Here is a 112,324-nt window from a genome sequence, read left to right on the forward strand (position 1 = left end):
TGAAGATAACTTCTGTTCCACTAACTGGGATCGGATGGACGATATATTCCATGCTCGACGATCTAGACCGTGCTTTGATCCACGCCCTGCAGATCGACGCGCGTGCGCCGTTCAGCCGGATCGGCGCGGTGCTCGGTGTCTCGACCCAGACCGTCGCCCGGCGCTACCAGCGGCTCCGCGCCGAATCCGGGTTGCGTGTCGTGGGCCTGCCCGATCCCGACCGGACGGGCCTGACGCAGTGGCTGGTGCGGCTCAGCGCGCAGCCCGCCACCGCGCGGACGCTCGCGCGTTCGCTGGCGAGGCGACCGGACACGTCCTGGGTCAAGCTCGCCTCGGGCGGCACGGAGATCGTGACGATCGCGCATACGCCGGGACACGAGCGGAGCGCCATGCTGCTGCACGACATCCCGCGCACCGCGAGCGTCACGGCGGTGTCCGCGCATTTCATCCTGCACACCTACCTCGGCGGCCCGACGGCGTGGCGCGGGCGGGTCGCCGCGTTGACGGAGGATCAGCAGGAAGCGTTGCGGTCGCCGGAATCCGTCGCCGACGAGAGTCCGCTGACCGCGGCGGACCACGCGCTGATCGCCGCCCTCCGGCACGACGGCCGGGCGAGTATCGCGGATCTCGCCGCGGCGGCGGGGCCGGCCCCGGCGACCGCGGCCCGCCGCCTGGCGGATCTGCGCGCGCGGGGCGCGCTCTTCTTCGACGTCGAGATCAGTGCGGCGCTGTACGGCGCGACCACGCAGGCGTTCCTGTGGATGGCCGTCGCGCCGGCGGACCTCGACGAGGTGGCGACGACGCTGGCCACTCATGAGGAGCTCGCCGTCGTCGTCGCCACGACCGGACCCACCAACCTGGCCGCGCAGGCGCTGTGCCCGGATCCCGCCGCGTTACACCACTACCTCACGCGCCGGCTGGGTGCGCTGCGCGCGATCCGCACGGTGCACACGGCGCCGGTGCTGGAGATCGTGAAGGCGGTCGGACCGCTCACGGCTTGAACCGATCGGCGTGCTCGGCGACCCACTGCGCGAAGGTGCGAGCGGGCCGTCCGGTCACCTTCTCGATCGTGTCGACCACGGTGCGCGCCTCCACCGGCGGATCGCTGTGCCAGCCGACGACGTACTCGGCGTCCGCGACCGAGACGCCTTCGGCCAGCAGCCGGTCGATCGCCTGCTGCCGCGTGATCCGCTCCAGCGCGATGTCGTGGCCGAGCGCGGAGGAGAGGATCGCGATCCGTTCGCTCGTGGTCAGCGGTTCCGGTCCGGTGAGGTTGTAGACCTTGCCGGAATGGCCGTCCTCCACGAGCGCGGTGGCGGCGACGGCGCCGATGTCACCCTCGTGCACCACCGCGCTCGGAAGGTCGAACGGCTCGCGGACCACCTTCCCGGTGCGGATGGAGTCGGTCCAGGTCAGGGCGTTGGACATGAACTCCTGCGGCTCGAGCCGCGTCCACTCCACCCCGGATTCGGCCATGGCCTGTTCCGTCGGCCCGACGTAGCCGCCCCAAACGATGGTCATACGCCGCACCCCCGCGTCCACGGCGCGTTTGACCAGATCGGCGCCGACGTCGGCGAGTCCCGCCGTCACGGTGATGTGCAGCCGGGTGACGCCCTCGAAGGCGCCGGTGAGTGTTTCCGGCGCGGTGTGCGTGCCTTCCACCAGTTCGACGCCCGCCGGAAGCCGTGCCGCGGAAGGCTTCCTGGAGAGCGCCCGGACGCGTTCCCCGCGGCGGACGAGTTCGGCCACCACGTGGCGGCCGGTGTTCCCGGTGGCGCCGGTTACCAAGACGGTCATGAGTGATTCCCTTCGTTTCCCGTGAAGGTAAAAGCTCAAGTAATGTGGAGGTCAAGCGGACCGATCAGGAATCGAGAAGCGTCGGTGCCCACGGGATCCCTAGCGTCTTCGCCACAGGTGAAACGACTCCAGGAGGTTCTCGTGAGCAAGCGGATCCGGACGCTCCACCGGTGGACGTCCCTCGTCTTCGTCGCCACCGTCATCATGTGCTTCGTGGTCGTGACACAGGGCGACCCGGCCCAGTGGGTCCTCTACACCCCACTGCCGCCGCTCTTCCTGCTGATGTCCAGCGGTCTCTACCTGTTCGCGCTGCCGTATACCGCCAAGCGGCGGAATCGGGGGAGCGTGGCCGGGTGACTCGCCGACTCTTAGTTCATGGCAAAAATTAACACTCGGCGTACCGGTCGGAAACTCTTGACGCGGCCGCCGGGGCCGGTGAGGATCGGCCGGTCCCCGCCTCCCGCAGAATGGACCAGACCATGGCAAGACGTGCCCGTGCGCGCCGAAGTCCGCTGATCGCCTTGATGAGTCTCACGCTGCTCGGCGGGGCCGTGGTGGCCACGCCCGCCGCCGTCGCCGCCGAACAGCCCGTGATCGGGAAGCCCGCGGTCGACCGGGACGGCTGTGCCCGAATCGAGAAGAGCCTGCCGACGCTCGCCGACTGGCCGAAGGTCGAGAGCCGCTTCAAGGGCAAGGGTAATGACGAGCAGCGGATCGCCCGGATCCTCGAAGGGATGACCCTGGAGGAGAAGGTCGGGCAGATGACGCAGCCCGAGATCGCGGCGATCACCCCCGACGAGGTCCGGCAGTACTCGATCGGCTCGGTCCTCAACGGCGGCGGTTCGTGGCCGAACAAGGACAAGCACGCCTCCCAGCAGGACTGGCTGAAGCTCGCCGATTCCTATTGGGACGCCGCGAAAGGCAGCCGGACGAAGATCCCGGTGATCTGGGGCATCGACGCCGTGCACGGCAACAACAACGTCTACGGCGCCACCGTCTTCCCGCACAACATCGGGCTCGGCGCGGCGCAGGACCCGTGCCTGGTGCGCGACATCTCCGCGGCGACGGCCCGGCAGATCCGCGCCACCGGCCAGGACTGGGCGTTCGCGCCGACGCTGGCCGTCGTGAAGGACGACCGCTGGGGCCGCACCTACGAAGGGTTCTCCGAGGACCCGCGGATCACCAGGGCCTACGGCTACGAGGCGATCAACGGTCTCCAGGACGGCTCGACCAAACGCATCGGCTACAACGGCGTGATCGGTACCGCCAAGCATTTCATCGGTGACGGCGGCACCCTCAAGGGCCAGGACCAGGGCGTCAACCCGGCGTCCGAAGCCGAGATGATCAACGTCCACGGCCAGGGTTACTACGGCGCGCTCGCGGCGGGTTCCCAGACCGTGATGGTGTCGTTCAACAGCTGGACCAACGCCGAACTCGGCATCGACGAGGGCAAGCTGCACGGCAGCGACAAGGCGCTGAACCAGATCCTCAAGGGCAAGATGGGCTTCGACGGCCTAGTCGTGTCCGACTGGAACGGTATCGGCCAGGTTCCCGGTTGCACCAACGCTTCCTGCCCGCAGGCGATCAACGCCGGCATCGACGTCGTGATGGTGCCGAACGACTGGAAGGCGTTCATCGCCAACACCGTCGCCCAGGTGAACGACGGCCGGATCCCGCTTCCGCGGATCGACGACGCGGTGACCCGGATCCTGCGCGTCAAGCTGCGCTCGGGGCTGTACGAGTCGCAGAAGCCGTCGGACCGGTCCTACGCCAATTCCGACGAGGCGCTGAAGGAGACCTGGCTGGCGCGCGACGCGGTCCGTTCGTCACAGACCTTGCTGAAGAACAACGGCAACGTGCTGCCGCTGAAGCCGAAGTCGAAGGTCCTCGTGGTCGGCAAGAGTGCGGACAGCATCCAAAACCAGACCGGTGGCTGGACACTGAGCTGGCAGGGGACCGGCAACACCAACGCCGACTTCCCGAACGCCACGTCGATCCTCGCGGGGCTCGAGCAGCAGCTTGGTGACGTCAACGTCACCTTCGACGAGAAGGGCGACACGGACCCGAAGGGCTACGACGCGGTCATCGCCGTCATCGGTGAGACCCCGTACGCGGAAGGCGTCGGCGACCTGACCAGGAAGACGCTGGAGGCCTCGAAGCTCTACCCCGAGGATCTGGCCGTGCTGGACAAGGTCCGCGGGAAGGGCGCTCCCGTCGTCACCGTCTACGTCGGCGGCCGCCCGCTGTACATGAACAAGGAGATCAACCGGTCCGACGCGTTCGTCGCGGCCTGGCTGCCCGGCACCGAAGGCGGCGGCGTCGCCGACGTTCTGCTCAGGGGCGGTTTCAAGGGCAAGCTGCCGTACTCGTGGCCGAAGAGCGCGTGCCAGACGCCGCTGAACGCGGGCTCGGCCGATTACGACCCGCTGTTCAAACTCGGCTACGGCCTCAAGACCGGGCAGCGCGTCACCGTCGGTCAGCTGGATGAGACGGCCGGGCCGGTGACGTGCGGCTCGACCGGTGGTGGCGGCACGGCGACCGAGGATCTCGAGGTGTTCAACCGCACCGATGTCGCGCCGTACAAGGGGTTCATCGGCTCGGCGGAGAACTGGGGCGGTACCGAGATCGGTCCCGACGGCGCCGCTTCACACGCTGAGATCGGGGTCGTGCAGTCGGATGTCAACGTGCAGCAGGACGGGCTCAAGTCGACCTGGACCGGCACCGGGCCGGCGCAGCTCTACTTCCAGAACCCGGCCGGTACCAACGACCTGCGGGGTTACCTCAACGCCGACGCGGCGCTGGAGTTCGACACCGTGGTGCACGAGGCGCCCGCCGGCCGGACGGTGATCAGCATGCACTGCGTCTACCCGTGCTTCTCCGAGGTGAACGCCACCAAGCTGTTCACCGACCTGGCGGGGGCGCCGAAGTCGACGGTCAAGATCCCGGTGTCGTGCTTCGCCAACGGCCTGGATCTGGAGAACGTCAACACGCCGTTCCTGGTGTACACCGACGGCAGGTTCTCCGCGTCGTTCGCCAACGTGCGGTGGGTGCCCAAGGGGGCGCAGGACCCTGATGCGAGGCCTTGCTCGAGTCTGAGCTGACGCCTGGGTCGTGAGTGATCACCGAAGTCCGTGAAGGCCTCCTTGAGGGACCCAGAGTCCCTCAAGGAGGCCTTCACGGACCTGCGGGGCCGTCCGATGGCGCGGCCGCGACCAGACCGCTGATCAGCAGATCCAGCGCCCGGGTGAAGTCCCGCTCGGGATGCACAGCCGACAGCGCGGGCAGCGCACGGCTGAAGTTCGGCAGGGCCGCCGGGTCGATCCGCCGCAAGTAAGGGTCTTGCCCGGCTTCGTCACGGCGTGTCGTGGTGAAACCGGCGGTCGTCAACAGCAGCGAACCGAAGACGAGGCTGTTCAGTGCGCCCAGCGTCTGACGGATCCCCTCGTCGTCGAAACCGGCTTCGTAGAGCGCGCCTACCAGGTCCTCGACCGGCCGCAGGGCGCGCAGCGAGTTCGGATTGGCTTCGTCGGTGGCCAGGGCCATCGGTACGACCGGATGCCGGGCGAGCGCGCGATAGAGGTTGAGCACGGTGGCCCGCACCCGTTCCGGCCACGGCGCCCCCGGATCGGCCGGTTCGACTCCGCTGTAGACGCGTTCCGCGATGCCGTCGAGGATGTCCGTCTTGTTCTTGACGTGGTTGTACAGCGCCATCGCTTCGACGCCGAGCGTCTTGGCGAGCTTGCGCATCGACAGCCCCTTGAGGCCGTCCTCGGCGGCCAAGGCGAGCGCCGCGTCCAGGACCTTCTCCCGGTTCAACGGTTCTCTCCGTGTCATCCCGCGCCCTTCGCTTGACAGGTTTACGGTGTATCTATCATATTTACAGCGTATATGTACGCTGTAAATACGGGGGTGTCGTGAACGACGTGATCATCGTGGGCGGAGGCCCGGTCGGCCTGCTGCTGGCGGGCGAACTCCGGCTCGCCGGGGCCGATCCACTCGTGCTGGAGGCGTCCGACGGAGCGGTCCGCCGGAACCGGAGCTTCGGGATGCGCGGGATCAACGGCCGCACTTCGCAGTCCTTGCGCCTGCGTGGCCTGACCGAGGCGTTCTCGAAGGCGCAGAAGGAGGCGTCCGGCGTTTCGCCGCTGCTGAAGGGAAATCGCGTCAGGGGACATTTCGCGGGCTTGCCCCTGGTCGAGGACGAGGTCTCATCGGGGGCAGCCGGCGGGTTCGTGCTCAAACAGCATGTGCTGGAGCGGATCCTCGCCGAGTGGGCGACCGGGCTCGGCGTTCGCTTCCGGACGGGCTGCGAAGTCGTCGACCTCGTCCAGGAGGATTCGGCGGTCCGCGCCGTGCTCGCCGATGGCCGCTCCGAGCGGGCCGCCTATCTGGTGGGCTGCGACGGAGGACGCAGTGTCGTGCGGAAGCGGGCCGGGATCGCGTTCCCCGGTACGGACGCGACGATGACCGGGCGGGTGGCCCTGGCGGAACTCGCCGATCCCGGCGCGGTGAAGTCGGCCATGCACGGCCCCGGCGGGATGGTGCACATCTCGCTGGTGCCGGGCGAGATCTCCACCATGGAGTTCGACGGGGGACCGGGTGACCGGGACAAGCGCCTGACGGCCGAGGAGATGCAGGCGAGCGTCGGCCGTGTCGCGGGGGTCGCTGTCGAGGTCGTCCGTTTCGGCGGTGGAATCCGCTTCAGCGACAACACGCGTCTGGCCGCGACCTATCGGCAGGGGCGCGTCCTTCTGGCGGGCGACGCCGCCCACGTGCATTCGCCGATCGGCGGACAGGGGCTGAACCTGGGGCTCCAGGACGCGATGAACCTCGGCTGGAAACTGGGTTCGGTCGTCTGCGGCCTGGCGCCGGAGTCCTTATTGGACACTTACACCGCGGAACGGCATCCGGTGGGGGAGCGCGTACTGCGCAACACCCGGGCTCAGGTCGCGTTGCTGCGTCCCGGCCCGCAGGTCGCGGCGCTGCGCGAGGTGCTGGCGGAGACGTTGGAGATTCCGGCGGCCAAGCGGCATTTCATCGCGATGGGGAACGGCGCCGACATCGACTACGCGCCGGACGCCGCGCATCCGCTGGTCGGCCGGTTCGCCCCGCTGCCGCTGGTGTCCGAGGACGGCCGTGCGCTCCTCGTGACGCGCGGCGACCGGGCCCACGCCGCCGTGAGCGGCCGGGTGCGGTTGGTCGAGGCGGACACCGAGCAGGCCTTCCTGATGCGGCCCGACGGCTACGTCGCCTGGGCCGCGCCGGACGGCGAGACGGCCGGACTGGCCGAGGCGCTCGCGCACGTGTATAAAGTGAAACGACCGTTCAAAATGTAACGCTCGTTCAAATTGTGAGGTGTGCCGTGCCGGGCCAGTATCGAGAGCTGTTCGCCGCGAAGGGTTCTCTCGCCTTCTCCGCCGTCGGCCTGGTCGCCAGGATCCCCGTCCCGATGATGGGGATCGGGATCATCACGATGCTGGCGCAGACGCGGGGCGACTACGGGCTCGCCGGTCTGGTCTCGGCGGCGTTCACGCTGTCCATGGCGCTGCTCGGGCCGCAGGTGTCGAGGCTGGTGGACCGCCGGGGACAGAGCCGGATCCTGTTGCCCGTCACGGGGATCAGCGTGATGGCGCTGGGCGCGCTCCTGCTCTGCGCACGCTTCGGGGCGCCGGTCTGGACGCTGTACGTGTCCGCGATCCTCGCCGGGTTCATGCCCAGTATGGCGGCGATGGTCCGGGCCCGGTGGTCGGGGCTGTACCGCGGCTCGCCCCGGCTGCACACCGCTTTCGCACTGGAATCGGTGGTCGACGAACTGACCTTCGTCATCGGGCCCGCGCTGTCGGTGGCGCTGTGCACCACCGTGTTCCCCGAGGCCGGACCGCTGGTCGCCGTGGTCTTCCTCGGCATCGGAGTGCTGCTGTTCGTCGCGCAGCGCGAGACGGAACCGCCCGTGCTGCCGCCGAGTGGATCGGCCGGGAGTTCGGCGATCCGGCTGGGCGCGGTGCGGGTGCTGGTGCTGACGCTGGTGGCGGGTGGCGTCATCGTCGGAACGGTCGATGTCGTCAGCGTGGCGTTCGCCCGGCACGTCGGGTCGCCGTCGGCGGCGGGCGTCGTCGTTTCGGTCTACGCCGTGGGCTCCGCGATCTCGGGACTGGTCTTCGGGACGCTCGAACCGGCCATGACACCGCCCCGGCTGCTCCTGATCGGCACCGCGGGCACGGCCGCGAGCGTGCTGCCGTTGCTGGTCGTGGACGGCGTCGTGAGCCTGTGCGCTGTGGTGTTCGTCGCCGGATTGTTCTTTTCTCCCACGATGATCGTCGTGATGGGGATGATCGAGAAGGTCGTCCCGGCGGAAAAGCTGACCGAGGGAATGACGTGGGCGATCACCGGTCTCAGCATCGGTGTCGCGCTCGGCGCCGCGGTGTCGGGTGAGGTCGTCGACCGGTTCGGACCGGACGGCGGGTTCGCCGTGGCGGTCGTCGCCGGTGGCTTGATCATCCTGACCGCCCTGCTCTCGTATCCTCTGCTGAGCAGGAAGACCGCGATCAGCGAGGAGGCGGCACGCTGAACGAGCCGAGCACCGACGGCCGTCTTGCCAAGGGCGAGCGACGCAAACGGGAACTGATCGAGGCCACGCTGCGCATCGTCGCGAGGGACGGGGTGTCGGGGGTCAGCCACCGCACCGTCGCCCGCGAGGCGGGTTTGCCCGCGACAGCGGCCGCGTACCACTTCCGGGGGATCGAAGACCTGCTGACCGCCGCGCTCACCCAGTGCATGGACGAGGACTCCGATCGGATGCGGGCACTCGCCGCCGAGGCCGACGGGGGCGAGGACGCGCTGCGGAGATTCGCCGCCTTGATGGCCGAAGTCGTCGCCAAGCCCGCGCATCTGCTGGCGGAGTACGAGTTGTATCTCTTGGCGGCGAGGGACCCGAAGCTGCGCGAGTCGACCGATCGCTGGATGGCGGCGCTGGCCGACTTCGCCCGCCGCTACACCGCCGATCCGGTGCGGGTCGAGATGCTGGTCGCGCTGGTGGACGGGGTGCTGCTGCAGGGATTGCTGCGCGACGAGCCGCCGACGGCGGATCGGTTCGAGGCCATCCTGCGGACCGCCTTGCCCTCGTGAGGGGTAGGAGGCGCGGCGCATGGCTGCGGTCTGCGCCACTGCCTTGGATACAGAGGCGTGTCGTGGTGGGGTTCGCAGGAGCGGCTCGGTCAAGAGACCTGGATCTTGACTGTCCTCAAGGGACTCGAATCGAAGCCAACGTGTCCGATTAGGGGGATTTGCGTGTCTTCGCGAGTTGGTCGTGAGTGTTTTGGGTCGTTCTAACCCTCTTTACCACTCACGACCCCTGCGCAGAACCGCTCATACGTGCATAAATGGGACATTCGGCTGTCCGAACATGTCCTTTGTGGACAATCGACGCCTCTGCCTGCCTTGTCAGCGTGCGGACCCAGGCCTGCGCTCTCTCGTCTTTGCCGAGACCCTGACCCTGAAGGTAGTGAAGGAAGCCTTTACGGACTTTCAGGTGGTCGCGGGTGGTGACCAGGTCAGCCTCGGATCCGTCTGCACGAAACTGCCCAGCAGCTGATCGATCCGCGTCAGCGTGTCGAGGTCCAGCACCACGCCGGCCGCCTTCGCGTTCTCGGTCACCTGGGCGGCGGTGCTCGCGCCGGTCACCACGGAAGCGACGGTGTTGTGCTGCAACGTCCACGCGAGTGCCAGCTGGGCCATGGTCAGCCCGGCCTCGTCGGCGACGCCGCGAAGCATGCCGACGCGTTCGAGGAGGTCCGGCAGGAGCAGCGGCCGCGCCTCGGCCGACTTCGCTGCCCGCGAGCTTGGCGGGATCTCGCCCGGCCGGTACTTGCCGGTCAGGACGCCCTGCGCGAGGGGGACCGACGCGAACTGCCCGATCCCGGAGCGCTCGCACACCGGCATCACCTGGGCTTCGGCGACCCGCCAGAGCATCGAGTAGTGCGGCTGGTTCGCGATGAGCGGGACGCCGTGCCGTTGGGCGATCGGCCGCGCCTCCAGCAGTTGTTCCGCCGTCCATTCCGCGGTGCCCGCGTAGAGGATCTTCCCCTGCCGCACCAGATCCGACAGCGCGAGGAACGTCTCTTCCAGCGGCGTCCGATAGTCGAACCGCAGCAGCTGGTACACGTCGATGTAGTCGGTGCGCAGCCGCCGGAGCGAGCCGTGCAGCGACGTGACCAGGTGTTTACGGCCGAGCCCCGCGTCGTTGACGCCCGGGCCTTCCGGCCAGAAGACGCCGGTACACAGGACGAGATTGTCGCGGCGGGCGTGGCTCAGCGCCGCGGCGAGGTTCTCCTCGGCGGCGCCGCCGTCCCAGGCCGCGGCGGTGTGGAAGGTCGTGACGCCCGCGTCGAGCGCGGTCTGCACGCATTCCGCGCCGTCGTGGTGGGTGAGCCAGTTGCCGTAGGAGATCTCACTGACGGACAGTCCGCTCGCGCCGAGCCTGCGATATTCCATGGTCACCTCTTCCGCGCGCCGGTTTCGAGGATGGTGCGGTCGATCCATTCGTCGAGACCGGCCGCCTTGCGGGCGTAGGTCTCCCGGACCGATTCGTGCGGCAGGATCAGGAACTCCTCCGACGCCAGCCCGTGCACGACGGAGTCCGCGACGTCTTCCGGTTCCAGCAGGGGCGCGGCGGCGGCGATCGCGAGCGCGGCGGGGTGCCCGGCCGCGATCCCGGGTTCCAGCAGCGCGGTCCGCACGCCGAGCGGGCACAGCGCGCTGACCCGCACCCCGCGCGGGCGGTAGGTGATGGCCAGCCATTCGGCGAGCCCGACGGCCGCGTGCTTGGTCACCGAATACGGCGCGTCGCCCGGGGTGCCCAGCAGACCCGCGCCCGACGCCGTGATCAGCAGATATCCGTGGCCCCGGCTCAGCATCGCGGGGAGCGCGACCTGTGCGGCGTGCACGTGCTGCATGACGTTGATCGCCCACGAGCGGGTCCATTGTTCATCCGCGGCGTGCACGCCCGTCCCGAACGCGGCTCCGGCGTTGGAGCAGAAGAGGTCCACCGCGCCGAACGCCGAGCGGGCTTCGGCCACCAGCGACTTCAGGTCCTCTTTGGACGACGCGTCGGCGTGCCGCGCGATCGCGGCGCCGCCCGCGGCGGTGATCTCGGCGACCACCTTCTCCGCGCCCTCGAGATCGAGATCGGAGACCACCACCCCGGCGGCGCCCTCGGCGGCGAACCGCCTGGCCATGGCGGCGCCGATACCGTGTGCCGCGCCGGTCAGCACGACGACTCGTCCTGTTACTTCCACATGCGCTCCATGGTTATCGATTCTGCTTTCGGTCACAATTCTTCTGTTTTGTTATGCCGGTGAGCAACGCGTTGTCGAAATATGCGACGCGGATGATAAAAGTGCAGGTCAGAGGCCCGTTCTGCGGGTGTCGACATATTTGTTTCCGGCGCCGGACTTTAGCACGCGTTCCCTTGTTTTCCGAGTTTTCGCACGAGACTATTGCGCTCTCTGCGGCAAGTAGGTTATTTCTTGGGAATCCCGCTGAAAGATCGCCGAACCCGGCGAGGTTCGACCAGCCCAGCCGAACAGGAGGTTCGCCGGTGAGTCATGCGACGGCGCGCACGCGGGTACTCGGCGTCAATCCGCTCGGACGTCCCGATCCGGGGTTGGCGGCCGCCGTCGCCAGGGGCGGCGGTCTCGGGATCGTGCCGATCGGGTCCATAGTGGACGGAGGGTTCCCGTTCGGCGTCCGGATCCCCGCGGGCCGCCACGTGCGGGACGAAGAGGTGCGGGAAAGCGGCGCGGGGCTCGTGCTGCTGGCCGAGGGGGCGGTCTGGCGGGGCAGGGCCGGCCTCCCCGTGCTGGCCGAGGTGACCGGCGTCGAGCAGGCCGTCCGGATGCTCGACGCCGGCGCCTCCGGTCTGGTGGCGAAGGGAGCCGAAGCGGGCGGTTCGGACCTCACCACGTTCGTCCTGCTGCAGCGGTTGCTGGCGCGGTTCGGCGACGGTGTCCCGGTGTGGGCGTACGGGGGCATCGGGCCGAGGACGGCGGTGGCCGCGATCGCCGGCGGCGCCGCGGGCGTGGTGCTCGACGGGCTCGGCCTGTTCCCGGAGGCCGACGTGCCCGAGGCGGACCGCGTCGAGCTGGCCAGGGCCGACGATGGGCTCGCCGCGCTGTTCGCGAATCGCTTCGAGGACGCCGAAAGGGCTGTCCGCACGGTCGTGCGATCGCTCGCGATACCGGCGGCGCTCCCCGCGGACCAAGGTGAACGGTTGTGCCGCACGCTGGGGACCCGCCTGCCGGTCGTGCAGGGCCCGATGACGCGGGTGAGCGACCAGCCCGGCTTCGCCGCCGCCGTGGCCGCGAACGACGGCTTCCCGTTCGTCGCGGTCGCCACCGCGAACGGCGCCAAGACCGCCGAGCTGCTCGGCCGCACCGCCGAAGCCCTCGGCGAACGACCTTGGGGAGCGGGCATCCTCGGGTTCGTCCCGGAGGCCCTGCGCGCCGAACAGCTCACGGCGATCCGCGCGGCGCGCCCGCGCTGTGTGCTGATCGCGGGCGGGAAACCGGCGCAGGCCAAATCGCTGGAGGCCGACGGCATCGCGACCTTCCTCCACGTGCCGTCGCCGATCCTCCTGCGGCAGTTCCTCGACGCCGGGATCCGCCGGTTCGTCTTCGAAGGCGCCGAATGTGGCGGGCATATCGGCCCGCGGTCGAGTTTCGTGCTGTGGGAACAGCAGCTGGACGTCCTGCGCGAACACGGCGCCGATGACGTCGAGGTCCTGTTCGCGGGCGGGATCCACGACGCCCGGTCCGCCGCGATGGTGTCGGCGATGGCGGAGCCGCTCACGGGCATCGGTGTCCTGATGGGCACCGCGTACCTGTTCACCGAAGAGGCCGTGGCCCACGGCGCCATCACCGGAACCTTCCAGAACCGGGTGCTCGACGCCGGGTCCACGGTCACCCTGGAGACCGCGCCCGGGCACCTCACCCGCTGCCTGCCCAGCCCGTACACCGACGAGTTCGCCGCGCTGAAGGCCGGGCTCCGCGCGGACGGCGTCCCGCCGCAGGAGGCCTGGCAGCGACTCGAGGAGCTGAACACCGGACGGCTGCGGATCGCGACCAAGGGCATCCGTCGGGAAGGTGACGCGCTCGTCGAGGTCGACACCCTCGGCCAGCTCGCCGAGGGGATGTACATGGCGGGTCAGGTGACGGTCCTGCGCGAGCGGCGTACCGACATCGCCGCCCTCCACCGGGAAGTCACCGAAGGCGCGGCTGAACTGCTAGCCGCCCGCGCTCCCCTCGAAGAGTCCGTTGTGGACGGTGACATCGCGATCGTCGGAATGGCCTGTGTGTTTCCGGGGGCACCCGACCTCCCGGCCTTCTGGGCCAACGTCCTGCGCGGTGCGGACGCCGTCACCGAGGTGCCGGATCAACGCTGGGACACGGAGATCTACGCGGATCAGTCGACGTCGAAATGGGGCGGCTTCCTGCCTCCGGTGGACTTCGACCCGCTCGCCTACGGCATCCCGCCCAAATCGATGGGCAGCATCGACCCGGCCCAGCTGGTGTCCCTGCAAACCGCGCGCCGCGCTCTCGAAGACGCCGGTTACGGCGAGGGCGGCTTCGACCGCGAGCGCACCAGCGTCATCTTCGGCGCCGAAGCCGGGGGAGACCTGGCGAACGCCGGAGTCCTGCGCGCGCTGCTCCCCAGCTACCTCGAAGACGTCCCGGAGGAACTCCTCGCCCAGCTGCCGGAACTGACCGAAGATTCGTTCCCCGGCACGCTCGCCAACGTCATCTCCGGCCGGATCGCCAACCGGCTCGACCTCGGCGGCGCCAACTACACCGTCGACGCCGCGTGCGGCTCCTCGCTGGCCGCGCTGGACCTCGCGGTGAAGGAACTGCGGGCGGGCACGAGTTCGATGGTCCTGTGCGGCGCGGTCGATCTGCACAACGGCGTCAACGACTACCTCATGTTCACCTCGGCGGGTGCCCTGTCGCCGACCGGCCGGTGCCGTCCGTTCGACGCGTCGGCGGACGGGATCGCGCTCGGCGAGGGCGTCGCGTGTCTCGTGCTCAAGCGGCGGTCCGACGCCGAACGCGACGGCGACCGCGTCTACGCCGTGGTCAAGGGCGTCGGCGCCGCCAGCGACGGCAAGGCGCTCGGCCTCACCGCGCCGCGTCCCGAGGGGCAGCGACGGGCCCTCGCCCGCGCCTACAGCGACGCCGGCGTGTCCCCGGCGGACGTCTCACTGGTCGAGGCGCACGGTACGGGCACGGTCGTCGGCGACGCCACCGAACTGACCACGCTCACCGAGTTCTTCCTCGCCGCGGGCGTTGAACCGGGCACGTGCGCGCTGGGCTCGGTGAAGAGCCAGATCGGGCACACGAAATGCGCCGCGGGACTGGCGGGCCTGATGAAGGCGGCACTGGCGCTGTGGCACGAGGTCGTGCCGCCCACGCTGCACCTGAGCAGGCCGAACCCCGCCTGGGACGTCGAAAGCAGTCCCTTCACCTTCTCCACCGGCGCCCGGCCGATGCCGGTTCCGCGCGGACGCGAGTTCGCCGGAGTGAGCGCGTTCGGGTTCGGTGGGACCAATTTCCACGCGGTGCTCGCCGCCCCGGGACTTCCGCCGGGGCGGCGGCACGGCCCGCGTGACTGGGACGCCGAGCTGGTCCTGCTCCGGGGCACCGACGTGGACGCCGCCCGCGCCGTCCTGCGGGATCTGCTGGCGGCCAACGAAGGCCGTCCGTTGCGGGAGATCGCCGCGCTCGCCGCCGAACGGGGCGAACCGGGGCCGGTGCGGCTCGCGGTCGTCGCGAGTGACGTCGCGGAACTGCGCGAGGCCGCCGAAGGCAGGGGCGGGTTCACCGCGGGCGGCATCGAAGCGGGGAAGGTCGCGTTCCTGTTCCCCGGCCAAGGCAGCCAGCGGACGGGAATGCTGGCGGACCTGTTCGTGCACTTCCCCGAACTGGCCGACGTCCTGAGGCTCGCTCCCGACGTCGCCGCGACGACGTTCCCGCCGCGCGCGTTCACCGAAGACGCCCGCGCCGCGCAGGACGAAGCGCTCAAGGACACGCGTGTCGCGCAGCCCGCGCTCGGGCTCGTGGAGTCGGCCGTCTGCCGGTTGCTCGCCGACCTCGGCGTCCGGCCGGACCTGCTGGCGGGGCACAGCTACGGCGAACTGACCGCGCTGTCGGTCGCGGGCGCGTTCGACACGCCGACCCTGGTGGCACTCAGCCGGGCCAGGGCCCGTTCGATCGCCGAAGTCGCGGGCGCGGACCCGGGCGCGATGGCCGCGGTGAAGGCGTCCAGCGACGAACTGGCCGCCGTCCTCGACCAGCAGGACGTCGTTCTGGCGAATCACAACGCGCCGGGGCAGACCGTCCTTTCCGGACCGACGGCCGCCATCGAGGAGGCGGTTCGCGAACTGCGGGCCCAGGGGATCGGCGCGAAGCGGATCCCGGTCGCCTGCGCCTTCCACAGTCCGCTGGTGGCCGGGGCGAGCGACGTGTTCGCAGTCGATCTCGACAACGCCGAGATCGGCGAGCCGGGTCCGCCGGTGTGGTCGAACCGCACCGCCCGGCCGTACGAAGCAGGCGTCGTCCGCACCGAACTCGCCGCGCAGATCGGCGCGCCGGTCCGCTTCGTCGAACTGATCGAGGACATGTACGAGGCGGGCGCGCGCACGTTCGTGGAGGCGGGCCCAGGGGAGGTGCTTTCGCGGCTGGCCAAGGACATCCTCGGCGACCGGCCGCATACCGTGATCGCGTGCGACCCCGGCGGGCCGGGGCTGCGCGGCTTCCTCACCGCGCTCGCCCGCCTGGCGCTCACCGGTGTCGATGTGCGCACCGAACGGCTCTTCCGCGGCCGCGTCCGTGTCGGCCCGCTCCCCAAGCCCGCGTGGACCGTGGACGGCCAGACCGTCCGCGCGCCCGGCGGGGAGGTTCCCGCCCATGGGCTCGTGCCCGCCCGACGAATCCCGAGGACGACCATGAACCAGCCCGCGCCCGGACGTGACCAGGCCGTCGTCGAATTCCTCCGCACCAGCCGCGAAATGCTGGCGGCGCAACGGGATGTGATGCTGGGGTACCTCGGCACCGCGCCGCTCGCCCCCGCTCCGGTGCAGGCTCCGGTCGTGCCCGTGCTGCTGCCGCCGGTCGAGCCGGCGGTCGTCGTGCCCGAACCGGAACCGGTCGCGACAGCGCCGTCACAAGAAGTCGCGGTCACGGACGTCCTGGCCACCGTGATCGGCGCGATCAGCGAACGCACCGGCTATCCGGCCGAGATGATCGACGCCGATCTCGACCTGGAAGCGGATCTTTCCATCGACTCGATCAAACGCACCGAGATCGCGGGCTCGCTGCTCGCGAAGCTCGGCCTCACCGGCCGGGTGCACGACGACGCCCAAGATCAGCTCAGCCGCGACCGGACGGCGAGCGCGCTGGCCGCACGGCTGCGGAGGTGGCTCGAACCGGCGGTACCGGTCGCCGTGACACCGGTTCCCGCCGAGACACCCGTCGGAACCGCGCCCGGCCGGTACCTGCTCGACCGCGTGTCGGCGCCGCTCGGTACGCCCGACCTCGCCAGGGTGACCGGCAAATCGGTCGCCGTGAGCGCCGAGCCCGGCCAGGAGGACCTCGCCGAATCGATCCGGGCGGTGTTCGCCGACGCGGGCGCCCTGCCGGGAGAGCGGGACGAGGCCGACGTCGTCGTCGTGCTGAATCCGTTGTCGGACGCCGAGGAACCCGTCGCGGCGCAGGTTTTCGGCCTGCTCAAGAGCGCCAAGGGCGCGGTGGTCGTGGTCGCGAGGCCGGGCGCCGGGCACACCGCCGGGCTGCGCGGTCTCGTCCGGGCGGCGGCGCGGGAGCGCAGCGAGCCGACCAGGCTGGTCGAGTTGGAGTCCACAGTGGACCTCGCGCGGATAGTGCTGGAGGAGGTGATCGCCGACGGTCCGGTGGCCGTGCGCTACGACACCGCGGGACGCGCGGCGTTCGAGCCTTCCGCGGGCTCGCTCGGTTCACTCGCGTACGCGGGCGCCGGTCCCGGCGGGGGAGAGGTCAAGGCGCTCGGCCTCGACGCGGATTCGGTGCTGTTGCTGATCGGCGGCGCCCGCGGGATCACCGCGCGGGCGGCGGTCGCGCTGGCGGCGAGCGGATGCCGCGTCGAACTGGCGGGCCGCACGCCGTGGCCGGCCGAACCCGGCGACGAGGACCTTCCCGGTGACGCGCCGGGGATGCGCTCGGCCCTGGCCGCGCGTGGCGGTTCGCTGGCGGACATCGAACGCCGGGTCCGCACCGTGCTGGCCCAGCGCGAGATCGCGCGGACGCTCGACCAGATCCGTGCGGCCGGCGGTATCGCCGCGTACCGGTCGCTCGACGTGCGCGACGCCACCGCCGTCCGGCAGGTGGTCAAGGATCTGCACACCCGCTACGGCCGGATCGACGGCGTCGTCCACGCGGCCGGGGTGATCGACGACAAGCTGATGGCCGACAAGGACGAGCACTCGTTCCGCACGGTCTACGGGACCAAAGTGGACGGTGCGCGGGCGTTGCTCGACGCGCTGGAGCATTTCGGTGTGCGGCCCGGGTTCGTGACCTTCTTCGGGAGTATCGCCGCGGTGCTGGGAAACCGGGGCCAGACCGACTACGCGGCGGCGAACGACGCGCTCGAAACCCTCGGCGAGCAGTGGGCGGAACGCACCGGCTGCCGGGCGCTGACCGTCCACTGGGGACCGTGGGCGCCGTCGGACGACCACGCGGGCATGGTGTCGCCCGAGCTGGCGCGCGAGTACGAGCGCCGCGAGGTGGCGCTGATCGATCCGGACGAAGGCACCACCGCGCTCCTGCGTGAACTGGCCTACGGCCCGGCCGACGTCCGCTCGGTGCTGTACACGGCGTCGCTGTGGTGAACCAGGAGCCGGTCGCGATCGTCGGGATGGGCGTGTTCCTTCCCGGATCGTCCACTGTGGACGAATATTGGCGGAACATCGAGTCGGGTACCGACGCGATCACCGAGATCCCGCCGCACCGCTGGGATCCGAGTTTCCACGACGGAGACGGCCGCACCCCGGATCGCACCTACGGCAGGCGCGGCGGGTTCGTCGCCGACAGCCTGGACTTCGACGCGACGGCGCTCGGCATCGCCCCCAGCAGCGTCGCCGGGATGGAGCCGGACCAGCTCGTCGCGCTGTCCGTGGCCGCTTCCGCGGTCGACGACGCCGGTGGTCTGCGACGGCTCGGGGACCTCGAACGCGTGGGCGTGATCCTCGGCAGGGGCGGTTACCTCTCGCCCGGGCTCCAGCGGTTCGACCAGCGGGTCCGGTCGGTCCGCCAGATCACCGGCGCCGTCCGGGAACTGCTGCCGTCGGCGCGTCCGGAGATGCTGGACCGGCTCCGCGACGCGCTGCTGGAACCGCTCGGCGAATTCCGGCCGGACACCGCGATCGGGCTGGTGCCGAACCTCGCCGCGTCGCGGGTCGCTAACCGACTGGACCTCGGCGGCCCCGCGTACACGGTGGACGCGGCCTGCGCGTCGTCACTGCTCGCCGTGGACCAGGCGATCGGCGAACTCGCCCGGCGCCGCTGCGACGTCGTGCTGGCCGGCGGCGTGCACCACTGCCACGACGACACGCTCTGGTCGATGTTCACCCAGCTCGGCGCCCTCTCGCCGAGCCAGCGGATCAGCCCGTTCTCGCGGGACGCCGACGGCCTGCTGATCGGCGAAGGCACCGCGATCGTCGTGCTGAAGCGGTTCTACGACGCGCGCCGCGACGGCGACCGGGTCTACGCGGTGCTGCGCGGTTCGGGGACGTCGAGCGACGGGAAGGGCGCGAGCCTGCTCAGCCCGGCCGTCGCCGGTCAGACGCTGGCGTTGCGCCGCGCTTGGGCGTCGGCGGGTCTCGATCCCACCGCGCCCGGCGCGCTCGGCCTGCTGGAGGCGCACGGAACCGCGACGCCTGCCGGGGACGCGGCCGAACTGGCCACCCTCGCCGAGGTGTTCGGCCCGCCGGACGGACCCCGCGCCGCGATCGGCTCGGTGAAGGCGATGATCGGCCACACCATGCCGACCGCCGGGGCCGCCGGGCTGGTCAAGGCGGCGCTCGCCCTGCACCACGCGATCCTGCCACCGACCCTGAACTGCGCCGATCCGAGTCCTCTCCTGGACAAGACGCGATTCCGTACCTTGACCACCGCCGAGCGCTGGCGTTCGGGGGACGTCCCGCGCCGGGCTGCGGTCAACGCCTTCGGTTTCGGCGGGGTCAACGCGCACGTGGTGCTGGAGGAGGCCGACCCGGCGCCCGCGCGGCCGCGCCGGGCCAAGGTGACCGGGGAACCCGAGCGCGTCCTGCTGCTCGCGGCGCCTTCTCCTGGGGACCTGCGAGGCCTGCTCGACCGCCCGGAGCCGGAATCCGGCGGGCACGGTCCGTGCCGGATCGGGATCGTCCGGCCCGACGAGAAGCGGCTCGAAGTCGCGCGAAGGGTGCTCGCCAAGGTCACGGCCGAGGGCGGGTCCTGGCACGGCCCCAACGACATCTGGTGCACGACCGCGCCCCTGCTGGACCAGGCCGGGGCGAAGACCGCGTTCGTCTACCCGGGGTTGGAAGCGGACGCGGAACCACGGTGCGCCGACGTCGCCAGGCATTTCAGCCTGGACCGGCCGGAGTGGTCGACGACAAGTGTGCTCTCGCGTGCTTCGAGCGTGTCCCAGGTCGGGTTGCTGCTCGACGCCGCGCTGAGGCGACTGGCCATCAAACCGGATCTGCTCGCCGGGCACAGCGTCGGCGAATGGACCGCGATGCAGGCGGCGGGGATGTACCCGGGATTGTCCACAGAGGACATGCTGGACCGGTATTGGCCGCAGGGGTTCACGCTGCCGGACGCCGAGTTCCTCGTACTCGGCTGCTCAGCGGAGCGCGCCGAGGCGCTGCTCGCGGCCGAACCGGAGCTGATGATCTCGCACGAGAACGCGCCACGGCAGACGATCGTCTGCGGCGACCCGGCCGCCGCGGCCCGGCTCGCCAAGCTGTGCACGCAGCACGGCGTCGTCGCCAGGACACTGCCGTTCCGGTCCGGGTTCCACACCCCGCTGATGCGGTCCCGGCTCGGCCCGTTCACCCGGCTCGCGGCGGAACTGGACCTGAAGCCGCCGCGGATCCCGGTCTGGTCGGCGACCACGGCGCGGCCGTATCCCGCGGATCCGGTGGAGGTCCGTGAGCTGTACCTGGCCCACCTGGTGCGCAAGGTCCGGTTCCGGGAACTCGTCGACGCCCTCTACGCCGACGGCGCGCGGGTCTTCGTGCAGGCGGGCGCCGGTCAGCTCGGTTCGTTCGTGTCGGACACGCTGGGTTCGCGGCCGCATCTGGTCATCCCGGCGTCGTCCGGTACGAGGCCCGGTCTCGCGCAGTTGCGCAGGGTCGCCACCGCGGTCTGGGTGGAGGGCGGGCGGCCCGCGTTCGACGCGCTGGAGCCGCGCCGGACCCGGATCGACACCGCGGGCACGCTGCTCTCGGTCGAAGGCGAGGTCAAGGGCCTGTTCGCGGGCGCCGGTGAGGTGCCCGAACTGGCCGACGGGATCCCGGACGCGATCGTCGCGGAGTTCACCGCGCTGCTCGCGGAGACCAGGGAGGCCGCCGCGAGTGTCGCCAACGCGGCCGCGCGACGCACCTTTGAGTCCACTGTGGACGTATCGCTCGCGACGATGCCGTACCTGGCGGATCACCGGTTCTTCCGCCAGCGCGAGGACTGGCCCGACGAAGCCGACTTCCGTCCCACCGTCCCGGCGACGACGCTGGTCGACCTTGCCTGCCGGGAAGCGGAACGGGCCTGGCCGGGTACCGTCGCGACCGGGGTGAGCAACGCGGCGTTCTCCCGGTGGCTGATCGCCGTCCCCGCCGTGCGCGTGCCGCTTTCGATGACCCGCGAGGGCGACCGGATCAGTGTCCAAATAGGACCACACGCCAGTATGGACGTCCATCTGACGCAGCGGTATCCGACGGCTCCCCGGCCGTCTCCGCCGCCGGGACCGGAAACCGCGCCGCCACTGAGCGCCGCCGAGATCTACACCCGCCGCGAGATGTTCCACGGCCCCGCGTACCAAGGGCTCGACAGGCTCATCGGGCTCGGCGAACGGCATATCCGCGGCGACCTCGTCGTGCCGTCGGCGCCCGGCGCACTGCTGGACAACGTCGGCCAGCTGCTGGGCTGCTGGCTGATGGCCACCAAGGCGGACGCGCTGCTGGCGTTCCCGACGTCGATGGGCCGGATCACCTGGTACGCGCCGGAACCGGCGCCCGGCACCCGGCTGCGCTGCGTGGTGCGGGTCCGGCTGCCCCGGCCGGACGTGCTGGAGATGGACGCGGAACTCGTGCTGGGCGGCGCCGTGCTGGCCAGGATCGAGCAGTGGCGGGACATCCGGTTCCCGTGCGACCGGCCCGCCCACCGGGTCTACGCCTTCCCGGACCGGAACCGGCTTTCCGAGGACCACCACGGCGGCTGGACGGTGGTCACCGACCGGTGGCCGAGCCCGGCCGCGCGGGACATCTACGCCGGCATCTACCTCGGTGCGGCGGAACGTGCCGAATTCGCCGCCTGCGCGCCCCGGCGGCAGCGCGGCTGGCTGCTGGAACGGATCGCGATCAAGGACGCGGTCCGCGCGAAACTCGGCCTGGACGGCGTGTACCCGGCGGAACTCCGCGTGAGCGCCGACGGGACCAGGGTGACCGGGCTCCACGGCCGGACGGTGCCGCCGCTGGAGGTGGCCGTCGCGACGACGGGAGAGGTCGCGGTCGCCCTCGTCCGTGAACCGGCCGCGACGCCGCCCCGGATCGCGATCCGGGCGGAAGGCGAACTGGCCGGGCTCGCCGAGGAGATCGGCATCGGGGCGGAATTCGCCGGAATCCCGGGGCACGTGGTGGCCTGGAACCGCGGGTGAGAACGACGGGCGGAGCTGAGAGATGTTCTCGAGAAAGGACCAGACGCGTGAACCCGCCCTGGCCGAAGGCCCCGCTATCGCGGTGGCGGGCGCCCTGTCGGCCAACGCGACTTGGTCTACCTCGTCGCGCCCCGCCGACGTCGATCGCGGTCGCGGGTTCACCCCCGATAGGTGAGAGCAAGGAGTAAGAGCATGACGATCGAACAGCAGAGCCCGGCGTCGGTGTTCGGCACCGTGGCCGAGTTGCTGAAGGAGCTGGTCGGGGACACCGACGTCCTCGGCATCGAGATCACCCCGCAGACCACCTTCCACGAGGATCTCGGGCTGGAGAGCATCGACCTGGTGACCTTCGCGAGCATCCTCGCCGAGTTCTTCGGTGCGGACGTGAACCTCGCGGAGTTCCTGGCGGAGAAGGACCTCGACGACGTGATCGGGCTCCGGGTCGGCGACATCGCCGACTACGTGGCCGCCCGCCTCGGCGAACGGGCGTAGGGCGATGCCGACGATGACCGTCAACGGGCTGCGCACCAATGTGCAGCTCGTGCCCGGTGGAGGTACGGAGACCGTGGTGTTCCTGCACGGCATGGGTACCGACAGCCTCGCGAGCTTCTACCTCACGCTCGCGCCGCCGGTCGCCGCCGCCGGGGTGGACGTGATCAGCTACGACCTGCGCGGGCACGGCAAGACCGAACGTCCCGAACGCGGATACACGATCGGGGACTTCGTCGCCGACCTCGACGACCTGCTCGACCAGCTCGACCTCGACCGGCCCGTTCACCTGGTGGGCAACAGTTTCGGCGGCACCCTCGCCTACAGCTACGCCGTGGCGAAACCGGAACGGGTGCGCAGCATCGTGTGCATCGAGTCGGAGCCCGCCACGGAACTGTGGGCGGGCAAAATGGCGCAGATCCTCGAACACACCGTGCGGTTCCTGAAGGTCGAGGAAAGCTTCGACTGGATCGAGGCCAACTACAGCGCGCATCACCGGCGGCTGGCGCGGATGGCGGCCGAGCGGATCATGTCCACGTCGATGGCCGAGGAGGTCCCGCTCGGTCCGCTCCTGACCATGGACGAGGTGGCGGGGATCGGCTGCCCGGTACTGTCCATTCTGGGCAGTCACGGCTATCAGGCCGACGATCTCACCGCGTTGACGTCCTTGTTGCCCCGCGGCGAACTGCACGTGTTCGAGGGCCAGGGCCATTCGGTGCTCGTCGAGCAGCACCGGGAAGTCCGGGAACTGCTGATCGACTGGATCTCGCGGCACGGAAGGCCACGCGGATGAAGTTCCTGCTGGTCGTCCCACCGCTCACCGGGCATGTGGCGCCGTTGCGCGCGGTGGCCACCGAACTGGTGGGGCGGGGCCACGACGTCGCCTGGTGCGGTCCGGAACCCACGACGTCCGAGCTGACCCGGGCGGGCCGGGTGTACGCGGCAGGGGACGCGCTGGAGTTCGCCGTCGAGCGACGGCCCGAAGGCCTGCGCGGATTCGCGGCGCTGAAATACCTTTGGGAGCAGTATCTGGTTCCGCTCGCGGACGCGATGGTGCCCGGCGTCGAGAAGGCGGTGGCCGCGTTCCGGCCCGACGTCGTGCTCGCCGACCAGCAGGCGTTCGCGGGCGCCCTCGTGGCGAGCCGCCGTGCCCTGCCGTGGGTGACGTCGGCGTCGACGTCGACCGAACTCGGCGATCCGCTGGGCGCCATGCCGAAGATCGCCGCCTGGGTCGACGGACTGCAGGACGGACTGCGCGCGCGGCACATGGTGTCCTGCGGGGACCTGCGGTTCTCACCGGAGCTCATTCTGGCGTTCACCACCGTGACCCTGACCGGGCGGATCGCCGACGTGGGCGCGGTCCGGTTCGTCGGTCCGGCGCTGGCCCCCGCGCCCCCGGTGGGTTTCTCGTGGGACCGGCTCGACGGACGTCCGCTCGTCCTCGCCACCCTCGGCACCGCCAACGCCGCTCTCGGCCGCCGCTTTCTGTCCGAATGCGTCGACGCCCTCGCCGCGATGCCGGAGGTTCAAGGCCTCGTCGTCGACCCCACCGGCGAGCTGCTCAGCGACGAAGTGCTCGTGGTCAAGCGGCTCCCGCAGGCGGAAGTGGTGCGGAAGGCGGCGGCCGTGATCTGTCACGGCGGGCACAACACCGTCAGCGAGACCCTCGCTTCGGGGCTGCCGCTGGTGATCGCGCCGATCCGGGACGACCAGTCGATGCTGGCGCAGCAGGTCGAGGCCGCCGGCGCCGGGCTGCGGCTGCGCTTCGACCGGGCGAAGGCACCCGACATCCGCGACACGGTCTCCGAGGTGCTGACCGAACCCGCCTACGCCGCCGCGGCCGCGCGGGTGCGGGCCTCGTTCGCGGCGGCCGGGGGAGTCGTGGCGGCCGCGGACCACCTGGAAGCCCTGCCGCGCTGAGCGTAACTCGCGTGATTGAAGCCGTATCTCGTGTGTTATCGAGGGGCAAGGCAAACGTGTCGTGGTGCCAGTGCTGTCGCACAGGATGCTCCCGTCGACCGTCAAGGCAGGATTTCGCAGCGCGAATCCGATCATGACGCCGATTGTCCATAAAGGACTCCGAGGCCTCTCCGTGTATCCGGTTTGCGCGCTTTGTGCGGGGGTCGTGAGTGGAAATGGTCGTTCTAGCGCTCTTTATCACTCACGACCCCGGCGTCTGAATACGCAAAGTAGTCAAATCGGGCGCCGATGCCGAACTTTAGTCCCTTGTGGACAGAGCTGACCGTGTCAGGCATTTATGGCGGAGAGGCTACTGTGTCCTTTATGGACAATTGGCGTGCGCCACGAAGACCCGCCGCGGTCGTCGACGGGAACGGCCTGTGCGTTTCCCTCAATACGCCTTCAAGCACGCGAGTGCGGGGTTCAGGCCGGCGGGGTGACGCCTCGCGGCGACCGGAACGTCCGGGCCGCGATCCACCCGCCCGCCGCGGCCGCCACGGCGGCGATCGCCAGCGAAATGGGGACCGACCAGCCAGAAGGCCGTCCGAGCGCGAGCGCGCGGGTCGCGTCGATCGCGTAGGTCAGCGGGTTGAGCGCCGAGACCACCCGCAGCCACGCCGGCATCGTCTCGAGCGGCATGTACGCGCTGGAGGAGAACATCAGCGGGAACATGACCACGAACGACGCCATCTGCAGTGTTTCGGCCTTGCGCAGCCAGGTCGTGATGGCGACGAAGATCCAGCTCAGGCACCAGCCGACTACGAGCGTGAGCACAAGGGCCGCGGTGAAGCCGAAAACGCCGCCGGTCGGCCGGAAACCCAGCAGTGCCACGCTGGCGAGCGCGGTCACCAACAGTTGCACGGCGAGCCGGGCGGAATCGGAGATGGTGCGCGCCACCAGGACGGCCGAAAGGCTGATGGGCATGCAGCGGAGACGGCCGGTGAATCCACTGTAGATCTCCGCGAGCAGTCCCGCCCCCGAACTCATCGCCGTCGTCATCGCGATGTTCACCAGCGTCGCCGGGACGAGGAAGTTCACATAGCCCTGGTAAGCCGCGACACCGGGCAGCGTGCTGACGCCGTTGAACACCTGGCTGAACAACAGGAGCAGCACGATCGGTTGCAGCAGCCCGAAGAACACGAGCCGCCGGTCGCCGAACGCCGTCTTCAGCGAGCGGGCGGCGAGCACCCGGACCTGGGTGGCGAAGGTGCTCGGCGGCCAGGTCGACGGGTCTCCCAACACCGGCGGGGACGGCGCGCGATGCCGTGCCTCGGTCATGGGGTGACCGCCGGATTCCGGTGCAGGGAAAGGTAGACGTCGTCGAGCGTCGGCTCCGCGACGGTGAGGTCCTTCATCGGCGCGCCCGCCGCGTCGAGCGCGCGCACCAGCACCGTGATGTCGGCGGGCCCGGACAGCGCGACACCGAGCACCAGCCCGGAGACCGACGTCGTGCAGCTCATGCCGAGCCGGTGCACCGCGGCCAGCGCCCGGCGGGCGGCGAGGTCGGTGCCGAAGGTCAGGGTCGCGGTCCGTTCCCCGAGCCTGGCCTTGAGCTCCGACGGCCGCCCGGACACGGTGACATGGCCCAACCCCAGCACGATGACGTGATCCGCCAGTCTGTCCGCCTCCTCGAGGTACTGCGTGGTGAGCACGACGGTGGTGCCGCGGGCGGCGAGCCGTTCGACGCCGTCCCAGAGGCCCGCGCGGCTGAGCGGGTCGAGGCCGGTCGTCGGTTCGTCGAGGAAGAGGACGTCGGGGGAGCCGACGAGCCCTGCGGCCAGGTCGAGCCGCCGCCGCATGCCGCCGGAGTACGTCCGCGCGGGCCGGTCGGCCGCGTCGTCGAGGCCGAACATGGCGAGCAGTTCGGCCGCGCGGGCCCTGGCCTGACGCCGGTTCGCGCCCAGCAGCCTGGCGACGAGTTCGAGATTGCCGCGACCGGATAGCGCGTCGTCGACCGCCGCGAACTGGCCGGTGACCCCGATCCGCCGCCGGACGTGATGGCCGGCGCGCACGACGTCGAAACCGCAGACCTTGGCGCTGCCGCCGTCCGGTTTGACGCGCGTGCTCAGGATGTCGATCAGCGTCGTCTTGCCCGCGCCGTTGTGGCCGAGCACCGCGAGCACGGTGCCACGGCCGACCCGGAGGCTGACGCCGGCGAGGGCCGTCACTTCACCGTAGTGCTTGGCGAGGCCGGTCACCTCGATGGCAGCCTGCTCCATTCGCCGAACGTAGCGGGGGTTTCGGTGCGACCGCAATGCCCAGGGGCTCGTGAGTGGCAAGGACGGTCGGAACCGTCATTACCACTCACGAGAGCCAGGGCAAAACAGTTACGCCCATTACAATCTTTTCCCCTCATGGAGTCGCCATTCCCGAATTACTTGTCCCTCCGGCATTCCGTCAGTAGCGTGCTGCTCCAGTTGGCCGTTCGGCCGGAGAAGTCGAAATGAGGAAGCCCGAATGTCAGTGCTGACCGGGCGCGTTCTGCGCGCCTTCCTACTCCCGGCGGTGCTGGGGCTGGGGGCGCTTTCCTTGGCTTCCGCCTCCGCCGAGCCCGCGCGGACACAGCAGACACGACAGGCCCTCGCGCAGGAACCCGCTGTCGCGCAGGTCGGACTGAAGTTCGGTTTCTACGTCGGCGACGACCAGCAGCCGACGACCAGCCGGGTCGCGAAACTCGGTTCGGACATCACGTTCCCGCAGGGCCGGTTCGACGGCATGATCCTCGGGTTCAGCGACAAATCGCCGATCACCGGCAAACTCGCCATCCCGTCGACGTCGAGTTATTTCGTCTCCTTCCGGTTCATGCCCGCCACCGGCACCGTCGAACTCATCCCTGACGGCGACGCGACCGGCGTGGTCGACGTGGACACCGGCGCCACGGGCGACTGCAAGGAGGTCGGCACCAACATCTGCGCGCACACCGACGTCACGAACAAGGTGTTCATCAAGCTTTCGAACGTCAAAGTGGACGGCAAGGTCCTCGACGTCGGCCCGAACTGCCGGACCGCGCAATCGGTCGAGGTGAACATCAAGGCCCTGGTGCCACTCGCGTTGCCCGCCCCGCCGGTGAAGGTCACGAGCACCTTCGCGACACCGGGGTTCACCGGCTGCGGGGTGCGTGAGGATCTGAGCCCGTTGCTGACCGGGCTGGTGTCCGGCCCAGGCAACACCCTGGTCACCAACCTCAGGCTGCGATGCGTCGGCGACGGCCCGCCCCCCAACGGATGTGGAGCCTGACGATGGCCAATCCAGTCGCCCTGCTCGCCCGCGCGCCGGAGAAGGCAGCCGCCGGGCTGCGCGAGTTCGGCCGCATGTGCGCCATGGGGATCGACGTCGTCCTCGCGATGTTCCGCCGCCCGGTGCAGGTCCGCGAGTTCATCCAGCAGTTCTGGTTCATCGCGAGCGTGTCGATCACGCCCGCGATCCTCGTGTCGATCCCGTTCGGCGCGGTCATCTCGCTGCAGCTGGGTTCGCTCACCAGCCAGATCGGCGCGCAGCAGTTCAACGGTGCCGCGAGCGTGCTGGCGGTGGTACAGCAGGCCAGTCCGATCGTGACCACGCTGATCATCGCGGGCGCGGGCGGTTCGGCGATCTGCGCGGATCTGGGCGCCCGCTCGATCCGCGAGGAGATCGACGCGATGGAGGTGCTCGGTGTCTCGCCGATCCACCGGCTGATCGTGCCCCGTGTGCAGGCGGCCATCGGCGTTTCGGTGCTGCTGAACGGGTTGGTCAGTGTCGTCGGCGTGCTCGGCGGCTACTTCTTCAACGTCATCGTGCAGGGCGGGACGCCGGGCGCGTACCTCGCGAGCTTCAACGCGCTCGCCCAGCTACCCGACCTCGTGGTCAGTTCGATCAAGGCGTTCATCTTCGGTTTCCTCGCCGGCGTCGTCGCCGCCTACCGGGGCCTGAACCCCAAGGGCGGCCCCAAAGGCGTGGGCGACGTCGTCAACCAGTCGGTGGTGATCACGTTCCTGCTCCTGTTCTTCGTCAACACGATCCTGACCGCGCTGTACCTGCAGCTCGTTCCGGCGAAGGGAACCTGATCCCGTGACCAGCGTCCCCGAACGGGCCCGCGAGGCGTTCAAACGCCCCGGCAACAGTCTTTTCGAGCTGGGCGACCAGCTGCTGTTCTATGTCCGCGCGCTACTGGCGATCCCGATGGCGGTCACCCGCTACTTCCGGGAAGTGGTGCGCCTGCTCGCCGAAGTGACCTTCGGCAGCGGGGCGCTCGCGGTGATCGGCGGCACCGTCGGCGTGATGGTCGGCCTGTGCGTGTTCACCGGGATCACGGTGGGACTGCAGGGTTTCAGCGCGCTGAACCAGATCAACATCTCCGCGATGACGGGCTTCCTCACCGCGTACTTCAACACCCGCGAGATCGCGCCGCTCTCGGCGGGGCTCGCGTTGTCCGCGACGGTCGGCGCCGGGTTCACCGCGCAGCTGGGCGCCATGCGGATCTCCGAAGAGATCGACGCGCTCGAAGTGATGGCCGTGCGCAGCATGCCGTACCTCGTCACCACCCGGATCGTGGCCGGATTCATCGCTATCATCCCGCTTTACGTGATCGGCCTGCTGATCTCCTACCTCGGCTCGCGGGTTACCACGGTCGTCTTCTTCGGACAGTCCGGCGGGACTTACGACCACTACTTCTCGCTGTTCTTACCGCCTGAAGACGTGCTGTGGTCGTTCGGCAAGGTGCTCGTCTTCAGCGTCGGCGTCATCCTCACGCACTGCTTCTACGGCTATCGCGCCGCGGGCGGCCCGGCGGGCGTCGGGGTCGCGGTCGGCCGCGCCGTGCGGACGTCGATCGTGCTGATCAGCGTGCTGGACCTCTTCCTCAGCCTGGCGATCTGGGGCGCCACCACGACGGTGAAGGTGTCCGGATGAGCACGCGCGCACGGACACAAGCGGCGGGGGTGGTCTTCCTCGTCATCCTGGTGCTGCTCGGCTGGCTCGCCGTCGCCATCTTCAACAAGGACTTCGAACGCGCGGAACTGGTCACGCTCAAAACCGACCGGGTCGGCAACCAGCTGGCCCCGCCCGCCGAGGTCAAGGTCCGCGGCGTGCCGTTCGGTGAGGTCAGGGCGGTGCGAGGCACCTCGGAAGGCGCCGAGATCGATCTCGCCATCGACCCGGCGAAGATCGATCAGCTGCCGCGCAACGTCTCCGCGCGGTTGCTGCCGAAGACGGTGTTCGGTGAGCGCTACGTCAACCTCGTGCTCCCGGAGCGGCCGGCGGGAGGTTCGCTGCGCGACGGCGACGTCATCGGCCAGGACCGGTCTTCCAACGCGATCGAGCTGGAACGCGTCCTCGGTGACCTGCTGCCGCTGTTGCGGGCGGTGCAGCCGCAGAAGCTGAACAGCTCACTGGGCGCGATCTCGCTCGCGCTCGACAACCGCGGGAAGTCCTTGGGGGACAGCATCGTCCAGCTCAACGACCTGCTCGACCAGGTGAACCCGCTGATGCCGCAGTTCAAGGCCGACATCACCGGCCTCGCCGACGTGGCGGACCTGTACACCGGCGCCGCGCCGGACATCCTCAAGGCGCTCTCGGATCTCTCCACCACCGCGAGGACCATTGTGGAGACTCGCGCGGACCTCGACAAACTGTACGCCAGCGTCACCACCGCGAGCGGCGACATGAACAAGTTCCTGGTGCAGAACAAGGACAACATCATCGGCGTCAGCGTGAAGAGCAGGCCGACATTGGAGCTGCTTTCCCGCTATTCGCCTCAGTTCCCGTGCCTGTTCGACGCGGTGAACCGGCTCAAGCCGGTCATGGAGAAAGCGTTGGGCAAGGGCACCGGGGAGCCGGGACTGCACGTGACGTTGTCCGTCCACGATCCACGCGACAAGTACGTGCCCGGCCGGGACGATCCACGGTTCGACCAGAAGGGCGGGCCGCGCTGTTATGGCGGCGGCGGGACTTCGGCGGCGGTGCAGTTCGCCGCCGACGGGGACCTCGGCCCGGCGAATTCGAAGGGGGAGCGGGGGCTGGTCGCCGAGTTGCTGGCGCCGTCGCTCGGGATGAAACCGGCCGAGGTCCCGGACTGGAGCAGCGTGCTCGTGGGCCCGGCCATGCGCGGTACGGAGGTGACCGTCCGATGAGGGGTGTCGCGGGACCGGCGATCAAAGGCCTGGTCTTCTTCGTGATCACCGTGGTGGCGACCGGGATCCTGGCCATCACCATCGCCAATTCCGGCGTCGGTACGACGGTCGGCTATACCGCCAGGTTCACCGACGCCACGTCGGTCAACCCCGGCGACGAGGTCCGGATGTCCGGTGTCCGCATCGGACAGGTGGATTCGGTCGGGGTGGTCGAGCGGCGGCTGGCGGACGTGCGGTTCTCGGTCGAGAACAAGCGGCGGCTCACTTCGGGAGCCACGGTCACCATCAGGTACCGCAACCTCGTCGGCCAGCGGTATCTCTCGATCGACCCCGGCCCGGACGGACCCGCGGTGCTCGACGAAGGCGCGTTGATCCCGCCGGAGCGGACGCATCCCGCGCTGGATCTGACCGCGCTGTTCAACGGGTTCAAGCCGTTGTTCCAGGCACTATCACCGAGTGACGTCAACCAGTTGTCCTTCGAGATCGTCCAGGTGCTGCAGGGCGAAGGGAGCACCATCGACAGCCTGCTCGAACACACCGCTTCCCTCACGAACACCCTGGCGGGCAAGGACGAGGTGATCGGCCAGGTGGTCGGGAACCTCAACACGGTGCTCGACACGCTCAACTCCCAGGGCGACCAGTTCGACAAACTGGTCGACGTCACCGCGCAGCTGGTCTCCGGGCTCGCCGGCGACGCGAAACCCATCGGGCAGGCGATCGGCGGGCTCGGCGAGCTCACCACCGCCACCGCGGATCTGCTCCAGGACGGCCGCGCGCCGCTGAAGGACAGCATCACCACCCTCGGCGACCTGTCGAAGAACCTTGCCGACAACACCCCGGTCTTCGAGCAGTTCCTGGCGAACCTGCCGAAGAAGCTGGATCGCATCGGCTCGATGGTCTCGTACGGCTCGTGGTTCAACTTCTACCTGTGCTCGGTGAAATCGGACGCGCCACCCGCCCCGGGCGGCCCGCCGGTCGGGATCCCGCTGACCCAGGGACGGTGCCGGTGAAAGCGCCGAGGATCAAACCGTTCCGCAGCCGCAACCCGATCGTCGTCGGCGCCGTCACGGCGCTGTTGATGGCGGTGGCGGGCTCGGCGACCTTCTTCTCCGACGATCTCCCACTGGTCGGTGGCGCGACCACGTACGCCGCCGAGTTCACCGAAGCCGCCGGTCTCAAACGCAACGACGAGGTCCGCGTGGCCGGGGTCAAGGTCGGCGAGGTCTCCGACGTCTTGCTGGACGGTGGCCGGGTCAAGGTCCTGTTCCGGGTCAAGGACACCTGGATCGGCAACCGCACGACCGCCGCGATCAAGATCAAGACCCTGCTGGGGCAGAAGAACCTGGTCCTCGACCCGGTCGGCAACGCGGAACTGGATCCGGACGAGCCGATCCCGGTGCAGCGCACGAGTTCCCCGTACGACGTCACCACGGTGTTCAACGACCTCGCGAACACGGTGGGTGCGATCGACACCGACCAGCTGGCGAAGGCATTCGGGACGCTGTCGGAAACGCTCGGCGCTTCCACCCCGCAGGAGGTCCGGACCGCGTTCGACGGCATCACCGCGCTGTCCAAGACGCTCGCGTCCCGCGACCAGGAGCTGGTGAAGCTGTTCGAGAACACGAACAAGGTGTCGAAGACGCTCGGGGACCGCTCGCAGCAGATCGAGGCGTTGATCCGCGACGGCAACACCCTCCTCACGGAGCTGAACGCGCGCAAGGACGCCATCGCGAAGCTGTTCAGCGGGGTGAAGAACCTCTCGATCCAGCTCAAGGGGCTGGTGGCGGACAACCAGAAGACGCTCGGCCCGGCACTCGACCAGCTCGATCGCGTCGCCACCGTCTTGCTGCGGAACCAGGACAAGCTCAACGAGAGCCTGCGGCTGGCCGGTCCCTTCTACCGCCTGCTCGGCAACGCGGTCGGCAACGGCCGCTGGATCGACACCTACATCTGCGGGCTCGTCCCGACCGGCGGCACGCCGGGCAGCTGCATGCCTTCGAGGAAGGGGGGACGCTGATGGGGCGCCACTTCACACTGGCCGATCTCGGCGGACAGGCCCGGCGGCGGGCCTGGGTGCGGCGGCTCGCGGTCGCCGTCGTCGCCGGACTGCTCGTGACGGCGGCCTGGCCGCTGCTGACCAGGCAGGCCGACCGCGTCCTGACCGGGTTCTTCACCGCGACCGTCGGGGTGTACGCGAACACCGAGGTGCGGGTGCTCGGCGTCCCGATCGGTTCGGTGACCAAGGTCGAACCGCGCGGCACGAACGTCGAGGTGACCATGACGGTCCGGGCGGGAGTCAAGCTGCCCGCCGACGTCGGCGCCGTCGTGATCACGCCGAGCCTGGTCGCCGACCGGTACGTGCAGCTCACACCGGTGTACGTCGGCGGGCCGGAACTGGGCGGCGACGGGCGGATCCCGCCCGAACGCACCGTCACCCCGGTGGAGGTCGACGAACTCCTGGGCAGTCTCAACCAGCTGATGACCGCGCTGGGGCCGAAGGGCGCCAACCGGGACGGCGCGGTCAGCGACGTCCTGACCAAGGCCGCCTCCTACCTCGACGGCAACGGCGGCAAACTCGGCGAGGCGATCAAGAACCTCGGCGAGTTCGCCAGGACCGCGAGCGACTCCAAGGACGACCTGTTCAACTCGATCGACAACATCAGCAAGTTCACCGCGATGCTCGCGTCGAACGACGACAAGGTGAAACAGGCGATCCAGCAGATCTCCTCGCTCAGCAAGATCCTGGCCGATCAGCGGGACCAGTTCTCCGGCGCGATGACCGAACTCACCGAGGCGCTCAGCGTGGTGCAGGGCTTCATCAAGGACAACCGGGGCAAGGTCAAGTCCGATGTGGACAAACTCGCCGAGATCACGAAGCTGCTCAGCCAGCAGAAGGCGTCGCTGAGCGAAGCACTCGACGCCGCTCCGAACGCGCTGGCGAACGTGCTCGGCGCGTACAACCAGGGCGCGGGAACGCTGGACGGCCGAGGGAACCTCACCGAATTCTCGGGGGCGAAATGAAAACCCGCCGCAGGACACTATCTGCCGTCCTGGTCCTCGTGCTGGCCGCCACCGGTTGCAGCGGCGGTGTCGACGTCTACGACATCCCGCTGCCCGGCGGGGCCGCGCTGGGCGAGCGCCCGATCCACGTCACGGCGAGTTTCACGAACGTGCTGGATCTCGTGCCCCAATCCGGGGTGAAGGTCAACGACGTCCCGGTCGGCCAGGTGCGGACCGTCGAGCTGGCGCCCGACGGACGCAGCGCGGTGGTCGGTCTCCTCGTCAACGGGGACGTGAACCTGCCCGCCAACTCCGTCGCACGGCTGCGGCAGGCGAGCATCCTCGGCGAGAAGTTCGTCGAGCTCGCGCCGCCGCCCGAGGGGACGCCGAGCGGGCGGTTGGTCGACGGTGCGGTGATCCCGCTGGCCAGCTCCTCGCTGACCCCGGAGATCGAGGAGGTGTTCGGCGCGCTTTCCCTGCTGCTCAACGGCGGCGGCGTCGCGCAGGTCCAGAACATCACCCGGGAACTCAACGACGCGCTCGGCGGCAAGGAAAGCGCCGCGCGGCGCCTCCTGTCCAATTTGGACAAGTTCGTGCGCGGGCTCGACGAGCACAAGGCCGAGATCACCCGTGCCATCGAGAGCGTCAACAAGCTCGCGGCGACGCTGAACGCGAACACCGAGGAGATCAAGGCGACGCTGAACGGGCTCACCCCCGGGATCGAGGTGCTGAACCAGCAGCGTCAGGAGCTGGTCGGGATGCTCAAGTCGCTGGACGGGCTCACCTCGGTCGCGGTCGACACGGTGAACCGCAGCAAGGACGACCTCGTCGCCGACCTCAAGGCGCTCGAACCGTTGCTGCGGAAGCTGGCCGACTCCGGGGACAAGCTGCCGAAGGCGATGGAGATGATCTTCACCTTCCCGTTCCCCGACGCCGCGCTCGAGGCCATCCGCGGGGACTACCTGAACACGTTCCTGACCTTCAAGAACAGTGGTGGCCGCTGATGCTGACCAAGTTCGTCCGCGTGCAGCTGGTGGTCTTCGTGACCATCGCGGTCCTCGGTGTCGCGTACGTCGGCGCCACGTACGCGGGCCTGGACAAGCTGGTGCTCGATCGCGGGTACACCGTCAAGGTGCGGCTCGCCACCGGTGGCGGCATCTTCAGCAACGCCGAAGTCACCTACCGGGGCGTGCCGATCGGCCGGGTCGGCGAACTGCGGCTGACGGCCTCCGGGATGGAGGTCGACCTCGAACTCGAGCCAGGGGGCCCGGAAGTGCCCGCGGACACCGAAGCCGTCGTCGCCAACCGATCCGCCGTCGGCGAGCAGTACGTCGATCTGCGGCCCCGGCGCGGCGACGGCGCCATGCTGCAGGACGGTTCGGTGATCAGCGAGGCGGACACGAAGATCCCGCTGCCGGTGGACATCGTTCTGTCCAGTGTGGACTCTTTCGCCAATTCGGTGCCGAAGCCCGCCTTGCGGACCGTGGTCGACGAGCTGTACAACGCGACGTTCGACGCCGGCCCGGCGCTGGACCAGCTCGTCGGGCGGGGGATCGAGTTCGTGCGGGAGGCGAGCGCGCATGTCGGCCCGCTGACCAGGCTCGTGACCGACGCGCAGACCGTGCTCGACACCCAGGTATCGCAGGCGGACGCGATCCGCTCGTTCGGCGCCAACGCGAAACTGCTCGCCGCGACGTTGAAGAGCTCCGACGGCGATCTGCGTCGGCTGATCCCGGCCGTCCCGGCGGCGGCGAACGAGGTCAGCACGCTCCTGCGGGAGACCGGGCCGAGTCTCGGCATCCTCCTGGCCAACCTGCTGACCACCGCGGACGTGCTGGAAACGCGTCAGGACGGCCTCGAGCAGCTGCTGGTCACGGCGCCGAAAGCGGTCGCCGCGGGGCACGCGATCATGGGACCGGACGGCGCGCGCGTCGGCCTCTCGCTGACGTTCTTCGATCCGCCGCCGTGCGTCACCGGTTACGGGACCGCCTACCGCGACGGACTCGACACGTCTCCGCGTCCGTTGAACACCGCGGCGCGCTGTGCCCTGCCCAAGGGCAATCCCACGAACGTGCGCGGCTCGCAGAACGTGCCGGGAAGGTGAAGGCCATGACTCGAATCGCCGCGTTCCTCGCCGCCGTCGCCACGGCATTGGCGGCTTGGTTCGGCTACTCGTGGTGGGACGCGAGCCACGACGAAGGCGTCGCGCGGGCGACGGTCCGCGAGGAGACGCTGCAGATGGGCAGGCAGGCTGTCGCCGCTCTGACCACTTTGGATTATCGGCAGGCCGAGCAGGGTTACCAGAACTGGCTGAACCTGTCCGGCGGCGCGTTGCACGACGAACTGGCCCGCGACCGGGAAGCCGGACTCGAACGGATCGGCCAGGCGAAGACCGTCACCACCGGCCGGGTCGTCGACGCCGCGGTGACCGAAGTGGACAGTGGCGGTGGAACGGCCGAGGTGATCGCTTCGGTCGAACTCGAGGTGCGGCCCGAGGGCGGAGAAGCGGTGACCAAGCACAACCGGTTCCGCGCCGGCCTGAACCGGACACCGGACGGGTGGCGGGTCACGTCGCTCGGCCAGGTGCCGGTGACCGACACCGGAAAGCCCTGACGGAGGACGGGATGACCACGAAACGAACCGTCAAACCGGCGCGGCGCGCGGTGAAGGTCGCCGGGAAGATGAGCGGCGGCACGCGGGTTGCCGTGCTTGATGCACCCGAGGAGGCACCGGTCGTCGTCGCTCCTGTGCGGCGGCGGCGGGGGGCGGTGGTGGTGGGCGCGGTCGCGCTGGTGATGGCGGGCCTCGCGGGGTGGTTCGCCATCGAGGCACGGGACGCCACCGCGGTGCTGGCGCACAACACGGCGCTGACCGACGTCGCCACCACCGCGGAGGTGAGCGATCAGATCGGCAAGGCACTCGGCACCGTCTTCTCGTACCGGTACGACGACCCCGCCAAGAGCGAGCAAGCCGCGAAAGAGGTCCTCACCGGGCCGGCGCTGGGGCAGTACGACCAGCTGTTCGCGCAGGTCCGGGGGCTCGCGGCGGAGCAGAAACTGGTCGTGACCTCGACCGCAGTGGTCTCGGGGGTGAAGGTCCTCGACGGGGACCGGGCGTCGCTGCTGGTGTTCCTGGACCAGACCGGCGTGCGCGGGGACGGGCAACGCAGTACCGGTGCGGCACAGCTGAGCGTTTCCGCGGAACGGGCCGAAGGGAAGTGGCGGGTGACCGCTCTGGCGGCCGCCTGACCGGTTCCGTAGTACATGAAGGCCCCCTTCCTTGCGCCAGGCGCAAGGAAGGGGGCCTTCATGTACTACGGGGGCTGTCGGGTGGTGGGTGCCGGGCCTGAGGCGTTGCGAAAGCCACTTTCGCAACGTTGAAGGTTGCGAAAGTGGCTTTCGCAACGCCGGTGGCACGCGAGCGCGTCCCGAAGTGTGGAATCTTTCGCCCGGCTTGTGGACGCCCGCCGGAGCGTGTGCCATGATGCGTCCGTGACCTCCTGCACCATCATTATCGCCGAGCGCGCCGGATAACAGCTCCACAAGAGCCCCCGGCGCGCAACCTCTCGCACCCATGCGGGAGGTTTTTTTGTTGCCTGAACACGTTTTGCCACCACCATGAGGAGTCCCCGTGACCCGCACGGAGCCCGCCGATACGCCACTCGGCGACGCCTTCCACCTGTACGACACGACGTTGCGCGACGGCGCGCAGCGTGAGGGGATCTCCTACTCCGTCACGGACAAGCTGGCGGTGGCGAGGCTGCTCGACGATCTCGGGGTCGGGTTCATCGAAGGCGGATGGCCGGGCGCGCTGCCCAAGGACACGGAATTCTTCGCCCGGGCCGCTTCGGGCGAACTGAAACTGCGCCACGCCGCGCTCGTCGCGTTCGGCGCGACGCGCAAGGCGGGCGCCAAGGCCGAGCAGGATCCGCAGGTGCGGGCGCTGCTCGATGCCCAGGCACCGGTGGTCACCCTGGTGGCCAAATCGGACTTACGCCACATCGAACGCGCGCTGCGGGTCGATGTCGACGAAGCGTGCGAGATGGTGCGAGACACCGTCGCGTTCCTCGTCGGCGAAGGACGTCGCGTCTTCCTTGACGCGGAACACTTTTTCGACGGTTACGCGTTCTCCCCGGACACCGCGCTGAAGGTGCTCGACGCGGGAGTGAACGCGGGCGCCGACGTCGCCGTGCTGTGCGACACCAACGGCGGCCGGCTGCCGCTCGGCCTCGCGGAAACCGTCCGCGAGGTCAAGGAACGGACCGGATTCCGGCTCGGAATCCATTGCCAGGACGACACTTCCTGCGCGGTGGCGAATTCCGTCGCCGCCGTGCAGGCCGGCGTGACGCACGTCCAGTGCACCGCCAATGGTTACGGCGAACGGGCGGGTAACGCCGATCTGTTCGCCGTGACGGGAAATCTGGTGACCAAGCTCGGTATGGAGGTGCTCCCGACCGGAGGCGCCGCCGAGCTCACCCGGGTCTCCCATGCCCTTGCCGAAATCGCGAACATCGCCCCCTACACCCACCAGGCTTACGTAGGGGCGTCGTCCTTCGCCCACAAGGCGGGACTGCACGCGAGCGCGATCAAGGTGGATCCGTTGCTGTACAACCACATCGATCCAGCTTCCGTCGGCAATGACATGCGGGTACTGGTCACCGAGATGGCCGGCAGGGCCAGTCTGGAGCTCAAGGGACGTGAGCTCGGGGTCGACCTTGCCGGCCAGCCCGAAGCGCTGACGAGCGCCGTCCGGAAGGTGAAGCGGCTCGAATCCGAAGGCTGGTCCTTCGAAGCCGCGGACGCTTCACTGGAACTGCTGCTGCGGCGGGAGGTCGACGGCCCGCAGAGCGACGTCCTCGACGAACCGCCGTTCGAACTCGAGTCGTACCGGGTCGTGCTGGACCACCGGTCCGACGGCGAGGTCGTGTCCGAGGCGACGGTGAAGGTGCACGTCGCCGGGCAGCGCGTGATCGCGACCGCCGAGGGCAACGGCCCCGTGCACGCGCTCGACGCCGCCCTGCGCGAGGCGCTCAGCCCGCATCTGTCCTGGTTGGACAGTGTGGAGCTGGCCGACTACAAGGTGCGGATCCTGCCCGGCCATCCGGGCACCGACGCCGTCACCCGGGTCCTGGTCGAGACCAGCGACGGCGAACGGGAATGGACCACCGTCGGCGTGCACGGCAACATCGTCGAAGCGAGCTGGCTCGCGTTGTGCGACGCGCTCGTGCACAAGTCCCTGAGGGAGGGCCCGGCGTGAGGAGTCGTACAGTGGGGGAGTGCGTCTAGCCCGAATTGCTCATCCCGGTGGTGTCGCGTTCGCTTCGATCGAAGGGGACGGTGGCAGTGATGACGCTGCCCAGGTACTGGAAATCGCCGAGCACCCCTTCGGCAACCCCAACTTCACCGGCAAGCGCTGGCCGCTCGCCGACGTCCGGCTGCTCGCGCCGATCCTGCCGTCGAAGGTGATCGCGGTCGGCCGGAACTACGCCAAGCACGCGACCGAGTTCGGCAACGAGGTCCCGGCGGACCCGATGCTGTTCATCAAGCCGTCGACCACGGTGATCGGCCCGAACGCGCCCATCCGCCGTCCGCGTGGTGTCGGCCGCGTCGACTTCGAGGGTGAACTGGCGATCGTCATCGGCCAGCCGGTCAAGAACGTGCCCGCCGCCCGTGCGGCGAGCGCGATCCTCGGCTACACCGTGGCGAACGACGTCAGCGCGCGTGACCTGCAGAAGGCCGACGGCCAGTGGGGCAGGGCGAAGGGGTTCGACACCTTCTGCCCGCTCGGCCCGTGGATCGAGACCTCGCTCGACGCGGCCGATCTCGCGCTCAAGTCCGAGGTGGACGGTGTCCTCAAGCAGGACGGCCGGACGTCGGACCTGGTGCACAAGATCCCCGAACTGGTCGAGTTCGTGTCCGGTGTGATGACCCTGCTGCCCGGCGACGTCATCCTGACCGGCACGCCCGAGGGCGTCGGCCCGATCGAGGACGGCCAGTCGGTCTCGATCACCATCGAAGGCATCGGCACGCTGACCAACCCGGTGCAGGACGTCTGAAGCCTGCAATGAAAGGCCCCTTCATTGCAAAATTTGCGATGAAGGGGCCTTTCATTGCATCCGGCCGTCAGCTACCGGCCGGTTCCATCGCCCGCCGCGCGAAGACCGGGGCGTGTTCGGGCCGCAGCCCCAGGCCCAGCAGCCGTGCGGGGACGTAGGACAGCACGGGAAACCGGCCGAACAGCTTCACCATCACCGCGGGCGGACCGTTGCGCCTGCCCTCCATGACCGGCTTCATGACGTTCTTGTGCAGCATCCGCTGCAGCCCCTGCACCAGCATCGTCGGCGCGAGGCGGCGCTTGCGGACCTTCGCCAGGTCCGCCACCGACGGCCTGCCCCGGCGCAGCGGCTCGGCGAGCAGGGTGGCGGCCGCCACCGCGTCCTGCACCGCGAGGTTGATGCCGACCCCGCCGACCGGCGACATCGCGTGCGCCGCGTCACCGATGCACAGCAGTCCGTCGATATGCCACTTCCGCAGCAGGTTCATCTTGACGTCGAGGAACTTGACGTCGTCGGTCGTCTTCAGCTCGTCGACCCGGTCGGCCAGGTCGGGAAGGATCGCGGCCACGTTCTCCCGGAACGCTTCGATGCCCTTCTCTCGCAGGTCCTGGCCCTTGGGGCTGAGATAGGCGATCTGGAAGTAGCCCTTGCGCGGCAGCGGCACCGCGAAGCGGCGATCCCGCATCTTCGGGGTCAGCATGCCCTCGCGTTCGCCGTCCCGCCTCGAGATCCGGAACCACCACGCGTCGAACGGGATGGGGTAGTCCTTCGTCATCAGCCCGGCCTCGCGCCGGGCCAGCGACCAGCGCCCGTCGGCGGCGATCACCAGGTCGGCGCGTAGTTCGCCGGTCTGCCCGTCGGCGTCGCGGTAGCGGACGCCGCTCACCCGGCCCTGTTCGAGGATCAGCCCGGTCATCTCCGTGCTCTGCCGCAGCGTGAACTTGGGCTCCTTCGCGCCGGCGTCGGCGAGCAGGTCCAGGAAATCCCACTGCGGGACCATCGCGATGTACGGGTGTGCCACCTTCAGCCGGGTCAGGTCGGCCAGGCGCATCATCGTGCCGTCCTCGGCCGGGAACCCGGCGTAGGCGATCTCGCTGTGCGGCAGGCTGAGGAACTTGTCGCCCAGGCCCAGCTCGTCGAGCAACGTCAACGTCGACGGGTGCACGGTGTCGCCGCGGAAATCCCTCAGGAAGTCCTTGTGCTTCTCCAGCACCGTGACCTCGACCCCGGCCCTGGCCAGCAGCAATCCGGCGACCATGCCCGCGGGGCCACCGCCGACGACCACGCAGTTCGTGCGTTCGCTCATCCGTCCCACCCCTTCGAAACCCTTATTCATCACTTGTTGAATAAGCTCAGCATGCACCCGCCCGACCGGCGCGTCAAGCGCCATCCGGGCGGATACGCCGTTCGGGCTATGACCCCGGTCTCGCTGGTCGCGCGGCCGGACCGGCTGTCCAAAAAGGACGTTCGGGTGGATGGGAAAGGTCCCGGAAGGACGGCGATCGCGGAAATGCCCTTGTGGACGGTCCGCGACCCGAAGCCGGGTAAGGATTTCGTTGTCGTCACAGGGTGTGCGCGCCGCGAATCGGCCAAGGTGCCGGGCGCCGGTATTTCACCCGGCCGCCCGCGTTAGCCGTTGGCCGGTAACTAAAACACGTCATCTCACCAACTGGGAGTAGAGTGCCCGCGCCGGAACAGAGCAGCCTTAATCACCTCATCGGCAGAGTCGCGATCGCGCTGAGTGCCCTAGCCTCACTTGGTGGATTTCGCTCTCGCGCCCCGGGCCCCGTCACGAACCACGCCGGACGGAGCGCCGTGGGAGCCGCCGGAGTTACGCTTGGTGTGCCTCGACATCGATGACACGTTGATCGACTGCACGGCGGCGATCCGGCTCAGCCTGCGCGCGCTCACCGGCCAGAACGACCTTTGGCCGCTGTGGGATCTCATCACCGAAGAACATGTCGCACTGGTGGTGGCGGGCGAAATCGATTACGCGACCATGCATCACAAGCGTACCGAATGTTTTCTGGCCGAGATCGGCATTCTGGCCGACGAAGACCAGGTCAACGGCTTCGAAAGACGACGTCGTGAAATCCTCACCCGTTCGTGGCAATTGTTCGAAGATGTCATTCCGTGCCTGGAATGGCTGAGAGCCGCGGGCGTCCTCGTGGCGGCCGTCACGAACGCCTCCGGCGCACATCAGCGCAAGAAGATCGCCGACCTCGGACTCGCCCGGTTCTTCGATCACGTCGCCATCGCCGGTGAACTCGGAGTAGCCAAACCGCACCCGGCGATGTTCCGCTCGGTCTGCCTCGGCCTCGGCTGCGACCCCGCCCAGGCTGTCCACGTCGGGGACAAGCTCGACACCGACGCCATCGGCGCCCGCGACGCCGGCCTCGGCGCCGTCTGGCTCGACCGGGACGGCATCGCCGAGCGCGCGCCGGCGGGTGTGCACACCATCGCCGGCCTCGACGAACTGCCTGAGCTGCTCGTTTCCGAGTTCGCGAAGCTCGGCGTCCCCGCCCAGCGGGCCACGGATACCCCCGCTTTCACGGTGCGGAACGGCGTGCTCTAGTATTCTTTCTCGTGCGGCACCGAGCCGGTCAAGGCCGGAACGGTACCTCACTGGGGTATGGTGTAATTGGCAGCACGACTGGTTCTGGTCCAGTTAGTCTAGGTTCGAGTCCTGGTACCCCAGCTGGAGAACTTCCCGGAGTGAAACACAGCGTGACCCCCCTGCGAAGGCGGGAAACCCGGTCTGGTAAGTTTCTCCGCAGCAACACAGCAGGTGAACAACTGAAAACCTCCTTCTGAAGGAGGAAGTTCCTAGCCCCCGTCGTCTAGCGGCCTAGGACGCCGGCCTCTCACGCCGGTAGCGTGGGTTCGAATCCCATCGGGGGTACTCGCAAAGAGCGCCGATCATTTGATCGGCGCTCTTTGCTATTTTAGTGGCCGTCATCCTTTTCCTGCTTCTGTTATCGCGGGCACTTGATCTGCCGGCAGGTTGACCCCGATCGTCACGACGTCGCCGAGGCCGTTCAATTGCGCGGTGAGTTGTGTCACCTCGAAGAGCGTCTGAAGCAGGGGCCTGCGGAGCCCTGGCCAAGTCCGAGGGCGTGGGTGGTGCTGGAGTCTCGATGTCTTGCGCGTCCAGCTGAGCCGACGTTCTCGGTCGTCCGCCCGTGCCCGTGCTGCGGTGTCGTCCACAGTGGTCAGGTCGGCTTCCAGAATGGACGTACGGTCAGGTTTGAAGAAGCGGTCGGGGAATCGTCCGACCGCGTCCAGGAGTTCGTCTTCGCGGATCCGGACCGCGGTGTGTAGATCGGCGACGCCGCGGTTGTTCTTGCGGGGCCGGCACGCGGCGCCCGCAGCTGTGGACGACCCGTCCTCGGAACGGGTACGTGCGTTTGGTCTGCGGGTGTTGATTGGTGCTGCGTGACCGGGCAATCCGACCAAGCCGCTGGTGCCGTCGTCGCGCGACTGGAGCAACGAGGACTGCTCGAACGCCACGACGGCCGCGGCAAACCATCCTGCACCGTGCTATCACCACCGGCACTGCCCTGCTCAACGACTGCAATCAGGCGATCACGCCGACCATGCGAGCCAGTCTGTCCGGCCTCGACGACAACGAGATTCACACCCTGCGTGACCTTCTCGGCCGATGCACCTAGCGCCGCGACGATATCGACGAAAACGATGCCGGACCGATCATCGTCACGCGACGACCACGCGTCCGGCTACCCCGCTCCGAACTCACCGCCTGGCTCGGGTGGTCATCACGACGTGAGGTGCTTGTCCGGGATCCATGAGCCGTGGATTCCGCTGGGCACGCGCCGGGGCAGGGCGACCGTGGCGGTGGTGCTCAGGTCGTGTGCGTCGAGGACGAGCAGTTGGGACGCGTTGGCGCGTAGATCGCTGACGATCGTCAGCAGGTAGCCGTCGTCCTCGCCGGTGGCGCCTGCGGCCGGGACGAAGACGGCTTCCCCGGCATGCCGGTCGGGCCCCGGCAGGTGCAGGTGCCGCTCGCCGGTCGTCGTGTTCAGTTTGACGATGGCGAACTCGTCGAGCCCCGCTCCGGGGAAGGCGACCGAGTAGCTGATCTCCGACGGCAGGCCGGTGCGGTCGTCGTTGATGCTGGGGAAATCCGTCACCAGGTCGTCGAGTTCCTGTTCGGTCGCGGTCCCGGTCGCCGGGTCCAGCAGCCACCGGGTCGCGATCGCCCCGGTGACCGGGGCGATCGGGTGGCCGGGCGCGCCGATCCACCATTTCCACGAGGTCGCCCAGGCTGCCTGGTCGTAGGCGGGTCCTTCGAGGACGATCTTGCCGTCCGGTGTGTCGTAGGCGTTGGTGACGTGCAGCAGGGCGCGCTGGCTGACCGGGATCCAGGTCACGTGCGGCGCACCGACGCGGTCGAAGACGCCGATGCGGGCCGGGTAGTCGTCATGCCAGCGGTAGGGGATGCCCGAGGTTTCCTCGGGGTCGAAAACGACTGGCAGGTCGAGGAACACGGCTTTGGTCGCGGTGATCGCGAAGTCGTGCATCAGGCTCGGGCCGCTGCCGTCGACCACCTGGCTGCGAGTGATGTGGCCCTCGGGCGAGGCGACGTGGTAGGTCAGGTGCGGCGGGAACGGCGAATAGCTGAAGAAGTGCAACTCGCCCGTCGCCGGATCCTGCTTCGGGTGCGCGGTCATCGCCGAGGTGAGCTTGCCGTGGAAGTCGAACGGGCCGACGGTGTCGAGTTCGGGTGTGACCTCGAAGGGCAGGTTGGACTCTTGCAGCGCGAGGAGCCTGCCGCCGTGCTCGACGATGTGGGTGCCCGCGACGCTGGCGGTGAGATCGATGCTGCCGTCTTCGCGCACGAGCGGCGCGCCATCGAGCGCCGGGGTTTTGACCCAGCGGTTGCGGTACCACTGGGCGCGCCCGTTCGTCAGGCGGACACCGTGCAGCATGCCGGAACCCTTGAACCAGTGGCTGGGGGTGATGCCGGGCTTGGGGTTGTGGCCGTTGCGGAGGTATTCGCCGTTCAGTTCCGGCGGCAGTGCGCCGGTGACCGGCAGATCGACCGCGGTGGTCTCGTCCGGGACAGGGGCGTAGTGCCCGGTCAGGTAGGGCTTGCTCGTCATGACGATCTCCTTTTACTGCAACGGTTTCAGTGCTGGTGAAGGGCTGGTGCCCACGACAGCAGCAACGCCAGGCCGGCGAGTCCGGCCGCGGTGGCGAAGGCGGTGGCGAAGTGCGGAACGGGACCGGTGCCGGTCGCGACGGCGACCAGTGTCGCCAGACCGAGCGCACCGCCCATCTGGCGCGTGGTGTTGACCAGGCCGCTGACGAGTCCGGCTTCGCCCGGAGCGGAATCCGCTACCGCGAGGGTGGTGACGTAAACGAGACTGACCCCGATTCCCGCGCCGATCAACAGAAACGGCCCCACCAACGCGGCATAGGCCGGGCCGGGCCCCGACGCCAGCCACGCGAGCCCGACGGTCAAGGACACGAGGCCGCCGGCGAGCGCGGTGCGCGAGCCCACGACCGCGGCGATCTTCGGCGCCAGCAACCCGCCGATGGTGATCGCCGCCGCGATCGGCACCTGGGTGACGCTGGTCGTCATCGGGCTCATTCCCAGCACGATCTGCTGGTACTGGGGCAGGAAGTAGAACATGCCGACGCTGACGGCGCCGAGCAGTGTCATGATCGCGTTGGTCGTGACCAGCGGAGCGCGGGTGAACACCCGCAGCGGCACCAGCGGCCGGGTGACGCGCCGCTCGATGGAGAGGAAAGCGGCCAACGCGATCACGCCGAGGACGAGTGAGCCGAGGGTGACGCCGGCCGTCCAGCCGGCATGCGCACCGCTGACCAGGCCGTAGGCGATGCTCGCCATGGCGAGCGTGACGGTGGCCGCGCCGCCGACGTCGAACGTGCCGCCCGCGGCCGGGAACGGTCGCACCGTCCACAGCACCACCGCGGCGACCAGCAGACCCATCGGTGCGTTGATCAGGAAGATCGACGGCCAGCCCAGCGTCTGGCTCAGCACGCCGCCGAGCAGGACCCCCGCGATGCCGCCCGCACCGGACACCCCGCCCCAGATGCCCATCGCCCTGGCGCGCCCGGCGCCGTCGGGAAACAAGGCCATCACAAGGGACAGGGCCGCCGGCGCCATGACCGCCCCGCCTGCTCCCTGCGCCAGCCGCGCGCCGATCAGGACCGACCCGGTCGGCGCGAGCGCACATGCGGCCGATGCCGCCACGAATACGGCGAGACCCGCGATGAACACCTCGCGCCGACGGAACACGTCGGCGAGCCGCCCGCCCAGCAACAGCAAACCGCCGAACGCGACGAGGTAGCCGTCGACCACCCAGGACAACTCGGCCGAACCGAGGCCGAGACCGGCGCGGATGGACGGCAGCGCGACGTTCACGATCGACGAATCCAGCACGACCATGAACTGCGCCGCGGCCAGCGCGGCGAGCGCGAGCCCCCGGCGGCTCGTACGCCGGTGGTTCGAGGCAATAGTGTGTGATTGATCAGTCACTTCCGTCTCCCGAAGAAAGGCCCGCGCACGGGCCGGACCGAGGTCGGCTGTCCTGAGGGCCTGCGCGGTGGTCGCTTCTCGCGCGGTCGTGACGGTCGCGAGAACCCTGGAGCCGACGGCATGCAACCGGGTGATGTCAGCCGGGCCGGTCGAAGGTCAAGAAGACCACGCAAACCGGATGATCAAGCAGGAACACGAGCTTGTCGTTCCAGCGATCGTCATCGGTCGCCGGGATGGCGTCGAGCTGCTGGATCTGCTCAGCCATCGGCTCCGGACGAAGGTACGCACAGGCACAAGCCGACCAATAGCCGAGGTTATCCGGCTGTGCCTTCGAGGTTTGCCTTGATCAGTTCCAGGCCGGGCTGGATGAGGGCGGGGTCTTCGACCGGGTGCGGACCGGGCGGTTCGGTGTCCGGGATCAGCCGCTCGAACAGGCGGCAGAACAGGGTGGTTCCGTCGCCGAGGTCGAACGTGGTGAAGGTGGCGATCGCGTGCATCGGTGCCAGGGTGCCGTCGTCGTACACGTCCCGGCCGACCACCGTCCACAGTTTGCCGGGGACACGCGCCACCACGGTGTAGAGCTTCGGCTTCTCGTTCAGTTCCGGCTGGATGGTTTCGAGCAGCTCGTCGCCGAGTTCGGCGGGGACGTCCGCCGTTCCGCGGCGGACCTCGGTACCGAGGGCCATCGGCAGCCATTTCGGCAGGTTCGACCAGGTGGTCACCCAGTCGTACACCTCCTGTGCCGGGCGCTTGATGACGATGCGGTTTTCGACGAACCGGATGTTCAGGTTGTCCGGGATCTGGGGGACGTACAATTCCTCTGACACGACTTCTCCTTTTCCGATCAGGCGCGGGATTTCCGGCGCCTGGAGTCTTTTCTCCATTTCCGGTGACACGTCGGCCGGCCGGGAGGCCGCCGCGGTCACCGGCAGGGTGCGTGCTGTCCGGTCATGAGCGCGGCGAGGTCGTCCGGCTCCAGGAACGACGGCGGCGGTGGCGGGCCCCAGCTGAACAGGCCTTGCGCGCCTTCGAAGACCTCCGGGGTCCAGATCTCGTCCTCGGGGATGCAGTCCATGTCGGCGTAGTACTCGCTGAAGTTCCCCGCCGGATCCTTGAGGTACCAGAAGAAGTTGGAGCCCGCGTGGTGCCTGCCGAGGCCCCAGACATGCCGGTCGGGATTGCCTTCCAGCATCGCCTTCGCTCCTCGTCCGACGTCGTCGATGTCGTCGACCTGCCAAGACGTGTGGTGCAGGAAGTTCACCGGCGCCGCGAGCGCCAGCACGTTGTGGTGATCGACCGAGCAGCGCATGAAGGCGCCTTTGTCCCCGATGTAGTCACTGACCTTGAAACCGAGTCCCTCGGTGAAGAACCGCATGGTGGCTTCGAGATCGGTCGTGCCGACCACGCAGTGGCCGAGTTTCTTGGGCCGGATCGGGTCCTCGCGCAGCACTCCTGGCGCGCGGCCGAACCGCTCGATGCGGCCGGGCCCGTTGTACGGGGTGGCCGGGACGGGCTCCTGTGCGATCCGCGGCGCGATCTCGACGCGGACAGTGAATCCGGACACCGGCTCGATCGCGGTGACCGCGGTGCCGTCCGCGCCGCCCGCGACGCCGAGGTGGTCGAGCCGCGAAGCGGTGCGCGCGAGGTCGTCGACATCGTCGACGCCCACCCCGAGTTCGAGCAAACGGCGGGACGTGGCGTGCCGGACCCGCAGCTGCTCGCCGCCTTCGCGGGTGGTGAAGGCCCCGTCGCCGAGGTGGGTGAGCCCGAAATCGGTGTAGTAGCCGATGGTGTCCGCGACGTTCGGGACACCCATCGTGACCCGGGTGAGCCGGTGCATGCCCATGTCAGTCCTCCTGTCCGGTGACGAAGGTCTGGCGCATCTCACCGATGCCTTCGATCCAGCTGACGAGTTGTTCCCCGGCGCGCAGGAACCGTTTCGGCGTGCGGCCCACACCCACGCCCGCCGGGGTCCCGGTGAAGACGAGGTCCCCCGGATACAGGGTGATGGTCCGCGACAGCGCGGAAATCAGCTTGGCGACCGGGTAGATCAGGTCGCGGGTGCGGCCGTCCTGCACGATCTCGCCGTCGACCGCGCAGCCCAGTGCCAGGTCGTCCCGGTTCGTCAGCTCGTCGGGGGTGACCAGCCACGGCCCGACCGGTGCGAAGTTCGGGAACGACTTGCCAAGGCTGAACTGCGGGGCGGGACCGGCCAGCTGCGAGACCCGCTCGGAGAGATCCTGCCCGATCGTCACCCCGGCGACGTGGTCCCACGCGTCCGATTCCGCGACACGGGTGGCGGTCCGGCCGATGACGGCGACGAGTTCCACCTCCCAGTCCACGTCCCCTCCGGCAGGCAGCACGACCTCCGCGTCAGGACCGGTCAGCGCGGACACGAACTTGGTGAACGTCGGCGGAAGCCCGTCCGGTGCCTCGAAACCGGACTCGGCGGCGTGGGCGTCATAGTTCAGGCCGATCGCGACGATCTGCCGCGGGGCCGGCGAGGGCGAGCCCAGCTGCGCGCGGGTGAAGACGACACCGGGCTCGGCGGGCGGCTGGTCCGCCCAGGCCCGGAACCCGTCCCAGTTCTCGTAAACGGACTCGAGACCCGGACCGAACTTACCGCCAGACGCCGTCTCGACGTCGATTCCGTTGTCGTCAGCGGTCAGCAACACCGCGCGTCCGTCCACATTGGCCAGTTTCATGTTCTTTCCTTTTCATCGCTTCGCCACCGGGTCGCCGTGCGTGGCCGCCGACCGGTAGTCGGTGTAGGTGTAGGGGTTGTCGAGGACCTTGGTGTCGGGGATCTCCGGGTTCATGCCCTCGCGCCAGGCCTGCTCACCGAGTTCGGCGCGCAGGTGGTCGACCGTGGCCTCGACCGCACGACGCGCTCCGGCCAGGTCGGCACCGACCAGGCGGTGATCGCGCTTCACGATCTGGCCGTCGACAAGAACGGTGTCGACGTCCGCGCGCTGGGCGTGCAGGACGACGTGTCCGTGCGGGTTCAGCAGCGGCGTCATCGCCGGTGAGTCGTCGTTGCGGACGAGCACGAGGTCCGCCTTCTTGCCGGCCTCCACACTGCCGATCTCGCCTTCCCGCCCGAGCGCTCGTGCGCCGCCCCGCGTGGCCCACTCGACGACCTGCTCGGCATGCAGGGAAGTGTGGGTGACGGTTTCACCGCGAGCGTGCGCCTCCTGGTGTTCGTGGGCGCGGGCGGCACCCAGCGTCGTGCGCATGGCGGAGAACAGGTCACCGCTGCAGAGCACGCAGCTGTCCAGTGACAGCGACACCGGGATGCCGTGGGCACGCAGGGCGGTCATCGCGGGATAGCCCTGCCCGGCGCTCTGCTCGCTTTCCGTGGACACCGACACCGACCCGCCGGTCGCCGCGATGCGGGCGTAGGAGTCCGCCGAGAGCGTCGAGGCGTGCACGTACACCGTCCTGGCCTCGGCGTAGCCGTGTTCATGGATCAGCCGCACGGCGTCGTCGCCCGTCGCGCCCCAGACCCCGGCGTGCGTGGTCACCGCCAGGTCGAGTTCCCGGGCGACCTCGAAAGCCGGCTGCTCGGGAAAGCTCGGATCACCGGTGACGTCGAGGGCGATCTGGAAGCCTTCGAGATCGCCGGAGCGACGGTCGAAGAACTCGCGGAACTCGGAGGTGCCCGTCCAGTTCGCGGGCGCGTCCTGGATGTTGCCGTAGGCCAGCACGAATTTTCCCGGGACCGAGGCGAGCGCGTCGACCGCGGCGTCGGCATGGTCGATCGTCTGCAGGCCGTGCGACCAGTCCACGCAGGTGGTGACCCCGGCGTCGAGCGCCTCCAGCGCGCCGAGGAGATTCCCGGCGTGGATGTCCTCCGGCCGGAACTTCTTGCCCCAGTTCAGGTAGTACCACACGAAGTACTGCGTGAGAGTCCAGTCGGCACCGTAGCCGCGGGTCGTGGTCTGCCACATGTGCCGGTGGGTGTCGATCATCCCGGGCATGACGACGCCGCCGCGGGCGTCGATCTCGTCGGTGCCGCCGGGAACGACCAGATCGACGCCGATGGCCGCGATCCGGCCATCGACCACGAGCACGTCGTGGCCCTCGAGGACGGTACGGCGGGAATCCATGGTGAGGACCGTCCCGGCGCGGAAAACGGTCGGGCGGAGGTCGTTCGCGGGCATCGGTGCTCCTCGTGTCGGTGGCAGGCCCGGGCTGGATAATTCGAAACTAGGGCATAACTTTCGAAAGTTCAACCTAGATTCGTAAAGTGCTAGGGTGGGTGGCATGACCACGAGCGGCGGAGCGACCCGCACCGACGGCATCCACCAGGCGTTACGCGCCGACATCCTCGCGGGCCGGCTGACACCGGGAGGACGGCTCAAGTTCCCGGACCTGGCGGACCGCTACAAAGTGAGCGTCGGCGTCACTCGCGAGGCGCTGACGAGACTGGTCGCCGAAGGACTGGTGGTGGCGAGGCCGCGTCAGGGCTACCTGGTCCGGCCGCTGTCCCATCAGGACCTGGCCGAGCTGACGCAGGCGCGGGCGGAGATCGAAGCACTGGTGCTGGGGCTCTCGATGCGGGAAGGCGACACGCGCTGGGAGGCCGATGCCGTTGCCGCGCACCACCTTCTGGAACGCACGCCGTACCGCGACCCGGCGGATCCGGGCCACCTGTCCGACGAGTGGTCGCAGGCACACGCTGCCTTCCACCACGCACTGCTGGCCGGTTGCCGCAACCAGCGGCTGCTCGACGCGGCGAAGTCGTTGCGGCAGGAAGCCGAGCTATACCGGCAGTGGTCGGTGTCTTTGGGCAACGAACCCGGCCGCGATGTCGCCGCCGAGCATCGAGCGCTGCTCGACGCCGTTCTCGCGCATGAGGCCGACCGCGCGCAGGAACTGTTGCGCGACCACATCGCGCACACCGCCCGGCTGTTGATCAGCTGCGCGTCCGATCACCCCAACCAGGCCGAGTGAGCAGCCGAAGACGGGGCCGTGACGGAAGCGGCCCCGGCGGTCATATCGTCACCTCGACCGACCAGCCGCGGGCTGGGGCGAATCCCAGCGGAATCGGTTGGTGCCGTGGCGATCCGGCATCCGCTGATTCCCCGCTCCCGACTATGCGGCGGCTTCTGCGACGATCTGAAGAAACGCTGTGGCCGGCACGGGCACACTTCGCACCGCTCGGCCACTGGGCCGGGTTTCCTGTTCGTTGAGAAGCCTGTTCTGCTCCGGTAGTTAGGGCATGCTGGGGAGGTGTCTTCCACGGGTGAGGAACGCGCAGACGTGGTGTCACGGCGGCGGCGCGGTTGGGTGATCGTGTATTTCGTGGTGTTCGCGGCTCTGTGCTACTTGGGCACGGTCGCGATCCACTACCTGCTCGGTCGCACGGATATCTGGATTCACGGGATCGCCGGTCTGGGTCCGGTTATGGGTGCGATCGCCGTTGAATGGTGGAAACGACGGCGCCGACGTCATCGAACGACCAAGTGATCGACGTGCCGTGCTCCGTGCCGGCCGTGGCACAGCAGGAGAGCCTCCGGCCAGCCGCCAGGTGGATTTTCGCGTTCGCGCGAGGCCGGTGTCCCCTCAAGCGGGGGCACCGGCCTCATCCCTGGATGCGCGGCACGAGGTGGCGTACCACTGCTCGGCCGGGTGCTGCCGTCAGCCGGTGACGTCCAGATGCGCGGGCACGGGGGTGGGTTTGGGCGCCTTGCCACTGGGCTGGGGTTTGTCGGCGGCGGGCTTGGTCGTCGTTTCCGGCGGGGTGCCGGCCTTGGCGCAGGTGGCCGAAGCGATGTCCACGGTCTGGGTCTGGCCGAGCAACCTGGCCGACACCGCGGTCACGGTGAGGGTGCCGTCGTTGTTCTTGGTCTGTTTGTTCACTACGAGTTCGACCACTTGGGCCACCGGGACGGTGGTGTTCGGCGGCACCCGGTCGAAATCGAGGACTTTGGCGCCGGCCTTCAGCTTCGCGATCGACACCGAACCTTTGCCGTCGCGGCATTCGGCCTTGATCGCTTCGGCGCTCAACCCGGGTAGCGGGATGGTGGCGGGCAGCAGGCCGAGGTTGAGCGCGAGGCCGGTGACACCGGACTCGGCATGACCGGCTCTCACCTCGGTGGTCAAGGCTTTCGCGGTGACCAGCGCGGGACCGGGGGACGGGAGCCCCGCCGACAGGAGAGATTCCTTGCCGGTTCCGGAAACCGCGGGGGTGCGGGGAACCTTGACCGGCCCGGACGCGGCGACGGCGTACGCGGACTCGGCCGGTGCGGCATGGGCGGGTGTGGCGGTGAAGGCCAGGAGTGCCACCGCCGTACCGGCGAGCGCGCTCGTTGTGCGTGGGAACAAGGAAAGTACCTCCGTGATCGGATGTCAGGTGATCTGGACGACGGTGCCGAGCGGCAGTTCCACGAGGCGGTTCAACGCCTCGCGGGTGACGCGGATGCAGCCGTCACTGGTGGCTTTGCCGACGAAGCTGTTGTCCGGCCAGGTGTGCAGGCCGACCGTGCCGGGACCGCCGCCGAAGACCTCGTGTGAATCGGAATGGCTGCTCAGTGGCAGCACGATCGGGCTGTAGGTGTTCACGCTTTCCCGGATCGACGCGAGAATGAACGCGCGGCCGGTCGGTGTGGGGTGTTCCGGTTTTCCGGTGCCGATGGTCCACGAGCCGGCCGGTTTGCCCGCTTCATGGATTTCCAGCCGGAAATCGGCGAGATCCACGGTGACGCGGAAATCGTTCTGTGCCGATTCCGTGGTTTCCGGGGTGGCGTGCAGCCAGCCGGTCGCTCCGTTGGGCCTCGTGGGCAGCAGGACCTGCGCCCAGTCGCCCTGCCGGGCGATCACCGGGACCCAGGTCGGCGATCCGATCTGGGTTCGGGGCAGGCGGGCGATCGGCTCCGCACCGGGGGCGCGGAAGATGACCGCGTCCTCTTTGGGATGCAGTACTTCGCCGCCGGTCGGGGCGGTGGGGGACGGGTCCGCGGGCGCGGAGGTCAGTTCGCCGAAGGTGTTCGCCTCCGGGAGCGCGGCGGCGGCCGCGGGCGCCACCGTCGGTGTGGTCGCGGAACCGCCGGTGGCACCGGTGTCGCCTTTCGTCCCACAGCCGGTCAGCAGGGCGACCACTGTCAAAGAGAGAAGCGTGGAAACCATACGAGGGCGCGCACGACCGCTGAAGGTCCGCAGGTTGGTCATCGAGTGCCTTGTCCTTGGGCAGAGTGTTCCGCAGCGGGATTTCGCTTCCGTGAGAACATTCCTAACATCGGCGCGATGCGTTAATCAATCATCACCATGTGCACAGGGGAGGCTCTGCCTGCGGTTTTGCCCTGTTATCCCAGGTCGTAAGTGACCGGCGAATTCACACGATCGGGGAAGAGGGGCGATAACCGGTAACGAAGGAGCAAGTCCACTCAGAGTGTGTTCGGGAATTGTCCCCGAGGGCAGAGGTGATGAAGCCTCGCCCGGCGATCACCCGCTGTGATCGTCGAAGTGGGATGCCCGAGTCAGCCGGCTGCTGAGGCGCCGCCGATCGGACTCCCATCACTCGGCGGCTGCCGGTCCGGCGTTCGTCGCCCAGTGATCGAGATATTCGATGCTGCATCCGTCCAGTCGCCGCGCGGCGTCCGACGCGTGGGCCGAGCAGAGCGAGCCTGTCACACCGTCGCGATCGGTGGCGATCGCCGCGGCCGGTTCCGCGCAGGGGGTGTGCAGCCGGTCGTAATCCCAGGAGTTGTCACAACCCGTGGCGGTGCACCAAGCCCGGTCTCCGAGCGAGTGCAGGGTGACGCCGTGGACAGGGCAGATGCCCCAGGGGACGTCGCACAGATGGGGATCGCGGGCCACCCGGACGCGGGTCAGGTACGCGGCGGTCCTGGCGATCTCGTCGGTGTAGTCGGCCAGCTCGTCGGTGGCCTTGTTCATCGGCTGCGCGAGCCGTTGCAAGTGCCCGTCGTCCGCGGCCTGCAGCCGAGCGGCCACTTCCGCCGTCCGCTCGGCGAGAGCGTCGGCCTCGGCGGCCAGGGCCCGTAGTTCGGCCGGGACGGGTTCCGGCGTCGTCGGCTCAGGCATCGTGGTCCTCGCAGGTGCGGTGAAGAAGGAAGGGTTGTGGGAGAAGAACGTGGCCCCGGTCCGGGTGGACCGGGGCCGTCGGTTCCAACGACGAGTGGCTCAGAACCAGTGGGCGCGGCCGCCCACCTTGCGTCCCGTGCCGCCGAGAATCGCGAGAACCACGCCCACGACGGCGAGAACGGCGCCGATGGTGGTCAGCACGGGGATGCCGACGACCAGGCCGATCACGAGAATGATGACTCCGAGCACGATCATGGTGACTCACTTTCCTGGAGTGGCCGAACGAATCTTCAGCCACGATGGGGACTGGCTGGTAGTGCCCGCCTCGGCGTCTCGTCAAACGCCGTCGAGCTGTTTTTCTTCTCCATGACGGGAAACCTGGCCGGGCAGCCGTGACCGACGCACACCGGATTCCACGGTTGAGGTCTGCGGCTCGTGGGTAGGTCCCTCGAGTCATCGTGAAGCGCCGCCGGAGGAAACGTAGTGTTGTTTCGCAGGAAAGTGATCGTGCCCGTGGGTGATGTCGAGCGGGCGGAGGCCGTTCTGGTCGGTCGAGGTGTCAGCCGTGAGCGGGCTGGTGGCGAGCTGAGGGAGATGGCGCGTCGTCGGCACATCTCGCTGGCACGCTGCGCGGCTTTGGTGGCGTCGGCGGGGCAAGTAGCGCGGTCGACGTGAGCCGAGCGTGGAGCGGAAGATCACCGGGGTTTGAGTCCGTCACGTCCGTGGTACCTCGGACATCATCATCGACTTCCCGCGGAGGGTGCTCGTGCAGATCCAAGTCAACACCGACCACAACGTCCACGGCGGCGACGGACTCGCCACCTATGTGAAGACGGACTTGGAGAACAGCCTGTCCAGGTTCGGTGGCTGGTTGACCCGGGTCGAGGTGCACCTCAGCGACAACGGCGGCACCAAACCGGAAGACAAGAAGTGCGTGATCGAAGCACGTCCGGGGGCGAAACAGCCCGTCGCGGTGACGCATCACGCGACGACGGTGGACGACGCGTACGCCGGAGCGGCGCACAAACTGAAGAGCGTGCTGGACACCCTGCATTCTCGTGCCCACGATCACAAGGGCGGGGAAAGCATTCGCCACATGGCTCCCCCGGAAGACCCGGCGCAGGTCGGCGAGATCGGGAAAGAAACAGAAGCTCCGCCCTCTCACTGACGCTGCCGGTCGCCGAAATCGCAGCCCCGTCGGGGCCCGTGCCAAACCGCCGCCGCCCCTGCGTAGGACACCTCGTCGTCGCCGGGCCGGCGGTGACGCCGAACGGTTCCCAGCGGCCGAGGCGTGCGCTGTCGCGGGCCTTCACGCGGGATGGTTTCGGCCGACTGGAGGAGTCCGGCTACGGCTGCGGCGTCTCGTCCGGCAGGTTCATCGAAACTACAGCGGTCGAACGAAGACTGGCTCGCCGTAGTGGGTCCGGTCCGTGCTGTGGAAACCGCAGCGGCGCCAAAAGCCTTCGGCGCCGCCCTCGACTGGTACGACGCTGGTCTCCAGCGTCTTCCAGCCATCGGCGCGCAGTTCGTCCACCAGCAGTTCGACGGCGCGGCTGCCGATCCTGCGACCTTGGTGGTCCGCGTCGACCATGAACCTGACCAGGTGCGGGGTTCCGTTCTCGATTTCGACGAGCAGAACGCCGACCGGCGTGTCGTCGAGGTGGATGGCCCGCAATATCGCGCCGGGTTCGTAGTTGCCTTCGGCGACGGTATAGGCGGCAGGTGCGACGAGATGGCCTTGGTCCTCGGCCAGCCGAAGCTCGCAGACCGCACGGACGTTCTCGCGGGACAACGGCAGTAGTAGAACATGCACAGCTCGACCGTATCGCAATCTGCGAGATTCCCGACGGCGTTGTCAACGACGAGGTTGGTGCTGGAACAGCAAAAGGGTTTGCCGCCGCTGCTTCTCATGGTGTGGGGATGCGATCTTGCCGCGGAGTTGCCGAGCTTGCGTAGCGGGTGCTGCCGGGGTCGAGCCGCGTTGAGGTCAGGACCCAGCGGGAACATTTTCCGGTGCGTCGTCGTTGTATCCCATGGTCGAACGTTTTGAGTGTTCGTGTTCTTCAGGGCACGCTCGCACAGAAGTTGTCGCGGGCGCCTCTCTTCTTTCTTGCAGGGCAAGCTGGAGCAGTGGTCGTCTGAACCTCCGGCCCCGGCTCGGCGATCGCCGAGTCCGTGAAGTGAACACCTGCAAGGAAAGTATTTTTCATGACTCAAGGCACTGTGAAGTGGTTCAACGCCGAAAAGGGTTTCGGCTTCATCGCCCCGGCTGAAGGCCCGGACGTGTTCGTGCACTACTCCGAGATCGACGGCGGGGGTTTCCGCAGCCTCGAAGAGAACCAGCACGTCGAGTTCGAGATCACTCAGGGACAGAAGGGTCTGCAGGCCAGCAACGTCCGCATCGTCTGATCGCTCCGCGAGCACAGGGGGGCGGGACGCCGTACGGTGTCTCGCCCTTTCGCGTGGTCGCCCAGCTGCGATCACCGGCAGCCGCTTGTGACCGCCCGAGTTTCACGCTTCCTCCAGCGGGTATTCCTTCGCCGGTCGCCCGGACACGAAGATGGCAAATGGGAAAGAGCGATCGATCATGACACGAACAGTGGAACTTCCTCGAAAACCCGAGCGGCAGGCTCCTCAGCCCCTGTTGTCCGGGGAGCAGAGCGACACGGAGAATTTTCTGGTCAAGTTGTTCGCGGTGGTGCCGTTGCTGGCGCTGGCCGCGTCGGTTCCGTTTGCGTGGGGCTGGGGTCTGGGCTGGGTGGACCTCGGCCTGGCCGCCGGGTTCTACTTCCTCACCGGTCTCGGTGTGACCATTGGTTTCCACCGGTATTTCACCCATGGTGCTTTCAAGGCCAATCGTGGTCTGCGGATCGCTTTGGCGGTCGCGGGCAGTATGGCGATGCAGGGCCCGGTGATCGGCTGGGTGGCTGATCACCGGCGTCATCACGCGTTCGCTGACCGTGAGGGTGACCCGCACTCCCCGTGGCGGTTCGGCACCACCCCGGCCGCGCTGGCCCGGGGTTTCTGGCATGCCCATATGGGTTGGTTGTTCGATCGTGAGAAGACCAACGCGCAGCGGTTCGCCCCTGATCTGCTGGCCGATCGTGACATCGCCCGGATCGATCGGCTGTTCCCGCTGCTCACCGTCGTCACGCTGCTCGCGCCTGCTGTTCTCGGTGGTGTGATCACGATGTCGTGGTGGGGTGCGGTGACGGCGGTTTTCTGGGCGAGCCTGGTGCGGGTGGCGTTGTTGCATCACGTCACGTGGTCGGTGAACTCGCTGTGTCACATGATCGGTGATCGCCCGTTCGCCGCCCGGGACAAGTCCGCGAACTTCTGGCCGCTCGCCATCGCCTCGATGGGTGAGTCCTGGCACAACTCCCACCACGCCGATCCCACCGGCGCCCGGCACGGCGTCCGCCGTGGCCAGCTCGATATTTCGGCGCGGCTGATCTGGTTGTTCGAGAAGGCGGGCTGGGCGACCGAGGTCCGCTGGCCCAAGGCCGATCGCCTCAGCCGCAAACTCAACCCCGGCCACACCCTGTCACTCCATGGTGTCGGCAAACTGGAGCGCGGTCTTCTCGGCGAAACACCCACACGTGTGACGGGCGCTGAGGGGTAAGCGAAACGCCTCCGGTGAACTCGCCGTCAGCCACTGACGCGGGCCGGATGGTGAGCGGCGAGTCAGGAAAGCTCGCCGCTCATCCCGTCGAGGCGGTTTCCGCCCCTGTCGCGCGTCAGCCAGACAGTGCTGGCGGGCCCGAGCAGCGTCCCGGTCTGGGAAACCGAGACGGGCGAGGAGAACACGCACACCGCGCCCCAATCCGGTCGCACGGTGACGAAGCGCGCACTCAGGTTGATGACGCAAATCCCGCTGCCCTGCTGCCAGGCGACGACGAGAGGGTCTCCCGCGACGGGAAGGGGATGCAGGCTGCCGCGTGCGTCGAACACGGATCCGAGGAGGGCTCGACCGCGCCTCAGGCATGGCGAGTCGGAGGCGTCGTCGACGAACGGAACGGTGTATCCCGGGACGGCGAGACTGGCCAATTGCACGGCCGAGCACAGTCGTCCGTACCTGGCCGACAAGCCTGAGGTTTCCACGAATTCCCGCACGTCCGAGCCGGAAACGTCGATGAATCTTTCCTGGCTGCCGTCGCATGAATTCGGTACGACCACCGCGCGAAGCAGTTCTGCCAGATCTGAGGTGACCGCACGGCTCGCCGACGGCGTATCAGGCAGGAAAAAGGTGGGATCAACGGATACCGGGATCATCGTGGCGTGTTTCCACCACGGCTCGGCCATGGGAAGTGGTGCTGCCGTGTGGCGTCCTGATTCGCGCGGTCCATGGCTCCAGTCTTGGCCACCTGGAAAGCCTTGGCCAGTCTGCCGATCGATGGATTTTCGTCATGAATCGGAGTTGCCGACGAACAAATTCAGTAAATTATCGGGTAATTCTCGCCAAAGGTGGTGCGGGTCGCGCGCGACCCGCACCACCTGGTGAGTCCGGCGGACTCAGCCGTTGGGGTCGCTGGTGTTGACGTCTCCGTTGACGCCCTTGGGGAAGAAGCCGCCGGAGGTGACGGCCTTGGGGTTGAGGTAGACGATGTTGAGGACCTGGCCCGGCGTGCGGCTGTAGGCGATGCCGTTGCTGTCGGTGGGCACGATGTTCGCCCGGCCGTTCTTGTCGACGACGCCCTGGTCGAGGTCGGTGGTGCCGTCGAGGCTGTCGCGGGCGTTGGAGAGTTTGACGCTGGCTTCCCGGAGGTCGCGGCCGAGCAGGCCGAGCCCGAGGATGCCGCCGCTGTGCTGGTAGAGCGCGGTGCGGATGTTGGCGGCGTGGTAGGCCTCGACCGCGAGGATCCCGGCCGCGGCTTCGAGGTAGGTCTTGTTGGTGATCAGGGGTGCGGCGCCCTTGTAGGCGGTGACGCCGACGTCTTCGAAGAGGTAGGCGGCGAGGAGGAAGTTCTCCTCGCAGGCGAACGCGTCGAAGCTCTGACCCTTGCGGACGAGCCCCGCGGCCTGCGCGGCGGCGGTGAAACTGGCTTGCAGGTCGATGGCCGGGCGGCTGACCGCGGCCGAGCCCAGCGCGGTGCGCAGGAACTCCACGTGCGCCTTCTCGTCGCCGGCGATTTCCTGGGCGTACTGCTTCGCCGCCTTGGTCTTGAATCGGACGGCGCGGCCGCCGGTGACGCCGCCGCGGGTGCCGGTCCCGGTGGTGAGCGAGTCGGCGAGTCCCTTGCCGGTGACGGCGTGCAGGTAGAACTCGGCTTCGAGGTATTCGAGGTTGAGGGCGAAGTTGAGCACCGCGCCGTCACTGACTCCCTCGGCGGCCGCCGCTTCCCCCGCGGCCTGCCGGACGGTCCCGGCCGACGCGGCGGGCCCGGCCAGGCCACCGAGCGCGCCCGCTCCGACCACCCCCAGGCCCGTTACCCCGGCCGCGCGCAGAAAACGGCGCCGGTCCTGCTGGTTCTCCGCACTCCGGTTGATCATCGACGCGGCATAGCGCTTGCCAAACACGAGTGATCTCCTTCCCACCCGGCCGTCACACGACATACCGGATGTGTCCCGCGCGTCGTGACGGCTCGTCCCGGCACGCGGGCGTGGGTCTACGTTGACCTTCACTTTCGAGGCCGTCGCGCGATCGGATTGGTCGACATCGCCGGAAGAGGTGAACCCGCCGGTGGTCGCGATGGCGAGCACTTCGCCTGAAAGGGTGAACGCGCTGGCCAATCCCGGCTTCGAGCGAAACCGAAAGCCTCTCTGGAGGCACGACCTCCTTGGGTCGTCCGCGAGGCAATGGAGTGATTTTTCGTGAATAGGATTCGTGTCGCAGGTATCGGTTTCAATGCGGCGGCCGCGCTGGCCCTGGCCGCGTGCAGCGGCAGCGGCACCGCGTCTTCCGGGAGTTCGATGGTGCCGTCGACTTCGACGTCGAGCTCCGGTTCGACCGGTTCGCCCGACGGGGTCACCACCAACGCCGACGTGTTCGGCCCCGCGTGTTCGCAGTTGCCGCAGGGCAGCGAGCCGGGTTCGCTGGACTCGATGGGCCCGCAGCCGGTCGCCAGCGCGGCTTCGACCAACCCGCTGCTGACCAAGCTGGTCGCCGCGGTCAAGGCCACCAACCTGGTCGACACCCTCAACTCCCAGCAGGCCATCACCGTGTTCGCCCCGGCCGACCCGGCCTTCGCCGCTCTCGGTGACGCCAAGTTCACCGAACTGGCGGGCAAGCCCGACCAGCTCGCCCCGATCCTGCAGTACCACGTCGTCGGCAAGCGCTACGACGCCAAGGGCCTGGCCACAGCCGGATCGGTCGACAGCCTGAACACCGCGGGCGGGCCGGTCAGGATCGAGGGCTCCGGCGAGAACATGACCATCGACGGCGCGAAGATCCTGTGCGGTGACATCCCCACCAAGAACGCCACCGTCTTCGTCATCGACAAGGTCCTGACCCCGGGCACCAAGAACTAGTCACAGCCGCCAGTCGTCCGGCGCCGGGCATCCGGCCACGATTCAGCGCTCGTAGTACATCTTGGCCGGAACCAGCGCCCACACCACTTTTCCCTTTCCTTCAGGCTGGGTGCCCCATTCGAGTGACAAATGGGCGACGAAACGAAGCCCGTGATCGCTCTGAACGGATGGCGCTTCGGCGCTGGCTTGCATGTTCTCGACCCCGGGGTCTTCATCGCTGACTTCGATCAGGATTCCGTCAGGTTGCCTGGTGACCCGGAGTTCGCCCGGTGTGGTGTACCGGTAGGCGTTGGCGACCAGTTCGTCGAGTACCAGCAGGACAGCGCCGATCGGCTCTTCCCTGCTGCGACCGAAGCCGAGGCAGTTGGCCACCGTCGAGCGCACCCGGCGCGGTTCGGGGCGCTTCGTGAGATCGAGTTTGATCTCCGCGGTCCAGGCGACCCGCTGAGTCAGCCGTTCGAGTTCGACGTCGATGTTCGCCCGGAAGTCCCGCTCGAAATCGTCCTCGTTCGTGAAACCTGGCTCCCTGTTCATCGTGCTCCCTCGTCGGCTCCGGTCGACGAGTTTTCGAAACCGCCGCAGAAAGAGGTGGGCCCCGGTCGTGATGTCACTCGTTCGGCCGGGACTTCCGGCCGAAAACCGCCCGGGAGACCCGGGTCACACGATCGGGGTCGTGACGATCTTCGGGATGAGGGGTCTTACTGGTGTGGAAGTGAACGGGACATCCGTGATCGTCCACTTCAGACAGCCGCATTCCAGTATCGGAGGAGACATCATGACGAACCCGACGGCCAGCACGAAGACCCCCGCTCACTCGGCCGAGGTCGCGAAGACCGGCAGCGCGCTGGTCACCTCCCAGGGGAGCACCACCATCGCCGACACGGTCGTGGCGAAGGTCGCCGGCCTCGCCACTCGCGAGATCTCCGGCGTGTACGACCTCGGCGGCGGCGCGGCCCGGGCGTTCAGTGCCATCCGCGAGCGCATCCCCGGCGCCACGGCGTCGGCGAGCCAGGGTGTGTCGGTCGAGGTGGGTGAGAAGCAGGCCGCGGTGGACCTGCAGATCCTCGTCGAGTACGGCGTCTCGATCGCCGACCTGTCCCGCGCGGTGCGCAAGAACGTCATCGGGGCGGTGGAGCAGATCACCGGTCTCGAGGTCGTCGAGGTCAACATCAACGTCTCCGACGTGCACATCCCCGGTGACGACGAGGGTGACGACGCCAAGCCCGACACCGGCCGCGTCCAGTGAACCCCGGCGTCGAGATCGACGCCGACCGGATCGCCACCGCTGTGCGGGCTCAGCCGAGCATCGCGGGTCTGCACAGCGGCCGGTTCGGCGAAATCGCCACCTTGCTGCGCGGGCGCCGGGTTCCCGGGATCCGCATCCGTGACGACGAGATCACCATCGGGGTCGTCGGCCGCTACCCGGCCACCGTCGTCGAAATCAGCGACGACGTCCTGGTCGCGGTCGGGCAGGTCGACCGCCCGGTCCGCGTGCGGATCGGCGACATCGCCCCGCCCGCGGCCGAGGGTCCCGGAACCACGCCTGAACCGCAGCCTCCTGTTCCGCTTCCTTGATCATTCCGAACGGCTCGCTCGTACGGGTATCCCGCAAGGAGAAACGCATGTCTTCCACCCATCTCGGCCTGCTCACCGGTCTCGCGCTCGGCCTCGCCGCGGCGTTCGGCGGGTTCGGCGCCTTCCTTGTCGTCCTGGTCCTCGGCGCCCTCGGGTTGCTCGTCGGACGCGTTCTCGACGGCAAGCTCGACCTGTCCCAGCTCACCGGCCGCGACCGGGGCTGATCATGACCACCATGACGACGCCGAGCCCGGCTTCCAGGGCGGCACTCCCGGCACTGGACGACCGGGGCAGGCTCACGATTTCCGACAGCACCGTCGAGCGGATCGCGGCCCGTGCCGTGACCGAAATCGAGGGTGTCGGTGGCGCCGCGAGCCGTGTGCTCGGCGTCGCCGTCGGCGGCGAAGACCTCGACAACACCGCCAAGGTCACCGCGAAGGTCAGCGGCGAGACCGCAGACCTCGACGTCCGGCTGTCCGTCGCCTACCCGGCGCCGGTCGCCGCGACCACCGAGAACGCCCGACGGCATCTGATGCGCCGCGTCGCGGAGTACACCGGGCTGACCGTCTCGCGAGTGGACATCACCGTCACCGCGCTGCACACCGCCACGGCCGTCTCCAGGAGGGTCCAGTGAAACGTCGCCCCCGTCGTTCGGTTCCCGCGACACTGACCGCGGTCGTCCTCCTCGCCGCCTGCGCTTTCGTCGCCGTGATCGCGATCCAGCTGCTCCTCGGCCAAAAACCTTGGGTCAGCTACGAATCCGTGGCGGGCACACTGCACGGTGCCCGGTGGAACGACCTCGTTCCGGCCATCGCGGGCGGCGGTGCCGCCCTGCTGGGTTTGGTACTCCTGCTGATCGCGATCCTGCCCGGCAGGCTCACCGTCCTTCCACTGGAAGGCGAGCTCGATTCCGGGGCTTCACGCCGGAGCTACCGCTCCACGCTGACGACCGCCGCGTCCACAGTGGACGGCGTCGCCGGTGCGAAGGTGAAACTGAAGCGCCGTAAGGTGTTCGCGAAGGTGAGCACCGGCCGGACCGTCACCGACGGCCTCGCCGACGCCGTACGCGCCGCGATCGAGCATCGGCTCGACCAGATCGCCCCCGCCGCCCGCCCGGCCGTCAAGATCAAGGTCCACGCCGCCAGGAGCGCATCATGACCAACCTCAACCGTCCGGCCCGGCTCAACCGCACGCTGCTCGTCGTCTTCGGGTTGATCCTGCTCGCCGCCGGCGCCTTCACCGTCCTGACCCACTTCGGCAGGCTCACCGTCCTCGAACCCGACTCCACGCTGGTACCCGGCACCGAAATGCCGCCGACCTGGGCGCTGTACGTCACCGCCGCCGTCGCCGTCGTCTTCGGACTGTTGCTGCTGCGGTGGCTGCTGGCACAGCTGACCCGCAAACCCAAGACCCACACCTGGCGGTTCGAAGCCGACCCGGACACCGGCCGCACCGAACTGGCCGCCGGCACCGCGATCGAGCCGTTCGTCGACGAGGTCAAGACCTACCCCGGCGTCCACGCGGCCCACGCCACCCTCGCCGGAACACGCGACGCGCCGACCGTGGCACTGGTCGTCAGCGCGGAACAGGACGGTGATCTGACCGCGATCCGCCGTCAGATCGACACCACCGGTTTGCCGCGGCTGCGCCAAGCCCTCGATCTCGGCACGCTCCCGGCGACCGTCGAATTCCGGTTCTCCACCAAGACCGGAGCCCGCACGCTCTGATCGGACGAGGAACGACCCGCGGTCACGACCGCAGTGGCCCGGGGCGCTGGAGACAGTCCCGCAGCCGGATCAAGCCGTCCCGGATCCAGGTTTCGACCGTCGGCGCCGGGACTCCGGACTCTTCGCCGAGCTCGCCATGGGTCAAGCCACCGAAGTAAGCCCGCTGCACACTGTCGTACTGCGGCTTGGTCAAAGTGGACAGACCGTGCCGGACCGCGCGGTACTCGGCGTGCTCGGCGACGGAATCGCCGGCAGGCTCGAAAGGAAAGGCGCTTCCGGAGTCAGCGGGACGCTCCCGGAAACGCTCCGACCGCACGCGGTCCACCGCACGACGATGCGCCACAGTCATGATCCAGGGCATGACCGGTCCGTCGGCCGGGTCGTAGCGGTCGGCGCTCCGCCAGACCTGGACCCAGATCTCCTGGTAGACCTCTTCGACCCGCACGGGGTCGTGAACGATCTGACGAACGAGCCCGAAGACCTGTCCCGCCCCGTGGTCGTACAGGTCGGCGAACGCCTCTTCGTCCCCGTGCGTCACCCGCGCCATCAACTCGGCCAACGGATCCTCGGTAGTGGCCGTGCCACGTGCTGAAACACTCACCGCGCTGATCCTCACCGATTCCGACACTTCGCTGGCCCGAACGGCCCCGAGGCCTGCTCGGTGATCGAACCACAGGTGGGCCGGTCACGCACCGCGCGCGGCCGGCGGGAAACCGAGTGCTCGCCTCCGGACGCGCGGCGGAAAGGGCACCGGGAGCACGTCCCGATGCCCTTTCCGGCCGGTCATTTCCGGGTCACTCGGAGACGTGGACGTCGTTTCCGGAGCCGATGGTGAGGTGGCTCAGGTCGGCCGCGATACCGCCGCCGAGCGCGCCGTTGCCGACATTGCTGACGACGTCGTGGACGTCGTTGACCGAACCGGCGTGCGAGCCGATGTCGCCGACATGGCCGGTGACGTCGCCGACGTGGTTGGTCACGTTGCCGACGGCCGATTCGTTCGCGATGTCGCTGAGCTGTGTCGTGACGTTGCCGGTGACGTCGCCGACGCCGTGCGCGGTCACGTCTCCGATGGTGTTGCCCAGGCCGGTGTCGAGGCCCAGCGTGCCGGTGAGGTCGCCGACCGTCGAGCCGACGCCCTGCGTGCCCTCGATCGCCGAGTCCAGGCCGGAGACGTCCTGCAGGCCGGTCGTGAGGTCGCCACCGTCGAGTGCTCCGGTGACGTCTCCGCCGGCGACCTGCCCGGCGACGTCGCCGACCGCGCCGGTGACGGCGCCGACGGGGGCGATCTCGCCGCCGCCGACGTTGTCGATGTCGCCGGCGAGGTCGCCCGCCGCGGTGAACGGGGCCGCGGCGTTCTGGGTGATGGCGGTCATTCCGCCGACCGCGCCGAGCACGTTGTTCTCGGAGGTGTCGCCGAGCGCGAGGTTCTGGGTGAGCGCCTGGAGCTGCTCGATGGCGCCGGCCTGGCCGGTGGTGATCGAGTCGAGGTCGAGGCCGTTCTGCCCGCCGAGGGAGTTCACCGGCGCGTAGTCGAGGACCAGCGGCAGGACGTCGTGCAGATCCGCGCCGGAGATGTCGCCGAGGCCGGCGTCGGTCAGCATCTGCTGAGGGTTGTTCCCGAAGGACTCACGGGCGGACGGGTCATTGAGCAGGTTGAGGGTGAAGTCGTACAGCGACTGCGTGGGGTTCATCGACCGGGCTCTCTGTGGGGAACGGTGAAGCCGACGCCACCGGGCTGTCGGCCGGGTCGACGCTAGGGCTCGTCTGGGGGCCGGACATCGGGTCTGACGCCTAACGGTGATCGTGAAAACCCCTGAGGGGGGTCGATCACTCGATAGGGGATCGCTCAGGAGTGTGGTCTGGATCTCATTTCACAACGGGGAGTCATCTCGCCCATCGCGGGTGAGGGCGGGCTCGAAACTCCCACGTGTGGTTGTTCCGGCCACCTGAGCGGGACGGGGGAGATCACGGTGGAAGAGCTGCTGCCGCCGGAGTTGCGCGAGTTGCTGGCGGGTATCGACGCCACACCGGCAGGCCCCGTCCGCGCGGTCCTTTCCGGTCCGCCCGGCCACGGGAAGACGACGGCGCTGGCCGCGATCGCCCGGCACTATCGCGACGCCGGTGTCACCGTGGTCGCCCGGGAGGACCTGGTCCCGTCCACCCCCGCTTCCGCCGTGGCGATCCTGCTCGACGATGTCGACACCCTGCCACCGCGTACCGGACAGATGCTGGCCGGTCTGGCGGGTACGGCCACCCGGATGGTTCTCACCCACACTCCCGGCGGGGCCGGGGCGATGGCCACCGGCCTCGTGACGGCGACGACCCGGCACATCCGGCTCCCCGCCTGGGACGCCGTGGCCGTGGCGAGGTTCGCCGGCGAGCGGATCCCGGCCGACCGCGCGGAATCGATCCGGCGCCTGGCCGGGGGCGTGCCCAGACTGGTGGCGCGGTGCTTCCAGGTGCCCACGGTCGACGAGCTCATCGACGAACTGCGCGCGGAACTGGACATGCTCGGTGAACCGGGGCTGACCTACCTGGTCGTGGCGGACGTCACCGGCGATCGCGACGTCGAACTCCTCGCGACGGCACTGGGACGATCTCGCGAGCACCTCCCGGGCATCGTGGACCAGGTCCGCGCCGCCGGACTGCTCGCCGCGAACGACTCGGTGCCTCCTTTGGTGGCGCGCGCGGTGCGCGACCATGTCGGCATCGACCGGGTGCTGACGGTGCTCGTGCGGGTACTGGAGGATCTGTTGCGCGCCGGGCAACCCGTGCTGCCGATCGCGCGGGAACTCGAGCGTCTCGGCGCGGGCGGCGCGATCGTGCGCGCCGGACTCGAAGCGGCCGCGGTGGAGGCGGTCCACGACCAGCCCGCTGTCGCCGCCGAGCTCTACGCCGCCGCCGCGCGTGGCGGCAGCCCCCGGGCCCGGCTGGCACCGGGCTGGGTCAAGGCCGCGGTCCTCGCCGGACAACACGACATCGCCTTGCGGCTCGGCGACGAACTGCTGAGCGCCGCCGAACCGGCCCACCGCAGTCGCGGCGCGCTGGTCGCGGGCACGATCATGACGCGGCGCGGTGATCTGGCCCGCGGCGCGGAACTGCTGCGCTGGTCCGAGGAGCCGGGTGCGCTGCCGCTGGTGGCTCTCGCCGGGATCGCGCTCGGAGACACCACCGAGGCCGAGCGGAGCGTCGTCACCGAACCCGTTCCGGCGTACGGTCACGTCGCAGGACGGCTGCTCGACGGGATCCGCGACTCGGTCAGCGGGCACACCGAAGCCGCGTTGACGACCTTGCTGGCCGCGTCCGACGCCGCGGAGGCCACCGATACCGGCCACCTCCTCCCGGATTCACCGGCCGCGCTCACCGCGCTCGTCGCCTTGCACGCGGCGGAATTCGAGCTCGCCCACGGGGTGCTGAGCCGGGCGGCTCCCGGGACCCGGCACACCCTGCTGCTCGGCTGGACGGAGTTGTTGCGCGGTGACCTCGCCGCGGCGGAAACCCATCGTTCGGCCGCGGCGGGCCAGGACGGCCCCCTCTCGCCCCGAGACGAGTTGTTCCTCCGCGCGCTGGAACTCGGGCTCGCGAGGAGAGGCGACACACCGGGCGCGCTCCGCGTGAAGTGGGCCTCCGCGTACGAGGCGATGATGCGACAGCCCGTCGACCTCTTTTCGTTGCTGCCACTGGGGGAACTGCTCATCGCGGCGGCACGGGTGAAGGAGGGCTTCCGCGTCGAAGCACACCGCGGCCACGCCTTCGCGCTGCTCGCGCGGCATGGTCGTCCGGCGTTGTGGTCCGCGTGGCTCGACTGGTCGGTCTTCCACGCGGCCATCGTGGCCGGTGACCCGGAAGGCGCACGTGTCACTCTTCGTCGGCTCACCGACCAGCCGGCGCCCGGCCGCCTGGTCTCCGCGTTGGCGGCGGCGGGAACGGAATGGTCGGCAGTGCTGGGCGGTTCGGTCCAGGTCGACACCGTGCTCGCGGCGGCGGAAGGCCTGCACCGCACCGGATTACGCTGGGACGCCGCCCGGCTCGCCGGTCATGCCGCCGTCCGCGCCACCGACCGCGCCGTCATGGTGACGTTGCTGCGTGCGGCCAAACATTTCCCGCTCGACAGCGGCTCGGGCGCGGAACCGCAACCGCCGCCACCCACCGAGGCGCCCTCGTTGACCCCGCGGGAAACCGACATCGGCCGCCTGGTCGTCGACGGGCACACCTACCGGGAAATCGGTGAACGCCTGCACATCTCCAGCAAGACCGTCGAGCACCACATGGCCCGCATCCGCGGCAAACTGGGTGCCACCGACCGCCGTACGATCACCGCGCTTCTGGGGAACCTGCTGGGAAAAGCGGGCTGACTTCCCGCCTGGTGGGGGCCGGTCGCCGCCGCGGCCATGGAGTGAACCAGCGACGACGGCGACCGGCGGAACGCCGCCGCTACAGCGTTCCCCGCCGGCGGGTTGTCCGAGTCCCGCCGCGCGGCTGAAACCACAGTGTCCTGATCGGACACTGTGGACGTGGAAGCGGCCGTCGCGGCTCCGGAGGTAAGGAAGCCGCGACGGCCGCTGAATCCGGGTCACCCTCAGGGTGTGTTCGGGTGACCCGGACGATGACTAGTTCTTGTTGGTGCCGGGGGTCAGGACCTTGTCGATGACGAAGACGGTGGCGTTCTTGGTGGGGATGTTGCCGCACAGGACCTTCGCGCCGTTGACGGTCATGTTCTCGCCCGATCCTTCGATCTTGAGCGGGCCGCCGGCGGTGTTGAGGCTTTCGAGGGTCTTGGCGGACTCGATGCCCTTGGCGTCGTAGCGCTTGCCGACGACGTGGTACTGCAGGATCGGGGCGAGCTGGTCGGGCTTGCCCGCCAGTTCGGTGAACTTGGCGTCACCGAGAGCGGCGAAGGCCGGGTCGGCCGGGGCGAACACGGTGATGGCCTGCTGGGAGTTGAGGGTGTCGACCAGGTTGGTGGCCTTGACCGCGGCGACCAGCTTGGTCAGCAGCGGGTTGGTCGAGGCCGCGCTGGCGACCGGCTGCGGGCCCATCGAGTCCAGCGAACCCGGCTCGCTGCCCTGCGGCAACTGCGAACAGGCCGGGCCGAACACGTCGGCGTTGGTGGTGACCCCGTCACCCGAGGCGGCACTGGACATCGGGGCCGACATCGACGACGAAGGGGCCGGAGCCGGGGCGCTGGTGTTACCGGACGAGGCGTTGTCACTACCACTGCACGCGGTCAGGGCCAGCGCGGCGACCGCGGTGAAACCGATTCCTGCGACACGAAGCTTGCTCATGAAATTTCACTCCAGTGAAAGGCGGCTGGCTTGTCCTTTGTGGACGAGCCGGTTGTTGTTCTCGTAAAGGGGATTCGGTGCTGCCGGTATTCCGGATTGGTCGTCCGGGGAAATTTCTCAGGCGGCGGTGAAAGTGACGTTGTGCCAGCCTGTCGCGCCGTCGGGCACGGTGCCCGCGCGCTGGTCGGTCTGGGTGTAGCCGGACTTGTCGGTAGCGCGGCAGAACACCTGATGGACACCCGCGGGCAGGTCGACCTCGGTCCACCACATGCGCCAGGTGTTCAGGTTGACCTCGGTGGAGAGGTTGGCCACCTGCCAGGGACCCTGATCCACGCGGACCTCGACCTTGTCGATCCCGGTGTGCTGGGCCCAGGCCACCCCCGCGACACGGACCTTTCCCTTTTGGACGTTCGCGAAGCCGCGGTGCGAATCGATGCGGGACTCGGTCTTGATCGGCGCTTCCTGAGCCCAGCTTCGCTTGAGCCAGTACGCCTGACGCGCCGCCCAGGTGGTGACTTCAATGTCGACGACCCATTTCGTGGCCGAGACGTACCCGTACAACCCGGGGGTGACCAGCCGGACGGGGAAACCGTGCTCCAGCGGCAGGGGTTCGCCGTTCATGCCGATGGCGAGCATCGCGCCCCGGTCACGGTCCCGTGCGGCGGCGACCGGCGTCCCCGACGTCCATCCGTCGACGCTGGTGCAGAACAGCTGCTCCGAGCCGGGTTTCACGCCGGCTTCGTCGAGGATGTCGGCGAGGTCGATGCCGATGAAGTTCGAGGTGGACACATAGTCTCCGCCGACTTCGTTCGACACGCAGGTCATGGTGATGGTGCGTTCGAGCAGGGGCCGGTTCCGGATGTCGTCGTAGCTGTAGCGGATTTCCCGGTCGACCATGCCGTGCAGCCGCAGGCTCCAGTCCTCGGCCCGTAACTGCGGCACGGTGAGGGCGGTGTCCACGCGGTAGAACTTTTCGTTCGGCGTGAGGAACGAGGGTGTGCCCAGTTTCGCGAAATCGGCGTCGACCGGGATCGCCGGTGCCGTCCGCGCGGGAACGAGCTTGCCGATCGCCTCGCGAGACGCCGTGGCGTCCCGGGTCGAACTGATCAGCTGCCCGCCCAGCCCCGCCGCACCCGCGCCGGCGACGACACCGGCGCCGCCGATCAGGAAGGCACGCCTGGAGGTACCGGTCTTTTCGTCGGTGTTCCCTTCACGCCACACGCGCGGCGCGAGCCGGTGCAGCAGCAGGAAGACCACGACCCCGGTGGCCAGGCTGGCGACCGGCGCGAGGAGCGCGACCGCGGTCAGGTCCGGGCGCTGGTACACCGCGAACGCCCCGATCAGCCCGAACGCGGCGATGATCACCGTGCCGGGGACGGGCGAGCGTCGCGACAGGACACCGGCGAGCGCGGCGGCCAGCACCATGACCACGGCCATGCTGCCCAGCAGGACGAGCTTGTCGTAAACACCGAAGGTGCGGATCGCGAAGTCCTTCAGTTCGACCGGGGTGAGGTCGATGGCGCCGTTGCCGACGGCCAGATAGGGCGAGGCGTTGATGCTGATGAACCCCGCCACGAGGTGGCCGACCGCCAGCGCGGCGGCGAGGGCGAGGACGCCGGTGAACGCCGCCGCGAAGAACCGCAGCCGGGTTCGCTGCGGCTGGACGGCGCTTTCGGACGGGGGCAGTTCGGAGGCGGACATACCCCTGGTTCGGCACCCCGGCGTCGAAGGTTTGGCGTTGTGACCGGATCGACGCCGAATGCACCCGATCGTGGTCGCCGCAGGGGCGTCCGGAGATCCATACCAATACGGACGGCTCTTCCCGACGAATCATCGGTGACAGCTTGCTCGCGGAACAGTTCGTTCGCCGCGCGGCGCAGGCTCGGCTTCGGCCGAGGAAGGACCCACCATGACCGCCGCGAGGGCCACCGTAACCCTTCTCCGCCCGCCACCGCTTGCCGCCGCACCCTCCGCGCCGACCTCCGAAGAACTCCTCGGCCGGTCGGCGCGGGGTGACGAGCGGGCGTTCGCCGCACTGTACGACCAGCTCGTCGGATCGATCTTCGGCACCGCGCTGCGGGTGCTCCGCTCGCGCGCCATCGCCGAGGAGGTCACCCAGGAGGTCATGCTCGAGATCTGGCGTAAAGCCGCGCACTACGACCCGGCCAGGGCCAAGGTCAGCACTTGGGCTCTGACGATCGCGCACCGGCGAGCCATCGACCGCGTCCGTTCCGAGCAGTCCGCTCGCGACCGCGAAGACCGCGCCGACCTGCTGGACCTGCGCCGCCCCTACGACGACGTCGCCGAAGCCGCACTGTCCACAGAGGAACACGATCTCGTCAGAGGAGCCTTGTCCGCCCTCACCGAGCTGCAGCGGGAATCGATTCTGCTCGCCTATTTCCAGGGACTCACCTGCCAAGAGGTCGCCGACCGGCTCGGCGTCGCACTGGGCACCATCAAAACCCGCTTGCGGGACGGCATGATCCGCCTGCGAGACACGCTGGGAGTGACTCGATGACCACCGCCGAAGCCCACACCTTGACCGGTGCGTACGCGCTCGACGCGGTCACCGACATCGAACGGGCCATGTTCACCAGGCACCTGGCCGAATGTCCCACCTGCGCACAGGAAGTCCGTGAGCTTCGCGAAACGGCGGCGAGGCTGGGCGCCGCGGAGAGTGCTGTTCCCGGCAGCGGGCTGCGTGCCCGTGTCCTCGCCGAAGTCTCGGCGACGAGGCAGATCCCGCCGGCGATCAAGGCGTCCTCCGGCGCACCCCGGCGACGAGGTACCCGCCTGGCGATCGTGATCGCGTCCGTCGCGGCCGCGGCCGCCGTCCTGGCCGGTGGCATCAGTATCGGCTCGGGTCCCGCGGCGGCACCGGTCGCCGCGTCCGCTCCGGCGGACCTGATCACGGTGCGCGCCGGCGGCACCGGGGGAGGTGCCGTGGACGTCGGCTATTCGCGGCAACGTGGTGAAGCGACCATCAGAACGCAAGGCTTGCCGCCCCTGGACGGCACCCACGCCTACCAGGCGTGGCTCACCGGCCCGCGAGGAGCGCAATCCGCCGGACTCGTGCGGGCGGACGCCGGAACGCTCGCGGTGCCACTCGCCGCGGACATCGACCACGTCGCCATCACCGTCGAACCCGCCGCGGGCTCGCCGCAACCGACCACACCCACTGTCTTCGTGCTCCCTCTCGGCCGGTCTTGAAATCCACGGCACCTTCGCGCGGGTAGCAGCCACGCGAGCGTGTGCCCAGGCTGCTGCCCAGCGGTCACGCCGGGCCGCGGTGCGAAAAACGCGGCTCTCGCTCCGCTGGTCCGCGTGACCGCGGCACGGCCTCGACGTCCCTTTCTGCACCCGCACGCGGCGCACGCGCGTGTTTCCCCCTCTTCGGTGAAAGAACGCTGCGAATACGGCAGGTGACCCGACGGGCGCCCGTCAGCCGATCGGTGATCGTGATTGCGCCATCCCGGGGAACTTGCCGCCGGTGGCTTGCCCGATTGTGATCGCTGGGAATAACGTGACTCAACGGGGGTGGAATCTGGGGATGTTTCGTTGAATTCGCGGTGCGGTCATGGGGGCAACACCGAATATATATGAGCGTGCGCGATTCATGCTTTGCGCGTCTCTTCAGCTATTTCCTGGCCTGATGAGGAATGTCGGCTGATCCACTGCACAGGATCAGGCTTTGTGCACCCCGCAGGGAATATGCAAACAAGCAGAATGGGGTTGAAAGTGTCAATGGTTTACACGTCTGGAAAAGCCGCGAAGGTGGCGGCGGTCGCTTCGTTCGCACTGCTGATGTCCGTGGGGGTCGTCTCGACCGCGCAGGCCGCTCCGAGCCGGACGGCGTCCGTGGCGGCTGACTGCGTCAGTGCTGGTGGCGGCACCTGGTGCCGTGGCTCCGGGGTCAGTGGTGTCCTGAAGTCGTGCCACTCCAACTACGTTCACCCGAAGAACTACCACAGTTCGACCGCGGCTCTCGGGGCCGCGAACGACAAGCGGTACGCCAACGCGGGTTCCTGGTCCAACGCCTATGTCACGAACGGCTTCAAGTGGACCTGCAACACCTGGTACAACCCGAACGCGTGATTGGTTCCTGACGCACTGGGAATGATCGCGTGAAGCGGGTGCCGGGTTCGACGATCGCCGGATCCGGCACCCGCGTTCTCCGTCGGCGGAGGGAAAACCGATCTGATTCTTTTCGCGGTGCGTTTCGGCCTTTTCGACGAGAGTGATCGCAGATGAGACTGACTTTGTGCCTCCTCTTCGCGGGAGTCATGCTCGCCATTCCGGTGGTGATTCTCCTGGACAAGGTCCTCGAGCGGGAATCGGAAGGCGAAACCGCGGCGTATCGCATCGGGGCTGCGTTCGTCTGGCCGGAGAGCCCAAGGGCCGACGATCCCGCCGTGGCGCTGCGCGTTCTCACCGAGGCGGCCACGGCGACCCACTCCGCCGTTCTGCGCACCGCCGTGAACACCTCCTCCTCGGACCGGAAGCGCGTCACGCATTACGTTCTCCTCGGCCAGGACCGGACGGCACTGACCGACGAATTCACGTTGAGCGAGGGGCGCTGGCTGACCGCGGCCGAATCACGCGGCGGGCCGGTGACCGTTTCCTCGGCGCGCGCCGGGCAAGCGGGCAACGTGGGGGTGCCGTCGGTTCTCGGCGACCGGTACGACCTCACGTTCGCACCACTGCCCCGGGCCTTCGACGCCTTGCCGGCCGCCGGCCGGTACGTGGTGGAGGCCCCTGACCGCGCGGCCACGGACCGCTTCCTCGCCATCGTCCACCAGCGGCTGACCGAGGCGGGGGTCGACGGCCTGACGACCGCGGACCTGGTGCCGGATCCGAGCCGATCACCGGCCGAAGACCGGGCGAGCCTGGAAATCCTGACGGCCCTCCTCGCCGTCGCGGCGACCTTGATCATTCTCTTCGTCCTCCTGCGTGAGGGGAGGCGAATCGGCGTGCTGCGGTTGCTCGGCCATCCCGCGACGCGTATTTGGTACGAAGTCGTGGGACGAGTGCAGGCCGCGTCGGTCCTCGTCGCGCTGGCCGCCTGCTCGGTCATCGTCCTCGCCGTTCCGGGCGTCGACCCGGTGTTCCTGCGTTCCCTCGCCGGCACGGTGCTCCCGGTGACGGTGGCCGGAATCGCCGCGACGCTGGGAATCGGGCTGATCGTCATCCGTCGTGTGCAAGTCTCGGACCTCGTCAAAGGAAGCCTGCAGTGAACGATCGAACGCGGCACACCACTCCACGGAGTCGTTCGTCCTCCGGCGCGGCCATCACGGCGCTCTCGGTCGTGAAGGCCGTGTGCGGGGCGGTGGTGGCCGTCCTGACCGTCTTGATGTGGCAGCAATTCGCCGATCTGGAGAATCAGCGGGAACAGATCGCGCCGTGGGAGAAGGTCCAGGATTACGGCATCTTCTACCCCCGGCTCATCGGGGACGACCAGCAGGAGTTCGAAACCGGGGGCAACGCCTCGTCGGTCGCGGAGGCGCGTGACCTCTATCCCGTACTCGACCGTGCGGGAGCGATCTTCATCGACGCCGCGAACTACGAGCCCACCGCGCCTCCGGACCCGACGGCACGCTGGCCGGTGCCGCCGATCCAGGTGAACACCAACTACCTCAAGCAGTACCCGATCCTGGACGACTCCCGGAAAGTCGTCGACATCGACGACGGCGAACGGGCCTGGGTGGTCGCCGTGCCCGAGCGGTTCAAGGCGCGCGAAGCCGAGATCAGGCAACTGTTGCAGGAAACGCGCACCGGGGCGGCGGGGATCACCGGCGCGGTTCAGGCGGAAGAGCGGATCACCGGGGAACGGCCGCCGGAATGGTTCGCCGGCCAGCAGGTCCGGATCGTCTGGACGGCCTCCGGGCAAAAGGTGTTCAGCTTCGATCCCCGGGTCAACCCCGGGGACGGGAACCTGATCACGGATCCCATCGTCCAGATCATGACGCCGTCGAACAGCCTGACGGTGGACCGGCTCAACTCGATCACCGGCGGGCTGAACACCGGGTTGAAGGTCCGCGTCGACGAAGACCCCGCGGTCGTGCTGACCGGGCTCGCCCCGAAGTTGAAGGAACTCAAGCTCGCCGACAATCTCCAGCACCTCGTGAGCGTGCACGAAGCGCTGACCACGCAGGCCAACGACATTCGCGGTGGCATGTCCCAGCTCACGGTGTTCGGGGTCGTGGCCTTGGTCGTCATGCTGGCGCTGATCGCGATGATCGCGATCGTCGGCTCCGACCGGCTGCGCGGAAGGCTGGCCGTGCGCAGACTCCACGGCGTCGGTTTCGCTCGAACCTACCGGGAACTGCTTCTGACCTTGGGCGGGACCTGGCTCGGGCAAATCCTCCTCGCCGGTCTCGCCCTCGTCGTACTGGCGACGAACAGTTATTCGGTGCCCGGCGAGCAAGTGAGCTCGTTCAGCCAGGCATCAGCACTGGCGGCCGTGGCCGCCGTGACCTTGGTGGTCGAGGCTCTGCTCGTCGTCGCGACCGTACTCACCGTGGAACGCCGGAACACGAGCAGGCGATTGAAGGAGCTTTGACCGTGGAATTGGCTTGTGAACTCCAGGGCGTCCGGAAAAGCCACGGCGACCGCCGGGTCTTGGACGATCTCGATCTCCGGATCGAGAAGGGGGAATTCGTCGGCCTCGCCGGCGCGAGCGGAACAGGGAAGTCCACCGTCCTCAACCTCATCGGACTGCTGGACGCTCCGGATGACGGCGAGGTCCGCATCCTCGGTGAAAAGGCGCCGGGGCCGAGGACCAGGGCGGCGAATCTCCAGCGCCGGTACCGGCTGGGATACCTGTTCCAGAACTTCGCCCTCATCGACAACGAGTCGGTGGCACACAACCTTCGTGTCGCACTCACCTATGCGGAGCGCGGAACCCGCGGAACCCCGAAACGGGAACGTATCGCCGATGCGCTCGCGCGGGTGGGCCTGCCGGGAGCGGAAGACCGGAAGATCTTCTCGCTGTCCGGTGGCGAGCAGCAGCGCGTCGCCGTGGCCCGGCTGTTGCTGAAGCCGTGTGACATCGTCCTGGCCGACGAGCCGACAGGTTCCCTCGACGCGAAGAACCGCGATGTCGTTCTCGGCCTACTGGGGAAACTCAACGAGTCCGGCAAGACCATCGTCGTCGCGACGCACGATGACGCCGTGGCCGACCGCTGTTCCCGGGTGGTCGACCTTTCCGGGCACCTCACCCGCCTGCCCGCGTGAATGGGGGCCGCCGGGTTCTAGCAATGCTAGACAACCTAGCGGTGCTAGTGTTAGCCTCGCCGGGCAACCTAGCAACGCTAGATCCCTGGAGGGCCAGTCATGTTCACCGCACTCGAGATCGTCACGACCGTGGTCGTCGGCGTGATGGTGGGGGTGGAGTTCGCCGTCGCCTTCATCGTCAACCCGATCCTCAACGCCCTCCCCGAGGACAGCATGGTGCGCGGCCGTGCCCACGGGGGCCGGATGCTCGGCGCCGTCATGCCGTTCTGGTACATCGGTTCGCTCGTGCTCGTCGCGATCTGGGCCGTCGCCGGATGGCAGGACCCCGCGGCCGGGCTCGTCGTCGCCGCCGGTGCGCTGCTGATCGTCAGCGTGGTCATGTCGCTTCTGCTGCTCGTCCCGATCAACAACCGCGGCAAGACCTGGACCACCGAGAACCGGCCCGCCGACTGGAAGGAGCAGATGAACCGCTGGGACCGTTTCCACTACGCCCGGGTCGCGGTCATCATCGCCGCCTTCGCCCTGCTGGTGACCGCGCTCAGCTGAGCTTCGAGGTGCAGGCGGCCGACGGCCGGGTCATCCACACGAGCCCGCCCAAGCCGATCCGGGGAGCCGTTTGCCGCCCCTGACGCGCCGTCGTTTGTTAGTTTCTCGATCGTGAAGAGTTGGACCGCCTGGCCGTAGCGGCGCCGGGGCTCTGTGACAGGGCGCACGGGGTCGCCGCGTTGACCTCCAGTCCGATCGAGATCCGACCATGAGGCCATGACACTCGAAGCAGACGAAACACTCCTGTTCCGGAACACCATGCGGATCACCGACGGTCACCTGGAGGAGTTCACCGCCGCCGTCCGGGAGGCCATCGGCTTCGTCGAGCGCAACGCGCCGCAGATCATGGTGCAGACGTTCGTCGACGCCGATCGCATGCTGGCCTACAGCTATCAGCTGTACGCCGATTCGGACGCGGTCCTCGAACACTGGCGGATCTCGGAGAACCACATCAACGCCGTGTCGGCGCACTGCACGGTGGTGGACTTCCAGGTGCACGGCTCGCCCGACGAACGAGTATTGGCGGGGATGCGGGACATGATCGACGACGGCACCGCTGTGGTCACCGCGCGGATCGCGGGCTTCGTGCGGCCACTGCCGAGTCCGCGGGCTCCCTGATGACTTCCGCTGACGCGGCCATCCCGCCGACGCTGCTGAGCGCGGTCGTGGCGATCGGCCGCCAAGCCGGGCTGCCGGTCGCGGCCTGGTTCTCGGGGACCGGGCTCGGGACCGGGCTCCTCGACGACGTCGATGTCCGCGTGTCGTTGGACCAAGCCAGGACGGTGCTCCGCAGAGCAGTCGCGGCGATGCCGGACCGGCCCCTCGGCATCGAGGTCGGAGCCCGCGACGCGTTGCTGTCCTTCGGCTTCGTCGGCGTGGCGATGAGATCGTCCGCGACCGTCGGAGACGCGTTGGGGGTGCTCGACGAAATGCACCGGGCTTCCGGCAGCCTCGCCGACTTCACCGCGGAGGGGCTGGACGGGCCCGAGATCGAACTGTATCTCCGGGAACGCTGGCCGGATCCCGCCTTGCTCCCGTTCCTCGCCGAGGAGGCGTTCGCCAGCACCATCGCGTTCCTGCGCTCCGTCCTCGGCGAGACCTGGGCGCCGACCCGGGTGTTCCTCACCTACCGTCCGCCGGCCTACGCCGCCCGATACCAGCGGTTCTTCCGTTGCCCGGTGCACTTCGCCGCCGACGCCGATCGCCTCGTGATCGGTTCCGGCGTCCTGCGGGCGCCGATCCCCACCCATCACGAACCGACGCTGCGGACAGCGCTCGCGGTGTGCGGGAACCTGATCGCGCCGGAGCGGACCAGGCCGGGGGTCGTGGCCGCGGTGGAGGCGCTGCTGAACGCACACCTCCACCGCCCGTTCACCATGGCCGAGATCGCCGCGCAGATGCACATCAGCGAACGCACGTTGCGACGGCAGCTCGCCGAGGCGGGGGAGCGGTTCGCCGCCATCCGCGACCGCGTCCGCGAGCGGCACGCGACCGCGTTGCTCAGGAACTCCACCCTGGCGATCTCGGCTGTGGCCGCCGAAGTCGGCTTCAGCGACGGACGCGAGTTCCGCCGTGCCTACCGGCGGTGGACCGGCCGGACGCCCCTGGCCGCCCGCACCTCGGGCGACGGGTCTCCGGCCGCCGAGACCTGACTCCGTTGGTCAGGCCACCCGGGTCGGCGGTCCGGTGGCGCCGTCCGCCAGACGCGTACGGGCGCGGTGGTGGTGCTTCCCGACGGGTACGGTCTTCGTCGCTTTGGGCAGCCCCATGGCCGGTGTCCCGACGAACATGCTCTCCGCGCGCTCGACGACGAAGGTCTCGTGCCAGACTCCCACCGCCTCGGGGTGCTTCCTGGCCATCGCGTTGAACCTGGTCCATGCCGGTCGGTGACTCAGCGACCCGGTGGACGCGTAGGCGTAGAGCTTCTCGACCGAGGACCAGTACTGCACGGCGAACGGCCCTCTGCGGTTGAACAGGAACTCGTAGCCGAGCAGTCCCGAGTCCGGGTCCTCGGCGAGTTCGCGCATCATCGCCGGCATGGCGAAGAAGACCGGTAGGTAGAGATCGGGCCGCCACCACCGGTTGAACGTCATGCCGATGTGGAACACCACCAGCTCCCCGTCGTACTGATGCGTGACCCTGCCTGGGTTGATCTTCACGGTTTCCTCCTTTGCCGCGCCGTCGCTGCCTTCCGGTGACCAGTTCACCGTCCGGGAGGGCTTCGGGTGGAGGGCATCGACGGCCACCAAGGGGGGCGAACCGGACACGCTCAAGGCGCGGATGCACGACCAGCCGGCGGTCGACGTGACCGAGTCGATGCACGACCAGCCTTCGATCGTCGAGTACGACTTCAGCCCGACCCGGCGTTGCTTCGACTCCGGCTCGCCCAACGGCTTTCGGTCCCGCCGGCGCCTCGCACATCAGCGGCCCGTGTTGCGAAAGCCACTTTCGCAACGTCGTCACCTAGCCATCGGCCTACCCGCCGGCCAGCACCCGTTCGACGAAAGTCCCGGCCGCCAGCAGGTTCCGGTCGTCGCCGATGGCGCCGTCGAGGGCCAGCCCGGCGGGCAGGCCGTCGCGGTCGCGCCCCATCGGGACGGTCAAGCCCGGGAAACCCGCGATGCTGCCGGGCTGGCAGTTGCGGATGAAGGTCGAGAAGGTCGGGACCGCGCGCCCGCGGTGGACGAACTTCTCGACGGCCGAGAAATCCCGGGCCGTCGCGGGTGTGGTGGGGAAGGCCAGCGCGTCGATCCCGCTGTCCGCGAAGATCTTCGCGTAGGCGCCGCGCAAGGCCGCGCGGGTGGCGAGGGCCGCCTCGTAGACGGCAGGCTCGACGCCCGGCACGATCGCCTCGGCGAAGATCGCCCGGACGTCGGCCGCGGCGACCCCGGCGACGAGCCGCTCGAACGAGACCTCGGGCACGTATTCGGCGAGGTAGGCCCGGAGGGCGACGCCCGCTTCGTGGATCACCAGCGGCATTCCCTGGTCGGCGACGAGTTCGGCGAGGGATGTGTCGTCGACCGGCACGAGATCGACGCCTGCCGAACGCAACCGGGCGAGCGCGGCGTCCCACAGTTCTTCGACCTCCTCGGCAAGGTCGCCGGTCAGGAAGCCGTGCGGTACACCCAGCCGGATCGCTGAGCTCTCGATCAAAGGTTCCGGCTGTTCGCCCGCGAGCACCGCGTCGAGAAGGGCGAGATCGGCGACCGTGCGGGCGATCGGCCCGGCCGTGTCCCGGGTGGTGCTCAACGGCGTCATACCGCCGGACGGGTAGCGGCCCGAGGTCGGCCGGAATCCGCAAACCCCGTTGAGCGCGGCGGGAACACGCACCGAGCCGCCGGTGTCGGTCGCCAGGCCCGCCGGAACGATGCCCGCCGCGACGGCGACCGCGGTCCCGCCGCTGCTGCCCCCGGCGAACCGGGACGGGTCGCGGGCGTTGCGCACCGGACCCAGCGGGGTCGTGTCGCAGGTGATGCCGAACGCTAGTTCGTGCATGGCCGCCTTGCCGATGACCACGGCGCCCGCGTCGACCAGGCGCCGCACCACCTCCGCGTGCTCACGCGGAACGTGGTGCGCGAGAGCCGGCGTGCCCGCGGTGTTCGGCATGCCCGCGACGTGGATGTTGTCCTTGACCACCAACGGCATACCGCTGAGCGGTCCGCTCGTCCCCGGCGCGCCGTCGTCCGCCGCGAGATGGCTGATCGCGTTGAGATGCCGGACTTCTTCCGTGCGCGAGCGGCTTTCCGAAGCGCTCCAAGGTCCACTCACGGCGCCAGCTTAGCGTGACAAGTAACACAGTCAATGAAAAAGACAATCGTTTTCATTAGGCTGCGGCGCGCCACCTTCCCACGAGAAAGGTCGATCGTTCATGAGCTCCGGTCCCTCGCTGCACATTCTCACGCGCTCGGATCTGCGCAACCTCGAACTCACCCCGGACGAGGCGATCACCATGGTCGAAGACGGTTATCTGGCCTACGCGTCCGGAGCCTCGCGGAATCCGGCGAAGCTGATGGTGCCGATGCCGGATCCCGCGCGGGACGCCGTCGCGTACTCGATGCTCGGCTACGACGGCTCGCTCGAACAGGCCGCGTTCAAGACGAGCTACCGCCAGGGCAGCACCTCGGCCGAGAAGTACTACACGACGATCACGCTGTACGACGACACCACGGGCATGCCGTTCGCGCTCATGGACTGTCACCGCGTCGGCGCCACCCGCACACCCGCCAGCACCGCGCTGATCGCGCGTTCCTGCGCCCGGCCGGGCGCGCGATCAGCGCTCATGGTCGGCACCGGCGCACAGGGGATCCGGACGCTGCCGTACCTGCTCACCGCGCTGCCGGAACTCGAGCGGCTTCGGTTGTTCGGCACACATCCCGACGGCCTGCGCGACAGCGTCGCCGCGGTGAAGGAGCGGTTCCCGGACCGCGAGGTCGAACTCGTCGACGACGTGGAGGCCGCGGCGCGCGAGTCCGACATCGTGGTCGCGGCGTCGGGCCGCGCGGCCCACCCGAAGATCCGGCTCGGCTGGCTGCCGCCGGGCGGGCTGCTGATCTCGGTCGCCAGCAAGGGAGTCCAGGAGGGCACGCTCGCCGAGGCCGACTACACCGTGGCCACCAGCGGCCTGCAGGTCGAAGTGACCGGACAGCGGATGGCGGGGCCGGACGGGGTGTTCCGGATCGACGCCGAACTGCCGGAGATCCTCGCCGGTCGCGCGCCCGGCCGTCGCGGAGACGAAGACCGGGTGTTCGCCTTCAGCAGCGGCATGATCATCACCGACATCCCGGTGGCGCACGCGCTGGCCGCCCGCGCCATCGCGGCGGGCCGCGGCCGCGAGGTGGCCCTGTGGACCTGATCGACACCCTTTCCCCGCCCCTGCCCGCGCTCGAACGCCCTTGGGCGCCGCGCTTGCGTGACTCGGAGACCCTGTGGGAGATCGCCCGCGCCGTCGGCGGTGGGCCGTTCCACGTGGTCCATCCGGCAACTTTCGCCGAGAACCTCGGGGGAATGGTCTCCGCGCTCGCGGCCGAGCGCGTCGAGGGCACCGTCTACTACGGGAAGAAGGCCAACAAGGCGGCGGCGTGGCTGCGGGAATGCACCCGGCCCGGCACGGGCGTCGACGTCGCGAGCGTGCCCGAACTGGTGCACGCCCTCGGCAACGGCCTGCGCGGGGAGGCGATCGGGATCACCGGCGCCGCCAAACCGGACGGCCTGCTCTGGCTCGCCCTGCGGCACCGCTGTCTCATCGCGGTGGACGCGGCCGACGAACTGGAACGCGTCGCGCGTATGGCCGCCGAACTCGGGGAGACGGCCCAGGTGCTGCTGCGGGTGAGGCCGCCGTCCGCGCCCGAGAGCCGGTTCGGCTTCGCTCCCGACGCCTTGAAAGCGGCCGTGCGGCAGTGTGCCGAATCGGTTGTCCTCGGTGGATTTTCGTTCCATCTCGACGGCTACGATCCCGTGCCGAGGGCGGAACTGGCCGCGTACCTGATCGATCTGTGCCGGGACGCCCGCGCGCTCGGGCAGCCCGCGTCGAAGATCAGTATCGGCGGCGGGATCGCCGTGTCCTATGTGGACGCGGCTGACTGGGCGCGGTTCGAGTCCGGCAGGCACGACGGCTGGTTCCACGCCCGCCGCAACCCGTCGAAGACCTATCCGTACCACCAGGCGCCGGCCGGGGCGGCCATGGTGACCGCGATCCTGCGGTACGAGATCGCCGGGAAAACGCTCGCGGAACGCCTGCGCGCGGCCGGGATCGAGCTGCTGCTCGAACCGGGCCGGGCCCTCGTCGACGGCGCCGGGTTCTCGGTGTTCCCGGTGCTGGGCTGCAAACCGGCCGAGGACCACCTGATCACCACGGTCGCAGGCCTGTCCATGAGCCTGTCCGAACAGTGGAAGGGCAGCGAGTTTCTGCCCGACCCGGTCCTCGTACGCCGGGAGGCCGCGGACGGTACGCCGGTGCGCACGGTCGTCGCCGGTTCGAGCTGCATGGAGTACGACGTCCTGACCTGGCGCGCGGTGGAGCTGCCCGCGCGGCCGAGAACCGGCGATCTGCTCGTGTACCCCAACACGGCCGGCTACCAGATGGACAAGAACGAGAGCGGTTTCCACCAGCTTCCCTTGCCCCCGAAGGTGGTGGTCGACGGCGACCGCTGGCACATCGACACCGACCACCCGATCCAGGAGATCCGATGACGATCGTCCGGCGCGTGTCCGAGCTGATCGGGAACACGCCGCTGCTGGAGCTCGCGCGCACCGGCACCGGGACGCGCCTGCTGCTCAAACTCGACCAGCTCAATCCGACCGGCTCGTGCAAGGTGCGCATGGCCAGGCAGATGATCGACGAGGCGGAACTCGAAGGACGGCTGCGGCCGGGCGGGCATATCGTCGAACCCACCTCCGGCAACACCGGCAACGGGCTCGCGCTGGTGGCGCTCGAACGCGGCTACCGGTTCACGGCCGTGGTCGACCACCACGCCGCCCGTGAGAAGCTCCGGATGCTGCGCGCGCTCGGCGCGGAACTGGTGTTCGTCGACGCTCCGCCGGCCGGCGGGGTCGGTTCGGTCCAGCGGCGGCGGGTCGCGGCCAGGATCGCCGCGGAAACCGGTGCCTACCATCCCGATCAGCACAACCATCCCGGCAACGGCAACGGCTACTCCGGGCTGGCGCGGGAACTGCTCGGGCAGCTCGGTGACGTCGACGTGCTCGTCGCGGCGATCGGCACCGGCGGCTCCCTGTGCGGGACGGTGCGCTCCCTGCGCGCGGCGGGAGCGGGCACCCGCGCGGTCGCGGTCGAACCCGTCGGCTCGATCATCTTCGGTGGCGCGCCGGGGATCTACCACCAGACCGGGGCGGGCAGCCCGGCCGGTTTCCCGGTCGGGGCCAACGTCGACCGGTCGGTGATCGACGAAGCCCATCGAGTGTCCGACAGCGACGCTTTCGCCGGGGCTCGCGTCGTCGCCCGGCGCACGGGCGTCCTGGTCGGCGGGACCACCGGAGGCGCGATCCACGTCGCGCTCCGGCGGCTCTACGCGTATCCGGCCGGAAGCGTCGTCGTGGTGCTGTGCAACGACGCGGGGGAGAAGTACCTCGACTCGGTCTACGACGACGAATGGCTGCGTGCCAGGGGAGTGCTCGACGAACTGGCCCACCGCCGGATGGAGCGCTGGTTCGCCACCTACGCCGCGTCCGTGCGAGCGGCCGCCCGCGACCGGACGGCTCGTCCGGCACCGGTGGCGGTGGGCGTATGAGCACGGCGGTGGCGACCCGCGGATACCGCGCGCTCGTCGCGCTGGCCGCGCCGATCGCGGGAATCCAGCTGGCGCAGGTGGCGCTCACCAGCGTCGACCTGGCCATGCTCGGGCTGCTCGGCGTGACCGCGGTGGCGGCGGGCGGGCTGGCGATCCTGCTCTACAACCAGATCCGCACCATGTGCGTCGGCATGGTCACCGGCGTCGGGAATCTCGTGGCCACGGCGGCGGGGGCGGGGGAACTCCGCACCGGCACCGGCGAACTCGACGAGCGGGCGCGCGACGAGATCCGGTCGCTCCTGCGGTCCGCGCTGCTCGGCGCGACCCTGACCGCGGCGGCCGGTGCGGCCGTCCTTTGTGGACTGGCGGCCGCCTTGCCGTTGCTCGGGCAGAAACCGGAGATCGTGGCCCTCGCCAGGGCGATGATGTTCGCGCTGGCGGGCGGGCTGTTCCCCATGGTGTGGCTGAACGTGATACGCCAGTTCGCCGTCGGGCTGCGGCGGCCGGGCTCCTTGCTCGCCGTGACGCTGGTGTCGATCGCGGTCAACGCCGCCCTCAACGCGGCGTTCATCTACGGCTGGGCGGGGCTGCCCGCACTGGGCGTCGCCGGGATCGGCCTGGCGACGACGCTGGTCCAGTTCTTCACGCTCGCCGTGTTCGCCTCGGCCGTCCGGCGGGATCCCTTGCTGCGCCCCATGGTGTCGCTCGCGCTCTGGCGCGCGGATCCGGTGGTGGTCCGGCGGATCGCCCGGCACGGGACCCCGATCTGTTTCACCTACGGGTCCGAAGCGGCGATCACCTCGATCGCGACCATGCTGATGGGCGCCTTCGGCCCGGCGATGCTCGCCGCGTCGAACGTCGCGAACCAGCTCGCGTACATCGTCTACCAGGCCAACATCGGCCTGTCGCAGGGATCGTCCATTTTGGTCAGTCGCGCGGTCGCCCACGGCGATCGCGGGCGGGCGCCGGTGATCGCCCGCCAGGCGTTCACCCTTTCCTGGTCGCTGATGGCGGTGGTGAGCCTGGCGTACCTGGTGGTGCCGGAGGTGCTGTTGTGGCCGTTCCTGCACGACGAGGCCGACACGGTGGTGCTCGGCACGGCGTCGGTCCTGCTGGCGTTCGCCATCGCGCAGCAGTACAGCAAGGGGACGCAGAACATCCTCGTCGGTCTGCTGCGCGGGCTCGGCGACACCGTTTCCGGGCTTCGCTGCACCCTCGTCGGGTACTGGGGGGTGGGCGTGCCGTCGATGTTCTTGTGCGCCTACGTGTTCGGCTGGGGCGGCTGGGGTGTCTGGACCGGTCTTTGCCTCGGCTTCGCGGCGACCGCGGTCCTGCTCGGACGGCGGTTCGCCGCTCACGGTCCCGGTTCGGCACGGTAACGGTCGATCCGGTGGAGCAGGTCGCGGGCGGCGGGGTCGGTCGCGTGTCCGCGCAGGAGCGCCGCCAGCGGCGCCAGCCGGTCCTTGGTGCGGGTGGAACCGAGACCACGTGCCAGGTCCAGGGCTTCGGAGCCGGTGCGGACGGCTTCGTCGAAATCGCCCTGGAGCGCGTGGTTCTGCGCGAGCATGATCAGGGTGAGCGCCAGGCTGCGGGACATTTCCGTGCCGTAGCCGCCGACGGCGTCGCGTAGCCGCGCGATCGCCTCGTCACTGTGCCGGGAGGTGGCCGTCCTGGCCAGTTCGGTCAGGACGGTCCCTCGCATCGCGGCCATGTCCGTCGTGCCGAAGAAGGCTTCCCAGGGACGCGCGGGCGCCCAGGTGTCCGCGCTCTCGAACTGGCACTCGGCTTGCGAGAGGCACGCGAGGGTGGCGCGTTCGTCACCGGTCTTGGCCAGCGCCCACGCCTCGTTGACGGTCAGGATCGCCCTCGCCCGCCGGGAGCCGGACCGCTCGGCGGCGGCCTGGCCGTGGCGGAGCTGACGCAGCCCGTCCTCGACGTCGTCGTGGTGCAGCGCCAGCCTGCCGAGGCGGTACCGGATATTGGCGACGAGATTGTCGTTTCCCGCTTCGGCGGCGAGACCGAGCGCGCGGTCGAACCGGAACCGCGCCGGGATCCGCCTGCCGATGTCGAATTCCGTCCAGCCGAGCAGATTGTGCAGATCGGCGAGCACGGTCAGCAGCCGCGACCGGAGCGGGCCGGGCACCGAACCCCAATTGAGCAGCAGGCTGACCGATTTCACGACGTGCACCGCGTCGTGGGAAAAAGCGCCGCCCTGCCGGTAGTCCAAGGCACGCAGGACGCCGACGGCGTTTTCGAGACATTCGACGTCGGTGGTGCCGATGCGCCCCCGCGGTTCGCCTTTTCCGGTCGTTGTCATGAACTCACCTCACGCAAGTCATGGCCCGGTCACCGGCTACCCGGAGTCGTCCCCTCCGAAACCGGCCGTCACTCCGCGAGGGCCTTGATTTGACTGATTCCAGAGACGCTCTTATGGTCATTGGTGATGTCCGACTTCGAGGCACAGCTACGAGCGGTTTCGCTGCGTGTGACCCGGCCCAGGCTGGCCGTGCTCGCCGCGCTGCGCGATCATCCGCACGTCGACACCGAAACGGTGATAGCGCTGGTGCGGGCCGACCTGCCCACGGTCTCCCACCAGGCGGTCTACGACGTGTTGCGGGCGCTCACCGAAACCGGTCTGATCCGGCGCATCCAGCCCGCCGGCGCCCTCGCCCGCTACGAGACGCGGGTGGGTGACAACCACCACCATGTCGTGTGCCGTTCCTGCGGTGCGATCGCGGACGTCGACTGCGCCGTCGGCCATGCCCCTTGTCTCGCCGCCTCGGGCGATCACGGTTTCGTGATCGACGAGGCGGAGGTCGTCTACTGGGGCGTCTGCCCCGATTGCGCGGCCGAACCCGTCCAGCGATGAATTCGCCTCCCCCGGAAGGAAAGAAATTGAGTGACACCCCGGAGAAGGGCTGCCCCGTGGCCCACGACTCCGTGACCTCGCACGGAAGCGAGAGCGAGAACCCGGCGATCGACTCGCCGACGCCGAAGACGGGCGGCCGCCCGCGCACCAACAAGGACTGGTGGCCCAACCAGCTCGACCTCTCGGTGCTGCACGTCCACTCGTCGAAGGCCAACCCGCTCGGCGAGGACTTCAGCTACGCCAAAGAATTCGCCAAGCTCGACGTCGAAGCCCTCAAACGGGACATCACCGAGGTGCTCACCACCTCGCAGGACTGGTGGCCCGCCGACTTCGGCCACTACGGCGGCCTGATGATCCGGATGAGCTGGCACGCCGCGGGCACCTACCGCATCCACGACGGCCGCGGCGGGGCCGGCGACGGCGCGCAGCGGTTCGCCCCGCTCAACAGCTGGCCCGACAACGCCAACCTCGACAAGGCGCGGCGGCTGCTGTGGCCGGTCAAGGAGAAGTACGGCCAGCGGATCTCCTGGGCCGACCTGCTCGTGCTCGCCGGGAACGTCGCGCTGGAATCGATGGGGTTCAAAACCTTCGGCTTCGGCTTCGGCCGGGTGGACACCTGGGAGCCCGAGGAGATCTTCTGGGGTCCGGAAGACACCTGGCTGGGTGACGAGCGTTACGCCGGTGACTCCGAGATGGTGCCCGACGTCGGCGCGACCGAGATGGGTCTCATCTACGTCAACCCCGAGGGCCCCCGCGGCAGCGCGGACCCGGCCGCGGCGGCGCATTTCATCCGGGAGACCTTCGCCAGGATGGCGATGAACGACGAGGAGACCGTCGCGCTCATCGCCGGTGGGCACACCTTCGGCAAGACCCACGGCGCGGGTATCGCGGACGACCACGTGGGCCCGGAGCCCGAAGCCGCCCCGATCGAGACCCAGGGCCTCGGCTGGCTGAGCACCCACGGCAGCGGCAAGGGCGCCGACACGATCACCAGCGGTCTCGAAGTGACGTGGACCGACAAGCCGACGCAGTGGAGCAACCGGTTCTTCGAGATCCTCTTCGGCAACGAGTGGGAGCTCACCACGAGCCCCGGCGGCGCGAAGCAGTACGTCGCGAAGGACGCCGAGGCGATCATCCCGGACGCGCACGACCCGGCCAAGAAGCACAAGCCGACGATGCTCACGACGGACCTGGCGCTGCGCGTCGACCCGGCGTACGAGAAGATCTCGCGCCGCTTCCTGGAGAACCCGGACGAGTTCGCCCTCGCCTTCGCCAAGGCCTGGTACAAGCTGCTGCACCGCGACATGGGCCCGGTCAGCCGCTTCCTGGGGCCGTGGATCCCCGAGCCGCAGCTGTGGCAGGACCCGGTGCCGGAGGTCGACCACGAGCTGGTGGGGGACGCCGACATCGCCGCCCTCAAGGCGAAGGTGCTCGAGTCCGGGCTCACGGTCGGCCAGCTGGTCGGCACGGCGTGGGCGTCCGCGGCGAGCTTCCGGTCCACCGACAAACGCGGTGGCGCGAACGGCGCCCGGATCCGCCTGGCACCCCAGCGTGACTGGGAGGTCAACCAGCCGGAGCAGCTCAGGACCGTCCTGGAGACGCTGGAAGGCATCCAGCGCGAGTTCAACGACGCCGGTGGCGCCAAGATCTCGCTGGCCGACCTGATCGTGCTGGCGGGCACCGCCGCCGTCGAGAAGGCCGCGCGCGACGCCGGCACCGAGGTGAGCGTGGCGTTCCACCCCGGCCGTACCGACGCCACGCAGGAGGACACCGACGCCGAGTCGTTCGCGCTGCTCGAACCGCGCGCCGACGGGTTCCGCAACTACCTGCGTCCCGAGGAGAAGCTGCAGCCGGAGGTCCTGCTCGTCGAGCGCGCGTACATGCTCGACCTGACCGCCCCGGAGATGACCGTCCTCGTCGGCGGCCTGCGTTCGCTCGGGATCAACACCGGCGGCACCCGGCACGGCGTCCTCACCGACCGGCCGGGCGTGCTCACCAACGACTTCTTCACCAACCTGCTCTCGCCGGGCACCCGGTGGAAGGTGTCGGAGTCCGAGGAGAACGTGTACGAGATCCGCGACGTCACCACGGACGCGGTGAAGTGGACGGCCACCGCGGTCGACCTCGTCTTCGGCTCGAACTCCCAGCTGAGGGCGCTGTCCGAGGTCTACGCGGGCCAGAGCGCGCGCGAGCGGTTCGCCGCCGACTTCGCCAAGGCCTGGGCCAAGGTCATGGAACTGGACCGGTTCGACCTCGCCTGACGCCGTCGCGCGTGAAGGCCCCCTTCCCTCGGCTCAGCCGAGGGAAGGGGGCCTTCACGGGACGTCGAGCGTGGGCGGTCCGCTCGCGCCGCGCGCGCAGGCGGCTCAGCAGTGCGCCATTCGCTCACGTCCGCGATGTTGCGAAAGCCACTTTCGCAACCTTCAACGTTGCGAAAGTGGCTTTCGCAACATCGCCACCGGAGGCCTTCACGCGCTTTAGGGGACGTCGAGCTCCGTGTGCCGGGTGGCCAGGGTGCGGGCGAGTTCGGCGAGTTTGACGTTGAGGTCCTGGGAAGTGCGGCGCAGCAGGTCGAAGGCCTCGTCGGCGGTCAGGCCGCGTCGTTGCATGAGGATCCCTTTCGCCTGCCCGATGACGTCGCGCGATTCGACCGCCCGCCGGAGATGGTTCGCCTCCAGCTCCGCCCGGCTCACCGCGCTGGTGGTCGCCAGCGCGAGTGAGCCGTGGGTCGCCAGCAGCAACGCGGTGTCCCGTGCCTGCGGATCGAACGCCCCGGGGCGACGGCTGTAGATGTTCAGCGCGCCGGGCAGCCTCGGTGGAGCGGCGTCGGGCACGAGCACGGTGGACAGGATCGAGGTGAAACCGTGCCGCACGGCGGCCCGGGAAAAGTCCGGCCACCTCGTCTCCGCCCTCAGGTCCTCACTGCGGGTGTAACCGGGGCTTTCGCCGTCGGCGGTGTCGACGCACGGCCCCGTGCCCGCGCGGTACTGCACCTCGTCGAGTTCCACCCCCACCTCGCCGGTCGAGACGGGGGTGTGGAAGCTCCCGTCCGGGGCACGCAGAGTGACCGACACCAGGTCCGCGCCGGGGACGACCCGGTACGCGGCGGCGATCACCTGTTCCAGTACCTGGGCGGGCGTCGAGGCGGCCAGGAGCAGACGCGTGAGTTCGACGAACTGCTCGGCCAGCGGGCCGTCCGACAGGTTCTCGCCGGAGCCGAATCCGGCCTTGTCGCGCTGCCACCGTCGTTCGTCCGCCATCGCTGACCATCCAGTCGTGTTCGGTGTTCTCCGCCGGATACCCCGCGGCGTCGCCCGCCAATCCAGAGTCCGATGTGGACAGTGCCTCAGGGGTCGACCCGGGCGCGGAGAAGGCAGAACACGTTTCCCTCGGGGTCGGCGAGCACATGCCACGACTCTTCCCCCGTTTGGCCGACGTCCGCGGGCCGCGCCCCGGCGGCGAGCAACCGCTGAAGCTCCGCGTCCTGATCGCGGTCGGTGGGGTTCACGTCGATGTGCAGCGGGAGCTTGCCCGGCTTTGGATCGTCGCTGCGGCTCAGGATCAACGTGGGCTGAGGTCCGCCGAAACCGACACCGGGCGGCCCGATCTCGATGTCTTCGCCGTCCTTGCCGATTTCGACGTAGCCGAGCACTTCGCACCAGAAGGCCGCCATCCGGACCGGATCGGCGCAGTCGAGGATGAGTTCGGTGATACGGCAGGCCATCCGGCGAGGATAGCCTGGATCCGGCGCATGGATCCGCCGCGAGGGGGTACCCGCAGGTACGACGGGTGCCTCGAAGAGGGACAAGGGCGAAGTCGCCAAGTCGTCCTGAGCGGACTGTCCTCTCGCGACGGTTGCGGTCCTGACCGCTCCCTTCTACCTTCGATGGATGGCGATCGATTCCGAAGCCGGGCAGGCGGCTCCTCTCGTCGTGGTCGAGTCGGCCCGCTCGGACCAAGCGATCACCGTCGAGGTGGCCGGTGACATCGACATCGCGACCAGCCCCCGGCTCCGGTCCGAGCTCCTCAGACTGCTGGCCGACGCTCCCGGCGCCGCGGTGGTCGACATGACCGGCGTGGGCTTCTGCGATTCCTCGGGGCTTTCCGTGCTTGTGCAGCTGAACCGGCACTGCCAGGAGACCGGGATCGACCTGAGTTTCACGCCGTCCAAGGTGCTGCGGCGGGCCATCGAGCTCACCGGGCTGCTGCCCACGCTGAAGGTGACCGCCTAGGCGACGACGCGGACCGTGCCCAGCTCGGGATCGGCGGCGTCGTGGATGAACATGCCGGAGCGGACGCCGGTGTGGAGGTAATCGATGATCGCGTCGGTGAACACTTCACCGGGAGCGATCGCCGGGACACCCGGCGGGTAGGGGCTGATCATCTCCGCGCTGACGCGCCCTTCGGCCTTGTCGAACGGCACGTGCTCAGCGTCGGCGAAGAACGCGTCGCGGGGCGACATCCGCATCTCCAGGGTCAGCTCGGCCGCGGACGGCAGGTCGACCGCCGGTCGCCGCTCGAAATCGTGGTCGACCAGCCCGCGCAGGCCGCGCACCACGGCGGACGCCGTCTCCTCGTCGTCGGCGTGGGTGATCTGCGCCGCGATCCGCCGGTGATCGGACAGTCCGGTGTGCAGATGGCGTTCGGCGAGCCAATCGGCCGCCTGGTAGCCGGTGATGCCCAGGCCGGCGACGTCGACCACGATCTTGAGGGGGTCGTGTTCGAAGGCGAGCGGGTGGAATTCCGCCGCCAAGGCGTGCAGCCCGGGGATGTCTTCGATCTCCGCTCGTACGCGGCCGGCCAGCATCAGCGCGGTACCCAGCAGTTCTTCGCCATGCTCGATCATCTGCCTGCGCCAGCCGTCGAGGGAGGCGAACAGCAGGGCGGAAGTGCTCGTGGTGCCGAGAAGATCCTCCCTGGCTTTGAGCACGTCGGGGGAGACCCGGTCGCCTCGCAGGTGGAAGACCGACGCCTGTTCGAGCCCGCCGCCCATCTTGTGCGTGCTCGTGACGCAAAGGTCGGCTTCGCCGTCCATCGCCCAGGTCGGCAGGTCGTCGTGGAACGGGAAGTGGGCACCCTACGCCTCGTCGACGATCAGTGACTTGTCCGCGGCATGGCAGGCGCGGGCGACCCCGCGGATGTCGGCGCAGGTGCCGTAGTCGGTCGGGGTGATCAGCAACATGCCTTTGACGTCGGGCGCGTCCGCCAGCGCGGCCTCGGCCTCCTCCGGGCCGGGAGGATGCGCGAGATGGTGCTCCTCGTCGTACCGGGGGCGGACCCAGACGGGGTGCACCCCGCTGATCACGAGTCCGGCGCCGACCGATTTGTGGGCGTTGCGGGACACCAGGAGACGTTCACCCGGCCCGGCGACGGCGAGCATGGCGCTCTTGACCGAGAGTGAGCTTCCGCAGGTGGAGAAGAAGGTGTGCTCCGCGTCCACCGCGTCTGCCATCAGCTTTTGCGCCTCATTGAGGATGCCGCGCGACATCCGGCGGTCGTCCAGCCCGTTGAGGGTGAGCAGATCCGACGCGAACGCGTCACGGCCGAGCAGCTCCAGCACGCGCGGGTCCGCACCGCGGCCCCTGTTTGTGCCCCGGAGGGGTGAAGGCCAGCCCGCCCGCGCGGCGGTAGGCATCGATGGCTTCCAGTACCGGTGCGCGCGAGTGGTCCATCCTGCTCCGATCAGCGGCCGAGGGCATTCTGCAGTTCCTTCTTGGTCATGCTGGACCGGCCCTTGATGTTGCGCTTCTTCGCTTCGTTGTAGAGCTGGTCCTTGGTCGGCCCGCCGGGACCCTTCCGGTTGCCGGACCGTTCGCCGCCGCGTTTCTGCGGCGACTTGTCCTTGGTCGAACTCTTGCTCGCGGTCTTGGATTCACCGGACTGGGCGCGGTTCTTGTTCACCGTGCGGGCGGCGATCTCCTCGGCGCGGCCGCTACTCGCGCCGCGTTTCTTCTGAGAGGACTTGATGTGCTCGTACTGACGTTCGCGTTTGTCGCTCCAGCTCTGTTCAGGCACGGCTCCTCCTTCGGTTCGACCTGCGGATACCCGATCGGCCCAGCGGCCAAGCGAAAGATCACCCGTCCAGGGCAGTGCCGGGGCGATGTTTACCGCCCCCGGTCGCCGGGTACCACAGCGGGGACGAGGGGAGCCGGTTCATGTCGGTCCACAAGGGACGAAGGTGACTTTGGTGAACGCTGCGCCGCTCATGGAAGACATCGAGCAAGTCGTCCTGCGGGAGGAGCCGGTCCCGGCACCTCGCGACCGCCGTACGCGGCGCAGGGACGATTACTCCCATTGCCGTCCCTGGTTCGACGAGATGGCCGCTTTGCCTGCCGGTCACCCGGGACGAGGGCGCCTGCGGGAACGCCTGATCCTCGAACTGCTGCCGATCGCCGAGCACATCGCCGTTCGGTTCAGCGGACGGGGGCAGCCGCGGGAAGACCTGATCCAGGTGGCGCGGATCGGTTTGATGAAGGCCGTGGACCGGTTCGATCCGGGACAGGGCGGGGACTTCCTCGCGTACGCGGTGCCGACGGTGATGGGCGAGGTGCGGCGTTTCTTCCGTGACACCGGCTGGGCCGTCCACGTCCCACGCGGGATGCAGGAACTGCGCACCCGGCTTTCCCGGGCGACCACGGAACTGGCCCAGACCCTCGGCCGCGCGCCGACCCCCACCGAACTCGCCGGGCATCTCGACGTGGACGTCGACACCGTCCGCGAAGGCCTGCTCGCCGCGAACAGCTACCAGACGTCGTCCCTCGACCGGCCGGTCAACGACGGCGAGGGTTCGCTTCCGCTGTCCGACGTGGTGGGCGGGCTGGATTCCCGCTTCGAGCACATCGAGGACCGGCACACCGTGGTCCCGCTGCTCCAGCGACTGCCGGAGCGGGAGCGGGCGATCGTCACGATGCGGTTCTTCGAGGGGATGACCCAGTCCCAGATCGCCGAACGCATCGGGATCTCCCAGATGCACGTTTCCCGTCTGCTCACGAAGATCCTGCAGGATCTGCGCGGCACGCTCAACGGCTGAACAACGCGCCGAGGCCTTGGCGGGCCGGCGGGGCGCCCAGCGCGTGCAGGCAATCCCAGAGGGTGACCGCGGTGGCCGTCAGCACGGGTTTGCCGAGGCCGGTTTCGAGTTCTTCGAGCAACGGCGTCGTATGCAAGGCCGTTTCGGGGATCAGCAGCGCGTCGGCTTCGTCGTGGTCGGCCGCCGCGGCGAGTTCGGTGATGCGGCGGCCGTCCCAGGCCGCGAGCGCCCGGTCCGAAGGCGCGTCGGCGGAGACCGAATGGACGGTGGAGACACCGGCCTCGGCGAGGAAATCGGCGAAAGTCGCGGTCGTGTCGCGGTGGTAGACCGAGGCGAGCGCCACGCGTCCGGCGCCCAAATGGGCGAGCGCGGTGAGATACGCCAACGAAGTGCTGCGCGCGGGAACGCCGAGCCGTTCGCCGAGCACACGGGACTGCTCGAGCGCGCCGTCGAGGCCGCGCGTGAAGCTGCAACTGGAACAGGCCCAGCTGACGACGTCCGGCGCCGTGCCGAACCGCGCCGCCGCCACGAGCTTGCCCGGCGCGCCGAGTTCGCGGACGGCTTCGTGCTTTCCGGCCGCGTCGAGGTCTTCGACCCTGCCGATGTGCTCGTCCCAGGGGACATAGGCGAAGTTCACGGTGAGGTCGGGATCCAGTTTTCGCGCCAAGGCGAGGAAATCGTCCTCACCGCAGTCTCGCGTCGGGTACAGCAGGCCGATCCTGGGCACGGCTCACTCCTTCCGGGTCGAAGCCCTTCGGAGGTACCCGACGCGAGCCGCGGTCACTCGTGCACGACGGGCAGGACACCGAAAACCGGTGGGGTGAGCCGCCCGACGCTGTGGTCGTCCTCGCGGACGGCCCTGAGGAATCGCGCGACCTCGGCGGGGCTCGGGGTGGCCGTCTTCCCGCCCAGGTAGCGGAGGACGATGAGATCCTCGCCGGAGTGGGTTTCGATCGCCACGGCCCAGCCGTGGATCTCGTCCCACAGCAGGGCGACGTCGCGCTCCGGATGGGTGGGGAGCCGCTCGTCGAGCGCGACGTACGCCGAAACCGGGCTGTCGTGGTCGACGGTGCAGGATTCGAGGCCGACGCCGAGGGCCTCGGTGACTTCGGCGAGATACCCCCACACGGCGTCGCGGGTGTGCGGGTGACGGACAGGCATGGTGAGCAACGAGGACTTCCCTTCTTCCCCTTGTCCCGGGCCGGTGCGGGCCCGGAGCCCGCACCGGCCCGGGACACTCAGGCCTGGATCTCCTTGCGGTCCGACGTGGAACCGGTGATTTCGATCCGCCGCGGTTTGGCCTTCTCGGCGATCGGGACGCGCAGGGTCAGCACGCCCGCTTCGTAGCCGGCGGCGATGTTGTCGGTGTCGAGGGCATCGCCGAGGAACAGCTGGCGGGAGAAGACCCCGAGCGGACGTTCGGAGACCTGCATCTGGACGTCTTTTCCGGCGAACGGCCGCCGCTCAGCCTTTACGGTCAGTACGTTGCGTTCGACGTCCAGCTCGATCGCGTCGGCGGAGACGCCGGGGAGATCGAAGCAGACGACGAACGCGTCGCCATCGCGATACGCGTCCATCGGCATGGTGGCCGGCTTGGACCAGGTGCCCGCATTCGCTGCGCCGAACATCTGCTGGGTCAGCCTGTCCAGATCGCGGAACGGATCGGTGCGCATCAACATCGGGTTCCACCTCCTGGGTCGTTGTCTCTGGTGTCAACACGCACTACTGTTCTAACATGTCATCGGAAGGATGACAAGCGTTGAGTCGTCGATTGGATGACGAACATGGACGAAGACCCCGCCCTGACCGTGCGCAGTGTTCGTGACGTCGTGGCCGAGGCCCGTTCCGGTGTCTCGGAACCGGAGAGGCTCCTGGCTGCTCTGGTCGAGTTGAAGGCGGTCCGTGAGCAGCTGGCGGCTTGGGAACCGGAGCTGATCGCGGCCGCTCGCGCGGGCGGCACCAGCTGGACGGCGCTCGCTCCCGCGCTGGGGGTCGCGAGCCGTCAGGCGGCGGAGCGGCGGTTCCTGCGGTTGAGGCCGTCCTCGGGCGGGGAGAGCACGGGAGAGGCGCGGGTCGACGCGGAACGAGACCGGCGCGCCGGTGATCGCGCGGTGGCCGAGTGGGCGCGGCGCAATTCGGCGATCCTGCGGCAGCTGGCCGGTCAGGCCGGCGCGCTGGGCGGGTTGAACGCCAAGGCCAGGGAAAGCGCCGACAGGCTGAGCGCGGTGCTCGGCGAGGACGACGTCACCGGTCTCCTGGCGCCGCTGGCCGACCTGCGCGCCCATCTGCCCCGCGAGCACACCGGCTTCGCCGAACGGCTCGGCGAGATCGGCATGCACACCGAGCAGATCCGGCGGGACGCCGTCGACGACCGGCGGGATCGTCACTCTTCACGGTGAGGAGCGTGTGAACTCGGCGCGGGGCGGGTACCCGGTGCCGTTCGTCGAGCGAGCTGGAGGTCTTCGATGCTGGTCCGACCCGATTCCCAGCCAGCCGCCGACGTCGTCGAGCTGGCGCTGAAAGTGCTGGCCGCGGAAGGTTTGCACGGGCAGGCCGCCCATGCGGCGCTCGAGGCGATGGCGCGGGAACGAGGCCTGCCGGTCAAGCGGTGCGCGGCGCTCATCGTGGCGGCCGTCGACGGGCGAGTGAACTGAAGCCTGGCCTGGCTTGGCCTGGCTTGGTTTGGCCTGGCTTGGTGTCGGTCGCGGGGGTGGCGTGTTGCGAAAGCCACTTTCGCAACCTTCAACGTTGCGAAAGTGGCTTTCGCAACGTCCGTGACCGGGGCGGGCGCGGCCGATCGTGATCGTCGCTGTGTGTGAACGGGTCTCCGCGCTGAGCACCATGCGGGAACCCGGTGCCCAACGCGTCCGAAGTCCTCAAGCGACAGTCGGAAGCCCTTGCGTGCCAAGGAGAGCTCACGAGACCCATTACCACGGGCATGATCGTCGCGTGCACACACCGCACCGCTTCAGTCACCCGAATGCCGCGCCGGTAACCTCCTTGGCTGTGTCGGTGCCTACTTCAGATCCCCGCAGCGGTCCCGCCGTCGAAAGCGGGTCCGACGCGTCGGCTGCCCAGGTCCCGGACAGCCCGGTCAAGGCCGTCGCCGCACCTCCTCGCCCGGCCCGGATCGAGCCGATGCCGCTGGGCACGTTGCTCGCCAGGGCGGGCGCGCGGCTCGTGGTCGGCGGCGACGACTACCCGGCCGCTGCCGAGCTGACGGTCACGGGCAGCACGCTGCGCGCGCAGCACGTCCTCCCCGGTGACCTCTTCGCCGCGCTTCCCGGCGCCCGCGCCCACGGCGCGGACTTCAGCGACCAGGCCATCGCCGCCGGTGCGGCCGCCGTGCTCACCGACGAGGCCGGCGCCGAGCGCCCGGTCCTCCGTGACGCCGGAGTGCCGATCCTGGTGCACCCGGACCCGCGTGCCGCCCTCGGCGAGATCGCCGCCTGGATCTACGGCGAGCCGTCGCTGGAGCTGTCCGTCCTCGGCATCACCGGGACGTCGGGCAAGACCACGACGTCGTACCTGGTCGACGCCGGGCTCAAGGCGGCCGGGCTCACCACCGGGCTGATCGGCACGGTCGAGACCCGGATCGCGGGCGAGCGGCTGGCCAGCGGCTTCACCACCCCCGAGGCGCCTGATCTGCAGGCCCTCCTCGCGGTGATGGTGGAGCGCGGCGTCACGCACGTCCCGATGGAGGTCTCCAGCCACGCGCTGTCGCTCGGCCGGGTCAACGGCACGCGCTTCGCGGTCGGCGCGTTCACCAATCTCTCCCAGGACCACCTGGACTTCCACAAGGACATGGAGGAGTACTTCGCCGCCAAGTCGCTGCTGTTCGACGGCCGGTCCACCGCCGAGGTGATCGTCGTCGACAGCGCCTGGGGCCACGCACTCCTCACCCCGCACACGGTGACCGTGTCCACCGAGCCGGGGACGGACGCGCTGTGGCGCGCCACCGACCTGACCCCCACGCCGGCGGGGGAGCAGACCTTCACCCTCCACGGTCCCGAAGGCCTCGCGGCTTCGGCGAAGATCCCGCTGCCGGGTGAGTTCAACGTGGCGAACGCCGTGCTCGCGGCCGCGATCCTGAGCACCGCCGGTGTCCCGCTCGACGCCATCGTCGCCGGGCTCGCCTCGGTCGAGGTGCCGGGCCGGATGGAGCGGGTCTACCTCGGCCAGCCGTTCACCGCCGTCGTCGACTACGCGCACAAGCCCGCCGCGGTCGCGCAGGGGCTCGACGCGCTGCGTGCCCGCACCGAGGGCCGGATCATCACCGTCCTCGGCTGTGGCGGGGACCGCGACACCGCCAAGCGCCCGGTGATGGGCGAGGCGGCGGTCCGGCGCAGCGAGGTCCTGATCGTGACCGACGACAACCCGCGTTCGGAGGACCCGGCCGCGATCCGGGCGGCGATGCTGGCCGGTGCCCGCAACGCCGGTCCGGCCCTGGGCGGCGAGATCGTCGAGATCGCCGACCGCCGGGAAGCCATCGTCCACGCGGTCGAGCTGGCCCGGCCCGGCGACATCGTGTTCATCGCGGGCAAGGGCCACGAGACCGGCCAGGAGGTCCAGGGTGTCGTGCACCCGTTCTCCGACGCCGAAGAGCTGGCCTCCGCCATCCGCAGACGTCTGGAGTCAGAGTGATCGTGCTCAGCCTGGCCGAGATCGCCGCCATCGTCGGCGGCAGGCTGCATCGGACCGACGGGACCGCCGAGGTCACCGGAAGCGTCGAATTCGACACCCGTGAGGTCACTCCCGGCGGTCTGTTCATCGCGCTGCCCGGGGCGAAGGTCGACGGCCACGACTTCGCCGCGCAGGCCGTCGAGTCGGGCGCCGTCGCGGTGCTCGCGGCCCGTGAGGTCGACGCCCCGGCCGTGATCGTGCCGCCGCTGGACGGCGGCGTGGCCCACGAGCGGGCCTTCGCGCTGGTCTCGGACAAGGACGGGGCGGGGGCCGCGGTGCTGGCCGCGCTCGCCAAACTCGCCCGGCACGTGATCCGCAAGCTCGCCGGCGACCACCTGACCGTCGTCGGGGTCACCGGTTCGGCGGGCAAGACCTCCACAAAGGACATCATCGCCCAGCTCCTGGAGCCGCTCGGCCCGACGGTGGCGCCGCCGGGATCGTTCAACAACGAACTCGGCCACCCCTGGACGGCGCTGCGGGCCGACGACACGACCCGGCAGCTCGTGCTGGAACTCTCCGCCCGCGGGCCCGGCCACATCGCCGAACTGGCGGCCATCGCGCCGCCGCGGATCGGCGTCGTGCTCAACGTCGGCACCGCCCACGTCGGCGAGTTCGGCTCCCGCGAGGGCATCGCCAAGGGCAAGGGCGAACTCGTCGAGGCGCTGCCGAGCGCGGAAGACGGCGGTATCGCGGTCCTGAACCTCGACGACCCGTACGTCGCGGCGATGGCGAGCCGGACGAAGGCGCGCGTGGTGTTCGTCGGTGAGAGCGAGTCCGCGCAGGTCCGCGCGGCCGACATCACCCTCGACGGTGAAGCGCGCGCGTCGTTCCGGCTGGTCACCCCGGACGGCGAGGCGCCGGTGAAGCTGCCGCTCTACGGCGAGCACCACGTCGGGAACGCGCTCAGCGCGGCCGCCGTGGCACTGGCAATGGGTTCGACGGTCGAGGAGGTCGCGGCCCGTCTGTCGAACCTCGAACGGCGCTCGGAGCGCCGGATGGAGGTCACCACCCGGGCCGACGGCGTCACGGTCCTCAACGACTCGTTCAACGCCAGCCCCGAGTCGATGCGGGCCGCTCTCAAGGCGCTCGCGTCGATGAGCGCGAATCGCCGCTCCTGGGCCGTGCTCGGCGTGATGGGCGACCTCGGCGAGAACTCGGTCGAGGCCCACGACGGCATCGGCAGGCTCGTCGTCCGGCTCAACATCGACAAGCTCGTCGTCATCGGCCAGGCGGCCGCGGCGACCCATCAGGGCGCGCAGCAGGAGGGTTCCTGGGGCGAGGAGTCGGTACTGGTACCCGACGTCGAGGCCGCCATCGCCCTGCTGCATGATCAGCTCCGCGCGGGGGACGTGGTGCTGGTGAAGGCTTCCAAGGCCGCCGCGCTGTGGCGGGTGGCCGACGCCGTGCTCGCCTCCCCTGTAGTAGCCCCTTCCCCCTCTCAAGAACGCTCGAACGGTGGTGACGCGTGATCAGCATCCTGATCGCGGCCGCGGCGGGCCTGCTGGTCTCCATCCTCCTCACTCCCTATCTGATCCGGGTGTTCTCCCGGCAGGGCTTCGGCCAGGAGATCCGGGAGGAAGGACCGCAGGGACACAAATCCAAACGCGGTACCCCGACGATGGGTGGTGTCGCGATCATCGTCGCGATGGTCGTCGGATATTTCGTGGCTCATCTGATCAGTTCGCTCAGCGGCGGCAACGGCACCGGCGGCCCGTCCGCTTCCGGGCTGCTGGTCCTCTTCCTGGCCGTGGGCCTCGGGCTCGTCGGGTTCCTCGACGACTTCATCAAGATCCGCAAGCAGCGCAACCTCGGGCTGAACAAGACCGCGAAACTGGTCGGCCAGCTGGTGGTCACGATCGTCTTCGCGATCATGGCCCTGCAGTTCGCCGACGAACGGGGGCTCACCCCGGCGTCGGAAAGCCTGTCCTACGTACGGGATCTCGCGCTGATCACCTTCCCGTCGGTGTTCTTCGTGATCTTCTGCTACATCGTCATCTCGGGCTGGTCGAACGCGGTCAACTTCACCGACGGCCTCGACGGTCTCGCCGGCGGCACCGCGGCGATGGTGCTGGCGACCTACGTCGTCATCGCCTTCTGGCAGACCCGTCTCTCGTGCGCGGTCACCCCGCAGGCCGCCTGTTACGACGTCCGTGACCCGCTGGACCTGGCCGTGGTGGCCGCCGCGGCGACCGGCGCCTGCGTCGGATTCCTGTGGTGGAACGCGGCACCGGCGAAGATCTTCATGGGGGACACCGGTTCGCTGGCCCTCGGTGGCCTCGTCGCCGGTCTGTCGATGACCACCCGCACCGAACTCCTCGCCATCGTCATCGGCGGTCTGTTCATGGTCGAGATGATCTCGGTGGTCGCGCAGATCGCGGTGTTCCGCACGACCCGGCGGCGGCTGTTCCGGATGGCCCCGTTCCATCACCACTTCGAACTCGCGGGCTGGGCCGAAACCACCGTCATCATCCGGTTCTGGCTGTTGTCGGCCGTCTGCTGCATGTTCGGTCTCGGCCTGTTCTACAGCGAACAGCTCGGTCTCGGGGGGTAGCGGGTGGAGCTCGCCGGGCGTCACGTCCTCGTCGCCGGAGCCGGGGTCACCGGCAAGTCCATCGTCCCCGTCCTGGCGGACCTGGGCGCACGGATCACCGTCACCGACGGCAACGCGGAGCGGCTGACGGAACTCGAAGGCCTCGGCGCCGAACTGGTACCCGGTCTCGTGGTGCCGCCCGAAGGTGTCGAGCTGGTCGTGACCAGCCCCGGCTGGAAGCCGACGTCGCCCTTGCTGGTGGCGGCGGCCGAGGCGGGCATCGAGGTGATCGGCGACGTCGAGCTGGCCTGGCGCGTCGGGCAGCTGCGCGACAAACCGCCGGTGTGGCTCGCGATCACCGGAACCAACGGCAAGACCACCACGGTCGGGATGCTGGAGTCGATCCTGCGCACCGCCGGGGTCGACGCCGTGGCCTGCGGGAACGTCGGTTTCGCGGTGCTCGACGCGGTCCGGGCCGGGCACGAGGTGCTCGCCGTGGAGCTGTCGAGCTTCCAGCTGCACTGGTCGTCGACGCTGGCGCCGCTCGCCTCGGTGGTGCTGAACCTGGCCGAGGACCACCTCGACTGGCACGGCTCGATGGAGGAGTACGCGGCCGCGAAGGGGCGGGTCCACACCCACTCCCGGAACGTGGTGCACAACCTCCACGAGCCGTGGTCCGCCCGGCTCGCCGACGAACACGCGCCCGCGGACGCCCGCCGCGTCGCCTTCGGCATGGACACTCCGCGCCCCGGCGAACTTGGGATCGTGGAAGACCTGCTGGTCGACCGCGCCTTCGTGGCCCACCCGGCGACCAGCGCCGACGAACTCGGCACCCTGGCCGACGTGCGTCCCGCCGGCCCGCACAACGTCTCGAACGCGCTCGCCGCGGCCGCGCTGGCCAGGGCATACGGCGTCACCGGTGAGGACGTCGCCAAGGGCCTGCGCGAGTATCGGCCCGCCCCGCACCGGGCCGAGGAGATCGGCGAGATCGATGGCGTCCGGTACATCAACGACTCCAAGGCGACCAACCCGCACGCGGCGAGCGGTTCGCTGCGCGCCCATCTGAACGTCGTCTGGATCGCCGGTGGCCAGCTCAAGGGCGCTTCTGTGGACGAACTCGTCGGCTCGATCGCCGGGCGGCTGCGCGGCGTCGTGCTGTTCGGTGTCGATTCACCCGTGATCGCCGCCGCCGTCGCGCGACACGCGCCGGATGTCCCGGTGAACAGCCTCCCTTCGGGTGACGATGACACCATGACTGCGGCGGTGAAGGCGGCCCGAGCGCTGGCGCGCCCTGGAGATGTGGTGCTGCTGGCCCCCGCCGCGGCGTCGTTGGACATGTACTCGAGCTATGGCGCGCGCGGCGACGCGTTCGCGAGCGCGGTCCGTGTCCTGCGCGACGGTGCGGGGGAGACCAGTGACGGCGGTTGAGGAGCGAAAGCGCGAAACAGCACCACGCAAACGCCGTGAACGCAAGGAAAGCCCGTTCGTCGCCTTCCGGACCGCGCTGACGGCCTGGCTTTCGCGGCCGCTCGCCTCGTTCCACCTGGTGCTGGCGCTCACCGGCGTGCTGACCGTGATCGGCATCGTGATGGTGCTGTCGGCGTCGTCGGTCGCTTCGTACAACCCCAAGACCGGCACCGGCGTGTACGCCCAGTTCAGCAAGCACCTCATGTTCGTCGCGATCGGCGCCGTGGTGTTCTGGATCGGGCTGCGGGTGCCGCTGGAACGCGTCCGGCGGTTGTCGGCGACGGCGACAGTGGTGTGCCTCGGGCTGCTCGTGCTGGTGCTGACGCCGCTCGGCTCCGAGGTCAACGGTTCGCAGGGCTGGTTCCGGCTCGGCGGGTTCGCCTTCCAGCCGGTCGAGGCGGCGAAGGTCGCGCTGGCCTTCTGGGGCGCGCACATCCTGGTGATCAAGTACAACATCATCAACCAGTGGCGGCATCTGCTCGTCCCGGTCGTGCCGATCGCGTTGCTGATGTTCGCGCTGGTCATGATGCAGCCCGACCTCGGCGGCACGATCACCCTCGCGGTCGTGCTGATGGCGCTGCTGTGGTTCGCGGGCGCGCCGAAACGACTGTTCGGGGTCATCCTCGCGGGTGGCCTGGCCGGGATCCTGGTGCTGGCGATCATCGCCCCGTACCGGCTGGCGCGGGTCATGTCGTTCGTCTCCGGCGACCCGGACACCAGCGCGGACGGTTTCCAGGCCAACCAGGCGAAACTCGCGCTCGCCGACGGCGGGTTCCTCGGCAAGGGGCTCGGCCAGGGCCAGTCCAACTGGGGCTACCTGCCCAACGTGCAGAACGACTTCATCTTCGCCCTGATCGGCGAGGAACTCGGCTTCATCGGCTGCTCGGTGGTGCTCGGGCTGTTCGCCGGGGTCGCCGTCGTGGGCCTGCGGATCGCCACCCGCAACCTCGACCCGTGGATCCGCATCGTGTCCGGCACGCTGACCGTCTTCCTGGTCGCGCAGGCCGGGATCAACATCGGTTACGTGGTCGGCCTGCTGCCGGTCACCGGGGTCACGCTGCCGTTGATCTCCTACGGCGGCACGTCGCTGGTGATCACCATGCTCATCATGGGGATCCTCGCCAACGCCGCCCGGCACGAACCGGAGGCGGTGGCCGCACTGCGTTCGCAGGGGCCGGGTAAATTCGGACGCCTGCTGAGGCTCCCCGCGCCCGAGCCGTACCGCCCGCCCGCCAAGCGCAAGGGCACCGCGGCCAGGGGAGGCGCCGCCAAGGCGGCGAGGCCCGCGCCGAGGACGGCGAGGCCTTCGCCCGCACAGGAGCGGCGCCGGTCGGTACGGGAACCCGGCAGGAGGACGGCCGCGCGAACGGCGGCGAACCGCGGTACCGCGAAACGAGGTACCGCAAACCGGAGAGGTCATAGGTGAACAACCCCGTCAGAGGTGGCGCCGCAGGCGAGGTCGCCGGCAAGGCACCGGTGGTCGTGGTCGCCGGCGGTGGTACCGCAGGGCATATCGAACCGGCACTCGCCCTCGCCGACGCGGTGATGCGCCTGCGTCCCGACGCGAAGGTGATCGCGCTCGGGACCGAGCGCGGGCTGGAGAACAAGCTCGTCCCGGCGCGGGGTTACCCGCTGGAGCTGATCCCGCCGGTGCCGATGCCGCGCAAACCGACAACCGAACTGCTGAAGATGCCGCTGAAGGTCCGCGACGCGGTCAAGCGGACCCGTGAGGTCCTGGACCGGGTCGGCGCGGATGTCGTCGTCGGCTTCGGCGGGTATGTCGCGCTTCCGGCGTATCTCGCCGCGCGCGGCCGCACGCCGATCGTGGTGCACGAGGCCAACGAGAAGCCGGGCCTGGCGAACAAGGTCGGCGCGCGGTTCGCCGTCCGCGTCGCCGTCGCGGTCCCGGGGACGCCGCTGGCGAAGGCCGAGGTCATCGGCATCCCGCTGCGCCGCTCCATCACTTCGCTCGACAGGGCCGCGCTGCGCGCCGAAGCCCGCGAGCACTTCGGGCTCGACCCCGACGCCCCGACGCTGCTGGTGTTCGGCGGCTCGCAGGGCGCGGTGTCGATCAACGGCGCCGTTTCGGGCGCCGCCAAGGAGTTCGCGGACGCCGGAGTGGGCGTCCTGCACGCCCACGGTCCGAAGAACACGCTGGTCGTCCAGGAGTTCCCCGGACGGCCCGCGTACGTCCCGGTGCCGTACCTGGAGCGCATGGACCTGGCCTACGCCGCCGCCGACGCGGTGCTGTGCCGCTCCGGTGCGATGACCGTCGCCGAGGTCTCCGCCGTCGGCCTGCCCGCGGTGTTCGTCCCGCTGCCCTACGGCAACGGCGAACAGGCGGTCAACGCCCGGCCCGCGGTCGAGGCCGGTGCCGGGCTGATGGTCGACGACGCCGACCTCACCCCCGCCAAGGTCGCGGAGCTGGTGATCCCCCTGGTGTCCGACGCCGACAGGGTCGCGAAGATGAGTGCCGCCGCGGTCGGCCTCGGCCACCGAGAGGCCGACGAGACCCTTGCCAAGATCGTCCTGGAGGCCGCAGGTGCCTGACAATCTCCCCGACACGCTCAGGCGTGCCCATCTGGTCGGGATCGGCGGCGCCGGGATGAGCGGCATCGCGCGGATCCTGCTGGCCCGTGGCGCCCAGGTCTCCGGATCCGACGCCAAGGAGTCGCGCGCGTTCCTCTCGCTGCGTGCCCAGGGCGCCGAGATCGCCGTCGGCCAGCGCGCCGAGAACCTCGACGCGTTCCCCGAAGGCCCGTCCTCGGTGATCGTGTCGACCGCGATCACGGACGACAACCCGGAACTGGTGGCCGCGCGGGAACGCGGGATCACCGTGCTGCACCGCGCCGAGGCGCTGGCCGGGTTGATGGAGGGGCACCGCGTCGCCTGCATCGCCGGGACGCACGGCAAGACGTCCACGACGTCGATGCTGACCGTCGCGCTGCAGCAGTGCCGTCTCGACCCGTCGTTCGCCATCGGCGGCGACCTCAACGAGTCGGGCGCCAACGCGCACCACGGCGAGGGCGGTGTCTTCGTCGCCGAGGCCGACGAGAGCGACGGGTCGTTCCTGGCCTACTCGCCGTCGGTCGCCGTGGTGACCAACGTCGAGCCGGACCACCTGGACCACCACGGCACGGCCGAGGCGTACGTCTCGGTGTTCGCCGACTTCCTCGGCCGGATCGTGCCGGGCGGGCTGCTCATCGTCTGTGGTGACGACGAGGGCGCCGAGAAGCTGGGTGCGCGAGCCGCGGAGCAGGGCATTCGCGTTCGTCGCTACGGGCGTTCGGTCACCGGCGCCGACGACGCCAAGGTGCTCGACTACGCGCCCGCCCCCGACGGCGGTGTCGTCCGGATTTCGTTGCAGGGCAAGGAAATCGCCCTGAGGGTCGCGGTACCGGGAGAGCACATGGCGCTGAACGCGATCGCCGCGTTGCTGGCCGGGATCGAGCTCGGCGCACCGGTCGAAGGACTGGCCGAAGGGCTCGCCGCGTTCGGCGGCGTCCGGCGGCGGTTCGAGTTCAAGGGCCGCTCGGGCGACGTCCGCGTGTACGACGACTACGCGCACCACCCGACCGAGGTCGACGCGCAGCTGCGCGCCGTGCGGACGGCCGCGGGCTCGGGCCGGGTCATCGTGGTCTTCCAGCCGCATCTGTACTCGCGCACGAAGACGTTCTCGAAGGAGTTCGCGGCCGCGCTGTCGCTGGCCGACGAGGTCGTCGTGCTGGACGTCTTCGGGGCGCGCGAGAAGCCGGAGCCCGGGGTGAGCGGCGCGCTCATCGCCGACCAGATCTCCGGTGTCCCCGTGCACTACCAGCCCGCGTTCGACGTCGCCGCGAAGCTCGCGGCGGATCTGGTCGAACCCGGCGACCTGCTGGTGACCATGGGCGCCGGCGACGTCACGCAGCTCGGCCCGGAGATCCTGGCCGAACTGGACCGGCGGGCGGGCTAGCAGTGTCTCTCGAAGCGCGCTTTCGGATTCTCGCAGCCGGGCCGCGGCAGGGGCTGTTCACGCACCCGGCCATTCCGGCGGCCCGCCTTCGCGAATCCGAGACCTACGGCCGAAAAGAAACGCGCGCGCGTACCCTCACGCGACCTGCCAACTTCAGTTCGGAAGGCCCTTTCCAGCCATGACGCAGACCGGGGAACGCCGCCGCCCGGCCGAACCCGGTCGGCGTCCGCGCACCGAACGCGCTCAACGGACTCAGCGTTCGAAGGACCGGCGCGGCAGGCGGTCGGTGTACGACCGCCGCCGCACCGCCCGGCCCGTCCGGCGCAAGGAGATGCGGCGGCGCTGGGTCGCGCTGCTGTCGGTGCTGACCGCGGTCGCGCTGGTCTACCTGCTGTGGTTCAGCTCGATGCTGGGCGTGCGGCAAGTGGACGTCGTCGGGTCGAGTTCCGTGCCCGCGGACCAGATCCGCGGCGTGGCGGCGGTGCCGGACCAGAAACCGATGCTGCGCGTGGACACCGACGACATCCGCGACCGGGTGGCGCAGATGCCCGGTATCGCGACCGTCGACGTCTCGCGGTCCTGGCCGAGCACCCTCGAGATCACCGTGACCGAACGCACCGCGATCGCGTTCTTCGACAGCGGGCCCGGCGGCGACGGCGTGCACCTCGTCGACGGCGGGGGAGTGGTGTTCAAGACCGTCAAGGAGCGGCCCGCCGGGCTGCCCGAGCTGAAGCTGCCGTCGGTGTCGGCCGACGACCCGGTGACCCGCGCGGTGACCGGCGTCCTCGGCGTGATCCCGCAGCAGCTGCTCAAGCAGGTCACCACCGCGACGGCGAAGACCCCCGGAAGTGTCGAGTTCGCGCTGGCCGACGGGAAGACCGTGCGGTGGGGGACCTCGGCCGACACCGAACGCAAGGCGAAGGTCCTTGCCGCGCTGCTCACGCGCGAGGGCAAGGTCTTCGACGTCTCGGCCCCCGATCTACCGACCGTCTCCTGACGCGTTTCGTCCTCTGAATGCGGTAGTCGGCGATACGAACCACCGCGTTCAGAGGACGAAACGCGGGAGGGTCAGCGGGTGACGAGGGCTTCGATGCCGTCCAGCAGGCGTTCCAGGCCGAAAGCGAAGGTCTCGTCGGCGGCCTCGCAGGTCTCCGCGTCGTAACCGCCGCTTTCCCAGATCCGCGTCATCGCCGGATGGCGGTCCACGTCGAAGTACTTCTCCCAGAACACCGACCGCTGCCCCCACCACGCGTCGGTCGACTGCCCGGTCTCCTGCTCGACCTGAGCGGTCTCGGCGAACAGCGTCGCGTTCGCCTGCACGTAGATCTCGATGCTGTTCGCGGCCGCGGCCGCCTTGCGCGGCTCCAGCCCGATGTCCGACACCGCCGCGATCAGGTACTCCTGGCCCGCCATCAGCCCGGGGCCGAGCACCGGCCGCACCATCGACGTCGAGCGCAGCCACGGATGCGCGCGGAACACGGCCAGGGTGCGCTCGGCGTAGAGGCGCACCTGCTCGCGCCAGCCATCCGGCCGCGGATCGCCGGGGCCGGGGAGATCCCGTTCGGCGAGCACCGAGTCCACCATGAGGTCGAGCAGTTCGGTCTTGCCGGGGACGTAGGTGTAGAGCGTCATCGTGCCGGCGCCGAGTTCCTTGGCGATCTGACTCATCGACACGGTCGCCTCGCCCGCGCCGTCGGCGAGCGCGACGGCGGTGGCGATCACCTGGTCGAGGGTCAGTTTCGGCTTCCGCCCCCTGGTCGGCTGCCGGGCTTCGCCGCGATCACGCCACAACAGTTCGAGGCTGCGCTCGAAGTCCATCCGCACTCCCACTCGGCCGTGAAGCTGGATTCTACATTCTCGTATGAGGTACGGTTAAGTTTATCCCGTAGGACGTACGAAAAGGAGTGGGGAATCGTGACGATCCTGGTGACCGGTGCGACCGGAAGCGTCGGCAGGCTGCTCGTCGACGAGCTGGTGGAGGCCGGAGCGCCGGTGCGGGCGCTGACCGTCAACCCGGCGAAGGCGGCGTTGCCCGGGCAGGTGGAGGTCGCCAAGGGATACCTGGGCAAGCCGGAGACCCTGCCGGAAGCCCTGAAAGGTATCGAGACCGTGTACCTGGCGCCGCTCGCGGCCAAGGTGGACGACTTCGTGAAGCTGGCGAAGGAGGCCGGAGTGCGCCGGGTGGTGGCGTTGTCGGGCAGCAACGCCGACGACCCGGAGGAGAACTCGAGCGGCGTGGACTACGCGATCATCGAGAAGGCCGTCCGGGAGGCGGACTTCGACTGGACGTTCCTGCGGCCGGGCGCGTTCATGAACAACACCCTCGGCTGGGCCGAGACGATCAAGGCCGAGCGCGTGGTCCGCGAGGCCTACCCCGAGTCGCGGATGACGCCGATCGACCTCGGGGACATCGCGGCCGTCGCGGCGCACGTCATCCTGACCGACGGGCACGTCGGCAAGAAGCACACACTGAGCGGACCGACGGCGATCAGCCAGCGCGAACAGGTCGCCGCCATCTCGGCCGCGCTGGGGGAAGAGGTGGTCTTCCAAGAGCTGACCCGGGAAGAGGCGAACAAGCAGTGGGCCGCCGCCGGGATCCCGTCGGAGATCGCCGAATGGCTCCTCGACGGCTTCGCGTACTTCACCGAAAACCCCGACAAGCCGACGGGCGTCGTCCAGGAACTCACCGGACGGCCCGGCGTCACCTACGCGGAGTGGGCGGTGGCGAACGTCGAAGCGTTCCGCTGAACCCGTAACTCTCGTGATTGAAGCCGTAACTCGCGTGATTGAAGGCGGAACTCTTGAGTTACGGCTTTAATCACGCGAGATACGGCCAGGATCACGCGAGATACGGGTACGGGTCCCTCAGCGAGCCCGGCGGGGGAGGCGGGTCGGCAGCGGTGCACCGCGCCGCTGCTGGGCGGGAGCCTCGGCGGGTGGCGAAGCCGGCCGAGGCGAGGACGGCTGCGGCAAGGGCGGCGGGGCCTGCGACTCGCGGGGCCAGGCCGGCGTGATCATCGCCTGCGCCCCGACCCGGCGGACCGGCAGCCCGTGCGCCTCCCGCGCGGGCAGGCCGGGCCAGATCTCGCCCGCCTCCTTGGCGGCGTCGCGGATCGCGGTGCCGTCGAGCGCGGTGCGGGTCTCCTCGATGTCGCGGTCGAGCCATTGGACAACGAACTCCAGCGGTCCGTCGGGCGGCAGCGGCCACAGGAAGATCTCGTGGTCGACGTGGAACGCCGAACCGCCCAGCCCCTGCGCGCGCAGCACCGGCTGATCCGGTTTGGTGGCCGACGGCACGTTGATGGTCTCCGAACTGGCGCGCCTGCCGTCGGGGAAGAGCACTCCGACCAGCAGCGCGTTGTAGTCCGGGACCCGGCGATGGTCGATCAGGCCTTCGCCGGGTTCGTCCAGCAGCAGATCCCGCGAGTACACCGACAGCTGGAAGGACACCGACTCCGGCCACACCTCGATACCGCGCAGCGCCACGATGGTCCGCTCGGCGCGGCCCAGCGGCATCGACCAGGGCAGGATCGCGGGGACGATGTACTCGTGCGGCGGCTCCACCCAGGGGCGGCCGTTGTAGCCGAACAGTTCCTGTTCCGGCACCGGGAACAGGGGGCGGCTGCGCGGAGCGTCCGTGAAGAAGCTCATCGTGGACCGGGCGCGGCAGAACGCGGGGTGAACCTGTCCGACCTGTCGCTCACGCCGTCAACGACCACCATGCGCTTCACGGTATCCGATGACCACGCCGGTACTGAACGGTTTCACCGCAGCTTTCGCGTCACCCGAAGCCCTTGAGCTTCACTTTCGTGCCCTTCGGCACCTTGGTGCCCGGCTGCGGATCCTGCTCCAGGACGAAGTCGAAACCACCGTTTCCGCCGCCGTTGCCGTTGCCGTTTCCGCGACCCTGACGGTCGGGCTCCAGCCCCGCCTGCCGCAGGATCTGGAACGCCTCCTCCATCCGCTTGAACGTCACGTTCGGTACTTCGACGGCGTTCGAAACGAACACGCCGATGCGGCGGTTGCTCGCCTTGCCGCCGCCCTTCGGGTCGGTGCGGACGACCTGACCGGCGGCGAACTGGTCGGAGAACTCCTCGCCCGCCTGGAACGGCTGGAAACCCGCCTGCTGCAGGATCTGGAACGCGGCGTCCTTGCTCTGCCCGGTGACGTCCGGGACCGGCGGGAGCGGCTCGGGGCCCTTCGACACGATGATCGTGACCTGTCCGCCGATGTTCAGCTGCGAACCGGGGCCGGGGACGACGCGGATCACCTTGTTCTTGGCGACGTCGCTGTACTCCTGTTCGCCCTGGACCGGGGTCAGCTGCGCGGCCTTGATCGCCGTCTCCGCGTCCTGCGGGCTCGTCCCGGCCTGGATGTCCGGCACGATCGGGCGGCCCTTCGACAGCACGACGTTGACCGTGGCGCCCGGCGCGAGCGACGTGCCCTCCTTGGGGTCGGACCGGATCACCGTGTGCTGGGCGGCGGTGTCGCTGTACTCCTCGGTGTAGGCCGGGGTCAGCTTCGCCGAGCGAAGCGCGTCCCCGGCGGCGGCCTGGTTCATCCCCGCCAGCTTCGGCACCGACGACGAACTCGGCCCGGTGTCGCTGAGGATGAAGGCGAACGCGCCGATCAGGCCGCCGAGAACCAGCACCGCGGCCGCGATCATGACGTAGAGGCGTTTGCGCGACCCCGGCTGCTCGTCTCCGGCGGCCGGTTGGGGCCGCGGGGGAGGCGTGCGGGGCGGCTGGGCGGCGTGGATCGGCGGCTCACGGTGCAGTGCCTGCGTTCCGCGCGGGCCGGTGACCGGCATGGTCGCCTCGGCGACCGGGGACAGCACCGTCGTCGCCAAGGCCGCGTTCACCGCCGGGACGGCGGGGATGCCGGGGGTGGTGCGTTCGGCGTCGGTCTCCCGGTCGGCGTCCGCGGGCAGCGGCACGGGCACCGGGACGGCCGGGACACCCAGGACGACGCGCAGATGGTTCAGCTCGGCGAGGAACGCCGCGGCGTCGGCCGGTCGCTGCTCGGGGTCGCGGCGCGTGGCGCGCAGGATCAGCTCGTCCAGCTGCGGCGGGATACCCGGCCGTAGCTCGCTCGGGCGCGGGACGTCGTCGTTGACGTGCCGGTACGCCACCGAGAGCGCGGTGTCGCCGGTGTACGGCGGGCGTCCGGTGAGCATTTCGTACAGCAGGATCCCGGCCGAGTAGACGTCGCCGCGCGAGGTGGTCGCGCCGGTCGCGACCTGCTCGGGGGAGACGTAGGCGACGGTGCCGAGGATGACGCTCGAACTCGTGGTGCCCGCGCTCGCGACCGCGCGGACCAGGCCGAAATCGCCCACCTTGACCACGCCACCCGAGAGTGCCGTGCCGCCACGGCCGATGAGCACGTTCTCCGGTTTGACGTCACGGTGCACCAGACCGGCGGCGTGCGCCGCGGCCAGCGCGGAGAGGACCGGTTCGGTGATGCTCAGCGCGAGCGCGATGTCCAGTGGACCGCGTTCGGCGAGCAGTTCACGCAGGGTCCCGCCGTCGACGAGTTCCATGACCAGGAACGCGCGGCCGGACTCCTCGCCGCCGGGGGTGTCGAAACCCTGGTCGTGCACCGCCACCACGTGGGGATGGTGCAGCCGGGCCGCCGACCTGGCCTCCCGCTCGAAACGCTCGACGAACGACCTGTCGTCGGCGAACCGCGGGTCCATGATCTTGATGGCGACCTGGCGGTCCAGGCGGGTGTCGACGCCGCGGTACACCGACGACATCCCACCGCGTGCGAGCAGCTTGTCCACCCGGTAGCGGCCCTCGAGCAGA

The 112,324-nt window shown here is 69.2% G+C and carries 105 protein-coding genes, 2 tRNA genes and 1 pseudogene (1 of these 108 running past the window's edge); 68 read left to right on the plus strand and 40 right to left on the minus strand.

Annotation, left to right across the window (positions count from 1 at the left end; all coding sequences use genetic code 11):
• Positions 1-50: 50 nt before the first annotated feature.
• Positions 51-1,001 (plus strand): Lrp/AsnC family transcriptional regulator, encoded by a 951-nt coding sequence (locus tag ACLJQ7_RS35725; protein ID WP_410652581.1) that lies wholly within the window; start codon positions 51-53, stop codon positions 999-1,001.
• Here the strand turns inward: ACLJQ7_RS35725 and ACLJQ7_RS35730 are convergent.
• A complete protein-coding gene (locus ACLJQ7_RS35730) occupies positions 991-1,797 on the minus strand; it encodes an NAD(P)H-binding protein (RefSeq protein WP_410652582.1) in 807 nt (268 codons plus the stop codon). The two genes, ACLJQ7_RS35725 and ACLJQ7_RS35730, sit on opposite strands and share 11 nt — an antisense overlap.
• Before the next feature lie 141 nt (positions 1,798-1,938).
• Here ACLJQ7_RS35730 and ACLJQ7_RS35735 point away from each other — a divergent pair, with 141 nt between their 5' ends.
• Positions 1,939-2,154 (plus strand): hypothetical protein, encoded by a 216-nt coding sequence (locus ACLJQ7_RS35735; RefSeq protein WP_410652583.1) that lies wholly within the window; start codon positions 1,939-1,941, stop codon positions 2,152-2,154.
• Positions 2,155-2,321: 167 nt separating this feature from the next.
• A complete protein-coding gene (locus ACLJQ7_RS35740) occupies positions 2,322-4,898 on the plus strand; it encodes a glycoside hydrolase family 3 N-terminal domain-containing protein (protein ID WP_410652688.1) in 2,577 nt (858 codons plus the stop codon).
• A gap of 73 nt (positions 4,899-4,971) precedes the next feature.
• On the opposite strand, the gene ACLJQ7_RS35745 is transcribed toward ACLJQ7_RS35740, so the two are convergent.
• Positions 4,972-5,631 (minus strand): TetR/AcrR family transcriptional regulator C-terminal domain-containing protein, encoded by a 660-nt coding sequence (locus tag ACLJQ7_RS35745; RefSeq protein ID WP_410652584.1) that lies wholly within the window; start codon positions 5,629-5,631, stop codon positions 4,972-4,974.
• An 80-nt stretch (positions 5,632-5,711) separates the two neighbouring features.
• Here ACLJQ7_RS35745 and ACLJQ7_RS35750 point away from each other — a divergent pair, with 80 nt between their 5' ends.
• The 3 genes from ACLJQ7_RS35750 to ACLJQ7_RS35760 are packed head-to-tail and all read left to right on the plus strand — an operon-like array spanning position 5,712 to position 8,922.
• Complete coding sequence (locus ACLJQ7_RS35750; RefSeq protein ID WP_410652585.1) at positions 5,712-7,133, plus strand: FAD-dependent monooxygenase; 1,422 nt, start codon at positions 5,712-5,714, stop codon at positions 7,131-7,133.
• A 26-nt stretch (positions 7,134-7,159) separates the two neighbouring features.
• Positions 7,160-8,365, plus strand: coding sequence for an MFS transporter (locus ACLJQ7_RS35755; RefSeq protein WP_410652586.1), 1,206 nt, complete (start codon positions 7,160-7,162; stop codon positions 8,363-8,365).
• Between the two features lie 56 nt (positions 8,366-8,421).
• Positions 8,422-8,922, plus strand: coding sequence for a TetR/AcrR family transcriptional regulator (locus ACLJQ7_RS35760; protein WP_410652689.1), 501 nt, complete (start codon positions 8,422-8,424; stop codon positions 8,920-8,922).
• Between the two features lie 399 nt (positions 8,923-9,321).
• On the opposite strand, the gene ACLJQ7_RS35765 is transcribed toward ACLJQ7_RS35760, so the two are convergent.
• Both ACLJQ7_RS35765 and ACLJQ7_RS35770 read right to left on the minus strand, forming a co-directional pair.
• Positions 9,322-10,287 (minus strand): aldo/keto reductase, encoded by a 966-nt coding sequence (locus ACLJQ7_RS35765; protein WP_410652587.1) that lies wholly within the window; start codon positions 10,285-10,287, stop codon positions 9,322-9,324.
• Between the two features lie 2 nt (positions 10,288-10,289).
• Positions 10,290-11,090 (minus strand): SDR family oxidoreductase, encoded by an 801-nt coding sequence (locus tag ACLJQ7_RS35770; RefSeq protein WP_410652588.1) that lies wholly within the window; start codon positions 11,088-11,090, stop codon positions 10,290-10,292.
• Between the two features lie 302 nt (positions 11,091-11,392).
• Here ACLJQ7_RS35770 and ACLJQ7_RS35775 point away from each other — a divergent pair, with 302 nt between their 5' ends.
• The 5 genes from ACLJQ7_RS35775 to ACLJQ7_RS35795 all read left to right on the plus strand — a co-directional run bounded on the left by ACLJQ7_RS35775 (position 11,393) and on the right by ACLJQ7_RS35795 (position 24,138).
• Positions 11,393-17,707: an SDR family NAD(P)-dependent oxidoreductase gene (locus ACLJQ7_RS35775; protein ID WP_410652589.1), complete on the plus strand. Its 6,315-nt coding sequence runs from the start codon at positions 11,393-11,395 to the stop codon at positions 17,705-17,707.
• Positions 17,701-21,729 carry a beta-ketoacyl synthase N-terminal-like domain-containing protein gene (locus ACLJQ7_RS35780; protein ID WP_410652590.1) on the plus strand — a complete coding sequence of 1,343 codons (4,029 nt, stop codon included), beginning with the start codon at positions 17,701-17,703 and terminating at the stop codon, positions 21,727-21,729. The genes ACLJQ7_RS35775 and ACLJQ7_RS35780 overlap by 7 nt, the downstream gene beginning before the upstream one ends.
• Before the next feature lie 192 nt (positions 21,730-21,921).
• On the plus strand, positions 21,922-22,221 hold the full coding sequence (locus ACLJQ7_RS35785; RefSeq protein ID WP_410652591.1) for a phosphopantetheine-binding protein: 300 nt from the start codon (positions 21,922-21,924) through the stop codon (positions 22,219-22,221).
• 4 nt (positions 22,222-22,225) lie between these two features.
• Positions 22,226-23,011, plus strand: a complete 786-nt coding sequence (locus ACLJQ7_RS35790) for an alpha/beta fold hydrolase (protein WP_410652592.1) — start codon at positions 22,226-22,228, stop codon at positions 23,009-23,011.
• Positions 23,008-24,138, plus strand: coding sequence for a glycosyltransferase (locus ACLJQ7_RS35795; RefSeq protein WP_410652593.1), 1,131 nt, complete (start codon positions 23,008-23,010; stop codon positions 24,136-24,138). The genes ACLJQ7_RS35790 and ACLJQ7_RS35795 overlap by 4 nt, the downstream gene beginning before the upstream one ends.
• 462 nt (positions 24,139-24,600) lie before the next feature.
• Here ACLJQ7_RS35795 and ACLJQ7_RS35800 read toward each other — a convergent pair whose 3' ends face one another.
• Both ACLJQ7_RS35800 and ACLJQ7_RS35805 read right to left on the minus strand, forming a co-directional pair.
• Positions 24,601-25,455 carry an ABC transporter permease gene (locus tag ACLJQ7_RS35800; protein WP_410652594.1) on the minus strand — a complete coding sequence of 285 codons (855 nt, stop codon included), beginning with the start codon at positions 25,453-25,455 and terminating at the stop codon, positions 24,601-24,603.
• On the minus strand, positions 25,452-26,396 hold the full coding sequence (locus ACLJQ7_RS35805) for an ATP-binding cassette domain-containing protein (RefSeq protein WP_410652595.1): 945 nt from the start codon (positions 26,394-26,396) through the stop codon (positions 25,452-25,454). The genes ACLJQ7_RS35800 and ACLJQ7_RS35805 overlap by 4 nt, the downstream gene beginning before the upstream one ends.
• Positions 26,397-26,634: 238 nt before the next feature.
• On the opposite strand from ACLJQ7_RS35805, the gene ACLJQ7_RS35810 reads away from it, so the two are divergent.
• From ACLJQ7_RS35810 to ACLJQ7_RS35870, 13 genes are all read left to right on the plus strand, one after another.
• Positions 26,635-27,414 carry a hypothetical protein gene (locus ACLJQ7_RS35810; protein WP_410652596.1) on the plus strand — a complete coding sequence of 260 codons (780 nt, stop codon included), beginning with the start codon at positions 26,635-26,637 and terminating at the stop codon, positions 27,412-27,414.
• 2 nt (positions 27,415-27,416) lie between these two features.
• Positions 27,417-28,220 carry an MlaE family ABC transporter permease gene (locus tag ACLJQ7_RS35815; RefSeq protein WP_125796979.1) on the plus strand — a complete coding sequence of 268 codons (804 nt, stop codon included), beginning with the start codon at positions 27,417-27,419 and terminating at the stop codon, positions 28,218-28,220.
• 4 nt (positions 28,221-28,224) lie between these two features.
• The gene (locus ACLJQ7_RS35820) at positions 28,225-29,064 is read left to right on the plus strand and encodes an MlaE family ABC transporter permease (protein ID WP_410652597.1); all 840 of its coding nucleotides are present in this window, start codon (positions 28,225-28,227) and stop codon (positions 29,062-29,064) included.
• The gene (locus ACLJQ7_RS35825) at positions 29,061-30,284 is read left to right on the plus strand and encodes an MCE family protein (RefSeq protein ID WP_410652598.1); all 1,224 of its coding nucleotides are present in this window, start codon (positions 29,061-29,063) and stop codon (positions 30,282-30,284) included. The genes ACLJQ7_RS35820 and ACLJQ7_RS35825 overlap by 4 nt, the downstream gene beginning before the upstream one ends.
• Complete coding sequence (locus tag ACLJQ7_RS35830; protein ID WP_410652599.1) at positions 30,281-31,294, plus strand: MCE family protein; 1,014 nt, start codon at positions 30,281-30,283, stop codon at positions 31,292-31,294. The genes ACLJQ7_RS35825 and ACLJQ7_RS35830 overlap by 4 nt, the downstream gene beginning before the upstream one ends.
• Positions 31,291-32,301 carry an MCE family protein gene (locus ACLJQ7_RS35835; protein ID WP_410652600.1) on the plus strand — a complete coding sequence of 337 codons (1,011 nt, stop codon included), beginning with the start codon at positions 31,291-31,293 and terminating at the stop codon, positions 32,299-32,301. The genes ACLJQ7_RS35830 and ACLJQ7_RS35835 overlap by 4 nt, the downstream gene beginning before the upstream one ends.
• On the plus strand, positions 32,301-33,305 hold the full coding sequence (locus ACLJQ7_RS35840) for an MCE family protein (RefSeq protein ID WP_410652601.1): 1,005 nt from the start codon (positions 32,301-32,303) through the stop codon (positions 33,303-33,305). Before ACLJQ7_RS35835 ends, ACLJQ7_RS35840 begins: the two co-directional genes overlap by 1 nt.
• A complete protein-coding gene (locus tag ACLJQ7_RS35845) occupies positions 33,302-34,288 on the plus strand; it encodes an MCE family protein (protein ID WP_410652602.1) in 987 nt (328 codons plus the stop codon). The genes ACLJQ7_RS35840 and ACLJQ7_RS35845 overlap by 4 nt, the downstream gene beginning before the upstream one ends.
• Positions 34,288-35,388, plus strand: a complete 1,101-nt coding sequence (locus ACLJQ7_RS35850; RefSeq protein WP_410652603.1) for an MCE family protein — start codon at positions 34,288-34,290, stop codon at positions 35,386-35,388. The genes ACLJQ7_RS35845 and ACLJQ7_RS35850 overlap by 1 nt, the downstream gene beginning before the upstream one ends.
• Before the next feature lie 5 nt (positions 35,389-35,393).
• A complete protein-coding gene (locus ACLJQ7_RS35855; RefSeq protein WP_410652604.1) occupies positions 35,394-35,897 on the plus strand; it encodes a hypothetical protein in 504 nt (167 codons plus the stop codon).
• An 11-nt stretch (positions 35,898-35,908) separates the two neighbouring features.
• Positions 35,909-36,532 carry a hypothetical protein gene (locus ACLJQ7_RS35860; protein ID WP_410652605.1) on the plus strand — a complete coding sequence of 208 codons (624 nt, stop codon included), beginning with the start codon at positions 35,909-35,911 and terminating at the stop codon, positions 36,530-36,532.
• 382 nt (positions 36,533-36,914) lie between these two features.
• The gene (gene cimA / locus ACLJQ7_RS35865; protein ID WP_410652606.1) at positions 36,915-38,540 is read left to right on the plus strand and encodes a citramalate synthase; all 1,626 of its coding nucleotides are present in this window, start codon (positions 36,915-36,917) and stop codon (positions 38,538-38,540) included.
• A 19-nt stretch (positions 38,541-38,559) separates the two neighbouring features.
• A complete protein-coding gene (locus tag ACLJQ7_RS35870) occupies positions 38,560-39,339 on the plus strand; it encodes a fumarylacetoacetate hydrolase family protein (RefSeq protein WP_410652607.1) in 780 nt (259 codons plus the stop codon).
• Positions 39,340-39,406: 67 nt separating this feature from the next.
• Here the strand turns inward: ACLJQ7_RS35870 and ACLJQ7_RS35875 are convergent, their stop codons facing one another.
• On the minus strand, positions 39,407-40,645 hold the full coding sequence (locus ACLJQ7_RS35875) for an FAD-dependent oxidoreductase (protein ID WP_410652608.1): 1,239 nt from the start codon (positions 40,643-40,645) through the stop codon (positions 39,407-39,409).
• Between the two features lie 534 nt (positions 40,646-41,179).
• Between ACLJQ7_RS35875 and ACLJQ7_RS35880 the strand changes: the two genes are divergently transcribed.
• The 3 genes from ACLJQ7_RS35880 (at position 41,180) to ACLJQ7_RS35890 (ending at position 42,241) form a co-directional block, all read left to right on the plus strand.
• Positions 41,180-41,914, plus strand: coding sequence for an HAD family hydrolase (locus tag ACLJQ7_RS35880; RefSeq protein ID WP_410652690.1), 735 nt, complete (start codon positions 41,180-41,182; stop codon positions 41,912-41,914).
• Positions 41,915-41,965: 51 nt separating this feature from the next.
• Positions 41,966-42,037 (plus strand) — tRNA-Gln (locus ACLJQ7_RS35885).
• A 131-nt stretch (positions 42,038-42,168) separates the two neighbouring features.
• Positions 42,169-42,241: transfer RNA gene (locus ACLJQ7_RS35890), tRNA-Glu, on the plus strand.
• Positions 42,242-42,294: 53 nt separating this feature from the next.
• On the opposite strand, the gene ACLJQ7_RS35895 is transcribed toward ACLJQ7_RS35890, so the two are convergent.
• From ACLJQ7_RS35895 to ACLJQ7_RS35930, 8 genes are all read right to left on the minus strand, one after another.
• Positions 42,295-42,849, minus strand: coding sequence for a hypothetical protein (locus ACLJQ7_RS35895; RefSeq protein ID WP_410652609.1), 555 nt, complete (start codon positions 42,847-42,849; stop codon positions 42,295-42,297).
• A gap of 266 nt (positions 42,850-43,115) precedes the next feature.
• The gene (locus tag ACLJQ7_RS35900; protein WP_410652610.1) at positions 43,116-44,462 is read right to left on the minus strand and encodes a carotenoid oxygenase family protein; all 1,347 of its coding nucleotides are present in this window, start codon (positions 44,460-44,462) and stop codon (positions 43,116-43,118) included.
• A 26-nt stretch (positions 44,463-44,488) separates the two neighbouring features.
• On the minus strand, positions 44,489-45,865 hold the full coding sequence (locus ACLJQ7_RS35905) for an MFS transporter (protein ID WP_410652611.1): 1,377 nt from the start codon (positions 45,863-45,865) through the stop codon (positions 44,489-44,491).
• A gap of 136 nt (positions 45,866-46,001) precedes the next feature.
• Positions 46,002-46,130, minus strand: a complete 129-nt coding sequence (locus ACLJQ7_RS35910; protein ID WP_410652612.1) for a hypothetical protein — start codon at positions 46,128-46,130, stop codon at positions 46,002-46,004.
• A gap of 49 nt (positions 46,131-46,179) precedes the next feature.
• Positions 46,180-46,692 (minus strand): SRPBCC family protein, encoded by a 513-nt coding sequence (locus ACLJQ7_RS35915; protein ID WP_410652613.1) that lies wholly within the window; start codon positions 46,690-46,692, stop codon positions 46,180-46,182.
• 95 nt (positions 46,693-46,787) lie between these two features.
• The gene (locus ACLJQ7_RS35920) at positions 46,788-47,711 is read right to left on the minus strand and encodes a VOC family protein (protein WP_410652614.1); all 924 of its coding nucleotides are present in this window, start codon (positions 47,709-47,711) and stop codon (positions 46,788-46,790) included.
• Between the two features lies 1 nt (position 47,712).
• Complete coding sequence (locus ACLJQ7_RS35925; RefSeq protein WP_410652615.1) at positions 47,713-48,570, minus strand: fumarylacetoacetate hydrolase family protein; 858 nt, start codon at positions 48,568-48,570, stop codon at positions 47,713-47,715.
• A 12-nt stretch (positions 48,571-48,582) separates the two neighbouring features.
• The gene (locus tag ACLJQ7_RS35930) at positions 48,583-50,028 is read right to left on the minus strand and encodes an amidohydrolase family protein (RefSeq protein ID WP_410652616.1); all 1,446 of its coding nucleotides are present in this window, start codon (positions 50,026-50,028) and stop codon (positions 48,583-48,585) included.
• A gap of 103 nt (positions 50,029-50,131) precedes the next feature.
• On the opposite strand from ACLJQ7_RS35930, the gene ACLJQ7_RS35935 reads away from it, so the two are divergent.
• Together ACLJQ7_RS35935 and ACLJQ7_RS35940 are read left to right on the plus strand one after the other, a co-directional pair.
• Positions 50,132-50,821, plus strand: a complete 690-nt coding sequence (locus ACLJQ7_RS35935) for a GntR family transcriptional regulator (protein ID WP_410652617.1) — start codon at positions 50,132-50,134, stop codon at positions 50,819-50,821.
• A gap of 279 nt (positions 50,822-51,100) precedes the next feature.
• Positions 51,101-51,337 carry a hypothetical protein gene (locus tag ACLJQ7_RS35940; RefSeq protein WP_410652618.1) on the plus strand — a complete coding sequence of 79 codons (237 nt, stop codon included), beginning with the start codon at positions 51,101-51,103 and terminating at the stop codon, positions 51,335-51,337.
• Between the two features lie 171 nt (positions 51,338-51,508).
• Here ACLJQ7_RS35940 and ACLJQ7_RS35945 read toward each other — a convergent pair whose 3' ends face one another.
• The 4 genes from ACLJQ7_RS35945 to ACLJQ7_RS35960 all read right to left on the minus strand — a co-directional run bounded on the left by ACLJQ7_RS35945 (position 51,509) and on the right by ACLJQ7_RS35960 (position 54,166).
• Positions 51,509-52,195, minus strand: coding sequence for a choice-of-anchor P family protein (locus tag ACLJQ7_RS35945; protein WP_410652619.1), 687 nt, complete (start codon positions 52,193-52,195; stop codon positions 51,509-51,511).
• A 24-nt stretch (positions 52,196-52,219) separates the two neighbouring features.
• On the minus strand, positions 52,220-52,996 hold the full coding sequence (locus tag ACLJQ7_RS35950) for a L,D-transpeptidase (protein ID WP_410652620.1): 777 nt from the start codon (positions 52,994-52,996) through the stop codon (positions 52,220-52,222).
• A 387-nt stretch (positions 52,997-53,383) separates the two neighbouring features.
• Positions 53,384-53,911, minus strand: a complete 528-nt coding sequence (locus ACLJQ7_RS35955; RefSeq protein ID WP_410652621.1) for a hypothetical protein — start codon at positions 53,909-53,911, stop codon at positions 53,384-53,386.
• A 99-nt stretch (positions 53,912-54,010) separates the two neighbouring features.
• The gene (locus ACLJQ7_RS35960; protein ID WP_410652622.1) at positions 54,011-54,166 is read right to left on the minus strand and encodes a hypothetical protein; all 156 of its coding nucleotides are present in this window, start codon (positions 54,164-54,166) and stop codon (positions 54,011-54,013) included.
• A 511-nt stretch (positions 54,167-54,677) separates the two neighbouring features.
• On the opposite strand from ACLJQ7_RS35960, the gene ACLJQ7_RS35965 reads away from it, so the two are divergent.
• Entirely contained in the window at positions 54,678-55,079 is a 402-nt protein-coding gene (locus ACLJQ7_RS35965) for an HPF/RaiA family ribosome-associated protein (protein WP_410652623.1), read from the plus strand.
• Between the two features lie 216 nt (positions 55,080-55,295).
• Here ACLJQ7_RS35965 and ACLJQ7_RS35970 read toward each other — a convergent pair whose 3' ends face one another.
• The gene (locus tag ACLJQ7_RS35970; RefSeq protein ID WP_410652624.1) at positions 55,296-55,724 is read right to left on the minus strand and encodes a GNAT family N-acetyltransferase; all 429 of its coding nucleotides are present in this window, start codon (positions 55,722-55,724) and stop codon (positions 55,296-55,298) included.
• A 395-nt stretch (positions 55,725-56,119) separates the two neighbouring features.
• Here ACLJQ7_RS35970 and ACLJQ7_RS35975 point away from each other — a divergent pair, with 395 nt between their 5' ends.
• Both ACLJQ7_RS35975 and ACLJQ7_RS35980 read left to right on the plus strand, forming a co-directional pair.
• Positions 56,120-56,320 (plus strand): cold-shock protein, encoded by a 201-nt coding sequence (locus tag ACLJQ7_RS35975; protein WP_378371042.1) that lies wholly within the window; start codon positions 56,120-56,122, stop codon positions 56,318-56,320.
• 178 nt (positions 56,321-56,498) lie between these two features.
• On the plus strand, positions 56,499-57,533 hold the full coding sequence (locus ACLJQ7_RS35980) for an acyl-CoA desaturase (RefSeq protein WP_410652625.1): 1,035 nt from the start codon (positions 56,499-56,501) through the stop codon (positions 57,531-57,533).
• A gap of 62 nt (positions 57,534-57,595) precedes the next feature.
• Here ACLJQ7_RS35980 and ACLJQ7_RS35985 read toward each other — a convergent pair whose 3' ends face one another.
• Positions 57,596-58,213: a hypothetical protein gene (locus tag ACLJQ7_RS35985; RefSeq protein WP_410652626.1), complete on the minus strand. Its 618-nt coding sequence runs from the start codon at positions 58,211-58,213 to the stop codon at positions 57,596-57,598.
• A 210-nt stretch (positions 58,214-58,423) separates the two neighbouring features.
• Positions 58,424-59,428 carry a ferritin-like domain-containing protein gene (locus tag ACLJQ7_RS35990; protein ID WP_410652627.1) on the minus strand — a complete coding sequence of 335 codons (1,005 nt, stop codon included), beginning with the start codon at positions 59,426-59,428 and terminating at the stop codon, positions 58,424-58,426.
• 294 nt (positions 59,429-59,722) lie between these two features.
• On the opposite strand from ACLJQ7_RS35990, the gene ACLJQ7_RS35995 reads away from it, so the two are divergent.
• Positions 59,723-60,379 (plus strand): fasciclin domain-containing protein, encoded by a 657-nt coding sequence (locus tag ACLJQ7_RS35995; protein WP_410652628.1) that lies wholly within the window; start codon positions 59,723-59,725, stop codon positions 60,377-60,379.
• Between the two features lie 42 nt (positions 60,380-60,421).
• Here the strand turns inward: ACLJQ7_RS35995 and ACLJQ7_RS36000 are convergent, their stop codons facing one another.
• Entirely contained in the window at positions 60,422-60,913 is a 492-nt protein-coding gene (locus ACLJQ7_RS36000; RefSeq protein WP_410652629.1) for an ATP-binding protein, read from the minus strand.
• Between the two features lie 241 nt (positions 60,914-61,154).
• Here ACLJQ7_RS36000 and ACLJQ7_RS36005 point away from each other — a divergent pair, with 241 nt between their 5' ends.
• From ACLJQ7_RS36005 to ACLJQ7_RS36030, 6 genes are read left to right on the plus strand one after another with little or no spacing between them, the layout of a single operon-like run.
• Positions 61,155-61,625 carry an Asp23/Gls24 family envelope stress response protein gene (locus tag ACLJQ7_RS36005; protein ID WP_410652630.1) on the plus strand — a complete coding sequence of 157 codons (471 nt, stop codon included), beginning with the start codon at positions 61,155-61,157 and terminating at the stop codon, positions 61,623-61,625.
• Entirely contained in the window at positions 61,622-61,954 is a 333-nt protein-coding gene (locus ACLJQ7_RS36010) for a hypothetical protein (RefSeq protein WP_410652631.1), read from the plus strand. Before ACLJQ7_RS36005 ends, ACLJQ7_RS36010 begins: the two co-directional genes overlap by 4 nt.
• Before the next feature lie 47 nt (positions 61,955-62,001).
• A complete protein-coding gene (locus tag ACLJQ7_RS36015) occupies positions 62,002-62,178 on the plus strand; it encodes a hypothetical protein (RefSeq protein ID WP_219145496.1) in 177 nt (58 codons plus the stop codon).
• 2 nt (positions 62,179-62,180) lie between these two features.
• Positions 62,181-62,588: an Asp23/Gls24 family envelope stress response protein gene (locus ACLJQ7_RS36020; protein ID WP_410652632.1), complete on the plus strand. Its 408-nt coding sequence runs from the start codon at positions 62,181-62,183 to the stop codon at positions 62,586-62,588.
• Complete coding sequence (locus ACLJQ7_RS36025) at positions 62,585-63,112, plus strand: DUF6286 domain-containing protein (protein ID WP_410652633.1); 528 nt, start codon at positions 62,585-62,587, stop codon at positions 63,110-63,112. Before ACLJQ7_RS36020 ends, ACLJQ7_RS36025 begins: the two co-directional genes overlap by 4 nt.
• Positions 63,109-63,681 (plus strand): alkaline shock response membrane anchor protein AmaP, encoded by a 573-nt coding sequence (locus ACLJQ7_RS36030; RefSeq protein WP_410652634.1) that lies wholly within the window; start codon positions 63,109-63,111, stop codon positions 63,679-63,681. Before ACLJQ7_RS36025 ends, ACLJQ7_RS36030 begins: the two co-directional genes overlap by 4 nt.
• Positions 63,682-63,703: 22 nt before the next feature.
• Here ACLJQ7_RS36030 and ACLJQ7_RS36035 read toward each other — a convergent pair whose 3' ends face one another.
• Entirely contained in the window at positions 63,704-64,282 is a 579-nt protein-coding gene (locus ACLJQ7_RS36035; protein ID WP_410652635.1) for a sigma-70 family RNA polymerase sigma factor, read from the minus strand.
• Between the two features lie 193 nt (positions 64,283-64,475).
• Positions 64,476-65,372: an IniB N-terminal domain-containing protein gene (locus tag ACLJQ7_RS36040; RefSeq protein ID WP_410652636.1), complete on the minus strand. Its 897-nt coding sequence runs from the start codon at positions 65,370-65,372 to the stop codon at positions 64,476-64,478.
• A gap of 279 nt (positions 65,373-65,651) precedes the next feature.
• On the opposite strand from ACLJQ7_RS36040, the gene ACLJQ7_RS36045 reads away from it, so the two are divergent.
• Positions 65,652-68,036 (plus strand): LuxR C-terminal-related transcriptional regulator, encoded by a 2,385-nt coding sequence (locus ACLJQ7_RS36045; RefSeq protein WP_410652637.1) that lies wholly within the window; start codon positions 65,652-65,654, stop codon positions 68,034-68,036.
• A 255-nt stretch (positions 68,037-68,291) separates the two neighbouring features.
• Here ACLJQ7_RS36045 and ACLJQ7_RS36050 read toward each other — a convergent pair whose 3' ends face one another.
• A complete protein-coding gene (locus tag ACLJQ7_RS36050) occupies positions 68,292-68,966 on the minus strand; it encodes a fasciclin domain-containing protein (RefSeq protein WP_410652638.1) in 675 nt (224 codons plus the stop codon).
• 117 nt (positions 68,967-69,083) lie between these two features.
• A complete protein-coding gene (locus ACLJQ7_RS36055; protein WP_410652639.1) occupies positions 69,084-70,667 on the minus strand; it encodes a molybdopterin-dependent oxidoreductase in 1,584 nt (527 codons plus the stop codon).
• Between the two features lie 208 nt (positions 70,668-70,875).
• Between ACLJQ7_RS36055 and sigK the strand changes: the two genes are divergently transcribed.
• The 9 genes from sigK (at position 70,876) to ACLJQ7_RS36100 (ending at position 78,397) form a co-directional block, all read left to right on the plus strand.
• Positions 70,876-71,484 carry an ECF RNA polymerase sigma factor SigK gene (gene sigK / locus ACLJQ7_RS36060; RefSeq protein ID WP_410652640.1) on the plus strand — a complete coding sequence of 203 codons (609 nt, stop codon included), beginning with the start codon at positions 70,876-70,878 and terminating at the stop codon, positions 71,482-71,484.
• On the plus strand, positions 71,481-72,176 hold the full coding sequence (locus ACLJQ7_RS36065; RefSeq protein WP_410652641.1) for an anti-sigma factor domain-containing protein: 696 nt from the start codon (positions 71,481-71,483) through the stop codon (positions 72,174-72,176). The genes sigK and ACLJQ7_RS36065 overlap by 4 nt, the downstream gene beginning before the upstream one ends.
• A gap of 534 nt (positions 72,177-72,710) precedes the next feature.
• A complete protein-coding gene (locus ACLJQ7_RS36070; RefSeq protein ID WP_410652642.1) occupies positions 72,711-73,061 on the plus strand; it encodes a lactococcin 972 family bacteriocin in 351 nt (116 codons plus the stop codon).
• Positions 73,062-73,213: 152 nt separating this feature from the next.
• Positions 73,214-74,200 (plus strand): hypothetical protein, encoded by a 987-nt coding sequence (locus ACLJQ7_RS36075; protein ID WP_410652643.1) that lies wholly within the window; start codon positions 73,214-73,216, stop codon positions 74,198-74,200.
• On the plus strand, positions 74,197-75,525 hold the full coding sequence (locus ACLJQ7_RS36080; protein ID WP_410652644.1) for a hypothetical protein: 1,329 nt from the start codon (positions 74,197-74,199) through the stop codon (positions 75,523-75,525). The genes ACLJQ7_RS36075 and ACLJQ7_RS36080 overlap by 4 nt, the downstream gene beginning before the upstream one ends.
• Before the next feature lie 2 nt (positions 75,526-75,527).
• Complete coding sequence (locus ACLJQ7_RS36085) at positions 75,528-76,199, plus strand: ABC transporter ATP-binding protein (RefSeq protein WP_410652645.1); 672 nt, start codon at positions 75,528-75,530, stop codon at positions 76,197-76,199.
• A gap of 99 nt (positions 76,200-76,298) precedes the next feature.
• Entirely contained in the window at positions 76,299-76,745 is a 447-nt protein-coding gene (locus tag ACLJQ7_RS36090) for an anthrone oxygenase family protein (RefSeq protein ID WP_410652646.1), read from the plus strand.
• A 216-nt stretch (positions 76,746-76,961) separates the two neighbouring features.
• Positions 76,962-77,363, plus strand: coding sequence for a hypothetical protein (locus ACLJQ7_RS36095; RefSeq protein WP_410652647.1), 402 nt, complete (start codon positions 76,962-76,964; stop codon positions 77,361-77,363).
• Positions 77,363-78,397 (plus strand): AraC family transcriptional regulator, encoded by a 1,035-nt coding sequence (locus ACLJQ7_RS36100; RefSeq protein WP_410652648.1) that lies wholly within the window; start codon positions 77,363-77,365, stop codon positions 78,395-78,397. The genes ACLJQ7_RS36095 and ACLJQ7_RS36100 overlap by 1 nt, the downstream gene beginning before the upstream one ends.
• Before the next feature lie 9 nt (positions 78,398-78,406).
• On the opposite strand, the gene ACLJQ7_RS36105 is transcribed toward ACLJQ7_RS36100, so the two are convergent.
• Together ACLJQ7_RS36105 and ACLJQ7_RS36110 are read right to left on the minus strand one after the other, a co-directional pair.
• Positions 78,407-79,135, minus strand: a complete 729-nt coding sequence (locus tag ACLJQ7_RS36105) for a DUF4188 domain-containing protein (protein ID WP_410652649.1) — start codon at positions 79,133-79,135, stop codon at positions 78,407-78,409.
• Between the two features lie 85 nt (positions 79,136-79,220).
• Positions 79,221-80,513, minus strand: coding sequence for an amidase family protein (locus ACLJQ7_RS36110; protein WP_410652650.1), 1,293 nt, complete (start codon positions 80,511-80,513; stop codon positions 79,221-79,223).
• Between the two features lie 100 nt (positions 80,514-80,613).
• Between ACLJQ7_RS36110 and ACLJQ7_RS36115 the strand changes: the two genes are divergently transcribed.
• The 4 genes from ACLJQ7_RS36115 to ACLJQ7_RS36130 are packed head-to-tail and all read left to right on the plus strand — an operon-like array spanning position 80,614 to position 85,368.
• Positions 80,614-81,597: an ornithine cyclodeaminase gene (locus tag ACLJQ7_RS36115; protein WP_410652651.1), complete on the plus strand. Its 984-nt coding sequence runs from the start codon at positions 80,614-80,616 to the stop codon at positions 81,595-81,597.
• Positions 81,588-82,934, plus strand: a complete 1,347-nt coding sequence (locus ACLJQ7_RS36120; protein ID WP_410652652.1) for a Y4yA family PLP-dependent enzyme — start codon at positions 81,588-81,590, stop codon at positions 82,932-82,934. The genes ACLJQ7_RS36115 and ACLJQ7_RS36120 overlap by 10 nt, the downstream gene beginning before the upstream one ends.
• Entirely contained in the window at positions 82,931-83,989 is a 1,059-nt protein-coding gene (locus ACLJQ7_RS36125; protein WP_410652653.1) for a PLP-dependent cysteine synthase family protein, read from the plus strand. The genes ACLJQ7_RS36120 and ACLJQ7_RS36125 overlap by 4 nt, the downstream gene beginning before the upstream one ends.
• On the plus strand, positions 83,986-85,368 hold the full coding sequence (locus ACLJQ7_RS36130) for an MATE family efflux transporter (protein WP_410652654.1): 1,383 nt from the start codon (positions 83,986-83,988) through the stop codon (positions 85,366-85,368). The genes ACLJQ7_RS36125 and ACLJQ7_RS36130 overlap by 4 nt, the downstream gene beginning before the upstream one ends.
• Here ACLJQ7_RS36130 and ACLJQ7_RS36135 read toward each other — a convergent pair.
• Positions 85,344-86,306, minus strand: coding sequence for a hypothetical protein (locus ACLJQ7_RS36135; protein ID WP_410652655.1), 963 nt, complete (start codon positions 86,304-86,306; stop codon positions 85,344-85,346). The two genes, ACLJQ7_RS36130 and ACLJQ7_RS36135, sit on opposite strands and share 25 nt — an antisense overlap.
• A gap of 126 nt (positions 86,307-86,432) precedes the next feature.
• On the opposite strand from ACLJQ7_RS36135, the gene ACLJQ7_RS36140 reads away from it, so the two are divergent.
• Together ACLJQ7_RS36140 and katG are read left to right on the plus strand one after the other, a co-directional pair.
• Positions 86,433-86,858, plus strand: a complete 426-nt coding sequence (locus ACLJQ7_RS36140; RefSeq protein WP_410652656.1) for a Fur family transcriptional regulator — start codon at positions 86,433-86,435, stop codon at positions 86,856-86,858.
• Positions 86,855-89,119 carry a catalase/peroxidase HPI gene (gene katG / locus ACLJQ7_RS36145; protein WP_410652657.1) on the plus strand — a complete coding sequence of 755 codons (2,265 nt, stop codon included), beginning with the start codon at positions 86,855-86,857 and terminating at the stop codon, positions 89,117-89,119. Before ACLJQ7_RS36140 ends, katG begins: the two co-directional genes overlap by 4 nt.
• 216 nt (positions 89,120-89,335) lie before the next feature.
• On the opposite strand, the gene ACLJQ7_RS36150 is transcribed toward katG, so the two are convergent.
• Positions 89,336-90,118: an ANTAR domain-containing protein gene (locus tag ACLJQ7_RS36150; RefSeq protein WP_410652658.1), complete on the minus strand. Its 783-nt coding sequence runs from the start codon at positions 90,116-90,118 to the stop codon at positions 89,336-89,338.
• A gap of 86 nt (positions 90,119-90,204) precedes the next feature.
• Positions 90,205-90,582 (minus strand): VOC family protein, encoded by a 378-nt coding sequence (locus tag ACLJQ7_RS36155; RefSeq protein ID WP_410652659.1) that lies wholly within the window; start codon positions 90,580-90,582, stop codon positions 90,205-90,207.
• A gap of 166 nt (positions 90,583-90,748) precedes the next feature.
• Here ACLJQ7_RS36155 and ACLJQ7_RS36160 point away from each other — a divergent pair, with 166 nt between their 5' ends.
• Complete coding sequence (locus ACLJQ7_RS36160; RefSeq protein ID WP_410652660.1) at positions 90,749-91,090, plus strand: STAS domain-containing protein; 342 nt, start codon at positions 90,749-90,751, stop codon at positions 91,088-91,090.
• Here the strand turns inward: ACLJQ7_RS36160 and ACLJQ7_RS36165 are convergent.
• Positions 91,087-92,530 (minus strand): annotated as a pseudogene (locus tag ACLJQ7_RS36165) (aminotransferase class I/II-fold pyridoxal phosphate-dependent enzyme). The gene ACLJQ7_RS36160 and the pseudogene ACLJQ7_RS36165 overlap by 4 nt on opposite strands.
• A 10-nt stretch (positions 92,531-92,540) precedes the next feature.
• Positions 92,541-92,873, minus strand: a complete 333-nt coding sequence (locus ACLJQ7_RS36170) for a plasmid stabilization protein (RefSeq protein WP_125673425.1) — start codon at positions 92,871-92,873, stop codon at positions 92,541-92,543.
• Between the two features lie 190 nt (positions 92,874-93,063).
• On the opposite strand from ACLJQ7_RS36170, the gene ACLJQ7_RS36175 reads away from it, so the two are divergent.
• Positions 93,064-93,888 carry a SigB/SigF/SigG family RNA polymerase sigma factor gene (locus tag ACLJQ7_RS36175; RefSeq protein WP_410652691.1) on the plus strand — a complete coding sequence of 275 codons (825 nt, stop codon included), beginning with the start codon at positions 93,064-93,066 and terminating at the stop codon, positions 93,886-93,888.
• On the opposite strand, the gene ACLJQ7_RS36180 is transcribed toward ACLJQ7_RS36175, so the two are convergent.
• From ACLJQ7_RS36180 to ACLJQ7_RS36190, 3 genes are all read right to left on the minus strand, one after another.
• Entirely contained in the window at positions 93,878-94,615 is a 738-nt protein-coding gene (locus ACLJQ7_RS36180; protein WP_410652661.1) for a decarboxylase, read from the minus strand. The two genes, ACLJQ7_RS36175 and ACLJQ7_RS36180, sit on opposite strands and share 11 nt — an antisense overlap.
• A 53-nt stretch (positions 94,616-94,668) precedes the next feature.
• Positions 94,669-95,049 carry a DUF6292 family protein gene (locus ACLJQ7_RS36185; protein ID WP_410652662.1) on the minus strand — a complete coding sequence of 127 codons (381 nt, stop codon included), beginning with the start codon at positions 95,047-95,049 and terminating at the stop codon, positions 94,669-94,671.
• Between the two features lie 77 nt (positions 95,050-95,126).
• Positions 95,127-95,567 (minus strand): Hsp20/alpha crystallin family protein, encoded by a 441-nt coding sequence (locus ACLJQ7_RS36190; protein WP_410652663.1) that lies wholly within the window; start codon positions 95,565-95,567, stop codon positions 95,127-95,129.
• A 105-nt stretch (positions 95,568-95,672) separates the two neighbouring features.
• Between ACLJQ7_RS36190 and ACLJQ7_RS36195 the strand changes: the two genes are divergently transcribed.
• The 10 genes from ACLJQ7_RS36195 (at position 95,673) to ACLJQ7_RS36240 (ending at position 107,517) form a co-directional block, all read left to right on the plus strand.
• Positions 95,673-96,287 carry an HSP18 transcriptional regulator gene (locus tag ACLJQ7_RS36195; RefSeq protein WP_410652664.1) on the plus strand — a complete coding sequence of 205 codons (615 nt, stop codon included), beginning with the start codon at positions 95,673-95,675 and terminating at the stop codon, positions 96,285-96,287.
• A gap of 66 nt (positions 96,288-96,353) precedes the next feature.
• Positions 96,354-96,542 carry a hypothetical protein gene (locus tag ACLJQ7_RS36200; protein ID WP_410652665.1) on the plus strand — a complete coding sequence of 63 codons (189 nt, stop codon included), beginning with the start codon at positions 96,354-96,356 and terminating at the stop codon, positions 96,540-96,542.
• 484 nt (positions 96,543-97,026) lie between these two features.
• Positions 97,027-98,532, plus strand: coding sequence for a UDP-N-acetylmuramoyl-L-alanyl-D-glutamate--2,6-diaminopimelate ligase (locus ACLJQ7_RS36205; protein ID WP_410652692.1), 1,506 nt, complete (start codon positions 97,027-97,029; stop codon positions 98,530-98,532).
• Positions 98,529-100,040, plus strand: coding sequence for a UDP-N-acetylmuramoyl-tripeptide--D-alanyl-D-alanine ligase (locus ACLJQ7_RS36210; protein WP_410652666.1), 1,512 nt, complete (start codon positions 98,529-98,531; stop codon positions 100,038-100,040). Before ACLJQ7_RS36205 ends, ACLJQ7_RS36210 begins: the two co-directional genes overlap by 4 nt.
• Positions 100,037-101,122 carry a phospho-N-acetylmuramoyl-pentapeptide-transferase gene (mraY, locus tag ACLJQ7_RS36215; protein ID WP_276368875.1) on the plus strand — a complete coding sequence of 362 codons (1,086 nt, stop codon included), beginning with the start codon at positions 100,037-100,039 and terminating at the stop codon, positions 101,120-101,122. Before ACLJQ7_RS36210 ends, mraY begins: the two co-directional genes overlap by 4 nt.
• Positions 101,123-101,125: 3 nt before the next feature.
• Positions 101,126-102,529 (plus strand): UDP-N-acetylmuramoyl-L-alanine--D-glutamate ligase, encoded by a 1,404-nt coding sequence (murD, locus tag ACLJQ7_RS36220; protein ID WP_410652667.1) that lies wholly within the window; start codon positions 101,126-101,128, stop codon positions 102,527-102,529.
• Positions 102,516-103,994 carry a putative lipid II flippase FtsW gene (ftsW, locus tag ACLJQ7_RS36225; protein WP_410652668.1) on the plus strand — a complete coding sequence of 493 codons (1,479 nt, stop codon included), beginning with the start codon at positions 102,516-102,518 and terminating at the stop codon, positions 103,992-103,994. Before murD ends, ftsW begins: the two co-directional genes overlap by 14 nt.
• Positions 103,991-105,118, plus strand: coding sequence for an undecaprenyldiphospho-muramoylpentapeptide beta-N-acetylglucosaminyltransferase (gene murG, locus ACLJQ7_RS36230; RefSeq protein WP_410652669.1), 1,128 nt, complete (start codon positions 103,991-103,993; stop codon positions 105,116-105,118). Before ftsW ends, murG begins: the two co-directional genes overlap by 4 nt.
• Positions 105,111-106,520, plus strand: a complete 1,410-nt coding sequence (murC, locus tag ACLJQ7_RS36235; protein WP_410652670.1) for a UDP-N-acetylmuramate--L-alanine ligase — start codon at positions 105,111-105,113, stop codon at positions 106,518-106,520. The genes murG and murC overlap by 8 nt, the downstream gene beginning before the upstream one ends.
• Before the next feature lie 178 nt (positions 106,521-106,698).
• On the plus strand, positions 106,699-107,517 hold the full coding sequence (locus ACLJQ7_RS36240; protein ID WP_410652671.1) for a cell division protein FtsQ/DivIB: 819 nt from the start codon (positions 106,699-106,701) through the stop codon (positions 107,515-107,517).
• A gap of 71 nt (positions 107,518-107,588) precedes the next feature.
• On the opposite strand, the gene ACLJQ7_RS36245 is transcribed toward ACLJQ7_RS36240, so the two are convergent.
• A complete protein-coding gene (locus ACLJQ7_RS36245; RefSeq protein ID WP_410652672.1) occupies positions 107,589-108,338 on the minus strand; it encodes a TetR/AcrR family transcriptional regulator in 750 nt (249 codons plus the stop codon).
• Positions 108,339-108,434: 96 nt separating this feature from the next.
• Between ACLJQ7_RS36245 and ACLJQ7_RS36250 the strand changes: the two genes are divergently transcribed.
• Positions 108,435-109,268 (plus strand): NAD(P)H-binding protein, encoded by an 834-nt coding sequence (locus ACLJQ7_RS36250; RefSeq protein WP_410652673.1) that lies wholly within the window; start codon positions 108,435-108,437, stop codon positions 109,266-109,268.
• Between the two features lie 117 nt (positions 109,269-109,385).
• On the opposite strand, the gene ACLJQ7_RS36255 is transcribed toward ACLJQ7_RS36250, so the two are convergent.
• The gene (locus tag ACLJQ7_RS36255) at positions 109,386-110,171 is read right to left on the minus strand and encodes a hypothetical protein (protein WP_410652674.1); all 786 of its coding nucleotides are present in this window, start codon (positions 110,169-110,171) and stop codon (positions 109,386-109,388) included.
• 130 nt (positions 110,172-110,301) lie between these two features.
• Positions 110,302-112,324, minus strand: partial view of a PASTA domain-containing protein gene (locus ACLJQ7_RS36260; protein WP_410652675.1) — the 3' portion only. 32 nt of this gene lie beyond the right edge of the window; the window shows 2,023 of its 2,055 coding nt (coding positions 33-2,055); its start codon lies off the right edge, out of view — the gene reads right to left on this strand; its stop codon occupies positions 110,302-110,304.

The organism is Amycolatopsis sp. cmx-4-54, from assembly GCF_046548895.1.
In the GTDB taxonomy this organism is placed as follows: domain Bacteria; phylum Actinomycetota; class Actinomycetes; order Mycobacteriales; family Pseudonocardiaceae; genus Amycolatopsis.

Coding starts and splice junctions, on each gene's coding strand:
- ACLJQ7_RS35855 (WP_410652604.1), top strand. CDS start 35,394: ATGACTCGAATCGCCGCGTTCCTCGCCGCCGTCGCCACGGCATTGGCG.
- ACLJQ7_RS35935 (WP_410652617.1), top strand. CDS start 50,132: ATGACCACGAGCGGCGGAGCGACCCGCACCGACGGCATCCACCAGGCG.
- ACLJQ7_RS36030 (WP_410652634.1), top strand. CDS start 63,109: ATGACCAACCTCAACCGTCCGGCCCGGCTCAACCGCACGCTGCTCGTC.
- ACLJQ7_RS35850 (WP_410652603.1), top strand. CDS start 34,288: ATGCTGACCAAGTTCGTCCGCGTGCAGCTGGTGGTCTTCGTGACCATC.
- ACLJQ7_RS36065 (WP_410652641.1), top strand. CDS start 71,481: ATGACCACCGCCGAAGCCCACACCTTGACCGGTGCGTACGCGCTCGAC.
- ACLJQ7_RS35900 (WP_410652610.1), bottom strand. CDS start 44,462: ATGACGAGCAAGCCCTACCTGACCGGGCACTACGCCCCTGTCCCGGAC.
- ACLJQ7_RS35875 (WP_410652608.1), bottom strand. CDS start 40,645: ATGAGCGAACGCACGAACTGCGTGGTCGTCGGCGGTGGCCCCGCGGGC.
- ACLJQ7_RS36185 (WP_410652662.1), bottom strand. CDS start 95,049: ATGCCTGTCCGTCACCCGCACACCCGCGACGCCGTGTGGGGGTATCTC.
- ACLJQ7_RS36115 (WP_410652651.1), top strand. CDS start 80,614: ATGAGCTCCGGTCCCTCGCTGCACATTCTCACGCGCTCGGATCTGCGC.
- ACLJQ7_RS36075 (WP_410652643.1), top strand. CDS start 73,214: ATGAGACTGACTTTGTGCCTCCTCTTCGCGGGAGTCATGCTCGCCATT.
- ACLJQ7_RS36205 (WP_410652692.1), top strand. CDS start 97,027: ATGCCGCTGGGCACGTTGCTCGCCAGGGCGGGCGCGCGGCTCGTGGTC.
- ACLJQ7_RS36005 (WP_410652630.1), top strand. CDS start 61,155: ATGACGAACCCGACGGCCAGCACGAAGACCCCCGCTCACTCGGCCGAG.
- ACLJQ7_RS36150 (WP_410652658.1), bottom strand. CDS start 90,118: ATGGCGGACGAACGACGGTGGCAGCGCGACAAGGCCGGATTCGGCTCC.
- ACLJQ7_RS36240 (WP_410652671.1), top strand. CDS start 106,699: ATGACGCAGACCGGGGAACGCCGCCGCCCGGCCGAACCCGGTCGGCGT.
- sigK (WP_410652640.1), top strand. CDS start 70,876: ATGACCGCCGCGAGGGCCACCGTAACCCTTCTCCGCCCGCCACCGCTT.
- ACLJQ7_RS35795 (WP_410652593.1), top strand. CDS start 23,008: ATGAAGTTCCTGCTGGTCGTCCCACCGCTCACCGGGCATGTGGCGCCG.
- ACLJQ7_RS35925 (WP_410652615.1), bottom strand. CDS start 48,570: ATGAAACTGGCCAATGTGGACGGACGCGCGGTGTTGCTGACCGCTGAC.
- ACLJQ7_RS35790 (WP_410652592.1), top strand. CDS start 22,226: ATGCCGACGATGACCGTCAACGGGCTGCGCACCAATGTGCAGCTCGTG.
- ACLJQ7_RS36140 (WP_410652656.1), top strand. CDS start 86,433: ATGTCCGACTTCGAGGCACAGCTACGAGCGGTTTCGCTGCGTGTGACC.
- ACLJQ7_RS36190 (WP_410652663.1), bottom strand. CDS start 95,567: ATGTTGATGCGCACCGATCCGTTCCGCGATCTGGACAGGCTGACCCAG.
- ACLJQ7_RS36050 (WP_410652638.1), bottom strand. CDS start 68,966: ATGAGCAAGCTTCGTGTCGCAGGAATCGGTTTCACCGCGGTCGCCGCG.
- ACLJQ7_RS35725 (WP_410652581.1), top strand. CDS start 51: ATGCTCGACGATCTAGACCGTGCTTTGATCCACGCCCTGCAGATCGAC.
- ACLJQ7_RS36015 (WP_219145496.1), top strand. CDS start 62,002: ATGTCTTCCACCCATCTCGGCCTGCTCACCGGTCTCGCGCTCGGCCTC.
- ACLJQ7_RS35785 (WP_410652591.1), top strand. CDS start 21,922: ATGACGATCGAACAGCAGAGCCCGGCGTCGGTGTTCGGCACCGTGGCC.
- ACLJQ7_RS35800 (WP_410652594.1), bottom strand. CDS start 25,455: ATGACCGAGGCACGGCATCGCGCGCCGTCCCCGCCGGTGTTGGGAGAC.
- ACLJQ7_RS35860 (WP_410652605.1), top strand. CDS start 35,909: ATGACCACGAAACGAACCGTCAAACCGGCGCGGCGCGCGGTGAAGGTC.
- ACLJQ7_RS36055 (WP_410652639.1), bottom strand. CDS start 70,667: ATGTCCGCCTCCGAACTGCCCCCGTCCGAAAGCGCCGTCCAGCCGCAG.
- ACLJQ7_RS36200 (WP_410652665.1), top strand. CDS start 96,354: ATGCTGGTCCGACCCGATTCCCAGCCAGCCGCCGACGTCGTCGAGCTG.
- ACLJQ7_RS35745 (WP_410652584.1), bottom strand. CDS start 5,631: ATGACACGGAGAGAACCGTTGAACCGGGAGAAGGTCCTGGACGCGGCG.
- ACLJQ7_RS36175 (WP_410652691.1), top strand. CDS start 93,064: ATGGAAGACATCGAGCAAGTCGTCCTGCGGGAGGAGCCGGTCCCGGCA.
- ACLJQ7_RS36135 (WP_410652655.1), bottom strand. CDS start 86,306: ATGACAACGACCGGAAAAGGCGAACCGCGGGGGCGCATCGGCACCACC.
- ACLJQ7_RS36070 (WP_410652642.1), top strand. CDS start 72,711: ATGGTTTACACGTCTGGAAAAGCCGCGAAGGTGGCGGCGGTCGCTTCG.
- ACLJQ7_RS35845 (WP_410652602.1), top strand. CDS start 33,302: ATGAAAACCCGCCGCAGGACACTATCTGCCGTCCTGGTCCTCGTGCTG.
- ACLJQ7_RS36100 (WP_410652648.1), top strand. CDS start 77,363: ATGACTTCCGCTGACGCGGCCATCCCGCCGACGCTGCTGAGCGCGGTC.
- ACLJQ7_RS36125 (WP_410652653.1), top strand. CDS start 82,931: ATGACGATCGTCCGGCGCGTGTCCGAGCTGATCGGGAACACGCCGCTG.
- ACLJQ7_RS36245 (WP_410652672.1), bottom strand. CDS start 108,338: ATGGACTTCGAGCGCAGCCTCGAACTGTTGTGGCGTGATCGCGGCGAA.
- ACLJQ7_RS36195 (WP_410652664.1), top strand. CDS start 95,673: ATGGACGAAGACCCCGCCCTGACCGTGCGCAGTGTTCGTGACGTCGTG.
- ACLJQ7_RS35765 (WP_410652587.1), bottom strand. CDS start 10,287: ATGGAATATCGCAGGCTCGGCGCGAGCGGACTGTCCGTCAGTGAGATC.
- ACLJQ7_RS35980 (WP_410652625.1), top strand. CDS start 56,499: ATGACACGAACAGTGGAACTTCCTCGAAAACCCGAGCGGCAGGCTCCT.
- ACLJQ7_RS36160 (WP_410652660.1), top strand. CDS start 90,749: ATGGCGATCGATTCCGAAGCCGGGCAGGCGGCTCCTCTCGTCGTGGTC.
- ACLJQ7_RS35815 (WP_125796979.1), top strand. CDS start 27,417: ATGGCCAATCCAGTCGCCCTGCTCGCCCGCGCGCCGGAGAAGGCAGCC.
- ACLJQ7_RS36040 (WP_410652636.1), bottom strand. CDS start 65,372: ATGAACCCCACGCAGTCGCTGTACGACTTCACCCTCAACCTGCTCAAT.
- ACLJQ7_RS35960 (WP_410652622.1), bottom strand. CDS start 54,166: ATGATCGTGCTCGGAGTCATCATTCTCGTGATCGGCCTGGTCGTCGGC.
- ACLJQ7_RS35730 (WP_410652582.1), bottom strand. CDS start 1,797: ATGACCGTCTTGGTAACCGGCGCCACCGGGAACACCGGCCGCCACGTG.
- ACLJQ7_RS36020 (WP_410652632.1), top strand. CDS start 62,181: ATGACCACCATGACGACGCCGAGCCCGGCTTCCAGGGCGGCACTCCCG.
- ACLJQ7_RS36130 (WP_410652654.1), top strand. CDS start 83,986: ATGAGCACGGCGGTGGCGACCCGCGGATACCGCGCGCTCGTCGCGCTG.
- ACLJQ7_RS36095 (WP_410652647.1), top strand. CDS start 76,962: ATGACACTCGAAGCAGACGAAACACTCCTGTTCCGGAACACCATGCGG.
- ACLJQ7_RS35740 (WP_410652688.1), top strand. CDS start 2,322: ATGAGTCTCACGCTGCTCGGCGGGGCCGTGGTGGCCACGCCCGCCGCC.
- ACLJQ7_RS35920 (WP_410652614.1), bottom strand. CDS start 47,711: ATGGGCATGCACCGGCTCACCCGGGTCACGATGGGTGTCCCGAACGTC.
- ACLJQ7_RS36090 (WP_410652646.1), top strand. CDS start 76,299: ATGTTCACCGCACTCGAGATCGTCACGACCGTGGTCGTCGGCGTGATG.
- ACLJQ7_RS36255 (WP_410652674.1), bottom strand. CDS start 110,171: ATGAGCTTCTTCACGGACGCTCCGCGCAGCCGCCCCCTGTTCCCGGTG.
- ACLJQ7_RS35975 (WP_378371042.1), top strand. CDS start 56,120: ATGACTCAAGGCACTGTGAAGTGGTTCAACGCCGAAAAGGGTTTCGGC.
- ACLJQ7_RS36155 (WP_410652659.1), bottom strand. CDS start 90,582: ATGGCCTGCCGTATCACCGAACTCATCCTCGACTGCGCCGATCCGGTC.
- ACLJQ7_RS36000 (WP_410652629.1), bottom strand. CDS start 60,913: ATGAACAGGGAGCCAGGTTTCACGAACGAGGACGATTTCGAGCGGGAC.
- ACLJQ7_RS35805 (WP_410652595.1), bottom strand. CDS start 26,396: ATGGAGCAGGCTGCCATCGAGGTGACCGGCCTCGCCAAGCACTACGGT.
- ACLJQ7_RS35825 (WP_410652598.1), top strand. CDS start 29,061: ATGAGCACGCGCGCACGGACACAAGCGGCGGGGGTGGTCTTCCTCGTC.
- katG (WP_410652657.1), top strand. CDS start 86,855: ATGAATTCGCCTCCCCCGGAAGGAAAGAAATTGAGTGACACCCCGGAG.
- ACLJQ7_RS35910 (WP_410652612.1), bottom strand. CDS start 46,130: ATGGCTGAGCAGATCCAGCAGCTCGACGCCATCCCGGCGACCGATGAC.
- ACLJQ7_RS35955 (WP_410652621.1), bottom strand. CDS start 53,911: ATGCCTGAGCCGACGACGCCGGAACCCGTCCCGGCCGAACTACGGGCC.
- ACLJQ7_RS35930 (WP_410652616.1), bottom strand. CDS start 50,028: ATGCCCGCGAACGACCTCCGCCCGACCGTTTTCCGCGCCGGGACGGTC.
- ACLJQ7_RS35840 (WP_410652601.1), top strand. CDS start 32,301: ATGGGGCGCCACTTCACACTGGCCGATCTCGGCGGACAGGCCCGGCGG.
- ACLJQ7_RS35810 (WP_410652596.1), top strand. CDS start 26,635: ATGTCAGTGCTGACCGGGCGCGTTCTGCGCGCCTTCCTACTCCCGGCG.
- ACLJQ7_RS35985 (WP_410652626.1), bottom strand. CDS start 58,213: ATGGCCGAGCCGTGGTGGAAACACGCCACGATGATCCCGGTATCCGTT.
- ACLJQ7_RS35950 (WP_410652620.1), bottom strand. CDS start 52,996: ATGGTTTCCACGCTTCTCTCTTTGACAGTGGTCGCCCTGCTGACCGGC.
- ACLJQ7_RS35830 (WP_410652599.1), top strand. CDS start 30,281: ATGAGGGGTGTCGCGGGACCGGCGATCAAAGGCCTGGTCTTCTTCGTG.